Consider the following 104275-nt stretch of genomic DNA (forward strand, 5'->3'; position numbering starts at 1 on the left):
ATCCTGGCGCGAGGAGCCGCACGCGCACGACGCGGAACCTCCGGGACGTCTCCCTGACCACGGCCGATTCGCCGCGCACAAGCGTCACGGTGGTGGCCCTGCTCGTGATCATCCCGGCTCGCCGAGTCGCACGCACGGCGCGGAAGTCCCTGGGAGCCTTCCTGACAACGGCCGATTCGGCGCACGGGCCTCATGGTCCTGGGGCCCTGACCGTGATCATCCCGGCTCGGTGAGCCGCACGCGCACGGCGCGGAAGGTCCGGGGCGTCTCCCTGAGCACGGCCAGCCGGGGGTCGGGCACGGTCAGGAACGGCCCGGTCTCCAGGGCGAAGAGCGCGCCGAGGTGGCGGTCACCGCGCAGCGCGTCGACCGCGCGCCGGTCACCGCCGCACACGAACGCCGCCAGCCCGGCCGCCTGAGGCGCCAGGACCCGCGCGGCGGTGTCGGCGGCGGCGCGCAGCGCCTCGCGCGCCTGCCCGTCCCGCCGCCGGGCGAACCTCTGCTGCGACTGCCCGCCGGCGGCACTACGCCCGTGCACAAGCCGGGCGCCCACCTTCGAGTCGCCGAGACGGTCACCGTCGAAGACACCGCAGGCATAGCCGCCGAGCCGGACGAGGAGCACGCCGACCCGGCGGTCGCGCAGCACGTGACCGATCAGGTCCCCGTCGAGCGGCGGGAAGGGCACATGACACTCGGCGAGCGCCCCGTCTCCGCCGCGCAGGACCACCACGCGCGGGCCGGCCACGGCGGAGAAACCCTCGTGGCGATCGGCGAAGCCATCGAGCCAGCGCCCGAGCCGGTCCGGTGGGACCTCGACCCAGCGCCCTCCCCCGGCCGCGGGCCTCGGCTTCGCCATCCCCGAACCCTAGTAGTGCCCTCCCAGACGACCGGAGCGAGGGGTTGCTGCCACGTACGTGAGGCGAAGGGTCGGTGCCAGGTCGGACGGTGGCCAATCCGGGCGGCGACCGGTACGCGCCGATCGCCAAGGACCGCGCCGAGGTGTGGTCTCCCGCCTGCCACTCACCACCGGCCTGCGCCGTCCCTGAGAAACGGGCCATCGCCGAACGCCTCGGCCGCGACGGGGCCACGGATCTCGTCGCCGGCCTTCTGCGGCGCGATGAGACCGTCCGGCTGCAGGATCTGTCCGGACGAAGGTGAACATCGCCTATCCGGGTGCCCGAGGAGATGCGATCCTGCAGCGGATGAGCGATCCGCCCGACGCGACCGATCCGGGACGTGAGGCCGAAAGCCGAGGATGTCGTCGACCAGGCTCGCGGCCGTGCTGATGTTCGACGGCATCGACACCCCCGCCGACCGCTCCTCCATCGCCTACCGCCGCGCGCCCCGCGGGCTCGGCCTGAGCCTGCGGGTACGGCTGACCTTCACGCCCTGCGTCGCCACCCGCACCCGCTCGTCCCTGGCGCGGGCGCCGGGCTTCACCAGCCCCCGGGCCCCGTAGTGCTCTGTCAGATGGATGGGGTTGATGCCAGGTGGGTGGGGCGAAGGGTTGATGCCAGATGGGACAGTGGCCGATCCAGGCGGCGACCGGTACTCGCGGCTGACGGAGGACCGCGCAGAAGGTACTTCCGCCCCCCGGCCACACCGCATCACTCCCGTCCGCGCCCCGCAAGGACTCCAAAACCCGCACCGCGCCGCCCCGATCTCACCCGCGTCCGCGTCCCACCAGGGTTCCGGGATCCGCACCGCGTCGCTCTCGCCCTCGGCTCCGTCGACACCCTCGCCCCGTCCACACCCGTGCCCGCGTCCGTGCCCGCGTCCGGCGAGGGGCTCCGGGACGCGCATACCTGCCCTGCCCCGTCAGCGCGCCGGATCCTCCCGGCCGGGGCGAGCGCCAGGCCGCCCGCGCCGGGCGGGGTGGCGATCAAGGATCTGGCCGAAGTCGCGCCGTCCGACCGCGCGGCGCCTCACCGCGCACGGCGATCTCGGGGCAGCGCCCTTATCGATGATCTCAATTTCGCCGCGAGCCGGTTTGACTTCTTCGGCCAGGTGGGAGGACTTGTTGCATGTGGATCGCACCCGAACGACGGCGCGCGCACCGGTGGATCGCGCCCGTTTTCGCCGTGGCCGCGGGTGTGGCGGTCGGGGCGGCCGTGGCGCTCCGCGGGCAGACCGAGACCGGTGTCGTGACGGCGGCCGTGCTGCTCGCCTACGGCATACTCCTCGGCGCGCGCGGCAACGAGTCGCAGGGCTCGGAGACCTTCGGCGGTACCGGCGGCCGGGGCGGGGCCCATCAGCGGGCCGCCGCGGTGACCGCCGACGTCCTGGTCGCGGTGATCGTGGCCGCGCTCATCATCCAGGCGCTGCGCGGTGCGGAGATCTGGGTGCTGGCCGGGCTGGCCGCCATCGCCTGTGTGACCTACCTCGTCTCGATCCTCAGCATCAGCTGGTACTGACCGCCAGGCGCGGTGACCGTCGGTGAGCGGGTCAGGGCGGCGAACGCCCGAATTGACAGTGAACACTCCCCGAACAGCGACAATTCGCCCAGGTCGGGGAGCCAGAATCGGTTCGTGACCGAGTTCGCCGCCTACGCGGGCGGTTCGGAGAACGCCTACACACGCCGTGACACCGTTTCGCCGCCGCCCCGCGTCGCCTTCCATCCGATCATCGACCTCGACACCGGCACCGTCGTCGCGGTGAGCGCGCCCACGGGCCGCGACATCGGCCTGGAGTCCGACGTCGACCGGGCGATCCTCGCCGCCCAGGCGACCACGCAGCACGAGACGCCGCTCCCGCTGCACCTCTTCCTGCACGCGCGGACGCTCGCCGACGACCGGAGCACCGACCGTCTCCACCAGACCCTGGCGAGTCTCCGGCGCCGCCCCGGCGGCGTGATCATGTCGGTGAGCGGCCTGTTCGCCGGCATGACGCCGGCGGAGGCCGGCGCGCGGCTCAGCCGGCTGCGCGCGGCGGGCTACCTCATCGGCATCGAGCACGTGGCCGACCTGCCGAGCCGGTTCGTCGCCGAGGTCGCCCCGTCCGTGCTCACGCTGGACCCGGAGCTGGCCCGGCGCGCGGCGGCCGACCCCCGGCGCGCCGCGCTGGTGGAGTCGCTGGTGGCGCTGGGCCGCCGCACCGGCGGCCATGTGCTCGCCCCGGGCGTCCTCGACGACGACCAGCTCCACAAGCTGCGCGGGCTCGGCGTACGGCTCGCCCAGGGACCGCTGCTGACGCCGTCGGGCTGGCGGCCGGGCATGCCCGTGACCGTACGCCTCGGCGCCCGTGAGACCGACCGGCTCGGGCCGCGGGTGACGGAGTTCATGCTGCCCGCCACCGTGATGCCGGACGGCGCCACCGCGGACGAGGTGTTCTCCGCGTTCAACGCCGAGCCGAACACCACCAGCGTCGTTCTCGTCGACACGGCGCAGCGGCCGAAGTACACGGTGGACCGTACGCGGTTCCTGCTCAAGCTCGCCGGAGCGTACGGGCACGCGCTGCACGCGCACAAGCCGGCCCGGCGGCTCGCCGACCCGCCTCGGCTGGTCCCCCGTACGGTGCCCGCGATCGCCGCGCTGCGGGCCGCGGGCGAGGACGCCGTCCGTGTGTACGACGACCTCGTGGTGATCGACGAGGTCGGCCGCTGCATGGGGATCGCGCGGGTGGGCGACCTGATCCGCAGCCTGTCGGAGCTGGAGCGGCGTACCGCCTCCTGAGCGGCAATTTGTACATCTAGCCTTATAAGTCATAGTTTACTAACCGTGGACGACGGTGACATCGAAGCCGCGGCGTTCGACCTCCGCCTGGCGCTCGCGCGAATCGTGCGGCGGCTACGGCAGGCGCACGAACCCGGCGAGCTGACCCTCTCGGAGATCTCGGTGCTGTCGCGCCTGGACCGCGACGGCCCGGCGACGCCGGGCTCGCTCGCCACGGAGGAGCGCGTACGCCCGCAGGCGATGGGCAACACGCTGGCCGCTCTCGAACAGCGCGGCCTCGTGGACCGGATGCCCGACCCCAGCGACGGGCGGCGCGTGTCGATGTCGGCGACCGAGGCCGGGCAGCGGCTGCTGCTCGACCGGCGGTCGGCCAGCACACGCCGGATGACCCGGGCGCTGGCCGAGGGGTTCACGCCCGAGGAGCGGCAGCGCCTGATCGAGACCGTCCCCCTGCTCGACCGGCTCGCGGACAGCCTGTGACCCACGGCGACCGGTACAAGTGGACAGCGCTGTCCAACACCACCCTCGGCGTGCTCATGGCGTCGCTGGACGGTTCCATCGTGATCATCTCGATGCCGGCGATCTTCCGCGGCATCGGGCTGGATCCCCTCTCCCCCTCCAACATCGGCTACCTGCTCTGGATGATCCTGGGCTACCTGCTCGTCGCCGCCGTGCTGGTGGTGGCGCTGGGGCGGCTCGGCGACATGTTCGGCCGGGTCCGGCTCTACAACCTCGGCTTCATGATCTTCAGCGTGGCCTCGCTGGCGCTGTCACTCGTCCCGTTCCGCGGCGGCTCGGGAGCGCTGTGGCTGATCGGCTGGCGCGTGGTCCAGGGGGTCGGCGGCGCCATGCTGACCGCCAACTCCGCGGCCATCCTCACCGACGCCTTCCCGCTGGAACAGCGCGGCATGGCCCTCGGCATCAACCAGATCACCGCGCTCGCCGGGCAGTTCCTCGGCCTGCTGGCGGGCGGCTTGCTCGCCGAGGTGCACTGGCGCGCGGTGTTCTGGGTGAGCGTCCCGATCGGCATCATCGGCACCGTGTGGTCCTACCACAGCCTGCGCGAGGTGGGCACACCGCGTAAGGCCAAGATCGACTGGCTGGGCAACGTGACGTTCGTGGGCGGCGCGATCGCCCTGCTCGCCTCGATCACGTACGGGATCCAGCCGTACGGGGGGCACGCGACGGGCTGGGCGAACCCCTGGGTGTTCGGCGGCGTCATCGGCGGCGTCCTGCTCCTGGTGGCCTTCTGCGTGATCGAGACGCGGGTGGCCGCGCCGATGCTGCGCATGGGGCTGTTCCGGATCCGGGCGTTCGCGGCCGGCAACCTGGCCGCGCTGCTGACCGCGATCGCCCGGGGCGGCATGCAGTTCATGCTGATCATCTGGCTGCAGGGCATCTGGCTGCCGCTGCACGGCTATGACTACGAGCGGACGCCGCTGTGGGCGGGCATCTACATGCTGCCGCTGACCTTCGGTTTCCTGGTGGCCGGCCCGATCTCGGGCTACCTGTCGGACCGGTTCGGCGCCCGCCTGTTCTCCACCGGAGGCCTGACCATCGTCTGCGCCTCGTTCATCGGGCTGATCGCCCTGCCGGTCGACTTCTCCTATCCGCTCTTCGCCGGCCTGCTGTTCGCCAGCGGCTTCGGGCAGGGGATGTTCTCGGCGCCGAACACCTCGGCGGTCATGAGCAGCGTGCCCGCCGACCAGCGCGGCGTGGCCTCCGGGATGCGGGCGACCTTCCAGAACTCCGGCACCGCCCTGTCGATCGGGGTGTTCTTCTCCCTGATGATCGCGGGGCTGGCCTCCTCGCTGCCGCACACGCTGTCGTCCGGCCTGGAGGCCCAGGCGGTGCCCCCGGCGGACGCGGCGCACGTCGCGCAGCTTCCGCCGGTCAGCACGCTGTTCGCGGCGTTCCTGGGCAACAACCCGATCGGCCACCTGCTCGGCTCCAACGGGCTGTTGAACTCCCTACCACCGCATAACCGGCAGACACTCACCGGAAAGGCGTTCTTCCCCCAGCTCGTCTCCGGGCCGTTCCATCATGGCCTGGTACTGGTGTTCACCGCCGCCGCCGTGATGGCGGCGGTCGCCGCGCTGGGCTCGGCCCTGCGCGGCACCCGTTATGTCCATTCTGAGGAGAAATCATGACTGACGCGCTCAGGGCCGAGACCGTCACGATCACGGGCCACGGCGACGACGAGATCGAGGCGTACCTCGCCCGGCCTCTGGACGGCGGCCCGCGTGGTGGCGTCGTGGTCATCCACCACATGCCCGGCTACGACGAGGCGACCAAGGAGATGGTGCGCAAGTTCGCGGCGCACGGCTACGCGGCGCTGTGCCCGAACCTGTACTCCCGCGAGGCGCCCGGGGCCGACCCCGACGACGCCTCGGCGACCGTACGCGCGGCGGGCGGCGTTCCGGACGAGCGGCTCGTCGGCGACGTCGACGGCGCGGCCCGCTACCTGAACGCCCTGGAGGGCGCGAACGGCAGGATCGGCGTGATCGGCCACTGCTCCGGCGGGCGGCAGACGTTCCTGGCGGCGTGCTCGCTCCAGATCGACGCCGCGGTCGACTGCTACGGCGCGTTCGTCGTCAACGAGCCGCCGGAGGGCCGCCCGACGACCATGAAGCCGATCCTGAACCTGGCACCGCAGCTGTCCTGCCCGCTCCTGGGTCTGTTCGGCGCCGACGACGGCTACCCCGGGCCCGAGGAGACCGCCAAGCTCTCCGCCGAGCTCGACCGGCTCGGCAAGGAGCACGAGTTCCACACCTACGAGGGCGCGGGCCACGCGTTCTTCGCCGTCGACCGGCCGGCGTACCGGCCCGAGGCCGCGGTGGACGGCTGGGCGAAGATCTTCGACTTCTTCGGCCGTACGCTCTGAGGCGGGGACCCATGTGCACTTACCAGACCCACAAGATCCGGCTCGACGGCAGCGGCAAGGCGCGTAAGGGCTGGATCAGCCTCAGCGAGGCGATCGTGTACGTCGACCACCCCGTCCACATGCAGCAGGACCACTCGGTCAACATCGACTTCCTCGACCCGGCGCAGGGACCGTCCGCCCGCGTGGCGGTCGAGCTGAGCGAGGAGGCGGCGCTCGCGCTCGCCGACGCGATCCACCGTGCGATCGAGGCCGCGCCCCCCGGGCTGGCCTCGTCCCGCGCGCGGTCGGCCGGCGCCGCCTGACTTTGTCCTGTCCATGCGGTTCAGGTGCGGTGTCCGCACCTGAACCCGGGTAGGCATCCGGGCGTCACAGCCCGGCTTCACGGCCTTGCGAACCCGTCCGCCGGTCGGCCGGGAGCTGGGGTGCGGCGCATGCGGACCTTCGGGCGTACGCCGTGCCGGCTCCTCGCGGCGTGCTTCCTGTCGTTGCTCGCCGGCTGCGCCGTCGCCTTCGCGGTGAGCGAGCGGCCGGCCCGCCGCGACTCCGCCGAGGTGCTCCTCGCGGCGAACCGGCTCGAACGGCTCGTGGTCGACCTCGACCGCGGCGAGCTCGGCTACGTCGCCACCGGCGACGACCGCGCCCTCGGCCTCTGGCGCACCGCACGGGCGGCGTTCTTCACCGAGGCGGTGCGGCTCCAGCGGCTCGCCGCGGAGAACGACCCGAGCAGGGACGGCGGGCCCGCGCGATCGTACGCTCGGCGACGTCGTACCTCCACGAGCACGCGGAGCCGCTCCTGCGGACGGCCCGGCGCGACCGCTCCGCCGCCCAGGCGGAGGTGACCCGGCAGGAGGGGACCCGCCGGATCGGGGAGATGCGGCACGCGTTCGACCGCTTCGCCGACGTCCAGCACCGGCTGGTGCTCGCGCACGAGCGGGACGCCCTGCCCGCCCTGCCCGCCCTGCCCGCCCTGCCCGCCCTGCCCGCCCTGCCCGCCCTGCGCCGGACGCTCGCCACGGCGGCGGGCGCCTCGGGGTCACTGCTGCTGGTCTTCCTGCTCATCGGATACGTACGGCGCGAGGCCGGGGCGCGGACGCCCACGCCGGAGACGCGGCCGCGCGGCGACGCGCTCCGGCGGGTCGCGACGCTCGTCGCCCGCGACAGCGCGCCCGCCGCGGTGTGGGACGTGAGCGCGGCCGAGATGGGCCGCGCGCTCGGCGCCGGATGCGCGGTGATCGCCCGGTACGACCGCGACGACGTCGCGACCGTGGTCGCGCACTGGAGCGCCCCGGGTCCGCCGCGGATCGCTCCGCCGCCCGGCGGGCGGTGGCCGGTCGAGGACGGGACCGTCATGGACGTGGTCCGCCGGACCGGACAGCGGCCCTGCGGAACGCGGCGGAGCACGCCCACGCGCCCTCGGTGAGGCTCACGGTCGAGCCGGGCGTCCCGCACGCCTGTCGGTGCGCGACGACGGCATCGGCGGCGCGCGGCCCTTCCCCGGCTCGGCGCTGAGCACGCTGCGGGACCGCGTCGAGGCGCTCGGCGGGGTGCTCGAGATCGACAGCCCGCCGGGGGTCGGCACCTCGCTGCGCGTGACGATTCCGGCCGGGACGGAGCGGATGAGCGCCGGCCGGCGTACCGCGAGCCGATAGACCCAATATGGTCAGTATTTTAGGGATTTATGCCACCCCCAGGGAGTGCGCCGGTGCCGCTCCGCGCGGCATGATTGCACGGTGCGGAACCCACCCCTGGATCACTCTCTTGCGGTGTGGATATGGCCCCGCGCGCTGCCGCTGGGAGAGATCTTCGGGGCCGACTGGGACCTCGGCGACACCCGCGCGCGATTCCTGACGCTCACCGGCCAGTGGCACTCCCGCCATCCGAGCCCGGCCGCGGTCAACGGCCACGCCGTCGGGCTGCAGCCCGGCCAGTGGATGTGGCACCCGCCCGGGCACTCGATCTACGCCTGCCACACGTACGAGATGCCGGAGGAGGACTGGCTGGAGGTCACGATCCGGATGGAGATCGCGGACTACTCCCCCGGCCACTGCCGGATCAGCGCGACCCTGGCGGTGGCCTGCCGGTGCGAGAGCGGCCACGGCCAGCACACGATCGTGGAGACGAGCTGGCGCTCCGGCGGCCCGGCCGCGACGCTGGACGCGCTCACAACGGTGCTGCGCTCGACGGACCAGTGGCTGGCCGGCTCCCGCCGCCCCGACTGGTGGCGCCGCCAGGCCGGCCTCACCTGAGGGCTGTGCCCGCAGGCGACCGATGGCGTCAGCGGAGGGTCTCGACGCGGGACCTCGCGCGGGTGCCCAGGTCCTGAAGCTCCTGGACGACCCGGACGCTGGTGACGCCCAGGCATCGCGACCGGCTCGCGAACGCGACGATCACCGCTCTGCTACTGAAGGGCCCGGGGCCGGTCTCGGGCCGGTGGCGGTGCGGCGCCTCGGCGGTGGAGCCGGCCGGGCGGATTCCGGCGGGAAAGACGCCGGCTCCACGCTGCGCGAGCCGAAGACGCTCATGGCCTCCGGCCCCGAGCTCGGCCGAGCGCATCGCCGTGGCTCACGCGGCCCGCTCCCGCTGAGACGCGAACGGCCCCGGCCCTGGGCAGGGTCGGGACCGTGTTCGGACTGATCAGACGTTGAAGCCGAGGGCGCGCAGCTGCTCGCGGCCGTCCTCGGTGATCTTGTCCGGGCCCCACGGCGGCAGCCAGACCCAGTTGATCGTGACCTTCTCGGCCAGGCCCTCCAGGGCGCTGTTCGTCTGGTCCTCGATGACGTCGGTCAGCGGGCAGGCGGCGCTCGTGAGGGTCATGTCCAGCGTGATGGTGTGGTCGTCGCCGATGTTGACGCCGTACACCAGCCCGAGGTCGACAACGTTGATGCCGAGTTCGGGGTCGACCACGTCGCGCATGGCCTCGAGGACCTCGTCCTCAGCGATCTTCGTCTCGGACATGAGTCCTCCTTCGTCGGGTGGTCGACCGGGCGCCGTGCTCGCTCACGCCTGGGCCTCCATGGCTTTCGCGGTCGCGTCCTTCCACGCCATCCAGGCGAGCAGGGCGCACTTGATGCGTGCGGGGTACTTGGACACACCGGTGAAGGCCACGGCGTCCTCCAGGATGTCCTCGTCCGGGTCGAGTTTGCCCTTCGACTGCATGAGCTTCAGGAACTCGTCCCCGGTGTTCATGGCCTCCTTGACCGGCCGGCCGATGATCAGATCGGCCATCACCGAGGCGCTGGCCTGGCTGATCGAGCAGCCGAGCGCGTCATAGGAGACGTCGGCCACGTCGTCCCCGTCAAGCCGGACACGTAGGGTCACCTCGTCGCCGCAGGTCGGATTGACGTGATGCACCTCGGCGTCGTAGGGGTCCCGGAGACCCTTGTGGTGCGGGTTCCGGTAGTGATCCAGGATGATCTCCTGGTACATCGACTCGAGCTGCATTCCCTTTCCTTCCTACGGCCGACTCAGGTCAACGTCAGGCCGTGCCGAAGAATTTCTGTGTCTGCCGCAATCCGTCCGCCAGAGCGTCGATCTCCGCGCGCGTGTTGTAGAAGTACAGCGACGCGCGGGTGCTGGCGTTGATGCCGAACCTGCGGTGCAGCGGCCGCGCGCAGTGGTGACCGGCGCGTACGGCCACGCCGTGCGCGTCGAGGACCTGGCTCACGTCGTGCGGGTGGATCTCGCGTCCGTCCAGGCCGTTGAGCGTGAACGACAGGGATCCGCCGCGGTCTTCTGCCTCCTGCGGGCCGAGGAGCCGCAGGCCCTCGATCTCCCGGAGCTGGGAGAGCGCGTAGTCGAGCAGCTCGTGCTCGTACGCGTGGATGTCCTCGATGCCGACGTCCCGGAGGTAGTCGATCGCGGCGGACAGCCCGGCCGCCTCGGCGATCGGCATCGTGCCGGCCTCGAACTTGTGCGGCGGCGGGGCGAACGTCGAACGTTCCATCGCCACGGTCTCGATCATCTCGCCGCCGCCGAGGAACGGCGGGAGCGCGTCGAGCAGCTCGCGGCGTCCCCACAGCACGCCGATGCCCGTCGGGCCGCACAGCTTGTGCGCGGTGAACCCGTAGAAGTCGGCGCCCAGGTCCTGAACGTTCACCGGCATCTGCGGCACGGCCTGCGCGCCGTCGACCAGCACGAGCGCGCCGGCCGCGTGGGCCTTGGCGGCGATCTCGCGGACCGGGTTGACGGTGCCGAGGACGTTGGACTGATGGGTCAGCGCGACGATCTTCGTACGCTCGTTGATGAGCTCGTCGATGTTCGACAGGTCCAGCCGGCCCTCGTCGGTCACGCCGAACCAGCGGAGCGTCGCGCCGGTGCGCTGCGCCAGCAGCTGCCACGGCACGATGTTGGAGTGGTGCTCCATCTCCGTGATGACGATCTCGTCGCCGGGGCCGACGCGGAAGCGCTCGGCCTCCGGACCGGAGGTGGCGGCGTTGCCCAGGGCGTACGCCACGAGGTTGATGCCCTCGGAGATGTTCTTGGTGAAGATCACCTCGGACTCGTCCGGGGTGCCGATGAAGTCGGCGACCTTGAGGCGCGCGCCCTCGTACGCCTCGGTCGCCTCCTCCCCGAGCTGGTGCGTCGCCCGGTGGATGTTGGCGTTGTGCCGGGAGTAGAACTCCTCGATCGCGTCGATCACCTGGAGCGGTTTCTGCGAGGTGTTGGCGCTGTCGAGGTACACCAGAGGACGCCCGTCGCGGACCGTACGGGTCAGGATCGGGAAGTCCTTGCGGATCTGTCCGACGTCGATGCTCACCCGGATGCGCCCGCCTTCGTGAACTTCTCGTAGCCCTCGCTCTCGAGCAGGTCGGCGAGCTCGGAGCCGCCCTGCTCGACGATGCGCCCGGCCGAGAAGACGTGCACGAAGTCGGGCTTCACGTAGCGCAGGATCCGCGTGTAGTGCGTGATCAGCAGGACGCCGGTCTCGCCGGCCTCGCGGAAGCGGTTGACGCCCTCGGAGACGACCTTGAGCGCGTCGATGTCGAGGCCGGAGTCGGTCTCGTCCAGGACGGCGACCTTCGGCTTGAGCATCTCGAGCTGGAGGATCTCGTGGCGCTTCTTCTCGCCGCCGGAGAAGCCCTCGTTCAGGTTGCGCTGGGCGAACGCCGGGTCGATCTGCAGGTCCGCCATCGCCCCGCGCATCTCCTTGGCGAAGTCGCGCAGCTTCGGCGCCTCGCCGCGCACGGCGGTGACCGCGGTGCGCAGGAAGTTCGACACCGACACTCCGGGGACCTCCACGGGGTACTGCATGGCGAGGAACAGACCGGCGCGGGCGCGTTCGTCCACCGTCATGTCCAGCACGCTCTCGCCGTCCAGCAGCACCTCGCCGCTCGTGACGTCGTACTTCGGGTGACCCGCGACGGCGTAGGCCAGCGTCGACTTGCCAGAGCCGTTCGGCCCCATGAGCGCGTGGGTCTCCCCCGCGCGCACGGTCAGGTCGACGCCGCGCAGGATCTCCTTGTCCTCGACGGCGACGTGCAGGTCGCGAATCTCAAGCGTGGCCATATATCTCAGGACTCCTTGAGCGACACGTAGACGTCGTCGCCCTCGATCTTCACTCGGTATGTGGGAACCGGCTGCGTGGCCGGAGGGTTGGTGGGCTTGCCGGTGCGCAGGTCGAAGCACGAACCGTGCAGCCAGCACTCGATCGTGTTGTCGTAGACCTCGCCCTCGCTGAGCGCGACCTCGGCGTGGGAGCAGACGTCGCGCAGGGCGTAGAGGTCCCCGCCCACGCGTACGACCGCCACCGGCGTGTCCTCGATCTCCACCGCCAGCGCGCCTTCGGCGGGCAGATCGGCGAGCGCACAGACCTTCACGAAGCTCATCGGTCGAGCTCCGGCTCGATGGTCGCTCTCGTCTCCTCGCCCGCTCCGCGGTCGAGCTCCTGGTCGATCGCCGCACGCACCTGCTCCTGCAGCTCGGGCAGGTCGATCTTGTCGACGAGCTGGCCGAGGAAGCCGCGGACGACCATGCGCCGGGCGACGTCGTACGGGATGCCGCGGGCCTGGAGGTAGAACAGGTGCTGGTCGTCGAGCCGGCCGGACGCCGAGGCGTGACCCGCGCCGGCGACCTCACCGGTGAGGATCTCCAGGTTCGGCACCGAGTCGACGCGCGTGCCGTCGGTCAGCACGAGGTTGCGGTTCAGCTCGTACGTGTCGGTGCCCTCGGCCTCGGCGCGGATGATCACATCGCCGATCCAGACGGCGTGGGCGCCCTCGTCCTGCAGCGCGCCGCGGTAGTCGACGCGGCTGCGGCAGGACGGCTGGGTGTGGTCGACCAGCAGCCGGTGCTCCAGGTGCTGGTCGGCGTCCACGAAGTACAGGCCGTACAGCTCGGCATCGCCGCCCGGGGCGTCGTAGGACACCGAGGGGGCGATGCGCACGACGCTGCCGCCGAGGCTGACCGTGAAGCTCTTGAACTTCGCGTCGCGGCCGAGCCGGGCGTGCTGGTGGGACAGGTGGACGGCGTCCGGCGCCCAGTTCTGCAGGCTGAAGACCGACAGGGACGCGCTGTCGCCGACCACGAACTCGACGTTGTCCGCGTACGTCGCCGACCCCGCGTGGTCGAGGACCACGGTGGCCTGGGCGAACGGCTCGAGGATGATCGTCGTGTGGCCGTACGCCACCCCGCCCTCGCCGCGCAGCGACACCACGGTCGGCGTCGAGGCGACGGCCTCCTTCGGGACCGTGATGACGGTCGCCTGCTCGAAGGAGGCGTACGCCTGCGCGCTGACCCGGTCGGCCGGGACGTAGGCGCGGCCGACGCGCTCGTCCGTACGGGCGACGGTCTCGACGATGGCCTCCGGCGCGGCGTCCACGCCGACGACCACCTTGCCGTCGGCCTCGGCGCCCTTGTGCAGGTCGCGGAGACGGCGCAGCGGGGTGAACCGCCACTCCTCCTCGCGCCCCGTCGGCACCGGGAAGTCGGCCACGTCGTAGGACGCGCGCTCGTGAAGGGTGCCGCTGGGACGCTCAGAGGCGGCGCTCCGCGACTTGGTGGGAGAAGCCATCAGCCGACGGCTCCTTCCATCTGCAGCTCGATGAGGCGGTTGAGCTCGAGGGCGTACTCCATCGGCAGTTCGCGCGCGATCGGCTCGACGAAGCCGCGCACGATCATCGCCATCGCCTCGTCCTCGGTCAGGCCGCGGCTCATGAGGTAGAAGAGCTGGTTCTCCGAGACCTTGGAGACGGTCGCCTCGTGGCCCATCTCGACGTCGTCCTCGCGGACGTCGACGTAGGGATAGGTGTCGGAGCGGCTGATCTGGTCGACCAGCAGCGCGTCGCACTTGACCGTGGACTTGGAGTGCTCGGCGCCCTCCTGGACCTGGACCAGGCCGCGGTAGCTCGTACGGCCACCGCCGCGCGCCACCGACTTGGAGATGATCGTCGAGGAGGTGTTGGGCGCCGCGTGCACCATCTTGGCGCCGGCGTCCTGGTGCTGGCCCTCGCCCGCGAAGGCGATGGACAGCGTCTCACCCTTGGCGTGCTCGCCCATGAGATAGATCGCGGGGTACTTCATCGTGACCTTGGAGCCGATGTTGCCGTCGACCCACTCCATCGTGCCGCCCTCGTAGCAGACGGCGCGCTTGGTCACGAGGTTGTAGACGTTGTTCGACCAGTTCTGGATGGTCGTGTAGCGGCAGCGCGCGTCCTTCTTCACGACGATCTCCACGACCGCGGAGTGCAGCGAGTCGGACTTGTAGATCGGCGCGGTGCAACCCTCGACGTAGTGCACGTACGCACCCTCGTCGACGATGATCAGCGTCCGCTCGAACTGGCCCATGTTCTCGGTGTTGATCCGGAAGTAGGCCTGCAGCGGGATCTCGACGTTGACGCCCGGCGGCACGTAGATGAACGAGCCACCCGACCAGACCGCGGAGTTGAGCGAGGCGAACTTGTTGTCGCCGACCGGGATCACCGACCCGAAGTACTCCTGGAAGATCTCCGGGTGCTCGCGCAGGCCGGTGTCGGTGTCGAGGAAGAGAACGCCCTGCTGCTCCAGGTCCTCGCGGATCTGGTGGTAGACGACCTCGGACTCGTACTGGGCCGCCACGCCGGCGATCAGGCGCTGCTTCTCCGCCTCGGGGATGCCGAGCTTGTCGTAGGTGTTCTTGATGTCGGCCGGGAGCTCGTCCCAGGTCGCGGCCTGCTTCTCCGTCGACCGGACGAAGTACTTGATGTTCTCGAAGTCGATCCCGGTGAGGTCCGCGCCCCACGTCGGCATCGGCTTCTTGCCGAACAGGCGCAGGCCCTTCAGGCGAAGGTCGAGCATCCATTCGGGCTCGTTCTTCTTCGCCGAGATGTCGCGGACGACCTCTTCGGACAACCCGCGACGGGCCGACGCTCCGGCCACGTCGGAATCGGCCCAGCCGAACTTGTATTTTCCGAGCCCTTCGAGCTCAGGGTGGGCTGCCGTAGTCATACCGAGGCGCCTCCGGACTCCTGCTTGTCGTCAGAATTCTTCTGGGTCAGCTCACGTGAGGTCACGTGAGTCGTGCAAACTCCGTCGCCGTGGGCGATGGTGGCCAGCCGCTGCACCGGGACGTCGAGCAGCCGCGCGAACGCGGCGGTCTCGGCCTCGCAGAGCTGCGGGAACCTGGCCGCGACGTGCGCGACCGGGCAGTGGTGCTGGCACAACTGCTGCCCACCGGCCGGAGCGGTGCTGGACGAGGCGGCGTAGCCGTCCGCGGACAGCGCCTCCGCCAGGGCGTGCACCCGCTGGTGCGGGGGCACGGCCCGCATCGCCGCACCATAACGCGCCTCGAGGTCGCCGAGCTGGCGACGGGAGAACTCCGCGACGGCCTCGTCTCCGAGGCGCTCGGCGAGGAATCGCAGGGCGCTGGTGGCGAGGTCGTCGTAGGCGTGCTCGAACGCGCTCCGGCCGGCGTCGGTGATGACGAACAGCTTGGCCGGGCGGCCGCGCCCACGCGAGGCGTGCGGGCGGCTCCGGCGCACCTCGATCATCTCCTCGGTGAGAAGGTGATCAAGGTGGCGGCGTACGGCGGCGGGCGTAAGCCCGAGCCGCTGTCCGAGCGCCGAGGCGCTGATGGGACCATGTTCGAGGATCAGGCGTGCCACCCGGGCGCGTGTCGTGCGCTCGGCATGGCTCGGACCGAACGCGGGCACGCCGGCGGAGGCCGGCGCGGTGCTCGTCGTCTCGGTCACGTATTTCACAACATCAGTGTGGCCTAATTCCTTCCCGCGGCACAAACGGAATGCGGTTACCTACCTCACTAAGGCAAGCCTTACCGGCTTGCGGCCTCTTTCGCGGCTTCCCGCTGTACGCGGATTTGCGCGGGGACGCCCAGGGCGGCGACGCCTGCGCCCGTGAGGAAGGCCGCGCCCGCGGCCGCCATCGCGGCGGGCGTGCCGGCCGAGAAGCCGAGGGTGCCGAGCAGGGCGACGCCGATCGTGCTGCCGATCTGCCGCCCGGTGTTGATCGCCCCGGAGGCCACCCCGGCGCGGTCGGCCGGCGCCGCCTCGACCACGGTCGTCGTGGCGGCGGGCATCGTGAAGGCCATCCCGAACCCCGTGGCCATCAGGGGCGGCACGAGCACGAGGTACGGCGTGTGCGGGCCGGCGGCCATGAGCCCGAAGAGCCCGGCCGCCCCGGCGCACAGGCCGGCCAGCATCGTGGGCCGCACGCCCGTACGGCTCGTCCGGCGGCCGGACAGGAACGACGCCACGGACACCAAGATCCCCTCCGGCAGCAGGGCCGGCCCGGCGGAGACGGGGCTCATGTGGCGGGTGTTCTGGAAGTACAGGCTCGTGACGAAGAGCTGGCCGTAGAAGCCGAGGTTGATGAGCAGGCCGATCGCGGTACCGGCGCCGAAGGCGCGGTCGCGGAAGAGGCCGAGCGGCAGCATCGGTTCCGCCGTGCGCCGCTCCCGCGCCACGAACGCCGCGGTCAGCAGGGCGGCGACCGCGAACCCGCCGAAGATCACAGGGCTGCCCCAGCCGCGGGACCGCGCCTCGATCAGGGTGTACGTCAGCGCTGCCAGCGCGCCGATCGCCGCCGCCTGTGCGGGCAGGTCGAACCCGCGTCCGCCGTTCCCCGCGGCCCTCGGGACGTACCGGCCGGTCAGGAGCAGCGCGGCGAGGCCGATCGGGACGTTGACGAAGAACACCAGCCGCCAGCTCACGGCCTGGGTGAGGACGCCGCCGATCACCGGGCCGGAGGCCGCCGCGACGCCGGCGACGCCGCCCCAGACCCCGACGGCACGGGCCCGCGCGCCGGGATCGGCGTACGCGGCGCTCAGCAGCGAGAGCGAGGAGGGCACGAGGACGGCGGCCGCCGCGCCCTGGACCAGCCGCGCCGCGACGAGGGCGGCCGGGCCGGGCGCCAGGCTGCAGGCGGCCGAGGCGACCACGAACAGGCCCAGCCCGGCCAGGAAGACCCGGCGGGCGCCGAAACGGTCGCCGAGCGAGCCCGCGGACAGCAGCAGCGCGGCGAAGGTGAGCGTGTAGCCGTCGACCACCCACTGCTGCGCGCCGGCACCTCCGCCGAGGTCCGCCCCCAGCGCGGGCAGCGAGAGGTTCACCGCGGTCGCGTCCAGGATGACCATGAAGTAACCGAGACAGATCGCGGGCAGGGCCAGGCGCGAGGTGGTCATGCCGTCAAGCCTGGCCCGGGGACCTTTCGACGTGAGTCTAAGGATCCGGGCCGTGATCAGGCCGCGGGCGTCACCGGCCCGCTCCCGTGGCCCGGTCGACGACGGCGACCGAGACGCACGCCTTCACGGCGTTCGCGTCCTCGGGGTCCGGCGGCAGGCTGTGGCTGCTCTCCGTCCAGTCGATACCGGGCAGGACCGTGACGGGAGCGTTCGCGTTCGGGCCCAGGAACGCGTCGCGGCGCGCCCGGCCCGCGAAGTCGCGCCGGCCGTCGAGTCCGGCCGATGGCCCGGTCTGACCGGCCGACGGGAAACGAACGGCCGCGCCGGCGGGACGCTGAGATGTGGAGCCCTCCAGATCACCGGCCGGCGCCGGTCTCCGCGCCGGCCGCCGTCGCGCAGGACCCTCCGGCCGGCGGTGGGGCTCTGCCGTCACTCGTCCCGCCGGGGCGGGGATCGGCACCTTGCGGAGGCGATCGGCGTCCTCCGCCGGAACGAACATCTCGATCGCCGGCTCCCCCTGCGATCGCAGCTGAATGGGGACCTCGCCGTACACGATCTGGTTCGCGACGGCCGGAAGGAGGTGGCCCAACCGGCTGTTCAACGTCGCCTGGAACACGCGTTGCAGATCGACCGCCTGCCTGAGCGACGCGGCCCTCGCCTCGCGACCCGGAGACACCGTCGGGGGCGCGGACACGGTGATCCGGACGGGTGGTGGGGCGAGACCCACGCGCAGGTGTTCGAGCAGTTGCCCCGCGTAGGCGTCGACGAAGGATCTGACGGCGCTTCCGGTCCTGACCTGGCGTACGGCCTCTCCCCCTTCCGCCCCCACTTTCTCCACGTGTGCGGGAGGAGACGACGTCACGGAGGCGGGGAACCTCGGCCGTGGCGCCTGGTGCCCCCGGGGCGAACGCGGGATCCTCGCGGCCAGCCCGCGGAACGGGCGCCTGCCGAAGACCACACCGCTGAGCTCGTTGGCGAACCTCACGCAGTTGTTGGAGAAAACGTAGTAGGGCCGGTTCTGCACCGAGCGGACGTAGACGATCACGGCGCGCAGGTCGCGCGGTGTGATCGTGCGGAGGACCGACGCCGACGGGACATGACCCGTGTCAGGGCTCGTGATCACGCTCTCCTGCGCGCGGGTGAGGTCGTAGTCGCCGGCCGGCGCGAAACCGGCCGAGAACACACGGCCGTACCTTGTCCGGCCGTCGGCGTCACGGCCGAGCGGCAGCCTGATCTCCAGCCATACATGTCCCGCATCCACGAGCCCGCCGGTCGAGTCACCGTGGAGAAGCGTGCCCTGACGCATGGGCTCGATCGCGATGCGGAACTCGATGTCGGCCTCTTGGTGGTCCGCCATGCCCCACGCCGCTCGTTCGAGCTGGCCGAGGTCGTAGCTCGTGCCCGGGCTCGCGTTGAGCGGACGGCCCGGGGCCGGCGTGGCGGCGGCTTCGGCCGGCACCGCCCGTACGGCGGCGGCCAGTTCGGGAACGTCCGTGAACAGGTCGCCTCTGGTGGTCAGTAGGTAGACGTCGGCCAGTGCCAGCAGCGAGAGCGTGTCGTGTTCGATGCCGGCGACCAGGCGTGCCGCGGCTCCGCTCTCACCGCGTACGACGAGGGCTCTGACCTCGTCGGACAGGCCCCGGACGTCGGGGAAACGCACTCCCATGTCGAGGACGAACCCGGTCTTCCTCGCCACCTGCGCGTGGACGATGGCCGACAGCGCGGCCGGCCGGTTTCGCACCTGGTCGACGAGCTCGGCGGCGCGGGACCGCCGACCGCCGGCGGCGAAGTGTCCCGCGCGCCGGCCAAGCCACATCCCGGCGATGCCCGGCAGAGACTCCTGGAGACCGCGCCCGCCGGTCTGACGGGCCCAGGTGTCCAGGACGGCCAGCGTCCGTGGGTCGTGGTCTCCTGGCAGGTAGGTGCCCGGGGCGAGCAGGAACCCGGCGAGCCGGAACGGCTTCCCGTCACGGCCGGTCAGCCGGGCGACCTCCGCCTCGATGTCCTCGGGCGTCATTCCCGCGGTCATCGCCGCCAGCCCGTCCAGCGATCCGGCCTCGATGGCGTCCGCGAGCAGGCCGGTCCGCTGCGACTCCGACAACCCGGTGTTCCGCTCCGGCGGTTCGAGCCGGCCGGGGGGCGCCGCGCGGAACTCGACGCGGACACGGCCCGCGCCGACGCCCGGGTCGGTGCGGACGTCGACGGGGATCCGTGTCTCGGTGATCTGCCGTGCCGCGGGGATGCCGGAGTCGATGAGCCCGGAACGGACCCCGGCGAGGAAGGCGTCCCGTGTCGCCTCGGCGCCCCGGCGTGGCCGTGTCCACCGGTTCGCGCCGGTGGCCGGCCCTTCGCTGACCCGGACGGCCGGTGCGGGCCACCCGGCCCGCATGTTCCTGATGAGGACCTCGGCGTACTCCTCGGCGAGGTTCCGCACGTCGGCGTCCGGCCGAGCGTCGTTTCCGGTGAGCGGGACCTCCACCGTACGGTCGGGGTCGGCGTCCGTGACGACCGGAGGCGTGACCGGGTTTCCGGGGATCGACGAGGGCTTCACCGCGGACACGCCGCGGAGCGGGCCGGCGTCGCCCAGGACCGCCGAGCGCAGTCCGGCGGCGAACGTCACGCAGTTGTTGAGCATCCACTGGTAGGGCCGGTTCTGCGCCGAGCGCACGAAGACGATGCCGCGTCGCAGCTGCCGTACCGACACCTGCTCGGGCGCCTCGATCCGCGGCACGCTCAGAAGGTCCGGGCTGAACACGGCGCCCGCCGAGGACCCGAACACCGAGGTGCCGGCGGTGGGGTCCGCCGCGCCGAACCCCACCGTGAAGACCCTGCCCCGGTGCGCGTGCCCCGGCACGCCCACCGGAAGCCGGACGCTCACCCATACGTGGCCGAGATCCCGCCTTCCGGACAGCGGCCGGACCGTGACGGTGAACTCCACGTCGCCGCCCGGACGGTCCCTGATCCCCCACAGCGCGCGTTCCAGCTGCGCGATGTCATAGGCCGCGGCCGACCGCGCGTTGAGCGGACGGCCCGCCGCCCCGGCCGGGGCGGGCGCCGGCGGAACCACCCGGATCGCGTCGGCCAGCCCCGGTACGTCCGTGAGCAGGTTCCGCCGGTGCCTGATCCGGTAGACGTCCGCCAAGGCCACCAGCGACAGGGTGTCGTGCTCGATCCCGGAGATCAGTTCGAGGGCCGCGTCGAGCCTCCCCCGCCGCACGCGCTCGGCCACGCCGTCCGCCATCGACGGCGCGTCGGGGAAGTCGACGCCCATCCGCTGCTGGAATCCGGCCATGCTCCCGGACCACATCGAGACGATCCCCGACAGGGCCTCCGGCCGGTCGCGTACCTGATCCAGCAGCTCCACGACCTCGGACCGCCGCCCCTCCCGCACCAGGCCGAACAGCGTCCGCGTGAGCTCGTCCACCTGTTCGCGCGGCAGCTCGGCCCTACGCGCCCGCGGGGCCGTGGCCGGAGGGTCGTCCGTCCCCAACACCGAGGACCAGTGCAGCCAGTCGGCGAACTCGGCGGGCAGGGCGTCCTGCGTGTCGGCGAGGGAGACCTCGTCGTGGGCGTCAGGCGGCGCCGCCTGACGCCGTCTCTCGGCCACCTGGGCGCGTCTTTCCCGTATCTCCTCCTGGAGACGGTTCATCGGCACGCTTCTGCTGGAGCGCCCGCCGTTGGCCTCCCACCAGCGCTCGATCGCGTCTTCGACGTCCTGCAGTTCGCGTTCGTTCTGGTCGAGCAGGTCGGGGGCCGCCCGCCCCCCGTTCTTCCACCGGCGAAGCGCGCGGTCGACGGCTTGAAGAGCCGGTGATCGCCGCCGGAGCGGCAGGTTCGAAAGAGCCTTCCAGTCCTCGACGATGTCGCCCTCCGGGACCACCGGCGCGCGTACGGGAACGGCCCGCGTGGGCGTCTGGGCGATACGGAACACGCCGTCCACCAGGTCACCGACGGTGGCCTCGACACAGGCGGGAGAACGCGCCGTGGTGCTGTGACGCGAGACCCGCCATCCGGCCGCCGGTCCGCGCGTCCGGTCCTCGGCGTGCGTCACGGTCACCCGGCTCTTCCTGCACCTGTGTGCGGCTCCGGCCGGCAGGCGTCATCCTGGTGGCCCCGATGAAGAAGGACGGTCAGCGTACCCGTGGCGCGGCGATGGGCCGGCCGCGGGCGGCGAGGCCGGAAGGCGCGGCGTCCGCTGAAATCCCCCGAAACGTTTCTCGTGCTTTCCACGTCTACTGCGCATCGGGCACTGTCCGATATATATGTTCTGGCCGAAACGCGCGATGTAAGGGGTGAACGGGGTGACCGGTCCGCAGCTGGATGTCACCCCGGCTCGGATCGCCGTCTCGGCGCAGGGGATCGACGACGCGGGGCGGAGGCTCGGGACCGGCCTGACGGCGTGCCTCGACCGGCTGAACGCGCTCGGCTGCGTGTGGGGCGACGACGACCTGGGCCAGGCGTTCTTCAACGGCGGCGGCGGCTCGATCGGTTTCCGGCAGGCGCGGGACGGACTGCTGGACGCGATGGCGCATCTCGCGTTCGCGCTCCGCGGCCACGCCGTGGGCGGCGTCCAGATGGCCCGGACGTACGCGGCCGGGGAGTCCGGCGACGACGAGGCGTCCGCCTGGCAACTGGACGACACGCCCCAGGACTACACGCTGCCGCAGGTGGGGGCGGCGGACTCACTGGTCCGGAGCGTTCCGCCGCCCCCGCTCGTGGTCAAGCTGCTGGCGTGGCTGCAGGAGATGGTCGTCATGTGCGCGTGGCCGCGGGGCGACGCGGACGGAATGGAGCAGCTCGCCGCCGCCTTCGACGCGTTGGGCGGCGTCGCCGACGAGGTCACGGGAGTGGCCACGCAGCACGGGCAGGCGATCACCGGGGCCAACATCGGCGCGGGGATCCAGGCGTTCGCGAGGTCGTTCGCCAAGCTCACGAGTGGTGGCGGGCATCTCGTGGACGCCGCGCGTGGCTGCCGGGACCTCGCGGAGTTCTGCCGGTACATGGGCCGGGAGATCAGGGCCGCGCAGGCGCAGGTCCTGTGGGGGGCGATCTTCGTCGCCGCGCTGTGGGCGGTCTCCTGGCTCACGCCCGCGGGCAGGATCCTCGAGGAGGCCGTGGGCCGGCTGGTGGGGACCTTACTGCGGCGTGTCCTGCTGAGCGCCGAGATGCGCGCGGGCCTGGCGGGCGCCCTGTACGTCGGCGGGCTGAACCTCATCGGCCAGCGGGTGCGCGAGGACTTCGGGCTGCAGGACGGCATCGACTGGGCCTCCTTCGGCGAGTCCGCCGCCCTGGCCTTCGCCACCGGCGGCGCCATGGGCGCGGCGCACCGCGTGCTCGGCTTCGCCGGGAAACGCGGCAACCCGGTCGCGACCTTCCTGGCCGGCACGGTCCGCGGCCGGCTCGTCACCAACACCGCCCTGGGCGGCGGCGTCAACGTGGGTCTGGAGGCGTCCTCGGGCGACGGGCACGTCAACTGGGGCAAGGACCTGTTCATGGCCGGGGGCATGGCCCTCAACGGCGAGGTCATGGGCGCCTTCAAGCCCGCGTCTCACGACGGAGGACCGGTCCCGGGTGACGACGGCGTGGCCCTCGTACGGTCCGGAGGCCCGGCCGGCGACACCGCCCAGGCGACCGGCGATCCGGCCGTACGCTCCGGCGACGGCGTACGTGACGTGATCGGCGATCCGGCGCCCGCCGACGGGGTGTTCCGTGAGACGTCCGCCGGCGATCCCGAGCCCGGGGCGGCGGGTGACGGGACCGGTCCGGCGCCCGTACGGCTCGCCGGGACCTCGGCGGGGACCGAGCCGGTCGTCTGGTCCGGTCATCCGGACCCGGTCGCGCACCCCGGCGGACCGGCCGCAGGCCACGGGACGGATCCGGTCGTCCAGCCCGTCCATCCGGAGCAGCAGGGATCCCGGCTCGCGGATCCGGGCGGACCCGTGCCGCAGCGCGGAGGCGATCCGGCCGCCCGGCCCGAGCGGCCGTCCGGAGCGCGGCTCTCGGATCGGAGCGGATCCGGCACGCGGCCCGAGGACGAGCCGGTCGCCCGGACCGGACGGCCGGCGGATCCGCGGCCGCACGAGGCCGACCCGGCAGGTCACCTGGACGAGCCGGTGCGGGACGAGGCCGCGCGGGCCGGCGACACCCTGGTGTGGGCGCGCCCCGACGCGGCCGCAGGGCACTCTCCTGCCGGCGAGACCCGGGCCCCGGACTCGCCGGTGGTACCTCCCGTCCAGCACGCGCGCGAGAGCCTCCTGGACCAGATCGCCGCGATGGAGGCGCACCGGACGGCCCTGGTGGGCGACTCCGACCTGGCGGGCGCCGTCCTGCACCACCACCATCCCGACCCTGAGGTCGCGGCGCTGGACGCGGCGATCGTGGGTAAGCGCCGGGAACTCGACGCACTGGGGACGACGGCACGGCCGCCGGCCGAGGTCACGGTCACCATCGAGGGGTCGGCCGAGACGCTGCGTGTCGCGCCCGGCGAGCGCGTCGTCCTGGGGCGGCTCTTCGACTCGTCGGTGACCGACCGGTCCGTGTCGCGGAGACACGCGGAGTTCGGCGTCGGCGCGGGCGGGCGTCTGTGGATCCGCGACCTGGGATCCACCAACGGCACGGTGGTCAACGGCCACCGTCTGGGTGAAGCGGCGCGTCACCTGGACCCCGGTGACGTGGTGACCCTCGGCCGCCTGCACCTGGACTTCACGGTCTCCCATCCGGAGCCCGGGCCCGGCGAGGCCCTGCTGCTGGGGCGGCGCGTCGCGGAGCAGTACGGCCTGGTCATGGTGATGGACTCCGACGCACGGGACTTCTTCCACGCCTACACCGAGATCATCGGCTCCGGCGAGCCGCGCCCGGTGGGTCCGGACGGTCCCCTGACCGACCTCGCCCATGAGGTCATCGGGCCGGAGGCCTCGTTCGTCGACCTGCTCAACCTGCACGAGCAGGCCGTGCGACTGGGGTACGAGCCGCACGCCGCGCACGACCGCGGCGAACTCCTCGACATCCTGCGCTCGGCGTCGGACCCGCCGACCGACGATCCGCTGACCCGAAACGGTCACCGCCTCGGCCGGGCCGGCGGCATGGCGCCACTGACCGACCGTGAGGCCTCGGACCTGGGCCTGATCCAGAATCATCTGACGCGCGGCGACTCGCCGGACGCCGCGGGCTATCGGCGGCTGGTCGAGGTGGCCCACGCGGCCGGCTTCGGCGACTGGAGCGCGCACGCGGCGGGCCACGGTGCCCGCGCCGACCGGGACGCGGTCCTGGAGATGGTGCGGGTGGTCGGCGACGAGGACAGGTTCATCATCAACGACGCCCACCAGATGGCCGAGGGTCTGAGGGCGATCACCGGATTCGGCGATCCGGCGCCTGGCCCGGAGCGGTTCCCGGCGCACTCCCCGGCCTCGGAGGCCCTGGCGCGCGAGGTGCTCGGACCGGACGCCACAGTGGCCGACCTGCTCGATCTCGAGCGGGAAGCCCGCGAGATGGCGTACCGGCCGGCGGCCGCGCGGACCCACGGCGAACTCGTCGATCTGCTGAAGCTGGCCGACCATGACCTGGCCGGCCGGCGCCGCGACCAGGAACACCGGGCGTTCGAGCAGACGCAGCGGCTGTTCCTGATCCCGGAGCGGGACGCCGACACGGAGCGGATCGTGAGCGCCATGAGGGGAGAAGCGGACGCCTTCGCCCAGGAACGGCTGGAGAGCGCCGCGCGGAGCGGCCACCTCGGCGCCACCGCCCGCGGCGACGTCCGGTACGCACGGCCCGACCCCGGCGACGCGAGCCTGTACGACCTGGCGCGGCGCGTGCGGCCGGGCCTTGAGGTGCGGGACCTGATCGAGCTGTACCGGTACGCCGAGGAGACGGGCTTTCGCGGAGCCCACGACAGGCGGGGCCTGCTCACGGCCCTGCGCCGGGCCGACGCCGTGCTCGCCCCCGACCACCTGATCGCCCGCCGTGTGGCGGAGAACCTCCGCGTCGACCGCGCCGACGCCGGCAGGCTACGGGACCTGATGCGCGCGGCCGACCCCGCCGGGTCCCATCGGCCGACGCTGCCGCGCGCCGTCGCCCATCTCAACTGGCTGGCGAACCGGGTGCGCCCCGGCCTGCCGGTATCCGACCTGGTCGCTGCGTACCGGCACCTGCCCGCCGGGGCCCGGAACGGCACCGGCGACCGGGCCGGGCTGGTCGGCGCGCTGCGCGGAGCCGACCGCGCCCTGCACCCCCCGTCCGAGCGCACCGAGCCCACGTCCGCCCTGCGCACACTTCCGAACGTGCACGTGGACGCGCGGTTCGTTCGCGATGACGCGGGCCCGGTCGAACGCTGGCCGCTGTCGGCCGGCTCGCCGCCCTCCGGTCCGATCGACTTCACCGCCGCGTCGGGGCGGGCTCCGGCCGGCCTCCGCGAGCACCTGGATCATTTCCGTGGAGAGGAGGAGGCGCCGTACTACTGGGGAGACTCCAGTTTGGAGGGAGGAGCGCAGATCCGGCCGCTGGAGGTCGGGTGGAGGCTGGACCGCAAGGCGCTGTTCCGCGGGGACGGCCGGGGCCCCGACATCGTCTTCACCGAGGGTTTCCAGATGCCGGACCGGGGCCAGGGCCGGGGGGGCTACGCGTCGCATCCGGAGCTCATCTGCACGACCCGGTCGGTGGACACCGGCATGGCTTTCTCGATCATGTTCGGCCGGAAGGGCGGCGACCGATGGGTGTACGTGCTCGACGCGCCGGGAGGCTACGACATCGGCGGTGGTCAGGACGAGGTGAAGTTCCTCGGCGGGATCGACCGCCGGCACATCGCCGGGGCACTGCGGTTCCCCCGCGACGTCCCGACACGCGCCGACGGGCTGTACGACGCGCGGGTCCTCTACCGGGACCGCCCGCAGGACCAGGCCGAGTGGATGCCCAACCCGTACTACGAGCCGCACGCCCGCTGACCGGAGCTCAGTCGAGCGTGGCCACGAGGATCGCCTTGATGGTGTGCAGGCGGTTCTCCGCCTGGTCGAAGACGATCGAGGCCTTGGACTCGAAGACGTCGTCGGTGACCTCGAGGGCGTCCAGGCCGAACGCGGCGTAGATCTCCTCTCCGACGGCCGTCTCGCGGTCGTGGTAGGCGGGCAGGCAGTGCATGAACCGTACGGCCGGGTTTCCGGTCGCGGTCAGCACGGCGTCGTTGACCTGGTAGGGCCGCAGCAGGGCGATGCGCTCGGCCCAGACGTCCTTCGGCTCCCCCATCGACACCCACACGTCGGTGTGCACGAAGTCCACGCCGCGTACGCCCTCGTCGACGTTGTCGGTCAGGGTGATCCGGGCGCCGCTGCGCCCGGCCAGCTCGCGCGCCGCGGCCCGGACCTCGGCGGACGGCAGCAGCCCCCGAGGCGCGACGATGCGCACGTCCATGCCGAGCAGTGCGCCCGCGACCAGCAGGGAGTTGCCCACGTTGTTGCGGGCGTCGCCGAGGTAGGCGTAGGCGATCTCGTTCAGGGGCCGCTCGGCGTGCTCGGTCATCGTGAACACGTCACACAGGCTCTGCGTCGGGTGCCACTCGTCGGTCAGGCCGTTCCAGACCGGCACGCCGGCGTTGGCCGCGAGCGTCTCCACGTCGGCCTGCCGCTTTCCGCGGTATTCGATGCCGTCGAACATCCGGCCCAGCACCCGCGCGGTGTCGCGCACGGACTCCTTGTGGCCGATCTGGGAGCCCGAGGGATCGAGATATGTCGTGTGCGCGCCCTGGTCGTGCGCGGCGACCTCGAACGCGCAGCGCGTGCGGGTCGAGGTCTTCTCGAAGATCAGCGCGAGGTTGCGGCCGGTGAGGCGCGGCCGTTCGGCGCGATCTCTCTTGGCCGCCTTCAGCTCGGCGGACAGCGCCAGGAGGTGGTGGAACTCCTCCGGCGCGATGTCGAGTTCTTTGACGAAGCTCCGGCCGCGCAGCATCTGACCTCCCGAAGACATGTCCATGACTGTATCTCTATGCGCCTTATTGAATCAATATTCAAGGAGGACTTCGGGGGTCACCGCTCGGACCCGGCGGCCCACACCTACACTCAGTGCCATGACACCCCTCGCCGTCGACGTGAACGGCCTGGTCAAGCGGTACGGCACGATCGTCGCCGCGGACGGGCTCTCCTTCACCGCCGGACGCGGCGAGGTGACCGCCCTCCTGGGCCCCAACGGCGCGGGCAAGACGACCACCGTGGAGATCTGCGAGGGGTACCGCCGCGCGGACGGCGGCACCGTGCGCGTCCTCGGCCTCGACCCCCGTGACCAGGCGCTACGCGCCCGCGTCGGCGTCATGCTGCAGGCCGGCGGCATCCCGACCGGCGCACGCGCCGGGGAGTTCCTCCGGCTGGTCGCGAGCTTCTACGCCCATCCGCTCGACCCCGCGGCGCTGCTCGCGCGGCTCGGCCTCGACGCGAGCGCGCGCACCCCGTACAAACGCATGTCGGGCGGCCAGCAGCAGCGCCTCGCCCTCGCCGCGGCCGTCATCGGCCGCCCGGAGCTGGTCTTCCTGGACGAGCCGACCGCGGGCCTGGACCCGCAGGCGCGGCACGCCACGTGGGAGCTGATCGAGGAGCTGCGGGCGGCGGGCGTCGCGGTGATGCTGACCACGCACCACATGGAGGAGGCCGAGCGCCTCGCCGACCACGTCGTGATCGTCGACCGCGGCGTCGTGATCTCGAGCGGGAGCCCGCCGAAGCTGACCGGCGCCGAACGCCAGCTGCGCTTCCGCGCCCGCCCCGGGCTCGGCCTGGACGAGCTGCTGTCCGCGCTGCCGACCGGCACGATCGCGAAGGAGTCCCCGGCCGGCCACTACGTCATCGAGGGCGACCTCGTACCCGAGCTGCTGGCCTCCGTGACCGCCTGGTGCGCCTCCCACGGCGTCATGACCGAGGACCTCCGCATCGAACGCCGCACCCTGGAGGACGTTTTCTTGGAGCTGACCGGACGGGAGCTGCGCTCGTGACGGCCACCACGGCACGGGAGGTTCCGGTGGGTCGCCCCCCGGGCCGGCACGGCTTGGAGCTCACCGGACGGGAGCTGCACTCATGACGGCCACCACGGCACGAGTCGTACGGGAGCCGCGGTCGTGACGGCGGTGTTCACGCCGGCGCCCGGGGCGGCGCCGCTGCGCCGCATGGTCGGCGCGCAGACCGCGCACGAGCTGCGCACCCTGCTGCGCAACGGCGAGCAGCTCCTCCTCACCCTGATCATCCCGGTGGCGCTACTGCTGCTGTTCAGCTCGGCGCCGCTGCTGGACATCGGCCCGGGCAAGCGCGTCGACTTCCTGGCCCCGGGCGTCCTGGCCCTGGCGGTGCTGTCGACCGCCTTCACCGGGCAGGCGATCGGCACCGGCTTCGAGCGCCGGTACGGCGTGCTGAAGCGTCTCGGCGCCACGCCGCTCCCCCGCTCGGGGCTGATCGCCGCCAAGTCCCTCACGGTCCTGCTGGTCGAGCTCGTGCAGACGTTGATCCTCGGCGCGGTGGCGCTCGCGCTGGGCTGGAGCCCGCACGGGAACCCGCTGGCCGCGATCCTGCTCGTGCTGCTCGGCACCGCGGCCTTCAGCGGCTTCGGCCTCCTCATGGCCGGCACCCTGCGCGCGGAGGCGACGCTGGCCGCCGCGAACCTCGTCTACCTGCTGCTGCTCGTCCTCGGCGGCGTCGTATTTCCGTTGACAAAGTTCTCCGGCGGGCTACGTTCGGTCCTCGAACTACTACCGATCTCCGCGCTCGCCGACGGCCTTCGGCAAGTCCTCCAGCACGGCGCCGGGCTCCCCGGCCGCGACCTCGTCGTCCTCGCCGTCTGGGCGGTGCTGGGCCTGGCCCTGGCGACGCGGTTCTTCCGCTGGGAGTGATGGATGGCGCTCGCTGACGCCCAGGGCTCGTACGGCCGGGCGGGCCGTTTCCGCGCGCGGACGGTCTCCTTCCGGCCCTCGTTCGGCTCCGTGCCGCCGCCCGCGCTGATCCTGCTCGGCATCGTCTCGGTCCAGGTGGGCGCGGGCCTGGCCAAGAATCTCTTCGCCCGCTCCTCGCCGGACGCGGTCGTGATGATGCGGCTGCTGACCTCGGCCGTGGTCCTCGGCGTGGTCTACCGATCGTCCCTGCGCGACCTCCGCCGCCTGCACTCCTGGCGCGACATCGGCGTGGCCGCGCTGTTCGGCCTGACGCTCGCCGGGATGAACGCCTGCTTCTACCAGGCGCTCGCACGGCTGCCGCTGGGCATCACGGTGACGATCGAGTTCCTCGGCCCGCTGTCGGTCGCGATCCTGGCCTCACGGCGCCGGCTGGACCTGGTGTGGGCGCTCCTCGCGCTGGGCGGCGTGGCGACGCTGGCCCGCGGCGACGGCGACGTGTCCCTCGTGGGCGTGGCGTTCGCACTGCTGGCGGCGGCCGGCTGGGCCGCGTACATCCTGCTGAGCGGCGCCACGGGCCGGAGGTTCTCCGGCTCGTCCGGTCTGGCGCTGGCGAGCATCGTCGGCGCGGCCGCCATGCTGCCGGTCGGCGTGAGCACGGCCGGCACGAAGCTCCTCGACCCGGAACTGCTCCTCGTCGCGGCCGGGGTCGGCCTGCTGTCGTCGGTCATCCCGTACACCCTGGAGCTGGAGGCCCTTCGGCGCGTCTCGGCCCGGGTTTTCGGCATCTTGATGAGCCTCGAACCCGCCGTGGGCGCCCTGGTGGGCCTGATCTTCCTCGGCGAGATCCTCCACTGGCAGGAGTGGCTGGCCATCGGCCTGGTCATCACCGCCTGCGTCGGCGCCACTCGCTTCCAGCAATCCCCACCCGAAGCCCCCGAGGCCTGATCCCACCGCAGCGCAGGAGGGCTGACGCGGCCTCGCCGAGGTGCGGTCCGGCGGACCCGGATCCCCGGCGGTCGCGGGCACTCATACGATGATGGCGTGCGATCCCACAATCCCGTGACGGGGCTCATCGATGCCGTCTGGCGGCCCACGGCCGCCTCGATGCGGTGGCTCGCCCTCGCCGGGGTGGCCGGCAACGCGCTCATCATGTCGACCGGTGCCGCCGTGCGCGTCAGCGGGTCCGGGCTCGGGTGTCCCACCTGGCCCAAGTGCACCGGCGACAGCCTGGTGCCCACGCACTCCTCCGAGCACGCCGCCGTCAACATGGCGATCGAGTTCGGCAACCGCCTGCTGACCTTCCTCGTGCTCGCCGTCGGTGTCGCCGTCTTCGTCGCGGCGTGGCGGCTGCGGCCCCGGCGCCGCGACCTGCTGCGCCTCGCCGCGATCCAGCCGCTCAGCGTCGTGGCGCAGGCGATCGTCGGCGGCATCGTCGTCCTCACCGACCTCGACCCCGCCGCCGTGTCCGCGCACTTCCTGCTCTCCCCCGCGCTGCTCGCCGCCGCCACGGCCCTGTGGGTACGCGCCTCCGAGGGCGACGGGCCACCGCACCGGCTCGTACGGGCCGAGCTCGTCTGGCTCGCCCGCGCGCTCGTTCCGGTGGTCTTCGCGCTGCTGATCGCGGGCACCGTCGTGACCGGCACCGGGCCGCACGCGGGCGACGCCACGTCACCGCGGTTCGGGTTCCGGATCGAGCAGGTCGCGCAGTTGCACGCCGACCTGGTGTGGGCGACCGTCGGGCTGACGTTCGCGCTGCTGCTCGGGCTGCGGCTGACCAACGCCCCGGGCCGGCTGCAGCGGCGGGCGCTGGAGCTCCTCGCGATCGAGCTGGCGCAGGGCGTCATCGGCTACGTGCAGTACTTCACCGGCGTCCCCGGCCCCCTCGTCGTCCTGCACGTGCTCGGCTCGGCGCTCGTGTGGATCGCGACGCTCCGGGTCGCCTTCGCCGTACGGGAGCGGGCCGCGGGGCCCGATCCCGCGTCCCGGCCCGCGGCGCCGGTCGCCGATCAGCTCCCGTCGAGGTAGGCGCGCAGGCGGTCCAGCGGCCAGGTGTTGACCACGTCGTCCGTGGTCAGCCAGCCGCGCTGGGCCGTGCCCACGCCGTAGCGCAGGTTGGCGAAGTGCCCGGTGGCGTGGGCGTCGCTGTCGATGGAGAACTTCACGCCGTGCCGCAGCGCGCGGCGGATCAGGTCGGCGGGCAGGTCCAGCCGGTCGGGGAACGCGTCGATCTCCACGACGGTCCGATGGTGGGCGCAGGCCTCGAAGACCGTGTCCCAGTCGGCGTCGACCGGCGCGCGGCGGCCGATGAGGCGGGCGGTCGGGTGGCCGAGGACGTGCACGCCGGGATTCTCGACGGCGCGTACGATCCGGCGCGTCATGACGTCACGGTCCTGGGTGAACTGCGAGTGCACCGACGCGACGCAGATGTCGAAACCGGACAGAAACTCCTCCGGCCAGTCGACCTCGCCCTCGGGGTCGATGTTGAGCTCGGTGCCGTGCAGCAGCGTGAGGTCCGGATAGCGCTCGCCGAGCGCGTGCACGGCCTCGCGCTGGGCCAGCATCTTCTCGTCCGTCATCCGCTGCATGAACAGGTTGGGCGCGTGGTCGGTGATCGCGAAGTACGCCCAGCCGTGCGCGGCGGCCGCGGCGACCATGTCCTCCAGCGAGGCGGTCCCGTCGGTGAGGTCGGTGTGGCTGTGCAGGTCACCGCGTAGATCGTCGAGCTGTACGAGCCGGGGCAGCTCGCCCTTGAGCGCCGCGTCGATCTCGCCGCCGTCCTCGCGCAGCGTCGGCGGCACCCACGGCAGGCCGAGGCGCTCGTAGACCTCCTCCTCGGTGGCCGACACGACGAGGTCGCCGGACTCCACCTCGAACAGGCCGTACTCCGACAGCTTCAGCCCGGCCCGTACGGCGATCTCGCGGGTGCGGACGTTGTGCGCCTTCGCGCCGGTGAAGTATTGCAGGGCGGCGCCGTAGGACTCGGGCGGGACGACCCGCAGGTCGACCTGGAGGTCCTTGACCGTACGGATCGAGGTCTTCTTCTCGCCCCGGGCGATCACCTCGGCGACCAGCGGCAGCGCGGCGAACGCCGCCATGAGCGGCCCGGAGTCCTCGGCCGTGGCGAGGATGTCGACGTCGCCGATGGTCTCCTTCGAACGGCGCAGCGAGCCGGCGTACTCACACCGGCCGGCGAGTGGCGACAGCGCGGCGACGATCTCCTCGGCCACGCCCATCGCGACGTCGATCAGCACCCGGTCGCCGGCCCGGCGCATGAGCTCGATGCCGTGGAGGATGTTCTCCTCGGTCTTGGCGCCGAAGCCCTTGAGCCCCTCCAGCCGTCCGGCCGGGATCGCCTCGGCGAGCTCGTCGACGGAGGAGATGCCGAGCTCCTCGTACAGCACGAGCGCCTTCTTGGGCCCGAGCGTGGGGATAGCGGTGAGGGCGCGCACACCGGCGGGAATCTTGGCGCGTACGGCCTCGAGCTGCCGGATCGTGCCGTTCTCGCGGTAGTCGAGGATCTTCTTGGCGATCGCCTCGCCGACGTTGGGAACCTTGCGCAGGCCCTTGAGGTCGAGCGTCGAGACGTCCTCGGAGTAGCCACTGATGGCGCGCGCGGCCTTCTCGTAGGCGCGCACCTTGTACGCCGCCTCACCGGTGATCGAAAGCAGGTCCGCGAACTCCTGGAAGAGCTCCGCGAGCTCGTCGTTGGGACGCCCCATGAGGCGATCCTAGGCCGCGCCTACGACAGTCGCGTCGTCTCGAACCGGTGGTGGGGCGAGCGAGCGAGCGAGCGTCCGGCCGGCTCGGCGAAGTCACGGCTGGAACGGTCACGAGGGGGCGTAGCTCAGGACGTGGTCGTGCAGCATGCGGCCGACGCCGGGGTCTCCGCTCCGGAACGCCTCGGCGATCTCGATGTGCTCGGCGGTCTTGCCGCACAGCTCGGTGTCGTGGCGGCGGACCGAAAGTGTGGTCCAGATCTCGATGCCGAGCGACTCCCAGATGGACCGCAGCAGGCCGTTGCCGGACGCCTCGACGATCTCGCGGTGGAAGGCGACGCTGTGCCGCATGATGTCGGGGCCCTCCGCCGCCGCCAGGCGCTTGATGTGGACCTCCAGGCCCTCCACGCGGCCCGCCAGCCGCGGCGCGGCGAGGTCCGCGGCGGTCTCCTCCAGCCCGGCCCGTACGGGGAAGAACTCGGCGAAGTCCTCTTCGGTGAACTCGCGGACGCGCGCGCCGCGGTTGGGCATCGTCTCGATCAGCCGGAGCGCCTCCAGCTGGCGGAGCGCCTCGCGCACGGGCGCCTGGCTGACGCCCAGCTCAGCGGCGATACGGCGCTCGACCACGCGTTCGCCGGGTTGCAGGCGACCTGAGAGGATTCCCTCGATGAGGACCTGACGGATCTGGTCGCCGAGGCCGGTACGCACCAGGGCCGGAGCGTTGAGAGCGTTCACGCTGATCAATCGTAGAGGGTCCGGGGTCAGGGGACACGTACGCTTGATCTATGATCGATCATTGCTCGCCTCTTGATTGATGGGCGCACCCAGTGGGCAACCCCCGCCGGCGCCCCGCCGTACGAAGGGAACACCTCGATGGGTGACACCGAAACGAGGAGTCCGGCACGCCCCCGCCGACCGCGAAAGGCCAGGCAGCAGCCGAAGACGCTCGTCGCGTACTACCGGCAGATGCTGCTGATCCGCCGCTTTGAGGAACGCGCGGCGCGGGCCTACACCGAGGCGAAGATCGGCGGGTACTGCCACCTCAACCTCGGTGAGGAGGCCACGGTCACCGGCCTCATGGCCGCCCTCGAGCCCCGCGACTACCTGTTCACGAACTACCGCGAGCACGGCTACGCCCTCGCCCGCGGCATCGAGTCCCGCCGCGTCATGGCCGAGCTGTACGGGCGCAGCACCGGCGTCTCCAAGGGCTGGGGCGGCTCGATGCACCTGTTCGACACCGAGTCCCGGCTGCTCGGCGGGTACGGCATCGTCGGCGGCCAGCTTCCCCTCGCCACCGGCGCCGCGCTGGCCATCTCCTACCGAGGCGGCGACGAGGTCGTCATGTGCCAGATGGGCGACGGCACCACCAACATCGGCGCCTTCCACGAGTCGCTGAACATGGCCGCGCTGTGGGACCTGCCGATCGTCTACGTCGTCATCAACAACGGCCTGGGCATGGGCACCACGGTCGACCAGTCCTCGGCCGAGCCCGAGCTGTACAGACGCGCCGCCGCCTACCGCATGCAGGGGACGCGGGTCGACGGCAGCGACGTCGAGGCCGTACGCGAGGCCGCGCACGCCGCCGTCGAGCAGGCCCGTACGGAGAGCAAGCCGTTCCTGCTGGAGGCGACCAGCCCCCGGCTGAAGGGCCACTCGGTCGTGGACCCGGCGCGGTACCGGACGGCCGAACAGAAGGACGCGCTCAAGGCCGCCGACCCGCTCGCCCGGCTCGCCCTGGAGCTGGAGGAGGCCGGGATCCTGTCCGCCGAGGACCGCGAGAAGCTCGACGCCGAGGTGAAGGCCGAGGTCGACGACGCCGCGGCGTTCGCGGACGAGAGCCCGCACCCGGACGTGAGCACACTGTTCGACTACACCTACGCGACGCCGGTGCCGGGCGAGTCCCGCCGCCTGCCCGCCGACCCGGTCTTCTGAGGAGCCTCGATGGCCACTGTCACCTACCGTCAGGCCCTCCGGGACACGCTCCGCGCCGAGATGCTGCGCGATGAGGACGTGTTCGTCATGGGCGAGGAGATCGGCGTCTTCGAGGGGTCGTACAAGATCACCGAAGGGCTGCTGAAGGAGTTCGGGCCCCGCCGGGTCCGCGACACCCCCATCGCCGAGGAGGGCTTCGTCGGCGCCGCCATCGGCGCCGCGATGCTCGGCCTGCGGCCCGTCGTCGAGATCATGACGATCAACTTCTCGCTGCTCGCCCTCGACCAGATCGTCAACCACGCCGCGAAGATCTACGGAATGTTCGGCGGGCAGTGCAGCGTGCCGATGGTGATCCGCACGCCCGGAGGCGGCGGGCAGCAGCTCGGCGCCACCCACTCCCAGAACGTCGAGCTGTTCTACTCCTTCATCCCCGGCCTGAAGGTCCTGGCCCCCAGCACGCCCGCCGAGGCGTCGGCGATGCTCAAGGCCGCGATCCGCGACGACGACCCGGTGCTGTTCCTGGAGAACCTCTCGCTGTACAACACCCGCGGCGAGGTGCCCGAGGAGAGCGCGCCCGCCGAGATCGGCCGGGCCGCCGTCACCCGCGGGGGCAGCGACATCACGATCATCGCCTACTCGCGTATGGCGCACGTCGCCACCGAGGTCGCCGAGCGGCTCGCCGGCGAGGGCGTCTCCGCCGAGGTCGTCGACCTGCGCAGCCTGCGCCCGCTCGACCGCGAGACCGTGGTCGCCTCGGTCCGGCGTACGGGCTGCGCCGTGATCGCCGAGGACGACTGGCTCACGTACGGGATCGGCGCCGAGATCGCGGCGACGATCCAGGAGGGCGCCTTCGACTGGCTCGACGCGCCGGTGCGCCGCGTGGCGATGGCCGAGGTGCCGCTCCCCTACTCCAAGCCCCTGGAACTCGCCGCGCTGCCGTCGGCCGATTCCCTCGTCACCGCCGTGCGCGACACCCTCCGCGCCACCGGCCGCCGTTAGGAAGACCATGTCCGAGATCCTCATGCCCCGCCTGTCCGACACCATGGAGGAAGGCGTCGTCAGCTCGTGGCACAAGAAGCCCGGCGACAAGGTGTCCGCCGGTGACTCGCTCGTCGACATCGAGACCGACAAGGCCCTGATGGAGTACGAGGCGTACGAGGACGGCGTCCTCGGCGAGATCCTCGTCCCGGAGGGCGGCACGGCGGCCATCGGCACGCCGATCGCGGTCCTGGTCACCGATGGCGCCGAGCCCGCCGCCAGGCCGGCACCGGCGCCCGCGGCTCCGACCGCGGTCACCGATAACAACGACGCCGCGGCCCGTACGGTGACCGCGCCCGCCGAGGCGCCCGCGGACCGGAACGGCCGGTCCCGCCCGCCGTCCTCGCCGCTCGCCCGGCGGCTCGCGCGAGAGAGCGGCGTCGACCTCACCGCGCTGACCGGCTCCGGTCCCGGCGGCCGCATCGTCCGCGCCGACGTGGAGGCGGCCGCGCTCGACGACGCCGTGATGTCCACCGCGCCCGCGGCCGCGCCGCCGGTCGCCCAGGCGGCCCGGCCCGCCCAGCCGTCCCAGCCGGTTCAGCCGGCCGTCGAGGACGAGGACATCGAGCGGGTGCCGCTGAGCCGGATCCGCAAGGTCACCGCGCGCCGCCTCGCTGAGAGCATGCGCACGGCGCCGCACTTCTACCTGACGCGCGTCATCGACGTGGAGGACCTGCTCGCCTTCCGCGCGACGCTCAACACCGCCCTCGCCCCGGCCAAGGTCAGCGTCAACGACCTGATCGTCAAGGCGTGCGCGACGGCGCTGCGGGCCAACCCGGTGCTCAACGTCTCCTTCACCGAGGAGAACCTGCTCGTGCACAAGCGGGTGCACGTGGGTGTCGCGGTGGCGCTGGAGGAGGGCCTGGTCGTCCCGGTGATCCGCGACGCCGACCGCAAGAGCGTGTCGGCGATCGGCGCCGAGACCCGCGAGATGGCCGGGCGCGCCCGTGAGCAGCGGCTCACGCCGCAGGAGATGTCGGGCGGGACGTTCACCGTCAGCAACCTGGGCATGTTCGGCGTGGACGCCTTCACGGCCGTCATCAACCCGCCGGAGGCGGCCATCCTGGCCGTCGGCGCCACCCGTAAGGACGTGGTCTTCCGGGATGGCGAGGTCATCCCTCGCGACCGGATGACCCTGACGCTGTCGATCGACCATCGCGCCTGTGACGGCGCGACCGGCGCGGCGTTCCTCGGCCAGCTCGCGGACCTGCTGGAGAACCCTCTCCGCATCGTCGCCTGAGCCGGCCCGAAAAGCAGGGGTGCCCCGTCTCGTGAAGAACCACAGACGGGGCACCCCGCACCACTTTCTCCAGGCTCTAGGCGAACGCCCAGGCGAACACGTGCAGTGAGCCCGAGCCGGACTTGGGCGTGTTCAGCGTGACGCTCCTGACCTGCTTGGAAGAGTCCAGCGCGATCGGCGTGGCGCCGAACACGTACATGTTGATCTCCTGTTTCCCTCCGTCGGAGCCGTTGCGATACGGCGTCTTGGCGACGACCTCGTTGCCGAACCTCGGCGGGTACGCGTCCGCGCCCAGCGCCCAGTCGCTGAACTCCAGCGCGCCCGACGCCGTCGACCCGTCGGTGTAGGTGACGGTCACCGTCGAGGACGCGTCGCCATTGCCCGCCGCCCCCAGGAACGCCAGCTTCGACGCGCCCTGCGGTGCGCTCGGCAGGTCGACCACCTGGCCGCTGACCTGGACGTTGTCGAGCTGCCCGGTCTTACGGCCCGGCCAGGTGAACGTCAGGCCGTTCCAGCTCACCGGCCGGCCCGCCGTGAGGCCCGCCGCGGCGAGCGCCTGGGCGGAGTAGCTCCAGCCGCCGCCGTCGAAGTTGGCCTGGCCGGGGGCGCCGTCGTCGGAGATGCCGGCGTTGTTCTGGTACCACTCGATCGTGCCGCGCCGGGCCACGTTGAGGGTCATGCCGCTCGCGCCGACCGACGCGCCGGAGGCGGTCAGCTCGAAGGGCACCGAGTAGAAGTCCAGCTTCGCGTCGGCGGACACCGAGACGGTCACCTTCTGGTCCGCCCGGCCGGCGTCGCCGACCTGCAGCGTCCCCGAGGCGGGCGTCACGGTGATCCCCGCGGGCGGCCTGGCCGCCCAGGTGACGGTGTCGCCCTTGCCGACGGCCTGCACCCGGAGCGTCGCCTCGACCGAGCCGCCGGGTTCGAGCGAGGTCATCCCGGGCGAGACCGCGGACAGGAACGGCTTCGCGCCGGTGCCGAACGAGGGCGGGGCGTCCTTGGGGTCGCTGCCGAAGGAGGTGTTGGGCTGGGCGCCCATGGCGTAGTCGAGCCTCCCGCCGGAGGCGACGAACGACTCCGGCAGCCAGGCGCGCGTCGTGGCCCTGCCGCCGACCTTCAGCGACCGCACGTAGTAGTTCGCGTCCGAGGCGCCCGGCGCGTTGATCGTGATCTTCTGGCCGCTGGAGCGCCGTACGGTGATCTTCGGGAACTCGGGACTGTTCAGGAGCATCTCGGCGCGGCCCGGGATCGCCGGGTACATGCCGAGGCCCGCGAAGACCCGCCAGGCCGACATCGTGCCGAGGTCGTCGTTGCCGACCAGACCGTCCGGGCCGGGCTTGAACAGCGTCGTACGGGCCCGTGCGACGACGTCCTGGGCCTTGTACGGCTGACCGGCCCAGTCGTACAGCCAGGGCGTCTGCAGCGACGGCTCGTTGCCGAGGTAGGCGTACGGCTTCTGCGACCCGGCGTTCAGCTCGGTGAAGAACGTGTCGAGCCGCTGGGCCGCCTTGTCACGCCCGCCCATGGCGCCGAACAGGCCGGCGACGTCGGAGTAGGTCATCCAGTGGTACTGCGCGCCGTTGCCCTCGACGTACCAGCCGGGGTCGGCCGGGTCGAACGGGGACAGGAACGAGCCGTCGGCGAAGCGCGGCTGGATCCAGTCGTTCAGCGGGTTGTAGATCGTCTCCCAGGCGTGGGAGCGCTTCATGAACGTCTGGTAGGTGCCCTTGTCTCCGATCCGCTGGGCGAGCTGGGCGATGCCGAAGTCGGCCAGGCCGTACTCCAGCGTGGTCGCCGGGTCGCCCGGCACGTACCCGAGCTTGAGGTAGTCGCCGTTGCCGGACCGCTCGGTGTAGCCGGTGGCCTCGTCCTCCCCGACCCGGTTCGCGCCCTTCACCATGGCGGCCAGCGCGCCGTGCGCGTCGAAGCCGCGCGCGCCGAACGCGTACATGGTCGAGATGATCGAGTGGTATGGGTCGCCGTTCATGACGCCGGTGATGGTGTTCTGGTGCGACCAGCGGTCCCAGACGTCGCCGACGGAGTGCGCGTCGTTGTACATCGACTGGGCGATGTCGGCGCCGACGTCCGGGGCGAGCAGGGCGATGAGCTGCGCCTCGCTGCGGTAGATGTCCCAGCCGGAGAACGTCGCGTACTGGTGATGGCCCTTCCTGACCTTGTGGGTGCGGTAGTCGAACCCGGTGTAGGAGCCGTCGACGTCGTCGAAGACGTACGGCTGGAGCAGCGCGTGGTAGAGCGCCGTGTAGAAGGTCCGCAGCGGGTCGGCCGCGCCGCCCTCGACCTTGATCTGGCCGAGCCGCTTCTCCCACGCGCGGTGCGCGGCGGCGCGTACGGTGTCATAGCCCCTGGCGCCGACCTCGGCGGACAGGTTCCTCCGGGCTCCGTCGACGCTCACGTAGGACACCGCGGCGCGCATCTGCACCGGCTTGGCCTTGCTGGTGTCGAACTGCAGGTAGACGCCCGACCCCGGGCCCTTGACATTGACGTCCTTGGCCGTGATCTTGGGCGCGGTCTGCGGGAGCGGCCTGCCCTGGGGGCCGTTGTGGATCCGCCCGAAGATCTTCTGCGCCTGCTGCGGGACCTTGGCCGGCGAGTGTCCCCGTACGTCGGCCTGCCCGGGGTCGACGGCGTCGTCCTTCCACGTGCCGTACGCCGCGAAGGGCCGGTCGAAGGTGGCGCTGAAGTAGACCTTGTAGCGCGTGTCGGAGCCGCAGAAGCCCCCGGTCTCGGCCCAGCCGGAGACGGTGTCGCCCTTGACCGTCGCCTCGGCGTCGTCCACGCCGTTGATCGAGCCGGTCACGTTGAGCAGCAGCGTGCCCACCTTGTCGGTGGGGAAGGTGAAGCGCGCCACGCCCGCGCGCTGGGTGGCGGTCAGCTCGGTCTTCACCCCCGTGTCGGTCGTCATCGCGTACGAGCCGGGCTCGGCCCGCTCGTTCGCGTGCTGGAAGGTCTGGACGTAGTCCGAGCCGTGCGTCGCGGGCGAGTTCGTGATCGGCCCGGAGAACGGGATGACGGGGAAGTCCTGCGCGCCGGTGCAGCCGGGCCCGGAGATGTGGGTCATGCTGAACCCGCGGAGCCGGTTGTCCTCGTACTTGTAACCGCCGCCGGAGCTGCGGACCGTGTCGGGACTCCACTGCATCATGCCGAACGGCACGACCGCGCCGGGGAAGTCCATCCCGGCCCCGCCGCCGTGGCCGAAGTCGGGCCCGCCGTCCTGGGTGCCGGTGAAGGTGTTGACGTAGGAGGCCGGATCGAGCCCGGCCGCCACCGCCGGCAGTGCCGGCAGGGCCAGAGAGCCGAGAGCCAGGCAGAGAACCCCTGCCAGGCGCGTGCGCGAACGTCTGAGCACTGCTTCTCCTCAGGGCCGGGAGGCACAGGCTGCGCCGGCGGGGGTGGCGCAGGGATGACAACGTTGTCGTTGCGCGATTGTCAATCCGCCTGACCCGGACGGTCAAGAGCCGCTTCCGGCCAGTCGCGCGGCCGCGGCCGAGAAGAGGCCGCTCAGGCGGCGGCCGGAGCCCGGAGGGTGCGGCCGACTACGCGCTGGAGGCCGGGCCGACCGCTCGCTCGACGAGTCGCGTGAGACCGGCCTCGATGGCCCTGACCGCGGTCTCGCTCTCGGCCCCCAGCCCATGGCGGTCGGCGAGCCACGCGGCGTCGTTGTAGGTCAGCCACACCTTGCCCTCCGCGTCCTGCCAGGCGAGGGCCTTGATCGGCAGGTCGATGCCGCTGGTCTGCCGATCCTGCATCAACGGGGTGCCGCCCTGGGGGTTGCCGAAGATCAGCAGCTCCGTCGGCCGAAGCTCCATCCCGGCGCGGGCGGCGCCGGCCGCGTGATCGATCCGGGCGAACACGAGCAGGCCGGCCTCGGTGGCCACGGCCTGCAGGCGGTCGATCGTCTCGCCGGCGGACCAGCCGCTGGCGACCGTGACCATGCCATGATCGCTCATCTGTTCCCTCTCCCTGTGACGGCTCAGCCGGTCATACCCGATCGGGGGGCTCAGCCAGGCCCGTACGGACCGGGAGGGCGGAAGGGGCCGGGCGGCGGCGGGCCGAAGGAGGGGCCCGGCTGGAGGAAGCCCGACTGGTCGGGGCCCGCCCACGGCGGCATCAGCGGCCGCGTGCGCTGGACCTGGAACGCCTGCCGGGCCATGTGCATGAGGTTCATCAGGTCCAGCCGGCGGCGGTAGAACCAGGCCGGCTCGGCGACGCCGCGCTCCGCCCGCTGGTGCAGCAGCGCGAGCTCGGTCGCGGCGAGCTGGTAGTCGCCCATCGCGCGGCCCGCGGAGGTGCCCCCGGCCATGCGGGCCCACTGCCGGGCCCGGCGGCGCAGTGCGATGCTGCCCAGCATCTGGACGTCCTGCGGCGTGACCAGGCCCGTCGCGGCGTACATCGGCAGGTGCAGCCGGATCAGGCGTACGGTCTGGCGCCGCTCCCACGCCACGATGACGATCAGGCCGACGATGATGCAGAAGTCGATGCCGTACGCCACGGTCAGGCCCCGCAGGCCGAAGGCGGTGGAGAAGTTCCACGCGCCGTGCAGGATCATCGCCCCGCACAGGCCCGCGATGGGCGCGGCGACCCGCGCCGCCCCCCGGTGCAGCGCCGCGTACGCCACCCCGAGCCCGGTCATCGAGGTGAACAGCGGGTGCCCGAACGGTGAGATCACGCCGCGCATGATGAACACGGCCTCGAGGTTGTGCTGGTCGATCGCCCGCATGTAGTAGCCGATGTTCTCCATCATCGCGAAGCCGAGGGCGACCATGCCGGCGTAGATGATGCCGTCGGTCAGCCCGTCCAGCTCGTGCCGGCGGAACCACAGGAAGCCGAACAGCACGGCGCCCTTGAGCGACTCCTCGACCAGCGGGGCCCCGATGGAGGCGGTGACGAGCTCTCCCCGCTCGCCGAAGACGGGCTTGGTCAGCAGCTCATAGCCCGCCGTGTTGAGCAGCAGCGCGCCCAGGACGGCCACGCCCGCGCCCCACATGAAGGCGAACACCAGGGCCCGCCACGGCTCGGGTTCGAGCCGGTCGAGCATGAGCACGAGCGCCACGAGCAGCGGCACCGGCAGGATCGCCAGGATGAACCCGATGACGAACGGCGCTCCGTTGAGCGCGTCGATGCCCAGGACGACCAGCGCGCACAGGGAGGTGACGATGAGGCCGACGATCAGGCCGACCGGGGCCCGTCCGGGCATGCGGCCTTCGAGGACAGCCTTGGGATCAACGCGCGCCATGCCGCGACATTAACCCTCAGTGGAGGAGCGGGTCGATCGCCACTGCCAGGAAGAGCAGCGCGAGATAGGCGTTCGACAGGTGAAAGTAGCGCATCGGCTTGAGCACGGGGCCGGTCTTGCCCGCCCGGACCCGGCCCAGCAGCCGGTAGGCCTCGACCAGCGAGACGGCGCCCAGCACGGCCGCGACCACCGGATAGAAGATCGTCGTGTGCGCCACCGGCCACAGCGCCAGGGAGCAGGCCAGCGTGACCCAGGTGTAGACGATCACCTCGATGGCCACCCGCCGCTCGGTGGCCACCACCGGCAGCATCGGCACGTTGGCCGCGGCGTAGTCCTCGCGGTAGCGCATGGCGAGCGTCCAGGTGTGCGGCGGCGTCCAGAAGAAGACCACCAGGAACAGCACGACCGGCGTCCAGGCCATGCTCCCGGTCAGTGCCGACCAGCCGATCATGACCGGCATGCAGCCGGCGATCCCGCCCCAGACGACGTTCTGGGACGTGCGGCGCTTCAGCAGCAGGGAGTAGACGAAGACGTAGAACAGGATCGCGAACACCGAGAGGCTCGCCGCGACCCAGTTGAGCGCCAGGCCGAGGAAGGCCGTGGAGACGACGGCGAGCACGATGCCGAAGATCAGCGTCTCGCGCGGGGAGACCTGAACCATCGGCAGCGGGCGGCGACGGGTGCGGCGCATCTTGGCGTCGATGTCGCGGTCGATGTAGCAGTTGAGCGCGTTGGCGCTGCCGGCCGACAGCATGCCGCCCGCCAGCGTGGCGATCACCGGCCACAGCGGCGGCAGCCCGTCGGCGGCGAGGAACATCACCGGCAGCGTCGTGATGAGCAGCAGCTCAATGATCCGGGGCTTGGTCAGCGCGACGTAGGCGCGTACGAGCGCGCCCAGCGGCCGGCGGCCGGGAGCCGGCGGCACGGGCGTCCGCAAGGGACGATTGATCACCACCGTCACGGGACGTCCACCGCCGCAGTCACGACATAAAGGGGCACTGTGCCTATTCCTCGAATCTTTACCGCCACTTTGCCGAATTCCGGGCCCTGTCAATCACCGGCCTCGGCCGCGACATCACTGTAGTGCCGGTGGGTGCCCACCCCCTCACCGGGGTGGGCCGACTCGCGACGCGCGGAAGGGTTCAGGCCGCTCATCGCGGGAAGTGCGCGACGAGACACGCCGTTACGACACATAGAGTCCCGCGTCCGGCAAAAGTTCCGGACGATAGGCTCGTCTGAGGCCCTGAGAGTGGCCTGTTCAAGGTACTCCGAGATCGAGAACACACTCTTCGCGCCCTGGGGCGGGTCACGGGGGCCAAGCACGTTGCCGAGAGGAGCCTGGAGCGTCTCGTGAGTACGGATTCCGACAACACCTTCGCCTGGACCGAGCTGGACCAGCGGGCCGTGGACACGGTCCGCGCACTCGCCATGGACGCCGTGGAGGAGGCGGGCTCCGGTCACCCGGGCACCGCCATGAGCCTCGCGCCGGCCGCCTACCTGCTGTTCCAGCGCGTGATGAGGCACGACCCCACCGATCCGGCCTGGGCCGGGCGCGACCGCTTCGTCCTGTCCGCCGGGCACAGCAGCCTGACGCTCTACATCCAGCTCTACCTGTCCGGGTACGGCCTGAACCTCGATGACCTCAAGAGGCTCCGCAAGTGGGGCAGCCTCACGCCGGGTCACCCCGAGCACGGCCACACGATCGGCGTGGAGACCACGACCGGGCCACTGGGCCAGGGCCTGGGCAACGCGGTCGGCATGGCGATGGCGGCGCGGCGTGAGCGCGGCCTGTTCGACCCGGAGCCGGCCGCCGGCGACAGCCCGTTCGACCACTTCATCTACTCGATCGCCTCCGACGGGGACATCGAGGAGGGCATCAGCCACGAGGTCAGCTCCCTCGCCGGCCACCAGAAGCTCGGCAACCTCGTCGTCATCTATGACGACAACCGCATCTCCATCGAGGACGACACCCAGATCGCCAAGTCCGAGGACGTGGCCAAGCGCTACGAGGCGTACGGCTGGCACGTCCAGACGGTCGACTGGACCTCCGGCGACGACGGCTACAGGGAGGACCCCGAGGCCCTCTACCGCGCGCTCGTGGCCGCCAAGGCCGAGACCGGCCGGCCCTCGCTGATCTCGCTGCGCACGATCATCGGCTGGCCCGCGCCGAACCTCCAGAACACCGGCAAGGCGCACGGCGCCGCGCTCGGTGCCGACGAGGTCGCCGCCACCAAGCGCGTGCTCGGCCAGGACCCGGACGCGACCTTCGACGTGCCGGAGGACACCCTCGGGCACGCCCGTGAGGTCGTCCAGCGGGGCCGCGCCGCGCACGCCGAGTGGAACACCGCGTACGAGGCCTGGCGCGCCGGCAACGCCGAGCGCGCGGCGGAGTTCGACCGGATCTCGGTGCGCCGCCTGCCCGACGGCTGGACCGCCAGGCTGCCGGAGTTCGAGGCCGGCAAGGGCCTCGCGACCCGCGCGGCCTCCGGCGAGATCCTCAGCGCGATCGGCCCGGTGCTGCCGGAGCTGTGGGGCGGCTCGGCCGACCTCGCGGGCAGCAACAACACCACGATGAAGGGCGAGCCGTCCTTCATCCCGGAGGAGTACCAGACCAAGGACTTCCCCGGAAACCGCTACGGCCGCACGCTGCACTTCGGCATCCGCGAGCACGGCATGGGTGCGATCATGAACGGCATCGCGCTGCACGACGGCACCCGCCCGTACGGCGGCACGTTCCTGGTCTTCAGCGACTACATGCGGCCGTCCGTGCGCCTGGCCGCGCTGATGAAGCTGCCGGTCACCTACGTGTGGACGCACGACTCCATCGGGCTCGGCGAGGACGGCCCGACCCACCAGCCGGTCGAGCACCTGTGGGCGCTGCGCGCGATCCCCGGGCTCGTCGTCGTACGGCCGGCGGACGCCAACGAGACGGCCGTCGCCTGGCGGACGCTCCTCGAGAACCCCGACCGCCCGGTGGGCCTGGCGCTCACCCGCCAGAAGGTCCCGACCTGGGACCGCTCGAAGTACGGGTCGGCCGACGGCACGGCCAAGGGCGGCTACGTCCTGGCCGACGCCTCCAACGGGCAGCCCGAGGTCATCCTGATCGCCACCGGCAGCGAGGTGCAGATCGCGGTCGCGGCGCGCGAGACGCTTGAGGCCGACGGCGTGCCCACCCGCGTGGTGTCGATGCCCTCGATCGAGTGGTTCGAGGACCAGGACGAGTCCTACAAGCAGCAGGTGCTGCCTCCGGCCGTACGCGCCCGGGTGTCCGTCGAGGCGGGCGTCGCGCTCGGCTGGCGCGCCTACGTCGGCGACGCCGGCGAGAGCGTGAGCCTGGAGCACTTCGGCGCCTCGGCCGACTACGAGACGCTTTACCAGCAGTTCGGCTTCACGGCCGACCGTGTCGTGGCGGCGGCCCGCGCGAGCCTCACCAAGGTGAGCGGCGCGGTCGGCCAGGGTTCCACGACCGGAAGTTGAGGAGAGACAATGAGCGACAACCTGAAGAAGCTCTCCGACGAGGGCGTGTCCATCTGGCTCGACGACATCAGCCGTGAGCGCCTGAAGACCGGCAACCTCACGGAGCTGATCCGTGACAAGAACGTCGTCGGCGTCACCTCCAACCCGACGATCTTCGCCAAGGCGCTGAGCAAGGGCTCGGCGTACGACGAGCAGGTCCGTGACCTGGCCGTACGCGGCGTCGACGTCGAGGAGGCCTCCCGCGCCATCACGACGTACGACATCCGCTGGGCGGCCGACGTCCTGCGCCCGGTCTTCGACCGCACCGACGGCGTGGACGGCCGCGTCTCGATCGAGGTCGACCCGCGCCTGGCGCACGAGACCGAGAAGACCGTCGCCGAGGCCAAGGCGCTGTGGTGGATGGTCGACCGGCCCAACGTGTTCATCAAGATCCCGGCGACGCTCGCCGGGCTGCCGGCGATCACCGCGACGCTCGCCGAGGGCATCAGCGTCAACGTCACGCTGATCTTCTCGCTGGAGCGCTACGGCCAGGTCATCGACGCCTTCTTCGAGGGACTGGAGAAGGCCCGCGCGAACGGCCACGACCTGTCGAAGATCGAGTCGGTCGCGTCGTTCTTCGTGAGCCGCGTCGACACCGAGATCGACAAGCGGCTGGAGAAGCTCGGCAAGGCCGGCCTGAACGGCAAGGCCGCCGTCGCCAACGCGCGCCTGGCGTACGAGCTGTTCGAGCAGAAGAGCGCCACCGACCGCTGGACGGCGCTGAAGAACGCCGGCGCCCGTCCCCAGCGTCCGCTGTGGGCCTCCACCGGCGTCAAGAACCCCGACTACCGCGACACGCTGTACGTCGAGGACCTCGTGGCGCCGCAGACGGTCAACACGATGCCGGAGGCGACACTCGACGCCGTCGCCGACCACGCCGACGTCACGGGCGACACGGTCAGCCACGGGTACGACGAGGCCCGCGCGCTGATGGCGTCGCTCAAGGAGGCGGGGGTCGACTACGACGACGTCGTCCGCGTCCTCGAGGAGGAGGGCGTGGAGAAGTTCGAGACCTCCTGGACCGAACTCCTCGACACGATCAAGCGCGAGCTGGAGGACAAGGCCGGATAGCAAGGCGTGGGTCGCCCCGGAACGGGCAGGACCAGCCCGGGTACGGGGCGAACCAGGAGGCACTGTGACCTTGCGAGTGACCGGCGGCGAAGTGTCCGTCACCGTCCAGGGCGACGCCGTCGACGCGGTCGACGGCGTCCTCGAACGGCTGGCGGCGGACGGCGTGCCGTCGGCGCTCATGTCCGGGAACCCCCGTCTGTGGGGGCCCGGCGCGCTGGCGGAGGAGGCGGCCGGACGGCTCGGCTGGGTGCTCGCACCCGGCAGGTCCCGCCGCCTGCTCCCCCGCCTCGACGCCCTGTCGGAGCGCTTCGCCGGCCTCGGCCGCGTGGTCCTGGCCGGCACGGGCGGCTCCGCGCTGGCCGCGGAGATCATCGCCCGCACCCACGACGCGGACCTGACCCTGCTCGACACCACCGACCCGCGGCAGGTACGGCGGGCGGCCGGATCCGCGCTGGACCGTACGGTCCTGGTCGTGTCCGGCGAGGACGCGGTGGAGACCGACGCCGTCCGGCGGGTGTTCGCCGGGGCCTTCCGTGACGCGGGGATCGACCCGGCGACGCGGACCGTCGTCGTGGCCCCGCCCGGCTCCCCGCTGCGCGACCGGGGCGGCGAGGTCGTCACGGCCGAACCGGACGTGGCCGGCTGCTACGGCGCGCTGAACGCCTACGGACTGGTGCCCGCGGCGCTGTGCGGGGTCGACGTACGGGGCCTGCTCGACGAGGCCGAGGCGCTCGTCCCCTCGCTGCACCTCACCTTCGACAACCCCGGCCTGGTGCTCGGCGCCGCCCTCGGCGCCTCGCCGGCGAACGGCCGCGACAAGCTCGTCGTGGCCGACAACGGCTCGGGCCTGCACGGATTCGGCGGCTGGGTCGAGCAGCTGGTGGCCGAGTCCACCGGCAAGGACGGCACGGGCGTCGTGCCCGTCGTGGTGGAGGACCTGACCGCCCCGGGCTTCGGCGCCGGCGGCGACGTACGGCGGCTGGTGCTCGGCGACCGCGCCGAGGGCGTCGGACTGGCCGTCTCCGGCCCGCTGGGCGCGCAGTTCCTGCTGTGGGAGTACGCGGCGGCGGTGGCGTGCCGCGTCATCGGCGTCAGCCCGTTCGCCCGGCCGGCCGTACGCGAGGCCGGCGACTCCGTCGCGGCCCTGCTGCGCGGCTCGGACGAGGGCCAGGCCCCCACCGTCATCGGCGGCGAGCCCGCGCTCGTGGACGGCGAGGTGGAGGTGCACGGGTCCCGCGAGGTGCTCGACGGCGCCAAGGACCTCCCGGACGTCCTGGCGGCGCTCGTGGACGCCGTGCCGCCGCGCGGCTACCTGGCCCTCATGGCCTATCTCGACGAGGCTGAGGGCGCCTCGGGGCTGCGGGCGCCGCTCGCCCGGCGGGTCGCCGACGCGCGTGACGCCCAGGTGACGTTCGCGTGGGGGCCGCGGGTGCTGCACTCCACCGGCCAGCTGCACAAGGACGGCCCGCCGACCGGGGTGTTCCTGCAGATCACCGGCGCGGTGACCGACGACCTCGACGTGCCGGGACGGCCCTACTCCCTCGCCACCCTGCAGCTCGCCCAGGCGTTCGGCGACCTGCGGGCGCTGCGGTCGCGGGGCCTGCCGGCCGTACGCCTGCATCTGCGCGACCGCGCCGCCGGATTGGCCAGGCTGGCGTCCGCCCTGGAAGGCTGAGGCCCGGCCGCGCGTGGGCGTCCTTTCGGGCGGTCCGCTTTACTGGCATTTACCGGCTGTTCGGCCACACGAACGTGCGTCGACTGGAACGATCGGAGAGGCATGTCATGCCGGGTGGGATGACGTGCCCCGGAAATGGAACAATGCGGAGGGTCGGCGCCCACGACGGCGTATTTCGACCCGGGCGTGTCACTGCCAGGAAGGACGGGGGATGTCGGGCATGAGTCAGCCCAACGGACCAGCCATGACGCAGGACGGAGACCGCACATGACGCGGATCGAGAAAGTGCTCAACCCGCTCCGCGATCCCCGCGACAAACGCCTGCCGCGGGTGGCCGGACCGTGCGTGCTCGTGCTGTTCGGGGTCACGGGCGACCTGGCGCGCAAGAAGCTGCTGCCGGCCATCTACGACCTGGCCAACCGCGGCCTGCTGCCGCCCGGCTTCGCGGTCGTCGGTTTCGCTCGCCGCGACTGGGAGCACCAGGACTTCCGGCAGCTCGCGCACGACGCGGTGAAGGAGCACGCGCGGACGCCGTTCCGCGAGGAGGTCTGGAACCAGCTCAGCGAGGGCATCCGCTTCGTGCCGGGCACCTTCGACGACGACGCGGCGTTCGAGAACCTCGCGAACACCGTCAAGGAGATCGACGAGCAGCGCGGCACCGGCGGCAACTACGCGTTCTACCTGTCGATCCCGCCGAAGTTCTTCCAGGACGTCGTCAAGCAGCTGCAGCGCAGCGGCCTGTCGCAGCCCTCGGAGGGCTCCTGGCGGCGCGTGGTGATCGAGAAGCCGTTCGGTCACGACCTGGCCAGCGCGCAGGAGCTCAACAACATCCTGCACGAGGTCTTCCCCGAGGAGTCGATCTTCCGGATCGACCACTACCTCGGCAAGGAGACGGTGCAGAACATCCTGGCCCTCCGCTTCGCCAACACCCTCTACGAGCCGATCTGGAACCGCTCGTACGTCGACCACGTGCAGATCACGATGGCCGAGGACATCGGCATCGGCGGTCGTGCCGGCTACTTCGACGGCATCGGCGCGGCCCGCGACGTGATCCAGAACCACCTTCTCCAGCTCCTCGCGCTCACCGCGATGGAGGAGCCGGTCTCCTTCGACGCCGAGTCGGTACGCGCGGAGAAGGCCAAGATCCTCTCGGCCGTACGCTTGCCGGAAGACCTCGACACCTACAGCGTCCGCGGGCAGTACACCGCCGGCTGGCAGGGCGGTGTGAAGGTGCCCGGGTTCCGCGAGGAGGACGGCATCCCGCCGGGCTCGCGCACCGACACCTACGCGGCGGTGCGGCTCGACATCGACACGCGCCGCTGGGCCGGCGTGCCGTTCTACCTGCGGACCGGCAAGCGGCTGGCCCGCCGCGCCACCGAGGTGGCGCTGCTGTTCCAGACCGCGCCACACCTGCCGTTCGCGCAGACCGACACCGAGGAGCTGGGACAGAACGCCCTGGTCATCCGGGTGCAGCCGGACGAGGGCGTGACCCTGAGGTTCGGTTCGAAGGTCCCGGGCACCTCGATGGAGGTCCGCGACGTCAACATGGACTTCGACTACGGCGAGTCGTTCACCGAGTCCTCCCCCGAGGCCTACGAGCGGCTGCTGCTGGACGTGCTGATCGGTGACCCGCCGCTGTTCCCGCGCCAGGAGGAGGTCGAGCTGTCCTGGCAGATCCTCGACCCGGTCGAGGAGCACTGGGACAAACACGGCGCGCCCGTCACCTACCCGGCGGGGAGCTGGGGCCCGAAGGAGGCCGACGAGATGATGGCCCGCGACGGCCGAGCGTGGAGGCGACTCTAAGATGATCATCGATCTCGCGAACACCACCACCCGCAAGATCCAGGACGCGCTGACCGCGACCCGGCACCGGATGGGCGGCCCGGCCACCGGCAAGGTGCTGACGCTGATCGTGGTCACCGACGAGGCGGCGCAGTACGACGCGATCCGCGCGTCGACCGAGGCCGCGCGGGAGCACCCGTGCCGGATCCTCGGCGTCATCGCGCGCGGCGGTCAGAGCGAGTCCCGCTTCGACGCCGAGGTGCGCGTCGGTGAGACCGGGCCCGGCGAGACGGTGCTGCTGCGGATGTACGGCCAGCTCTCCGCACACGCCGACTCGGTCGTGCTGCCGCTGCTCGTGCCCGACGCGCCCGTCGTCACCTGGTGGCCGGGCACCGCGCCCGCCACGCCCGGCGACGAGGCGCTCGGCGCGCTCGCCCAGCGCCGCGTGACCGACGCGGCGGGCGGCGGCGACCCGCTCGGCACGCTGAAGCGGCTGGCGGGCGGTTACCAGCCCGGCGACACCGACTTCGCCTGGGCCCGCATCACCCCGTGGCGTTCGCTGCTCGCCGCGGCGCTCGACCAGGCGCACGACGACATCACCGGCGCCAAGATCGAGGGCGAGGGCGAGAACCCGAGCGGAGCGCTGCTGGGCGGCTGGCTGTCCCAGCGTCTCGGCGTGCCGGCCGAGGTCGTCCCGTCGTCCGGCCCCGGCATCACCTCGGTGCGCATGTTCACCAAGGGCGGCGAGATCGCCGTGACGCGCCCGGACGGGCGGGTGGCGACGCTGTCGCGGCCCGGTCAGCCCGACCGCCAGGTCGCGCTCCACCGGCGTTCGACCACCGAGCTGCTGGCCGAGGAGCTGCGCCGGCTCGACCCGGACGAGGTCTACCGCGAGGCCGTACAGCGCTACGCCAAGGGCGAGGAGGTCTCCGCCGAACCCGCGCCCGCGGCCACGCCCGCACCGAAGCCGAAGGCGAAGAAGTCGTGACCGTGCCGAGCGTCCTGGTCCACCGTGACCAGGAGGTGCTCGCCAAGGCCGTCGCGGCGCGGCTGGTCACCCGGCTCGTGGACGTCCAGTCCGCCCGTGGCGGCGCGCACATCGGCCTGACGGGCGGCGGCGTGGGCACCGCCGTTCTGGCCGAGGTGGCCGCCACGCCGGCGCACGCCGCCGTCGACTGGGGGCACCTGGACATCTGGTGGGGAGACGAGCGCTTCCTGCCCTCCGGGCACGAGGAGCGCAACGAGACCGGCGCCCGGGCGGCCCTGCTCGACCACATGCCGGTGGACGAGCAGCGGGTGCACCCGCTGGCGGCCTCGGACCGGGTGGCCACGCCGGAGGAGGGCGCGGAGCAGTACGCCGCCGACCTCCTGAAGGCCACCCGTCCCGACGACCACGGCGAGGTGCCCTCCTTCGACGTGCTGATGCTGGGCCTGGGCCCGGACGCGCACGTGGCGTCCCTGTTCCCGGGCATGCCCGCGCTGTACGAGCGCCGCCCGGTGGTGGCGGTGCACGGGGCACCGAAGCCGCCGCCCACCCGGCTGAGCCTCACCCTTCCGGCGATCCGTACCGCACGCGAGGTGTGGATCATCGCGGCGGGCGAGTCGAAGGCCACGGCCGCCCGGCTCGCCCTGTCCGGGGCGGGCCCGATGCAGGTCCCGGCCGCAGGGGCCCGCGGACGGCAGCGCACGCTCTTCCTGCTCGACCGCGCCGCGGCCAAGGAGCTGCCGCCCGGCCTCGGCCGTCCCGCCTCCCCCTGACCCGGGTGGGGGCGGAGCCCGCCGCGATGCGATAGTGGGAAGAGCGCCCCGTCATGCCGGAATGACGGGCGCCCGGCCCCGGCCCTCCTTCATCAGTCCACCGTGCACACGCACCAGGAGGACCTGTATGAAGGCGGTCGTCTTTCACGGACCACGCGACGTGCGCGTGGAGCGAGTTCCCGACCCGGTCGTCGAGGCTCCGACCGACGTCATCATCAAGATCACGACCACGAGCATCTGTGGTTCGGACCTGCACATGTACGAGGGCCGGACCGGCCTGGAGCCGGGACGGGTGCTCGGGCACGAGAACCTCGGTGAGATCGTCGAGATCGGCGGCGCCGTGCAGCAGCTGCGGGTGGGCGACCGTGTCTCCGTGCCCTTCAACATCAGCTGCGGCTACTGCCGCAACTGCGAACGCGGGCGCACCGCGTACTGCATCACGACCAACCCGGGGGGTACGGGCGCGGCCTTCGGCTTCGACGGCCTCGGCTCGTACAACGGCGGGCAGGCGGAGTTCCTGCGCGTCCCGCACGGCGACTTCAACTGCCTCGAACTCCCGCGCGAGAGGGCACTGAAGGAGCTCGACTACGTCATGTGCGCGGACGTCTTCGCGACCGGCTACCACGCGACGGAACTCGCGGGCGTACGGCCCGGGGAGTCCGTCGTCGTCTTTGGCGCCGGCCCGGTCGGGCTCATGGCGACCTACGCCGCGATCATCAAGGGCGCGGACCGCGTCATGACCGTCGACCGCCACTCCGACCGGCTGCGGCTCGTCGAGGAGATGGGGGCGTTCCCGATCGATGACCGGAAGGCGCCGCCGACCGAGCAGGTGCTCGACCTGACCGACGGCGAGGGCGCCGACCGGGGGTGTGAGTGCGTCGGTTACCAGGCGCACGACCCCGACGGCATCGAGCATCCGAACACGACGATGAACAACCTGATCGGCTCGGTGAAGCCCACGGGCAGGTTCGGCGTCGTCGGCCTCTTCGTGCCGCGCGACCCGGGCGCCATCGACGAGATCGCCAAACGCGGCGAGATGCTCTTCGACTTCGGCGCGTTCTGGTGGAAGGGCCAGTCGATGGGCACGGGCCAGTGCAACGTGAAGGCCTACAACCGGTACCTGCGCGACCTCATCGCCAGTGACCGGGCCCGCCCCTCCTTCGTCGTCTCGCACGAGCTGCCGCTCGACGACGCGGAGGAGGCATACCGGAACTTCGACGCGAGGGAGCACGGCTGGACCAAGGTCGTCATGCACCCGTGAGCCGGGTCAGCCGGTCCGGCGCAACAGGGTGATCATGCGCCAGGCGTGCGGGGAGCCGAGCGAGACCTCCGGGTCGAAGTCCCCGTACTGCGCCTGGACCGCGAGGCCACCGGCGATCCGGATCGCGGCGGTCAGCTCCGTCGCGGTCCAGAACCGGTACGGCACCACGCCCTGGATCACCTCGCCGCCGTCGATGGCGATGGTCACGTGGTCCTTGACGACCTGGGTGATCGGATCCAGCTCGTCGCCGGGCTCGCCCCACCGCACACGGGCCCGCAGGCCGTCCTTGTCCACGCTCCAGGCGTTGGAGACGCGGGGCGTGTCGCCGAGCCGGTCCGCCGGATGGCTCATCTCGATCACCGCGAGTCCCCCGTCGGCGAGGTGCTCACGGACGCAGCCGAGGTAGGCCACGAAGTCCTCGAGCGTCATCAGGTGCGCGGTCGAGTCGAGCATCGTGACGACCAGGTCGAACCGCCGGTCGAGGCGGAAGCCGGTCATGTCGGCCTGCACGACCTCCAGCGGCAGCCCGGCGGCGCGGTCGCGCGCGTACGCGCACATCGCCGGGCTCAGGTCCAGGGCGGTGGCCGCGACGCCGCGCCGGGCGAACTCCCGCGCGTGCTCGGCCGGCCCCGCCGCGAGCTCGAGAACGTCACGTGCGGCACCGCCCCACGTCATCAGGGCGTCCACCTCGGCGCTCACGTCACGGAAGGAACAGGCCAGCTCGTAGGCCTGCGGATGGTCATAGATCACGGGCCAATCGTCGCAGAGTTGACCGGATGCGCCGTACGGTGCAGGCTCTGCGCCGATGGACGGCACTCCGGCGGCGGTCGGGGCCGCGCTCGCCGATGTGGCGCGCGTGGGCCCCTACTTCTCGCTGGACGTCGACCCCGGCGTCGCCGGCCATCCGCTGTGGCGGCCGTTCACCCTCTTGTGCGGGCGCGCCCTGCCCGACCAGATCGCCGCCGTACGGACGCGGCTCGGCACCTCCGAATCCCGCGTGGCGGCCTCGCTGCTGTTCCAGGGCGTCGCGGGGCGCCTGTGGTCCCCGGTGCTGGCGGCCGCGGCCGGGCACGGGACGGTGCCCGACCTGGACCCCGAGGGCGTCCACTGGCGCGCGGCCTCCCCCGGTCCGGTGCTGCTGGCGACGCCGGCGGCGCGCGGGCTGCCCGCGGACGCCGCCGCCGTACACCGGGTGGTGATCGACCGGCACCTGCGCCCGCTGGCCGCGGCCGTACGCGCCCTCACGCCGGTCGCGGAGGGGCTGCTGTGGGGCAACGCGGCATCGGCGCTGGCCGGGGCCCTGACGGTCCTGTCCACCGCCCGTCCGGCGTCCTCGGGGCCGGGCCGGCGGCTGGTGGAGGAGCTGCTCGCCCTGGCCCCGCTGCGGGGAACGGGCGCGTACGGGCCGGGCGGCTTTCGCCGGCGGAGCTGCTGTCTCTACTACCGCGTGCCCGGCGGCGGCCTGTGCGGCGACTGCGCTTTGCCGCACAGGCCCTGAGAAGGGTGAGCCGACGGCCGAGCCGCGGGCCCGCACGATCGTCGAGGCGCATCCCTGCTGCGCGCCGAGGGGCCGCCCGGCTGCTGGACGACCCTGGTCGAAGGGCCCGGCGGGTGGACGCTGCGGGCCGGTGGCGGGAGCGCGGCGTTCGAGCCCTGCGGCATCGCCATCGCCCGCCGCGACCTGGCCGAGGCGCGCCGTACCTGAGTGCGGTCCGGCTCCCGGGTCTCCACGCTGATCGACGCCGCGCAGTGGCAGGGGCTCGCCGTCGAGTACGCCGAACAGGTGTTCGAGACCGGGGGCCGCGAACGGCCGGACGAGGCCGCGCGGGCCCGGCGGTTCACGGTGGACGTGGCCGCGGAGGCGCCGAGATTCCTCCCGAGGCGCCGCCGAGCCGCCCTCACCCGCCGGCTCGGCACCTACCGGCGGCTCCGGGCCGACTTCCTGGAGCCGGTGGGCGAGGACCCGCGCTGACCGGATCAGGCGCGTGGCGCGCTCGCGATGCCGTGAATCAGGCCGTACTCCCGCGCCTGCTCGGCGGTGAGCATGCGGCCCGCGCGGGCGTCCTCGCGGATCTCGTCGACCTCGCGGCCGGTGACCTCGGCGAGGCGGATGTGGAAGGCGTCCACCTTGCGGCGGTACTCCTCCTCGTGCAGCGCGAGGTCGGAGGCCGGGCCCGCGACGTACGTGCCGGGCTCGGTCAGCAGAAGCGTCGCGTGCGGGGTCATCTCGCGGCGCCGTCCGGCGGCCAGGACGACCAGCGCGGGCCCACCGGCCTGGCCGATCACGACGACGTGGACCGGGCAGGACAGGACGCCCATCGTGTCCGCGACCGCGAACGCCGCCTCCAGATCGGCGTCCGGCGCGCGCAGGTGCAGCGCGACCGGCTCGTCCCCGGCCCCGTCCAGCATGATCAGCCGGGCGGACAGGTCCGTGGCCAGATCGCCGTCGATGCGGCCCTTCGCGAACACGATGCGCCGGTCGAACAGCAGGTCGGCGGCGCTCGGCGTGGCGAACGCCCCCCGCGGCGGCTCGTCGCGGGCGTCCCGTCTCGGCGGCTCCCCCGGGAACTCGGGCGGGAATGACGGCGGCATCGTCATGACGATCTCCCCTCTCGGTTCCCGACGATAGTCCCGCGATGCTCGGGAACCCCATGGGGCTTCGCCGTGGGCGGATTCGGTGAGCCGGGAAACACCCGCGGGCGCGCGCTCGATACGGTGCTGTCCGTGATCGACGAGCCGCGTCTCCCCGCCCTGAACCCGGACGAGCTGACCCCCGAGCAACGCGACGTCTACGACGCGATCGTCGGCGGCCCGCGCCCGGGAGATGTCTTCTCCTTCGTCGACGACGAGGGACGGCTGCTCGGCCCGTTCAACGCGATGCTCTACAGCCCGGCCGTCGGCGGCCCGCTGCAGGAGCTGGGCGCCGCCCTGCGGTTCCGTACGAGCTTCACCAAGCGCGAGCGGGAGATCGCCACGCTGGCCGTCGCGGCGTGGTTCCGCTCGGACTACGAGTGGTACGCGCACGAGCGGATCGGGCGCCGGGCCGGCCTGACCGAGGACGAGCTGACCGCCCTGCGCACGGGCGCGGACCCGGTGCTGGCCGACGCCCGCGAGCGCATCGTGTACGAGGCCGCCCGCGCGCTGGCCGCCGACGGCGACCTGACCGCCCCGATGTTCACCGAGGCGAAGGCCTCCCTCGGCCGCGGCGCCGTCGTGGAGCTCGTGTCCCTCGTGGGCTACTACTCCGCCCTGGCCATGCAACTGCGCGTGTTCCGCGTCGGCCTGCCAGGCGACGCCCGCCCGCCCGGGTGGGGATGAGCGGCGGATGAGCCTGGCCGGGTCGCCGCCGGCGATGCCGTGGTCAGGGACGTCGTCGACGACGGACCCGGAGGCGATGATCGCTCGGCCCCGGAACCGCCCATGATCGGGAACGGGAGGTCGAGGGGCCTTCCATGCGGTGGTTGGCCCCGTTCATGATGAACCGCACGCGCCGGGCCAGGGCGACGAGACGCCCTGGCCCGGTGAGCGTGGTCAGCCGTTGATCGCCCAGCCCGGCATCGGGAAGGCGCTCAGGAGGTCCTGGATCTCCCCGGCGATCTTGTCCAGGGCCGGGCCGTCCTCCGCGGAGGCGATGGCCCGGTCGATCCATTCGGCGACCGAGGCCATGTGGCCCTCGGTCAGGCCGCGGGTGGTGATCGCGGCGGTGCCGAGGCGGATGCCCGAGGGGCTCCAGGGCTTGCGCGGGTCGAACGGGACCGTGTTGAAGTTGAGCTCGATGCCGGCCAGGTCGAGCGCCTTGGCGGCCGGCTTGCCCGCGACGTCCTTGTTCGTCAGGTCGATGAGGATCAGGTGATTGTCGGTGCCACCGGAGACCAGGTCGAAGCCGTGCGCCGTCAGCGCCTCCGCCAGGGCCTGGGCGTTCGCGACGATCTGGCGCGCGTAGTCGCCGAACTCCGGAAGCGCGGCCTCCTTGAGCGCCACGGCGATCGCGGCCGTGGTGTGGTTGTGCGGGCCGCCCTGCAGGCCGGGGAAGATCGCCTTGTCGATCGCGGTGGCGTGCTCCTCCGTCGTCATGATCATGGCGCCGCGCGGGCCGCGCAAGGTCTTGTGCGTCGTCGTGGTGATCACGTCGGCGTACCCGGCCGGGGTCGGGTGGGCGCCGCCCGCGACGAGGCCGGCGATGTGCGCGATGTCGGCGACGAGCACCGCGCCGGACTCCTTGGCGATCTCGGCGAAGGCCGGGAAGTCGATCGTGCGCGGGATCGCCGTGCCACCGCAGAAGATGACCTTCGGGCGCTCGCGCAGGGCGAGGTCGCGTACCTCGTCCATGTCCACCCGGCCGGTCCCGCGGCCGACGCCGTAGTGCACCGGGTTGAGCCACTTGCCGGAGATCGACACCGGCGACCCGTGGGTCAGGTGGCCGCCGTGGGCGAGTTCGAGCGACAGAAAGGTGTCTCCCGGCTGCATGAAGGCCAGGTGCACGGCGAGGTTGGCCGGAGAGCCGGAGTACGGCTGCACGTTCGCGTGCGAGACGCCGAACAGCGCCCGGGCGCGGGCCTGGGCCAGCTCCTCGACCGGGTCGACGACCTGCTGGCCCTCGTAGTAGCGCTTGCCCGGGTAGCCCTCGGAGTACTTGTTGGTGAGGACCGATCCGGTGGCCTCGAGCACGGCCGGCGAGACGTAGTTCTCCGACGCGATGAGGCGGATCTTGTCGTGCTGCCGCGTCGCCTCGGCCTCGATCAGCTCGGCGACGTCAGGATCGGTGGACGCGAGATGAGTGATGGGTGGCTGGTGCATGGGGCCTCCTGGCGGCTCCCAGCACCCAGGCGCGCGGTGCCAGACCTGCTTCGCTCCCCGGTGGTGCTCCACCTCGTTGCGCCAGTCGCGTGGCTCCCCATGCTAGCGAAGCGGCCGCCGGTCCGTGCGGGTCCGGTACAGGACCGCACGTACGGAAAAGGCCCGGCGGGTGCGCGCCGGGCCTCTTCCGTGACGTTCACTAGTTACGGGCACGCTCCATCGCGGCCTGGATGGCGGCGCGCTCGTTGCGGAGCTTGGTGAGGGCCTCTTCGAGGATGGCCTCGCCGTCGGCGTCGCTGCGCCGCTCCTTCACGTACGCGAGATGCGTCTTGTACGGCTCGTTGCGCGGGGGCGCAGGGGGGTTCTGGGGGTCCTTGCCGGCGGGGAAACCGCACCGGGGGCAGTCCCACTGGTCCGGTACCGCGACGTCGGTCGCGAAGCTCGGCCGGGACTCGTGCCGGTTCGCGCAGTAGAACGTCACCCACACGCGCGGTGCCGCTTCGCCACGCTCGGCCTCTCCCATCGGGCCGGCACCGACACGGCTGCCCCGAATGGCGTTGCCACTACCCACTGACTACTCCTCGCTATTCCTGCCGCCGCGACGAGGACGCGACGGCCGTCAACACTGCCGGTATGCCTGAAAACCGTTCGTCAGCCGTGGTGGCCGTGTGCGAACAGCAGGCCCAGGGCGATGATCGACACGAACCAGATGACGCCCGTGCCGATCGTGAGTCGGTCGAGGTTTCGCTCGACCACGGACGACCCCCCGAGCGACGAGCTGATACCGCCGCCGAACAGGTCCGACAGGCCACCGCCCTTGCCCTTGTGGAGGAGGACGAGCAACACCATCAGCGAGCTCGTGATGATGAGGACGATGGAAGTTCCGATGATCACAGCAGTTCAGCGCTTTCGTGTGCATCAACCCCGCAGGCGCGGGGAATATTCGCGGTTTCAGGTCATCCGTTCTGAGGGTACGTCAGTACCCCCGCCCGTCTCAGCAGAAACGCTCAGTCTAGTCGCGGAGATCAGGCAAGCCGTTCACGGAATCGGCAGATCTTGATGAACTCTCCGGCATCAAGACTCGCTCCTCCGACGAGAGCTCCGTCGATGTCGGGTTCAGCCATGATCCCGGCGATGTTGTCGCTTTTGACGGAGCCGCCGTAGAGAACGCGTACCTGATCGGCGAGGTCTCCACTGTACAGCTCGGCAAGACGAGTACGGATCGCGCCGCACACCTCCTGCGCGTCGTCGGGCGTCGCGACCTCACCGGTCCCGATCGCCCAAACCGGCTCGTACGCGATGACGACCTGGCGCGCCTGGTCGGCCGGGACCTTTTCCAGGGCCCCTTCGAGCTGGCTGAGCGTGTGGGACAGGTGCTCCTCCGCCTGGCGGATCTCCAGGCCCTCACCGACGCACAGGATCGGCGTCAGCTCGTGCTTGAAGGCCGCCTTCACCTTGGCGTTGACGAGCGCCTCGTCCTCGCCGTGGTGCTCACGACGCTCGGAGTGCCCGGCGAGGACGTAGGTGCAGCCGAGCTTGGCGAGCATCAGCCCCGACACCTCACCGGTGTAGGCACCCTTGTCCTGCGCCGAGACGTCCTGCGCGCCGTACGTGAGCTCCAGCCGGTCGGCGTCCACCAGCGTCTGCACGCTGCGGATGTCGGTGAACGGCGGCAGCACCGTGATGTCGGCCGCGGCGTAGTCGGCCTCCTTGAGGCCGAACGCCAGCTTCTGGACGTGCGCGATCGCCTCGAGGTGGGTGAGGTTCATCTTCCAGTTCCCGGCGATCAGCGGCTTGCGGCCGCTGTCGCCGGGGGCACTCTTCGGCGCCACGATCAGTCCTCCAGAGCGGCGAGGCCGGGCAGCGTCTTGCCCTCGAGGTATTCGAGGCTGGCGCCGCCACCGGTCGAGATGTGGGAGAAACCGTCTTCGGGCAGGCCGAGCTTGCGCACGGCCGCCGCCGAGTCGCCGCCGCCCACGACCGTGAACGCGTCGGAGGCGATGAGCGCCTCGGCCACCGCGCGGGTGCCGCCGGAGAACGCGTCGAACTCGAACACGCCCATCGGGCCGTTCCAGAACACGGTCCGCGCGTCGGCGAGCCGGCTCGCGAACAGCTCGCGGGTGCGAGGCCCGATGTCGAGGCCCTCGCGGTCGGCCGGGATCGCGGTCGCGTCAACGGCCTCGTGCTCGGCGTCCTTGGCGAACTCGGTCGCGGCCAGGACGTCGACCGGCAGGACGAGCTCCACGCCGCGCTCCTCGGCCTCCTTGAGGAAACCGCGGACCTTGTCGAGCTGGTCCTCCTGCAGGAGGGAGTTGCCGACCTCGTGACCCTGGGCCTTCAGGAAGGTGTAGGCCATGCCGCCGCCGATGAGGAGACGGTCGACCTTGGCCAGCAGGTTGGCGATGACGCCGAGCTTGTCGGAGACCTTCGCGCCGCCGAGGACCACGGCGTACGGGCGCGCGGGGTCCTCGGTGAGCTGCTTCAGCACCTCGACCTCGGCCGCGACCAGGCCGCCGGCCGCGTGCGGCAGGCGCTGCGGCACGTCGTAGACGCTGGCGTGCTTGCGGTGCACCGCGCCGAAGCCGTCGCCGACGTACAGGTCGGCGAGGCCGGCCAGGGCGTCGGCGAACGCGCTGCGCTCGGCGTCGTCCTTGCTGGTCTCCCCCGCGTTGAACCGGAGGTTCTCCAGCAGGGCGACCTCGCCGTCGGCGAGCGCCTCGACGGTCGCCTTGGCGGAGTCGCCGACGGTGTCGGTGGCGAAGCGGACCTCGTGGCCGAGCAGCTCGCCCAGGCGTTCGGCCGCGGGCTTCAGGGAGTATTTCGCCTCAGGAGTGCCCTTGGGGCGCCCGAGGTGGGCGCACACGATTACGCGTGCGCCCCTGCCGGCGAGGTCCTTGATCGTCGGCACACTGGCGCGGATCCGGCCGTCGTCGGTGATGACCCCGTCTTCCATGGGGACGTTCAGATCGGACCGGACCAGGACCCGCTTGCCGCGGACGTCGCCGAGCTCCTCGATCGTACGGAGTGCGCTCAAAGCCGCGAACCCACCAGCTTGACGAGGTCGACGAGGCGGTTGGAGTAACCCCACTCGTTGTCGTACCAGCCGACGACCTTGGCCTGGTCGCCGATGACCTTCGTCAGGCCGGCGTCGAAGATGCAGGACGCCGGGTCGGTGACGATGTCGCTGGAGACGATCGGGTCCTCGGTGTAGGTGAGGATGCCGCGCAGCGGGCCCTCGGCGGCGGTGCGCAGCGCGTTGTTGACCTCTTCCACCGTGGTCTCACGCGACAGCGTGACGGTGAGGTCGGTGGCCGAGCCGGTCGGGACCGGGACACGCAGGGCGTAGCCGTCGAGCTTGCCCTTGAGCTCGGGCAGCACCAGGCCGATGGCCTTGGCCGCGCCGGTGCTGGTCGGCACGACGTTGATCGCGGCGGCGCGGGCCCGGCGCAGGTCCTTGTGCGGGCCGTCCTGGAGGTTCTGGTCCTGGGTGTAGGCGTGGATGGTGGTCATCAGGCCACGCTCGATGCCGAACGTGTCGTTGATCACCTTGGCCATCGGGCCCAGGCAGTTGGTGGTGCAGGACGCGTTCGAGATGACCGTGTGCTGGTCCGGGTCGTACGCGTCGTCGTTCACGCCGAGGACGATCGTGACGTCCTCGTTCTTGGCCGGCGCGGAGATGATGACCTTCTTCGCGCCGTTCTCGGCGTGCACCTTCGCCTTGTTGGCGTCGGTGAACAGGCCGGTCGACTCGATGACGATGTCGACGCCGAGGTCGCCCCACGGCAGCTTGGCCGGGTCGCGCTCCTCGAAGACCTTGATGGAGTGCCCGCCGACGGTGATCTCGTCGGCGCCCGCCTTCACTTCCTCCGGCAGCCGGCCGAGGATGCTGTCGTACTTCAGCAGGTGAGCGAGCGTGGCGTTGTCGGTGAGGTCGTTGACCGCCACGATCTCGACATCGCCACCGGCGGCGTTCAGAGCGCGCCAGAAGTTGCGGCCGATACGGCCGAAGCCGTTCACGCCAACCCGGATGGTCACGGCACCATTCTCCTTCGTCCCCGGCCGTCTACCGGGGGCATTGACTTGATGTTTTTTCAGACCCGACCTTATCGAACCCGGCTGGGGAACCTGTCACCGCAGCGCCGGAGGCGATCGGTCCACCGCCCGGCCGGGAGCCAACATCCATGGCGGGCGGCGGACCACGGGGAATCCTAATTGGTCTAGACCATGTTGGTCCAGTCATGGTCTAGACCAAATTGGGGGGAACCGGACGGAATGGCCGCCCATCGAACAATGCACGAACCCAGGCGATGGTGCTGTTTCGCCGGTCAGGGGTCCGTTTCACCGCAGATAACGACGAAGTAGGTGTCATGAACGAACCGTCGGCGCCGCCTCGCGGAGGCAACGGCAAGGCCATCGTCATCGGAGTCCTCGCGACCCTCCTCGGCGCCGGCCTGTGGGCCGTCGTCACCGTGCTCACGGAGCACGAGTTCAGCCTGGTGGCGATCGGTGTGGGCGCGCTGGTCGGCCTGGCGATGTTCAGCGCCCGGCCCACGAGCGCGGGCGTCGCCGTGGTGGCGGCCCTGCTCACGGTCATCGGCTGTGCCCTCGGGGAGTTCCTGGCGATCCCGGCCTATGTGGCGCACAAGAGCGATCTGGCCTTCTCCCGGCTCATCAGCCTCGAACTCCACCACCCGAAGCTGTACTTCGACTCCCTGGACGGCAAGACGTACCTGTTGTGGGGGATCGGCGCCGTCGCGGCGTTCAGCATGGTCTTCCGCCGCATCCAGGCCGCCCGCTCGTCGTACGGCGCCGCGCCTCAGCCCTACCCCGCGTCCCAGCAGTCCGGCGAGCCGCAGCAGCCGTATCCGCCGTACGGACAGCAGCAGTACGGTCAGCCGCAGCCGTACGGCCAGGGCGAACACCCCGGGCGGCCGTACCCGCCGCGCTGAACCTCCCCGAGCAGTCGAAGGCCCGCCGCGCGGACGTACGGCGGGCCACCTCGCCGGGACGGCCCGATCAGGGGGCGAGCATGTCGGCCGTGACGTTGGCCTCGGTGCCGTCGATGCCCTGGTCCATCGCGCGCTTGTCGGCCATGGCCAGCAGACGCCTTATACGGCCGGCGATGGCGTCCTTGGTCAGCGGCGGGTCGGCGAGCTGGCCGAGCTCCTCCAGCGAGGCCTGCTTGTGCTCCAGGCGCAGGCGGCCGGCCGCGACGAGGTGCTCGGGGGCGTCGTCGGCGAGGATCTCCAGGGCACGCGCCACCCGCGCGCCGGCGGCCACCGCGGCGCGTGCCGAGCGGCGCAGGTTGGCGTCGTCGAAGTTGGCAAGGCGGTTCGCCGTCGCGCGTACCTCCCGGCGCATCCGGCGCTCCTCCCACGCGAGCACCGAGTCATGGGCGCCGAGCCGGGTCAGCAGCGCCGAGATCGCGTCGCCGTCGCGTACGACCACGCGGTCCACTCCGCGTACCTCGCGGGCCTTCGCGTGGATCCGCAGCCGACGGGCCGAGCCGACCAGGGCCAGCGCGGCCTCCGGGCCCGGGCAGGTGACCTCAAGCGACATCGAGCGTCCGGGCTCGGTAAGCGACCCATGCGCCAGGAACGCCCCCCTCCACGCCGACTCGGCATCACAGGAGGCCCCCGCCACCACGTGCCGCGGCAGCCCGCGTACGGGGCGGCCGTTGTTGTCGATCAGCCCGGTCTGGCGTGCCAGGGACTCACCGTCACGGAAGACCCGTACGACGTAGCGGTTGCCCTTGCGCAGCCCGCTCGGCGCGAGCACCACGACGTCGGAGGTGTGACCGAAGACCTCGGCGAGGTCCTTACGCAGGCGCCGCGCCGCGGATCCGGTGTCGAGCTCCGCCTCTATCACGATCCGTCCGCTCACAATGTGCAGCCCTCCGGCGAAACGCAGCAGCGTCGACACCTCGGACTTGCGGCAGCACGGCTTCATGACGGACAGCCTGCTCAGCTCGTCCTTCACCACGCCGGTCATCGCCATGGATGTGATCCTCCCCCTGTTGCCAACATCCCGTCACGGCAGTCTGGCCGAATCTCGCCGCGTCACGTGGCCGCTGACGAAGATCTGTGCGAACGCTTGGGCCAACCGTGCCGGATCATGCCGTGGAGATCCATCTTCCGCGGCCACGTCGGCCAGCGCCAACCGTCCCCCCAGGGCACGGACCGCCTTTTCGAGAACATCGGGCTCATCCACGAGATTCCGGTCGGCGAGCACGACATCGACCTGCAGCTCGGGCGCGTGCGCGCGCAGCACCTCCAGGTGCGTCTGCGGCGAGAAGTCGTCGGTCTCCCCCGGCTGCGGTGCCAGGTTGAGCGCGACCAGCCGTTTCGCCTTCGTACGGGTCAGCGCCCTGGCCAGTTCGGGGACCTTCAGGTGCGGCAGGACGCTGGTGAACCAGGAGCCGGGCCCGAAGATGATCCAGTCGGCCTCCTCGACGGCGAGCAGCGCCTCCGGGGAGGACGGCGGGTCCTCGGGGACCAGCGAGACGCTGAGCACCTGACCGGGCGTCTTGGCGCAGGCCACCTGGCCGCGTACGTGGGTGATGCTGTCGGGTGCGTCGGGGTCGGCGCCCCGCACCTCCGCGACGATGTCGAGCGGCACCGAGGCCATGGGCAGCACGCGGCCCTTGGCGCGCAGCAGCCGGCCCATCCAGTCGAGCCCGGCGACGGGGTCGTCGAGCAGCTCCCAGAGCGCCACGATCAGCAGGTTGCCGACCGCGTGCCCGTGCAGCTCGCCCTGGCTGAGGAAACGGTGCTGGACCACCTCGCTCCAGGTGCTGCCCCAGTCGTCGTCGCCGCACAGCGCGGCGAGCGCCATACGCAGGTCGCCCGGGGGCAGCACGCCGAGCTCGCGGCGCAGCCGCCCGCTCGACCCCCCGTCGTCGGCGACCGTCACGATCGCCGTCAGCCGGTCGGTCACCCGCCGCAGCGCGGACAGTGAAGCGAACAGCCCGTGCCCGCCGCCGAGGGCGACGACCTTGGGGGAAGCCACGTCGTGTTATTCCCGTCCGAGATCGCGATGGACGACCTGGAGGTCCAGACCTTCGTCGCGAAGCCGGCCACCGAGCTGCTCGGCCATCGCGACACTGCGATGCTTGCCGCCGGTGCACCCGACGGCGAGCGTCACGTAGTGCTTGCCCTCGCGTTCGTACCCCTCCACCAGCAGCCGCAGCACCTCGGTGTAGGCGTCGAGGAACTCCTTGGCGCCCGGCCGGGACAGGACGTAGTCGCGGACGGCCGCGTCCCGTCCGGTGTGCGGGCGCAGCTCGGGGATCCAGTGCGGGTTGGGCAGGAACCGGCAGTCGACGACGAGGTCGGCGTCGACCGGCAGGCCGTACTTGTAGCCGAACGAGACGACCGTCGCGCGCAGGCTGGACTCGTTGCCCTCGCCGCCGAAGAAGCCGACGATCTTGGCCCGCAGCTCGTGGACGTTGAGGGAGGTGGTGTCGAGGACCAGGTCGGCCTCGGCCCGGACCTCTCGCAGCAGCTCGCGCTCGCGGGCGATGCCGTCGACGATCCGCCCGTCGGCCTGGAGCGGGTGCGGGCGCCGTACGCTCTCGAACCGGCGGACCAGGACATCGTCCGAGGCCTCCAGGAACACCACCCGGGGGTGGGCGCCGCGGGCCTCGAGCTCGTCGAAGGCGGACTGCAGGTCGGTGGTGAACGCCCGGCTGCGCACGTCGACGACGACCGCGATGCGGGGCACCGCGCCCTGACCGCGCTCGGCGAGGTCGGCCATGGTCGCGAGCAGGCCGGGCGGCAGGTTGTCGACGACGAACCAGTCGAGGTCTTCCAGAGACTTCGCCGCCGTGCTGCGACCAGCGCCGGACATGCCGGTAATGATCACTATGTCGGGCACTTGAGGTGTCCCGCCGATGGTGCCGGCCGTGGTGTTCATCCCATCCCCCCACACGTACACGCCGTTCGCCGTACGCGCCCCGCCGCGACGCCTCTCGGCGGAACCTCGCGCTCCTGGCCGCGCACTCTCATCGAACCGCACGCCCGGCCCCCCGGACGCGCCAATCCGCACACCTGCCCGCCGGACACGACCCGGCGGGCCGCCCGGACGGCCGCGACCGGCGGATCGCGTCTTTCGGTCCCGGTCACGTCCGGTCTCCCCCATCCTGCGCGTGCAGTGCCGCCACAATGGTCTCAGCGGTACGGCGGCCGATGCCCGGCACCTCGGCGATCTCGTCCGGGCCCGCCTCCTTGAGCAGCTTCACCGAGCCGAAGTGCTTGATCAGGGCCGTACGGCGGCTCGGCCCCAGGCCCGGGACGGCGTCGAGCTCACTCACGATCATGCCCTTGGACCGCTTGCTGCGGTGGAACCGGATGGCGAAGTCGTGGGCCTCGTCGCGCGCCCGCTGCAGGAGGTACATGCCCTCGCTGTTGCGCGGCAGGATGACCGGATCCTCCTCGCCGGGCAGCCAGACCTCCTCCAGCCGCTTGGCGATGCCGCACAGGCTGACGTCGTCGATGCCGAGCTCGTCCAAAGCGCGCTGGGCGGCGGCCACCTGCGGGGCTCCGCCGTCGACCACGACGAGGTTCGGCGGGTAGGCGAACCTGCGCGGCCGGCCGGTCTCGGGGTCGATCGGGCCGCCCTCCTCACGCTCGCCGAGGACGTCCAGCTCGCCGGTCTTCTCGGTCTCCTCCAGATAGCGCTTGAACCGCCGCCCGATCACCTCGTTGATGGACCGGACGTCGTCCTGGCCCTCGACGGTCTTGATGGAGAACCGGCGGTATTCGCTCTTTCGCGGCAGGCCGTCCTCGAAGACGACCATCGAGGCGACGACGTGGGTGCCCTGGAGGTTGGAGACGTCGTAGCACTCGATGCGCAGCGGCGCCTGGTCGAGCTCCAGCGCGTCCTGGATCTCCTGCAGGCCCTTGCTCCGGCTCGTCAGGTCGGCCGCCCGGCGCGTCTTGTGCTGCTTGAACGCCTCCTTGGCGTTGCGCTCGACCGTCTCCATCAGCGTCTTCTTGTCGCCGCGGAGCGGTGTCCGCAGGTCGACCCGGCCGCCCCGGTGCTCGGCGAGCAGCTCGACCACCGCGTCGTGCTCGGGCGGCAGCGTGGGTACGAGGATCTCGCGCGGCACCGTGTCGCCGGCCGCGTCGCCGTACATCTGCAGCACGAACTGCTCGACGAGCTCGCCGGCGGTGATGTCCTCGACCTTGTCGACGACCCAGCCGCGCTGGCCGCGGATGCGCCCGCCACGTACGTAGAACACCTGGACGGCGGCCTCGAGCTGGTCGTCGGCGAGGGCGATCACGTCGCAGTCGGTGTTGTCGCCGAGGACCACCGACTGCTTCTCCAGGGCGCGCTGCAGCGCCCGGATGTCGTCACGGAGCCGCGCCGCGCGCTCGTACTCCTGCTCCCCCGCGGCGGCGCGCATGTCCTTTTCCAGCGCCTTGATGAATCGTGCGGTGTCGCCGGCCATGAAGTCGCAGAAGTCTTCGGCGATGTCGCGGTGCGCGTCCTCACCGACCCGGCCGACGCAGGGCGCCGAGCACTTGCCGATGTCGCCGAGCAGGCACGGTCGGCCCATCTGCTGCTGCCGCCGGAACACCCCGGCCGAGCACGTACGGACCGGGAAGACCCGCAGCAGGAGGTCGACGGTCTCGCGGATCGCCCACGCGTGGGAGTAGGGCCCGAAGTAGCGGACGCCCTTCTTCTTGGCCCCCCGCATCACCTGCACCCGGGGCACGTCCTCGTTCATCGTCACGGCGAGGTACGGGTAGGACTTGTCGTCGCGGTACTTGACGTTGAACCTCGGGTCGTACTCCTTGATCCAGGAGTATTCGAGCTGCAGCGCCTCGACCTCGGTGCGGACGACGGTCCACTCGACGCCCGCCGCGGTCTGCAACATCGTCTGCGTACGGGGGTGCAGGCCGGCGAAGTCGGCGAAGTAGGAGTTGAGCCGGGCGCGCAGGTTCTTCGCCTTGCCCACGTAGATGACCCTGCCGCTGCTGTCGCGGTACCGATAGACCCCGGGCGATTCGGGGATGGTGCCGGGGGCGGGCCGGTACGTCGCCGGATCTGCCACGTCCGTCAGCCTAGTGCCGCGCCGAAGGACGTACGCCGCGTTGCCCGGGTGCGTCCCGGCCCGGTCCGTCCGCCAGCATGCTCGCCCCCTCCTCCGCGTCTGTCTCTAGTATCCCGTGACACCGTCGATCCGTTCACGCAGGAGGTCGGCGTGGCCGTTGTGGCGGGCGTACTCGGCGATCATCTGCACCAGCGCCCAGCGCAGCGAGAAGGGCTCCTCGGTACGCCGCCGCGTGCCGGTCTCGTCGAGCGAGGCCGCGCCCGCGACGATCTCGCGGGCCTGCCGGCACTCCTCCCGCCACAGCGCGAAGGCCTCGGCGACGTCGCCGTCCAGGGAGTCGAAGTCCTGGTTGGGGTCGTCGTCGGAGTAGTAGAGCAGCGGGACGTCCTCCCCGGCGAACTGGATGCGGAACCACCACCGCTCGACCCCCGCGAGGTGACGCAGCAGACCGTGCAGGCTGAGCCCGGAGGGCGGAACCCCTCTTTCGGACAGCCGCCCGGGCGCGACCCCGGCACACTTGAGCGCGAACGTCTCCCGGTGCCAGTCGAGGAATCCGGTCAGCACCTCGCGCTCGTTTCCGAGGGGTGGCGCGGGCGTACGGGTGTCGGCGGCCCACGGCTGCGCATAGTTGTCGTCGGGTATCTCGGCCATGGCAAGAGCATGCCAGCGACCACCGACAAGATGAGCTGGCGCCGGCAGGCGCTTACGAAGGCGTCAGCCGATCCCGTCCACCCGACAGCCACCCCCGCGTCCGGAGCGGGGGGCGCGTCACCCGGCGGAGGCCCGCGCGTCCGGCAGGGGGTAGATCGTGAGGGGACTGGTCCAGCGGCGCTACGCGCGCTTCATGCGGGGGTGGTCGACCTTGCAGGACGGGGAGTCGAATGGGTCGGGCCATCGACCCGCTCTTCCACGGCGGCCGCCGCACCCCCCGCTGGACGAATCGGGAGTCGCGCCTGCAGCACGCAGGCGGCCGCTGCGGATCAAGGCCGGGCGGAGACGGCCGGTGACGATCGGCTGAACCCGCGAAACGGGAAACCACCGAGCCACACCTTGGACACGGTCATCCGGGGCTGCCACCATCCCACGCTCGAAGAACCCGGGGACCGGCGCCGACCGGGCCGGCAACCTCGGCCACGCCTCGCGGCACGTGCGTCCCGGCGGATCTCGGCCACGCGGAGACGGCCGGAGACGATCTATCGAACGCGTTGGGTCCTGGCGACGCCGATGGTCAGGTCTCGGTCGTGGGTCGGCTGGCGGGTGCCGGCCCTGCCGCTCTCACGGGGGTCGTGATCGCGGGTGTCGTCCGCGCCGCCGGGTAGGGGCCGCCGCCGGGCGGTCGGCGGTGTCACGCGCTCCCCTTGGTGGCAGGCCATCGCGAGGCGTGCTCGGCTCGCGGTCAGCCGGCGGCAGAGATCGGCCATCGCCCACCGCCTGCGCCACCAGGTGCGGCAAGACGCACGCGAGCGCGTCCCGACCAGCGGTCAGTCGATGGCCGAGATCAGCGCAGATATGGCATAAGGAGCTGCGGGCAGGCGGGCAGGCGGGCAGGCGGGCAGGCGGGCAGGCGGGCAGGCGGGCAGGCGGGCAGGCGGGCAGGCGGGCAGGCGGGCAGGCGGGCAGGCGGGCAGGCGGGCAGGCGGGCAGGCGGGCAGGCGACGGATGTTCGGCCGAGAGGTCCGTGGGCGTCAAACGGGCCTGCCGACCCCCGACGGGCGTTGGCCCAGGCCTACCGGCCCCCGGTTCATCGGCGAGATCCTCTGCGCCTGACGGTCGCTCGGGGGAAGGTCCGGTCGCGGTCCCGACGGCCGGGACCGCGGCCGGACCAAAGGCGTCAGCCGAGCTTCAGCTCGCCGTTCTCCACCTTGACGGACTTGGACGCCAGGGGCTTGTCGGCGGGGCCCTTGGCGACCGAGCCGTCGGTCACGTTGAAGGCGCTGCCGTGGCACGGGCAGTGGATCTGACCGCCGGAGACGGAGCCGACCGTGCAGCCGCGGTGGGTGCAGACGGCGGTGAACGCCTTGAACTCGCCCTGCTTCGGCTGGGTGACGACGACCTTCTCCGACTTGAAGATTTTTCCGCCGCCGACGGGAATGTCGCTGGTCTTGCCCAGGCCGCCACCGCTCTTCGAGGCGTCACCCGAGGAGTCGTCGTCCTTCGAGCCTCCGCAGGCGCTCAGGGTGCCGGCGACGCCGACGAGGCCGACTCCGACCAGCATCCCCCGGCGGGTGGATCCTGGCTCGGGCTGGGACGGATCGAACGGCATGTGGTTCCTCCTTGGCTTCGGGGTCTTCCTTCCTTGCACGGAGGAGCCACCGGATCGGTTCAACACCCCGCCCGGAAACTTACTTTGGTCACACGTGTCCCACTGGTCACCCGAGAACCTTGGCGAGGAACTGGCCGGTGTGGCTCTCCTCCACCTTGGCGACCTCTTCGGGTGTGCCGGTGGCGACGACGGTGCCGCCGCGGGAACCGCCCTCCGGACCCATGTCGATGATCCAGTCGGCGGTCTTGATGACGTCGAGGTTGTGCTCGATCACGATGACGGTGTTACCCCCGTCGACGAGACGGCCGAGCACGCCGAGGAGCTTGCGGATGTCCTCGAAGTGCAAACCGGTCGTCGGCTCGTCGAGTACGTAAATGGTACGGCCCGTCGAACGACGCTGCAGCTCAGATGCCAGTTTGACCCGTTGTGCCTCGCCGCCGGACAGCGTCGGCGCGGGCTGGCCGAGGCGTACGTAGCCCAGGCCCACGTCGTTGAGCGTCTGCAGGTGGCGCCGGATCGCCGGGATGGCCTCGAAGAACTCCAGGCCCTCCTCGATCGGCATGTCCAGGACCTCGGAGATGGTCTTGCCCTTGTAGTGGACGTCGAGGGTCTCCCGGTTGTAGCGGGCCCCGTGACAGACCTCACAGGGGACGTAGACGTCCGGCAGGAACTGCATCTCGATCTTGATGGTGCCGTCGCCGGAGCAGGCCTCGCACCGGCCGCCCTTGACGTTGAAGGAGAACCGGCCCGGCTGGTAGCCGCGGACCTTCGCCTCGGCGGTGGCGGCGAACAGCTTGCGCACGTGGTCGAAGACGCCCGTGTAGGTGGCCGGGTTGGACCGCGGCGTGCGGCCGATCGGCGACTGGTCGACGTGGACGACCTTGTCGACCTGGTCGAGGCCGTTGATGCGCTTGTGCCGGCCCGGGACCGTGCGCGCGCCGTGCAGCTGCTTGGCGAGTGCCAGGTAGAGGATGTCGTTGACCAGGGTCGACTTGCCGGAACCCGACACCCCGGTGACCGCGGTGAACACGCCGAGCGGGAACGCCACGTCGACGTCGCGCAGGTTGTGCTCGTGCGCGCCCTTGACGGTCAGCTCGCGGCCCCGCTGCCGCTTGCGCCGGCCCTCCGGGACCGGGATCGCGTCGCGGCCCGACAGGTAGGCGCCGGTCATCGAGCTCTCTGAGGTGAGCAGGTCATCGACCGTGCCGGAGACCACGACCTGGCCGCCGTGCTCGCCCGCGCCCGGGCCGATGTCGACGACCCAGTCGGCGGCGCGGATGGTGTCCTCGTCGTGCTCGACGACGATCAGCGTGTTGCCGATGTCGCGCAGCCGGATCAGCGTCTCCAGCAGGCGGTGGTTGTCGCGTTGGTGCAGCCCGATGGACGGCTCGTCCAGGACGTAGAGCACGCCGACCAGGCCGGAGCCGATCTGGGTGGCGAGCCGGATGCGCTGGGCCTCGCCGCCGGCCAGGGTCGCCGAGGCGCGGTCGAGGGTGAGGTAGTCGAGCCCGACGTCGAGCAGGAAGCCCAGCCGGGCGTTGATCTCCTTGAGGACGCGCTCGGCAATGTGCTTCTCGCGGTCGTTCAGCTCCATGGCCAGCAGGAACTTGGCGCACTCGCCGATCGGCATGGAGGCCACGTCGGCGATCGATCGTTCGTTGACCGTGACGCCGAGCACGACCGGCTTGAGCCGCCGGCCCTCGCACGCGCGGCACGGGATCTCCCGCATGTAGCCCTCGAAGCGCTCACGGCTGGAGTCGCTCTCGGCCTCGGAGTGGCGCCGCTGGACGTAGGGGATCACGCCCTCGTACGTCGTGTAGTAGGACCGCAGCCGGCCGTAGCGGTTGCGGTAGCTCACGTGGACCTGCGTGTCGTGGCCCTTGAGGACCGCCTTGCGCGCCGCGGCCGGGAGCCGCTCCCACGGGGTGTCCAGGTCGAAGCCCATCGCATCGCCCAGCGCGCCGAGCAGCCGCAGGAAGTAGTCGCTGACGTGGCCGCCGGACCACGGTGAGATCGCGCCCTCGCCGAGGGTCTTCTCCACGTCGGGGACGATCAGCTCGGGGTCGACCTCCATGCGGGTGCCGAGGCCGGTGCAGTCCGGGCAGGCGCCGTACGGGGAGTTGAACGAGAAGGACCGTGGTTCCAGCTCGTCGAACGACAGGTCGTCGTAGGGGCAGTAGAGGTGCTCGGAGTACATCCGCTCGCGGCGCTCGTCGTCCTCGGGCAGGTCGACGAAGTCGAGGATGATCGTGCCGCCGGTCAGCCCGAGCGCGGTCTCGACCGAGTCGGCCAGGCGGCGCCGGGCGGAGTCCTTGACGCTCAGCCGGTCGACGACGACCTCGATGTCGTGCTTTTCGTACTTTTTAAGCTTCGGCGCCTCGTCGAGACGGACGATCGCCCCGTCGACCCGCGCCCGCGAGAAGCCCTTGGTCTGCATCTCGCGGAACAGCTCGCCGTATTCGCCCTTGCGCCCGCGGATGACCGGGGCGAGCACCTGGAAACGGGTGCCCTCCTCGAACTCCATCAGACGGTCGACGATCTGCTGGGGGGTCTGCTTGTGGATCGTGCGGCCGCAGACCGGGCAGTGCGGGTGGCCGATGCGCGCCCACAGCAGCCGGAGGTAGTCATAGACCTCGGTGATGGTGCCGACCGTCGAGCGGGGGTTCTTCGAGGTGGACTTCTGGTCGATCGAGACCGCGGGCGAAAGGCCCTCGATGAAGTCGACGTCCGGCTTGTCCATCTGGCCCAGGAACTGCCGCGCGTACGCCGAAAGCGATTCGACATAACGGCGCTGGCCCTCGGCGAAGATCGTGTCGAACGCGAGACTGGACTTGCCAGAGCCGGACAGCCCGGTGAAAACGATCAGCGCGTCACGCGGCAGATCGAGCGAGACGTCCTTGAGGTTGTGTTCACGTGCTCCGCGCACGATGAGACGGTCAGCCACGGCGAATCCGCAATCCCCTTGTGAGCCTGGTTAGAGACAGGTCGGCTTCAGGCTAACGAGTGGGTGCGACGGTTTCTTCCAGATGACCTCAGCCGACCCCCGCGTCGCAGGTGAACCGTACACGTGTTCGAATGAGAGCCGCTACCGGAACACGCTACTCCGGGCCGTCGTCGAGGGCTCGCTCCAGGTAGCGATCGGCGGAGCGGCGCACGGCCGCGGCCCCGTCCGTACGGACGACCCGGCCCCACCAGCCCCCGTACACGCGCTCGAACGGATAGGGCTCCATCAGCCGCAGCGCCCGGCGGATCACCCGCGGGCGCTCGGGGATGAGGTTGGGATAGGAGTACATGAAGCCGACGTGGCGCCGGTCCGGCACGACCGTGAAGATGTCGCCGGACAGCAGCGCTCCGCGTCCCTCCTCGCCGTCGCGCCAGTGCAGCACCTGCCCGCCGGCGAAGTGCACGCCCGCGTTGACCAGCGTCAGGCCGTCGCCGATCTCGTGGGTCTCGCCCTCCCAGAAGACGACGGAGTCGTCCGGCCGCGCCACCCACGGCCGATCGGCCGCGTGGATGTGGACCGGCGCGTCGAAGGCGTGCGCCCACTCGATCATCGAGCCGTAGAAGTGCGGATGGCTGATCGCGATCGCCGCGACCCCGCCGAGCTCGCGCACCTGGGAGACCAGCTCGTCGTCGAGGTAGCTGATCATGTCCCACAGGACGTTGCCCGACGGCGTACGGACGAGGAGCGCGCGCTGGCTGATCGCCGTCGGCGGCTCGGCGCCGACCCCGACGATCCCCGGCCCCTCCTCGGCGACCTTCCCCCGGTGCCCGGCCTCCCGCAGTCCGGCGAGGGTCGTCCACCGCTGGCCGTCCCAGCCGACGTACTGCCGCTCGTCCTCGCAGATGGGGCAGTCCTCACGCGGCGCGCCGTACTGCACCCCGCACGTCCGGCAGATGGGAAGATCCTCGCGCATGGGCCGCAGCGTACCCCCGCGATCCGGACCGGCGGCGGCCCCGCGCCCCGCCGTGGAAGGATGGAAACACGCCGGCGAACCGGCCGGTGGCCGATAGGAGGACACGTGAGCTACACAGGCGACGTCGAGGTCGGCGGCGGCCCCGACGTACGAGAACTCCCCGGCTTGGCGATCACGAAGCTGGCCGTCGGACCGTATGACAACAACGCCTATCTGCTCCGCTGCACGGCCACCGGCGAACAGGTCCTGATCGACGCCGCGGCCGAGCCCGAAAGACTGTTCGGCCTGATCGGCGACGGTCCGCTCTCCCGCGTCGTCACCACGCACCGCCACCAGGACCACTGGGGCGCCCTGACCGCGGTGATCGACGCCACCCACGCGCGGCTCGTGGCCCATCCGGACGACGCCGAGGCGCTGCCGCTGCCGGTCACCGAGCCCGTCGAGCACGGCGGCACCGTACGAGTCGGCCGCAGCACGCTGTCCGTCATCCACCTTCGCGGGCACACGCCCGGCTCGATCGCGCTGCGCTATGACGACGACGGCACGCCGCACCTGTTCACCGGCGACAGCCTCTTCCCCGGCGGCCCGGGCAACACGTGGGGCGACGCGACGCTGTTCACCCGGCTCATGAACGACCTCGAGGAGCGCGTCTTCGGCACGCTTCCGGACGCCACGTGGGTCTATCCGGGCCACGGCAGGGACACGACGCTCGGCAAGGAACGCCCGCACCTGCCGGAGTGGCGCGAACGCGGCTGGTGACCGGCGCGGATCGCCGGGCGTGACCGCTGCGATTCCCGCGTTCATGCAGCATGATTGAGGGAATGTGCATGCTCACGGTCTCGGTGAGACGGTAGGGGAAAATGACCGGCGTGACCAACCAGGTGCCCGATGCCGAAGGCCTGACGGACGTGGAGCTCGCGGCGCGGCTGCGCATGACGCTGGGCCGGCTCAACCGCCGGGTCCGTCAGCACGGCCCGCAGAGCCTGTCCTCGAGCCAGGCCTCGACGCTGGCCAGCGTCGAGTCGCTGGGTCCCGTACGCCTCGGCGACCTGGCCGCGCACGAGGGCGTCACCGCCCCGACGCAGAGCCGGCTCGTCGGGTCGCTGGAGCAGCAGGGTCTCCTGCGGCGCATGCCGGACGTCGAGGACCGGCGGGCCACGCTGCTCGCCATCACGGCGCAGGGCCGGCGGCAGCTCGAACAGCTCCGCGGCGAGCGGTCGGCGTTCCTCGTCGGCCAGCTCGGCACGCTCACGCGGGAGCAGCGCGGGGCCCTGGTGACCGCGCTCGGCGCGCTGGAGGCCCTGGCCGGCAACCCCGAGCGGCGGTAGGTCTTCTGTCTCCGGAGAACGTTTCCGCGACGGCGCGCGGTGGGACGTACGAAACGACGTCGCCGTCAGAGATGGATCCCCCGTGTCGATACAAGGCGAGATCAAGCAGCAGGTCGCCGGCGTGCTGGAGCTTTCGGCGGAGGCGCGCGACTCCGTCGAGGAGGCCGCCGAGCTCATCGACTCGACCCTGGGGCGCCTGAGCGCCCTGCTCGAGACCTCGCGCGACCCCAAGGCGGCGCAGGCCGTACGCTCGCTCATCCTCGCCCGTGACCGTCTCACCGAGACGTCCGGGCTGTTCGGGCGGGTCGTGGAGGACCTGCCGGTCTTCCTGGACCGCCTCGGCGGCGTGCCGGCCGTCGACGCGGCGGGCGGTGCCTCCGTCGCGACGTCGCACAAGAGGACCGGCGAGAAGGGCTCCCCGGTGACGCGGCCGCGGAAGGCGGAGGACCCCGTCACCGAGGAGAAGACGTTCCGTGCCTGGTGGGGTTCGAAGACCCGGGAGATCGCCGACGCCGGTTCGGCCGAGAGTGTCATCGGGGAGGCCGCGGACCGGCTCTTCTCCGACGGCGTACGCGGCGTCGCGGTCCGCATCGGCGACGGCGCGCCGGAGGGCGCCCCGCTGCGGATCTACATCGACCGCGGCACCGATCGCGCGGCGGTCTCCTGGCAGGGCGCCCCCGGCATCGAGTCCGGTGTCGACGCCGACCAGCCGCTGATCGCCAAGGACGATCCGGAGATGCCGCCGGTGACGATCCCGGCCGAGCGGGCCCGCGTCACGCCCGCGGCCGCGATCCGCGCGGCACGGGAGTACGTCGAGACCGGGCAGCGTCCCACCTGCCTGGACTGGCACGCCGACACCACGCCGCCGACGCCCGAATCGACCGAGGAACGGCGGGAGAACCTCGACCGGGAGAAACGGCGGAAGAAAGGCGAACGCGACGGCCGGTGACCGCCGCGCTCGCCCCTGGATCAGCCGAGTCCCGACTCAGTGACCGGGGTGGAAGTGACCCGGCACGCCGATCGGACCGCCGGTGTTGACCGTGCCGGGACGGTTCCAGCCGCCCGGATGGGCGGGCACGATCGGGTGAACGGGCCCACGCGGGTTGTTCCACCCGGGACGGCCCGGGACGGGCATGCCCGGGTGGTTCCAGCCGCCCGGATGGGCGGGCACGATCGGGTGAACGGGCCCACGCGGGTTGTTCCACCCGGGACGGCCCGGGACGGGCACGATCGGGTGGACCGGCACGACCGGATGGTTCCACCCAGGACCGCCCGGGACGGGCGGGACCGGATGGTTCCATCCGGGACGGCCCGGCCGGATCCAGATGGGCCGGTGCAGCACCATGCCCGGGCGGTACCAACCGCCGGCGCGGAAGACCGGTGCGGCCGGGCGGTGCCACCAGCCGTGGTAAGGCGAGGCGACCCGGAGGACCTCGGCCACCGGGGCGCCGTTCGGGACGCACTGAACCGATACGTTGCCGGCTTCGGCGCTGTTCGCCGTGAGCTCGATGCCGCCGACGCTCAGCACGTCGGTGCCGCGCACGTACGGGGCCCAGACGCCGGCGAGGTCGCCGGAGATCGCCCCCTGCGGCGGCACGGCGCCACCCACGCCCGACACCTGGAACGCAGTGTTCTCCGCGCCGCGGACGTTGATCCAGGCGGTCGCGCTCCAGGAGTCGATGGGGATCGGCGCCTGGAGGCTGAGGCTCGAGATGCGCAGCCGGAAGCTTGCCGGGCCGCTGAATGTCGTCCCGGGCGAGGACAGCCATCCGTTGAGGATGGCGGGCGTCTGCCCGAAGTTGGAAATGTTGCAGGTGAAGGCGGCGGAGAAACCCGAGGCCTGTGCGGGCGCCTGGGCGGCGATGGCACCGAGGCCACCGATCACCAGGGCCGTCGTGACGGTCGCGGCGTGTTTGCCGAGCATCGTGGTCATCTGAGCTCCTTGGAGTTCTGTCTCAGTGACCGACGTCATCATGATCGAGACACGAGGCGAATCTCCCACGGCGCCCTTTGCCAGGTCCGATGACAATTACTACCGGGCCATGAGCAGGCCGCCGATCGGACCTCCCGGATACCGCTTTACAGGGCGATTTCCAGCCTTGAACATTGTGGTGGTCGAAGAAAGGGACGCCATGAGGTGGCTGGACCGGCATAGGCAGCGCAAATTGGACAGGTCCATTCCGGCCACCAGGAATTCCCGCGAGGAAGACGAAGAATCCGCCGACTTTTCCGACGGCCAGGAGACGATCGAGTCCCTCCGCGCCCGGCCCGGCGACCCGCGTGCCGTACGGACGCTCGCCCGGCGGCTACGCGACGGCGCCGTCGGCCTCCCGCCGGCCGGGACGATCGCCGCGCTGGAGGAGAGCGAGCGGCTGTACATGTCCCTGCCCGGCGACACCGCGGTGGCGGCACTCGCCGACGTCCGGTGCCGGAAGGGACAGGCGCAGGCGTCGGCCGGCCTCGGCGCCTCTGCGGTCCTCACGATGGACGAGTCGCTCTCGGTCTATGACGCCCTCGGCGCCAACCGCCCGCACTCGCCGTACTCCCTGGACTACGCCCACGCGTTCCTCATCAACGCCGGCATCCTGCGCCGCTACGGCGATCCCGACCTGGCGGTCGCGTCCGCGGACGGCGCCATCCGGCAGTACCTCCACCGGCGGGACGAGATCAACTCCTCGCTCCGGCAGGCGGTCCACATCGGACGCTTCCACCAGGCTCTGGCGATCGCCTCGGAGTTGCACGCGGCGGGCGGGCGGTTCGGCCTGGCCCACCAGGTCGACGCCATGGCGATCGAGGGCGCCCCGCGAGCCGGCGACATGGCCGTACGGGCGCGGGCGCGCAAGGCGGTGCACCTGCGGGCCGACGGGCGCGCGCGGGAGGCCGACGAGCTGTCCCGGCACGTGCACGCGTCGTCCCCGAAGGCGCTCGCGGAGGCGGAGGACGTCTTCGCCCGGTCCGAGCGGCTGACACTTCGCCAGGCGGTCGGGCAGGCGCGGTCCGCGCTCGGCGAGCAGGCCGTGCCGCCTCCACTCGACGCCCTCCTCACCGACCCCAGCCAGGTGCTCGAGGCCGGCTGGTGCGTGTCGCTGCGCGGCCCGGAGGACGTCATGGCCACCGGCGCTAGTCACCTCGTACGCGCCTCCCTCGCCCTCCCGGACGGCGCCGGTGAGCTCCGGCGGACGCTCGCGCTGGAGGCGCACTACCTGTTCGCGGTCGCGTCGCTCGAACAGGTGCCCGACCTGCGCCATCGGTTCGGCTCGCACGGCAGCGACTGGGCGCGCGCGCTCCTGTGGCTGACCCGGTCGGCGCGGGACGGCGACGCGGCGCTGGCCGACGACCTGGCCGGCTGGCTGCGCGGGGTCCTCCTGCGGCTCCGGCCGTACGCGCTGGTCGACGCGGAGGCCCAGACCGCCTTCGAGGAGGGCAACCGGTTCGTCCTGTCGCGCCCGGAGGGGTGAGTCAGCGCGCGGTGGCCGGGGTGCCGAAGGCGGTCAGGAAGCGGTCGCGTAAGGCCTTCATCGGCCAGACCGGGGCCTTGGCGCCCGGCCGCAGGCCGTCCTGCCAGCCCCACCCGGAGATCTTCTCCAGCACCTTCGGATCCTTGGCCACGATCGTGATCGGCACGTCGCGGTTGGGGTCCTGGCCGGTGACGATCGGGGCGGGCTGGTGGTCGCCGAGGAACACGAGCACGAGGTTGTCGTCGCCGTACGTCCGCACGTACGAGACGAGGGCGTTCAGGGTGTACTCGATGGACTTGCGGTACGCCGTGCGGACCCGGCCCGGGCTGCGCCACACGGCCTCCGGGCTGTCGCCGGCCGCGGCCATCGGGCCGAAGACCGAGCCGTCACCGACGGAGTTCCAGTCGACCAGGCCGGAGGGCGTGGGCGCCCACGGCGCGTGGCTGGTGACGAGAGGGAGCTCCGCCATCACCGGGGCGTGGCCCGGCGCGGCGCGCTCGAGGCGCTGGAAGGCCGACAGGTTGAACTGGTCCGGCGGGGTGCCCCAGTTGAAGCGCGGGCCGCGGTAGCCGATCGTCCAGCGGTCATAGACCTGCTGGTAGCCGTAGAAGGACGCCTCCGGCCACGCGCCGGTGGTGCCGGGCATGACGGCGGCGGTGTGCCAGCCCGCGCGCCGGAAGGCGTCGCTGAGCGTCAGGCGGTGGCTCTTGACCAGGCTGTCGTACCGCTGCTGGTTGTTGATCCACAGCCCGGACAGCAGCGTGGAGTGCGCCAGCCAGCTTCCGCCGCCCGCCGTCGGGGAGGTGAGGAAGGCGCTGCGCGAGCCGAACCCGGCCGCGCGCAGCTGGGCGCTCCCGGCGTCCAGGACCGCGTCGACCTGCGGCGCGTACTTCGGGCTCTCGATCGCGTTGCGCCCGTAGCTCTCCACGAAGGCGAGAAGGACGTCCTTGCCGCGCAGACCGGTCAGCAGCTGCGCGTCCGGAGTTCCGGCGAAGGCGTCGACGGCGGACTCCTTGGCGAACGTCTTGCGGTCCGCCAGGCTCCTCTGCACCTGGAGCAGCCGCCCGGTGGCGACGCCGGCGACCGGCACGCCCGGCACGAGCTGCGCGCCGAGCGCGGCGCAGGTGACCCAGGCGACCCCGAGGACCGCGACGGCGCCGGTCGCCCTGGCGTTGTGCCGTACGACGAGGCGGGTCAGGCGCATGATCGACAGCGTCATGAGGACGAGCACCGCGAGGGCGAGGATCACCGCCACGACCGCGGCGCCGATCGCGCCGGCCACCCCGACGGACGCATGGAGGAACTGCACGCCGGCCCCGAACAGCGGCCAGTCGAACACCAGGTTGAACGGCCGGGCCAGCACGGCGGAGAAGCCGATGTCGACGACCTTCACGATCGCCAGCAGGCCGAGGATCACCCCCACGGGTACCGCCGCGATCCTCTTGGCCCGCGCGGGAAGCACGAGGACCAGGACGACGCAGAGCAGTCCCTCCAGCGGGATCCGCACGAACGCGGCCGGGGTGAGGGTGGTGATCTGGTTCGGCGCGATGAGGGCGAACAGCACGAACAGGCAGGCCAGGACGGTGATCACCCGGCCCGCGACCGGGTGCCGCCGGCCGGCGGCGTCGGGGCTGTCGGCCGGCCGCCGGCGGAAACGCGTGAAGAACGACAAGTCCAGAGGCCTTCCTGGGGAGGGGCGAGGAGAGCCGGCCCCTATCTCCGGCCGACGCCCACCATCTACACGAACGGCCACCGGCCGCGGTTCAAAATCGGGCGAATCGATCGACGGGCACGCCATCGTTCATGCGGCCGGCTCGGCGAGAAATGCCTCGATCGCCGGTTTCATCCGGGGGTCGAACAAGGCGGTGGCGTGGCTCCGGCCGGGGAGCAGGAGCAGGCGCGCGCCGGGAACGCCGGACGCGGTGGCGCGGACCAGGCCGGGTGGCACGAGCCGGTCGCGGGTGCCGCCCACGACCAGCGTGGGCACGCCGATCTCGCCGAGCCGCCCGGTCACGTCCCAGCCCTGGACCGCCTCGACCAGGGCGGCCTCACCGGGTTCCCGGGGGCGGCCGCGGGAGAGCCCGAACGCGGTCAGCACCAGCAGGCGCAGCGCACCGTGGGCGACCAGGCGGCTGCCGATCCGGGCCGCGGACCGCCCCTCGCGTTCCAGCTCCACCATCCGCAGCAGCTCGCGCAGGCCCTGCTCGTCGCCCCGGCTCGCGGCGACGCACAGCACCAGCCGCCGTACGGTCCCCGGATGGTCCAGCGCCAGCTGCAGCGCGGTGATCCCCCCGCCCGAGGTGCCCATGACGTCCACCGGCTCCCCGAACCGCCCGGCCAGCGCGGTCGCGTGCCACCCGGCCAGATCGGCGATGGTCATCCCCGGCGGCGGGCGCACCGGCCGGTGGACCAGGTGGACCCGCCGCCCGAACCCGGTGGCGAGCGCGGAAGTGGACCAGGCCGCCGGCCGCGGCACCCGTACGGACAGGTCGGCGCCCCGCCCCAGGCCCGGCAGGACCACCAGCGGCGGCCCCTCCCCCGCGGCGACCGCCGACAGACCGTCGTTCAACCGCTCGCCGCGCACTAGGACCTGACGAAGGTCTGGCGGGTCCCGGCGAACAGCAGCTTTCCGCCGCCGAGCAGGGTGACCTGCCAGTACGCCCCGCCGTGGCCGTCGGGATCGGACAGGTCGAAGTGCCGGGCGTCGCGTGGCGTGGCCGTGCCGGTCCACAGGCTCTGGCCGAAGGCCTGCCACTCGCCGCTGCCGTCCTTGTGGAAGCGGAAGTAGGTGTTCTTCGTGTCCCGCGTCCAGGTGCCGGTCAGCCGCTTCAGCCAGGACCTCTTCTGCGCGGCGGTGACGTGCGGCGGCGCGCTCTTCGACGGCTCGACCCCCGGCAGCGTCGAGACGGGGACGGGCGTCACCGGGCGGGTCGGCGACGACGACGCGGCGGCGCGCGGCGCGTTGCCGCTCTGGGAGTTGACGAGGGCGGTGAAGACCAGCACGCCGACGGCGGCGACGGCCGTCCCGACCGCGGCGGCTCTGGTCACCGCGGGCGTGATCGCGCGCATTCCCACCTCCCCGTGTGCGGCGTTCCGTGCCGCCACCGTACAAGGTCCACAGACCGGCCACCGTCTCATACTCAGGTGTCACGACAGATCGCCCCTGCGATGGAGGCGGCGCGCGAAACCGCGGCGTAAAAAGGGGTTATGAACACTTCCGAGCTGCCGCGCGACGACATCACAGCCTCCCTTGCCGCCCGGCGCGAGCTCGGGCCCGACTACGACGCCGCGTTCGTCGACGCGGTGGCCGAGCGCCTTCAGCAGGCCGCCGCGACGCGTCGCCCGATCATCGCCGAGCAGGAGAAGGGCGAGCGGGCGCTGGCGGTCACCGTCGTCTGCGTCTCGCTCGGCGTCTCGATCCCGGTCAGCGCCATCGCCGCGGTCCAGGCCGGGCTGGCCGGGCTCCTCGTCGTGTGGATGGGCCTGGTCGCGATCAACGTGGCGTTCGCCCTGCGTCCCCGACGCCGGTAGGCACCGGCTCGGCCGCCTCCTTCGCGGCGTCGTGGCGCGCCTTGAGCAGGCTCGCGACCGTCGTCACGAGCATCGTCACGCCGATCACGGCGAGGGACATCCAGATCGGCACCTGCGGCGCCCGCTCGAACCCGGTCGCGTGCACGGCCTCGAGGATGAGCTTGGCCCCGATGAACGCGAGGATGAACGCCAGACCCTTGCTGAGGTAGACGAGCCGGTCGAGCAGCCCGCCCAGCAGGAAGTAGAGCTGGCGCAGGCCCATCAGGGCGAAGGCGTTGGCGGTGAAGACGAGGTAGGACTGCTTGGTCAGGCCGAAGATCGCCGGGATGGAGTCGAGCGCGAACAGCAGGTCGGTGGAGCCGATCGCGACCATGACGATGAGCATCGGGGTGACCATGCGGCGGCCGTCGACCCGTACGGTCAGCCGGTCCTTGTAGTACTCCCCGGTGGCCGGGATGACGCGCTGCACCCAGCGGAGCAGGGCGTTCTCCTTGAACTCCTCGTCGCCGGTGCCGCGCAGCAGGCCCAGCGCGGTCCAGATGAGGAACAGGCCGAAGAGGTAGAACAGCCACTCGAAGCGGGCCAGGGCGGCACCGCCGACGACGATGAAGACGCCGCGGGTGAACAGAGCGATCAAGATGCCGACCAGGAGCACCTTGTGCTGGTTGGCGCGGGGCACCGCGAACCGCGCCATGATCACGTAGAAGATGAAGAGGTTGTCGATGCTGAGGCTGTACTCCGTGAGGTAGCCCGCGAAGAACTGCGCGGAGTACGCCCCGCCGCTCACCAGCAGCAGGCAGATGCCGAAGACCGCCGCGAGCGCGACGTAGAACGTCACCCAGATGCCGGCCTGCCGAAGCGTGAACTCCTTGGGCTGACCGCGGTCGACGATCCACAGATCGACGAACATGACGGCCACGATGCCGACGAGAGTGAGCGACCAGCCTAGAAACGTGACGTTCACAAAGCAGCATCCTCCGGTGGCAGACGAAAGCCCCGGAGGTCTCTCCCGCCCGCGCTCATCGGCGCGAACCGACAGTACCGGGCCGCATGGGACTCCAGCCGTGATGACGACACTGCCGCGAAAGGGATACTCCCCTCCTGCGCCTCGACTATATCCAAAACAGAGTGCGAACCGAACGGTGCGCGGCGTTAGGACGTCGTACCCGTCGCGCGGGCGTAGCACGACGTGAGTTGATCGATCGCGTCCTCTTCGGTGGGCAGCCGGAGCGCCTGCTCGGCCGCCGCGGACGCGAGCCGTTCGGCGAGGTCCGGTTCGTTCAGTACACGAAGCACGGCCGCCTCCAGCGCGGCGGCGTCGCCGGACGGGACGAGCAGCGCGGCCTCGCCCACCATGCCGGGGATCCCGCCGACCTCCGTGGCCACCAGTGGCCGCCCGGCGCGCAGCACCTCCTGCACGATGAGCGGCTGCCCCTCCCACACGCTGGACACGACGGCGACGTCGGCGGCGGAGAGGAGCTCCGGGACGTCGGACCGGCGGCCGAGCAGCCGTACGGGGAGGTTCTCGCTCTCGATCCTGGCGCGCAGCGACTCCTCCAGTGGGCCGTCGCCGGCGACGGCGACGAGCGGAGGCGGCGTACGGCGGGCCCAGCCGGCCGAGGCGTCGAGCAGGAGGGGCAACCCCTTCTGCTCGGCCAGGCGCGCGACGACCACGACCAGCGGCCGGTCGACGGCGCCGAGGTCGGCGCGGAGCTTGGACCGCGCCACGCCGTTCTCCGCGAGGCGGCGCGGCGGCGCGGGCACGAGCGCCCGGCCGACCGATGCGGCGCCGAGCGAGCGCATGCGCTCCTCCAGGTCCGGCGAGACGCCCAGGACCTCGGTGGCGCCCCGCGCCACGACCCGTTCCAGCGTGGCGTACGCGGCCCCGATCATCCCGCCCGCGATGACGGCGTTGTGCAGGGTGACGACGAGCGGCGGGACGCCGGTGCGCAACGGCGCGGGGACGGCGCGGGCGAGCGCGAGGGCGGCCAGGCCGCCGGCGCGCAGGCCGTGGGCGTGCACGACGTCCGCGTCGCGGGTGAGGCGGCGGATGCGGGCGATGGCGTGGGCGTCGCCGACCGGGTGCGGCCGGTCGGCGATCTCCACCGGCGCGAACCGCGCTCCGGCCGCGGCGAAGCCGAACAGCTCGTCGGTCGAGGCCGGGCCGAGCACGGCGACGTGGGCGCCGCGTTCGACGAGCCCGGCCACCACCGAGCGCACGTGTCCGCCCACTCCCCCGGCGCTCGTCGCCAGCACGATGGCGACCCGCAAACCACTCAACGCATCCTCCGCCCGATCACGGCCTTCAGCTCCCGGCCGTCCAACGCATAGGTGACCAGCGCGAAGACCACGCAGGCCGTGAGCGCGGCGACCGCCGCCGCGCCGATGCTCGTGAGCCGGCCGCCCGCGCCGATGGCCGCGGCCACCGCGTAGCCGGCCGCGCCTCCCGCGACCGCCCCGGCCACGCCCGCCGCCGTGGCGCGGCCGAGGCCGGCGACGGCGGCGCGCCCGCGGACGCGTACGAGGGCGAGAAGCAGCAGGACGCCCGCGACGGTCATGCCGGCGCTGTTGCCCAGCGCGAGCCCCGCGACGGTCCAGTCCCGCGGCAGTGTGAACACGAGGACGAGGTCGGCGACGATGACGACGAGCCATCCCACGACGGTCGCGCCGGCCGAGTCGCGGCCCCGGTGACACGCGAACAGCACCCGGCCCAGGTGCGCGACGAAGCCGTAGCCGATCAGGCCGGGGGTGAACGCCAGCACCGCGCGGGCCAGGACCGCGGGCACGGCGTCCTGGTCGAGGAAGGTCGCGGCCGGGACCGCCACCGCGGCGAGCGCGGCGGCGCCGGCGCAGGACACCAGCACGATCGCCCGGGTCGTCGAGGCGGTGATCCGGTCGAACTCACCGGTCTCGCCGGTGCCGATCCGCGCGGAGAGCATCGGGAAGGCGCTGGTGGCGATCGGCACGGCCAGGACCGCCCACGGCAGCAGGAAGAGCGCCCAGGCGTACTGGTAGTCCGCGAGCGCGCCGCGGGTGCCGTGCCCGCTCAGCATCACCACCGCGATGGCGGACAGCTGCTGCGCGGCGACCGTGGTCAGGCCGGCGATGGCCAGCCGCCGGACCCGTACGCCGATGCCCGGCGGGAAGCGCAGGGTGGGCCGGATCCGCAGCCGCAGCCGTACGGCGGCGACCCCGGCGGTGGCGAGCAGGACCAGGACGCCGGCGGTGGTGCCGGCGGACAGCATCAGCTCGGCCGACCGGGGCAGCCGCGCGAGGTCCTCCTGCCGGCCGTGGCCGAGCGGGACGTACGCGAGGTAGGCGCCGATCACGACGAGGCTGGAGACGAGCGGGGCCAGCGCGGGCCCGATGAAACGCCGGTGCGCCTGCAGGACGCCGTACAGCACGACGGCGAAGCCGTAGAGCGCGATCTGGGGTGCGAAGACGACGAGCATGTGCGTGCCGACCGTGACGACGCCCGTACGCGTGCACTCGTCGAGGCCGCCGCGGACCAGGGTGTTCATGATCGGCCGGGCGAGGAGCATGCCGAGGACCGACAGCGGGACGAGGGCGACCGCCATCCAGGTCAGCAGCGCGGACGCGGTCCGGCGTACGTGCTCGCGGTCGCCGCGTTCGACCGGACCGGCCAGGACCGGGACGACCATGCCGGCCAGCGCGCCGCCCGCGACGATCTCGAAGACGATGTTCGGGACCTGGTTCGCGGTGTAGTACGCCTGGCCGAGGCAGGAGGTCTTGACCGTCTGGGAGAAGACGACGATGCGGCCGAACCCGGCGACGCGGGCCAGGATCGTGATGACGCCGATGAGGACCGCGGCTCCCGCGAGCTCCCGGCCGGTGCGCCGTGCCGTCGGCTCGTCCGTCACCTCGGCAGCCGTCACTCCGTGTCCGTCGGGCGCGCCTCCGGCACGGCGACGGGACGGCGGCCGAGCTGGTCGGCCCACCGCAGCGCCGGCGTCGCCTGGATCACCTTGGTGAAGCTGACCACCTCGCTGGCGGCGTTGAGCGCCGCCACGCCGGTGAGCAGGCCGAGGCGTACGGGGCGGGGGAGCCGGGCGGCCGACAGGCCGAGCAGCGCGCCGAGCGCGTTGGCGCCCGCGTCGCCGAGCATGGCCCGCTCGCCGAGGTCCTCGGGCAGGAGCGCGAGCGCCGCGCCGAACGGGGCGGCGGCCACCGCGGAGCCGCTCAGCGTGCCGGGCAGGCCCGCCAGCGCGCCGACCTTGATGGCCCGGCCGGGCCGCAGGTCGAACAGGTTGGCCAGGTTGGCACTGCCCGCGACGAGCACGCCGTTGACCACGATGTCGAACGCGGTGGCCCGGCCCTTGGTTCCGGCGATGGCGGCGGCCACGAGACCGGCGGCGCCGATGCCGAGGATCTTGACGGCGCCGGTGGTCACCTCGCCGCGCGCCAGGGCCGTCAGGTGACCCTTGAAGCCGCGCGAGTCACCGGATCCGGCCAGGTCGTCGTACGCGCCGAGCGCGCCGGCGGCCGTGCCGGCGAAGACCGCGGCGACGCGCATGCGGGCCGGGACGCCCGGGGCGACGGCCACCGCCGTCACCGCTCCCGCGACGAACGCCGGCCCTTCGAGGAGGGTGACGGGCTCGCCCCGGTGGTTGGTCCGCAGCCAGAGCTTCTCCTCGCGCGGCGGACGCCGCGTCAGCAGGAGGTACGCCGCCCGCGCGGCCGCCGCACCGAGTGCGGTGCCGGCCACTGCCTTACGCATCCTCGCCTCACTTCTTCTTCAACGCCGTCGGGACCGGGGTCGGCATCGGCCCATCGACGCCGGACCCGATGCCGTAGTCACCGGTCTTGCCCTGCTTGGCGGCGAAACTGAGCGCGAACACCGTGGTCAGGCGGCCGGCCGAGGCGTCTGCCGTGTCGACGGTCGAGCCGTGGCTCTCGGCCTTGCTCTCGTCGCGGATCGCCTTGATCATGCCGCCGTCGGCCGCCGCGTCGGTGTTGCCCGCCGTCACCGTGCCATTGCCGTACTGGGACAGGGCGACGGGGATGGCGACCAGCGCCTTGTTCCGGGCGTCGGCGTTCTTGTCGTTGCTCGCCGCTGCGGGCGCGATCACGATGGCGAGTGTCGCACGGGTGGCGGGCTGCCCGCTGTAGGTCAGGAAATTCGCCGTCTTGAATCCGGCGAGGACCTGTCCCGCGGCGGGATCCTCCTGTCCGCTGCTCGATGCCTGCTTGGTCACGAGCACCGCCGCGAGCTCGATCGCGGCGCGGTCGTAGGGCGTCGCGTCGGCCGGGAACTCCAGGCCGGCGGGCTTGAGCTGGTCGGTCAGCTCGCTGAGCGTGGCCAGCTGGTTGCCGTCGAGGTATTTGTCCCCGAGGGTGACGTAGCCGCTGATCCGCGCGCCCGCCTTGCCGACGATGTCGGCGGTCTTGGCGCGCATCTGGTCATCGGCCCCGGGCGCCTCGATGAACACGACGCTCTCACCCTTGAGCTGCCCGTCCACGACCTGCGGAGAGACGCCGTCCATGACCTGGCTGTCGTAGGCGTTCAGCTGGTCGACGGCACGCTTTTGCACACGAAGATTCTGGTTGTCCTTCCCGATCTGCGCGGCCTGGCCACGCAGCTCACTGGTGACGGATCCACGCAGCGCCGAGGCACCGACCACAAGGCCGAGCGCCAGCGCCAGGAAGACCGCGATGATGGAGACGAGGTGGTATCGGAAATCGATCACGTGAACAATCCGGTGAGCCAGTAGACGAACTGATGCCATTTGTCGGCGACGACAGGTGCGAAAGCGTCACCGGCGGGCGAGGAGACGATCGCGACGATCATGGCGACGAGTGTCGCCGCCACCAGAAGAAGCAGAGAGGAACCCTTGATGCGGCTGCGGTAGAGCCGGCTCACTCCCTTGGCGTCGACGAGCTTGCTGCCCACCCGAAGCCGGGTCAGGAACGTGCTGGCCATGCCCGCCCGCCCCTTGTCGAGAAACTCCACCAGCGTCGCGTGGGTGCCCACCGCGACGATGAGGGTGGCCCCGCTGTCGTCGGCGAGCAGCATCGCGATGTCCTCGCTGGTGCCCGCCGCGGGAAAGACGACGGCCTGCTGGTCGAGGTCGTGCACCCGCTTGAGGCCGGGTGCCCGGCCGTCGCGGTAGGCGTGCACGACCAGCTCGGCGCCGCAGGTCAGCGCCTCGTCGGAGACCGAGTCCATGTCTCCGACGATCATGTGCGGGCGGTAGCCCGCCTCGATCAGAGCGTCCGCTCCACCGTCGACGCCGATCAGCACCGGACGGTATTCGCGGATGTAGGGCCGCAGGGTCGCGATGTCCTCGCGGTAGTGGTAGCCGCGCACCACGATCAGCACGTGCCGGCCGTCCAGGTCGGTCGTGACGTCCGGAACGCCGACGCCATCGAGCAGCAGGTCGCGCTCGCGTTTGAGGAACTCCATGGTGTTGGCGGCGAACGCCTCGAGCTGGGCCGGAAGCTCCGCCCTCGCCTCGACCATCGACGCCTCGACCGTCTCCTCGGTCTGGCGGATGCCCTTGGCCACCACCTGGTCGTCGGCGAGGAGCGCCTCGCCGTCGACGCGTACGAGGTCGCCCTCGTGGACCTTGGTGAACACGTCGGGGCCGACGTCGTCGATCAGCGGGACGCCGGCCTCGACGAGGATCTGCGGGCCCAGGTTGGGGTAGCGGCCCGAGATGCTGCGCGCGACGTTGATCACCGCCGCGACGCCGCAGGCGGCCAGCGCCTCGGCGCTGACGCGATCGAGGTCGACGTGGTCGATGATCGCGATGTCGCCGGGCTCCAGGCGTTTGGTGAGCTTCTTGGTCTTGCCGTCGAGACGGGCGACGCCGGTCGCGGCGGCCTCGGCGTCCCCACGATCGCGGCGCAGCCCTCGGAACCGCGGCACACGCAGGCGCGCGGTCGGTTTGATCCTCGGGGAGACGTCATTCATCGTGATGCCATCCTGCCAGAGCGCGAACGATGACACTTGTAACGACGAACGTAAAGGCGTGTTCGTTCAACGACCTTGGGCGTTCATCGTTCGGCGGCCGCGATGGCCAGAAGCTCTTCCGCGTGGGCACGGCCGAGCTCGGAATCCTCCAGCCCCGCGAGCATACGCGACAGCTCACGGATGCGGCCGCCGGAGTCGAGCGCCGTCACCCCGCTGCGCGTGACCCGGCCGTCGTTGGCCTTCTCCACGACCAGGTGCTGGTCGGCGAAGGCGGCCACCTGCGGGAGGTGCGTGACGACGATCACCTGTGCCGTCTTGGCCAGCCGGGCCAGCCGCCGCCCGACCTCGACCGCGGCCTTGCCGCCGACTCCGGCGTCGACCTCGTCGAACACGAACGTCGGCACCGGGTCAGAACCCGCGAAGACCACCTCGATCGCCAGCATGACGCGGGACAGCTCACCGCCCGAGGCCCCCTTGTGCAGGGGCAGCGGCGGTGCGCCGGGGTGCGGGGCGAGCCGCAGCTCGACCTCGTCGACGCCGTGCGGGCCGAAGTCCTCCTGCTGGGTCACCACGACGGCCACCCGCGCGTGCGGCATGGCCAGGGCGGCGAGCTCCTCGGTGATCGCCTCGGAGAGCCGGTCGGCGGCCTCGACGCGCTTGGCCGTCAGCTCGGTGGACAGCTCGGTGAGCTGGCGGGTCAGGTCGTCGTGCTCGGCGCGCAGCTCCTCGATGCGGTCGTCGTCGGAGTCGAGCTCGGTGAGCCGGGCGGCGGAGCGCTCGGCCCACGCCAGCACGGCCGCGACGTCCTCGCCGTACTTGCGGGTGAGCCCGGTCAGGGCGGACCGCCGCTCCTGGACGATGGCCAGCAGCGCCGGGTCGGACTCGATCGCCTCGGCGTAGCCGGCGAGCTCGGCCGCGACGTCGGAGACGAGGTAGACCGCCTCCTCCAGCCGGTCGGCCTGGCCGGCGAGCGCCTCGTCGTGGGCGCGTACGGCCTCCAGTGCCTGGCGCGCCTCGCCGAGCAGGCTGAGGACGTCCATGGCGCCGGTGACGGCCGTCGGGTCGCCCTGCAGCGCCTCGTGGGCGGTGGTGGCGGCCGTGCGCAGGGAGTCGGCGTGCGCGAGGCGCTGCTCGTCGGCCGCGAGCTGCTCGTCCTCGCCCGGCTTGGGGTCGAGCTTCTCGATCTCCTCCAGGCCGAAGCGCAGCAGGTCGGCCTCCTGGGCCCGTTCGCGCGCCTGGGTGATCAGCTCCTCCAGCCGCTGGCTCACGTCGCGGTGCCGGCGGTAGGCCGCGATGTAGCCGCGCAGCGGCTTGGCGACCTTGTCCCCGGCGAACCGGTCGAGCGCGGCGCGCTGCCGCCCGGCCTGCAGCAGCCGCTGCTGGTCGGACTGGCCGTGCACGGCGACGAGGTCGTCGGCGACGTTGATCAGCATCGCCACGGGGACCTGACGGCCGCCCAGGTGTGCGCGCGAGCGCCCCTCGGAGGAGATGGAGCGGGTCACGATGAGCGCACCGTCGTCCAGCTCGCCCCCGGCCTCCTCGACGCGCGCGGCGACCTTTCCGCCCTCGGCGACGATGATGCGTCCCTCGACCGAGGCGCGGTCGGCTCCGGGCCGTACGCGCTGCGGGTCGGCACGCCCCCCGAACAGCAGCCCGAGGCTCGTGACGACCATGGTCTTTCCGGCACCGGTCTCCCCGGTGACCACATTGAACCCGGGGGACAGCTCGAGAACGGCCTCCTCGATGACCCCGAGGTTCTGAATCCGTACTTCCTCGACCATGGGCCGCACTAGTCGAACCCCTCCCGTCGCACTGCACAACCGGCGCGCCTGAGGCTACTCCGTCAAAGCGACGTATCGCGGTCGGATCGCCGGTTGAGCCGAACATTTGTTCGGCTCAACCGTACGGGCTCCGCGGCCGTGCCGCAGCCCGCGAGCTAGTCGAGGACGCGTCCACGCCAGCCCGCGACGGGCAGGCCGAACTTGGTGACCAGGCGATCGGTGAACGGCGTCAGGTGCAGACGGGCCAGGCGTACGGGCCGCTCACCTCGGCGGACCTCGACCCGCGCGCCCGGCGGAAGCTCGATGCGGCGGCGGCCGTCGCACCACAGCACTCCCCCGGAGGTCGCGGGCAGCAGCTCCAGCGCCACCACCGAGTGCGGCGAGACCACCATCGGGCGGGCGAACAGGGCGTGCGCGCTGATCGGCACCACCAGGAGGGCCTCCACCTCGGGCCAGACCACCGGCCCTCCCGCGGAGAAGGCGTATGCCGTCGAGCCGGTCGGTGTGGCGCACACCACACCGTCGCAGCCCCACCGCGACAGCGGCCGGCCGTCGATCTCCGCGACGAGCTCCAGCATGCGCTCGCGGGAGGCCTTCTCGACGCTGACCTCGTTGAGCGCCCAGCCCGTGGCGATGATGCCGCCGTTCTGCCGGACGACGACGTCGACCGTCATGCGCTCCTCGACGTCGTACGCGCCGTCGGCGACCTTGTCGACGGTGGCCGCGAGGTCGGCGCGCTCGGCCTCGGCGAGGAACCCCACGTGCCCGAGGTTGACCCCCAGCAGCGGAGTGCCGGACGTACGGGCCAGGTCGGCGGCCCGCAGCAGCGTGCCGTCGCCGCCGAGGACGATCACCACCTCCGCGCCCTCGGCCGCCGCCCCCGAGACGGGCATGACGTCGACGCCGGCGCACCGGAGGTCTTCGGCCTCGCTGTCGAGCACCCGTGCGGCGATGCCGGCCTCCTCGAGGCGGCTGAGCACGAGCTGGGCGCTGCGGACGGCGCCGGGCCGTCCGGTGTGCGTCACGATGAGGACGGATCGCTTCTCGGTCATCTTGTCGGTCATATGGTCGTTCATGCGGGCCCTTCCGCGACGGCCTTGTCCAGATCGGCTGCGGCGAGCGGCGGCGCACCGGCCCGCAGCCACAGGAAGTACTCGACGTTGCCCGACGGGCCGGGCAGCGGGCTGGCGGTCACGCCGAGCACGCCGAGGCCCAGGCCCGCCGCGTGGTCGGCGACCCCGCGCACCGCGCCGGCGCGCAGCTCCGGGTCGCGGACGACCCCGCCCGCGCCCACGTGGGCGCGGCCCACCTCGAACTGCGGTTTGACCATCATCGCGTAGTCGGCGCCGGCGGCCACGCAGCTCTGGATCGGCGCCAGCACGAGCCGCAGCGAGATGAACGACAGGTCGGCCACCACGAGACCGGGCGGCTCCCCCACGTGCTCGGGGGTGAGCTCGCGGATGTTGACCCGTTCGACGACGGTCACCCGGTCGTCGGTGCGCAGCGACCACGCGATCTGGCCGTAGCCGACGTCCACCGCCACCACGTGGGCGGCGCCCGCGCGCAGCAGCACGTCGGTGAAACCCCCCGTCGAGGCTCCGGCGTCGAGGCACCGGCGGCCCTCGGTCTCGAGGCCGGCGAAGGCATCCAGCGCGCCGGCGAGCTTGTGCCCGCCGCGCGAGACGTACTCCGGCCCGGTCTCGTGCTCCTGGACGACGATCGGCGCGGAGGTCTCCACCTGTGTGGCCGCCTTCGTCGCCGTACGGCCGCTGATCTTGACGCGTCCGGCGGTGACGAGCTCGACGGCCTGCTCACGCGAGCGTGCCAGCCCGCGCCGGACCAGCTCGCTGTCGAGGCGGCGGCGAGCGCTCATCGACCGCCCGTCCTTGCGGTCACGGCTGCTCGCCGTCCATGCCCGTCAGCGCGTCCTGCAGCCGGCGATGGACGTCCTGGAAGATCTCGGGATGGGCCGCGGGCGGGGTGCCCTCCAGCTCGCCGAGGCGGGCCAGCGCGGCATCGACCCGCTCGTCGCCCGTGGTCTGTCCCTCGGTGCCGTTCACGTGATTCGGTCCCCCAATCACCGCCGGGCCGTTCGACCCCGGCTCTAGAAGAACGCTACCGTCCGTTGGTGACAACGGTGTCGAGGACGATGACCGGGGGAACGGACCTCACGATGGCCACCCAGGAGGAAGCACGTGCGGCGCTGGATCGCATCGCCACCCGGCTCACGGATGTGGACCCCGATGAGCTGGCCAAGCACGTCATCGAACGCACCGTCAGCTGCCGGGTGCCCGATCTCGACCTCGTCTTCGTCACGCGCATCCACGCGCGCGGCCTGGATGAGTTCCAGCTGGCCGAGAGCGCGAACGGCGCGCAGGTGCGGCTGACGGTGAACAGCGACGACCTCGTCGCCCTCGCCGACGAATCGCTCAAGGTCACCAAGGCCTGGGCCAGCGGCCGGCTCAAGATCGAGGCCAGTCTCGGCGACCTGCTCCGCCTGCGGAAGATTCTCTGAGCCCTTACGGCTTCAGTGCGGCCGGCGCCTGTTCACCGGCCTCCCGGACCGCCGTCGCCGCGGAGACGGTCCAGCCCCCGCAGGCGACCCGCTTCGCCAGCGGGGGATCCTCTCGACGCGCGTCGAGGACGCCGCCGTGTGATCCGTGGCCTTCAGAGGCCGAGGGCGGCCAACCCCTGCTCGCCGTTCCCGCCGGACTCCCAGGCCGCCGCGCACAGCGCGCGCAGGCCGTCGATCGGATCGCCGTCGCCGCGGACGCTCATGTCCTCGGCGACGGTCCATCCGCCGCACGCGTACTCGGCTCCGTCGTGCCGTACGCCCGGGTGGGGCGTGAGGAGCCCGTTCAGGTCCCTGGCGACGTACGTCGGCCGGTGCTGGGGCGGGGCGGCCAGGAGCGTACGCGGGTCGGTCACGCCGGTGAGGACGAGCAGGCTGTCGGCGCCGCCGTTGTTCGCGCCCTCGATGTCGGTGTCGAGACGGTCCCCGACGATCAGGGGCCGCTCGGCCCCGGTGCGCAGGATCGTCTCGCGGTGCAGGGGCAGCTCGGGCTTGCCGGTGATGATGGGATCGACCTTGGTCGCGGCGCGGATGACCTGGACGAGCGCCCCGTTGCCGGGCTTGATCGTGCCACCCCGGCCGGGGATCGTCGTGTCACCGTTCGAGGCGACGAACAGCGCTCCGGCCGCCACCGCGAGGCAGCCTTCGGCCATGAGGTCGTACGCGAGGCCGGGGGCGTAGCCCTGAACGACGGCGACGGGCTTCTCGGAGGCCGTGGAGACGGGGCGCAGGCCGGCGGCCCGCAGCGCCTGGCGGAGCCCCATGCCGCCCACGACGAGCACCTTCGCGTCGCGGGGGAACCGCTCGGCCAGGAGGCGCGCGGCGGCCTGGGCGGAGGTGACGACGTCCTCGGCGACGGCGGGCACACCGACGTCCCCGAGGAGCGCGGCGGTGGCACTGGGCGTACGGGAGGCGTTGTTGGTGGCGAAGGCGAGCCGCATACCACTGGCGCGTGCCTTGGCCAGGGCCCCTGCCGCGCCCGGGATCGGGTCATGGCCGACGTAGACGACCCCGTCGAGGTCGAGCACACCGACGTCGTACGCCTCGGCCAGCGGCCGGTCGCTCCCACGCATCGTCGTCCCTTTCCACCTACCGCCTGGTCGCGTCGGCCGTAGGACCCCCGCGAAGATTTGCTCCACCAGAACCTACGCGCTACCCCGCTTCCTCCGGACGGCCAGTCCTTAGACTCACGCCCACCACACCCACCACACGGCCATCGGGCAGTCCCGCGCGCCGATGGGCTCGCTGCGCGGCAGCCCCCGGCCGGACGCCGGTAGCCCGCGCGCCCGTTGTTCACGTCCACCACCTAGGGCGGCGGCGAAGACAAGCGCGGGCGAGGATGCGGTCGCCGGGTGGAGCAGTACGGCCGCTGCCCCGGCGGGCTGGATCCGCGCGTCCTCGGGAGAGTGGCCTGCCGCCGTTACTCCGCGCGGCGGGGCGCCTCGGTCAGCCCTTCCGGGCGCGGGCCCGGGCGTGGCGGAGGGCGGTGGCGTAGTGCTTGTTGTCCGGGCACATGGCGCAGGCAAGGGCGAGGTGTTCGACGGCCTCGGCGATCTGCCCGGTGCGCGTCAGCGCCAGGCCCAGGCCGAACAGCGCGTAGTCCTCGGCCGGGTCGGCCTCGACGATCAAACGAAAGTTCTCGGCGGCCTCGGCGTAGCGTTTGGCCCCGTACTGGGCCCGCGCGAGCGCCTCACGGACACTGCGGGAGGAGGGCTCGGCCGCCGCGGCGTGCTCCAGAACCTGGATCGCCGCCGCGTGGCTGCCGTTCTCCAGAAGATTCAGCCCACGCTGGTACCAGTCGTACACCTCACCACCCGGCGCGCCCGGGGAATCCTGGCCGTGGTCCGAACCTTGAACCATTGGTGGCCTCCGTTCACCGACTCCGTCTCATCCTCAACAAGACCCCGGTATCTAACATGCCCGACGTGACCATTCAGCCCGGCCTCACTCTCAAGCCGTTCCGCGCCGTACGGTACGCCCCGTCGAAGGTGAGTTCACTGGCGGCGGTGACCTCCCCACCGTACGACCTCATCGACGAGGACGCCCTGAACCGCTTTATGGCGGACGAACCACACAACATCGTGCGGCTGATCCTGCCGCAGCAGGACTACCGCGAGGCCGCCGAGACGCTGCGGTCATGGCTGGCGTCTGGGGTGCTGACGGTGGACGACGAGCCGGCGCTGTACGTGTACGAGGAGGCCGGGGAGGGCATCCTGCAGCGCGGCCTGATCGGGGCGCTCGGCGTACATGAGCCGTCCTCCCGGGTGATCCTCCCCCACGAGGACGTATACCCGGGCCCGATCCGCGACCGCCTGGCGCTGATGAGTGCCACGGAGGCGAACCTGGAGCCGATCTTCCTGCTGTACGAGGGCGCCGGCACGTCGGTCGCCAGCCACCTGGTCGACGAGGTGGCCTCCACCTCGGTCCCCGTTCTGGAGACCCTCACGGGCGATGACGTACGGCACCGGCTGTGGGCGGTCCGCGACGCTGCCACGCTCGCGGCGGTCGCCGCGGACCTGCGCTCCCGTCAGGCGCTCATCGCCGATGGACATCACCGGTATGCGACGTACCAGGCGCTTCAGGACCGCTATGACGGCCCCGGCCCGTGGGACGCGGGCCTGGCGCTGCTGGTGGATTCGAGTGCCTATCCGCCGCAGCTGGGCGCGATCCACCGCGTGATCGCGGATCTCGCCGTCGCGGATGCCGCGCGCCGGGCGGAGGCGGCGTTCCACGTCGCGCCGGTCGGCCGTGACCTGCCCGTCGCGCTGGACCGCCTGGCCGCAGAGGAGGGAACGGCGTTCCTGCTGGGCGGGGAGGACGAGATGTTCCTGCTGACCGAGCCGGACGCGGCCCAGGTGGCGAAGGCGATGCCGGAAGACGCGTCGGACCGCTGGTGCGGCCTGGACACGGCCGTGCTGCACCGGCTCTTGATCCCGCGGCTGTGGGGCATTGCGGAAAATGAGTCGAACGTACGCATCGTCCATCACGATGCCGCCCGAGCCGTGGAAAAGGCCCGCCGCCGAAACGGCACCGCCGTCATCCTGAACCCCATGAAGGTCCCGGACGTCCTGGCCGTCGCCGCGGGTGGCGAAAAGGTCCCCCGCAAGTCAACGTCTTTCGGCCCCAAACCCCGCACGGGCCTGGTCCTGCGAACCTTCGCCACCGACTAACGCGAGGTCCCGTCGGCGAGTCGAGGCTGTTTTGACTGAGAGTCAAAACGGTTCAGTCCGGAAAATTCGCACGAGGACGGCCGAGACATCTCACCCGAAGACGGTGGAGACATATGGCCAGCGTGGTGGACGACCACCGCCTGGAGGGCCGACGGTCTCGTGCCGAAATCTCTGCGGCCCATGCCCGAGAATCCGCGCATGCCTATGCCCCGCGCCGAGGTGTCTGCGGACGCGGTTGAACCGCGTCCGCAGACACCGCCGGAAGCCAGCGGTGCCCCGAACCCGACTGGCCCCGGCTGAGCCCACGCTCGCCGCAGCCGACCCCGTACTCGGCCCGGCCTAGTTCGGACCGACCCGACCCGATCAGGCCTGAACTTCGTCGGGGCTCACCTCATACCCGGCCCGGCCCTGCCCGGCCTGGCTCCGGCACGGCACGGCGCTGCACGGCACGGCACGGCCCAGGTGGGCCGGCCTGGCCCGGCCCGATCGAACCTGAACATGGCCGGACTCAACCCGGCTCGCCCCCTGCCCGGCTACGGCTCCGCCCGACCAGGCCCGGGCCGGCTCGACCCGGCCAGTTCAGGCCCAGCCCGGTTCAAGCCCGACCCGGCCCGGCCCGGCCCGAGCTAACGTGAACCCTGGCCAGAGCTCAACCCGGACCGGCGTGGGTCAGCCGATGAGTCACGTCGCCACGGCGGTGTCCTCCTTCGGGGCCGGGTGGAGGCGGAGGATGGCGGTGGCGGCCTCCACCTCGTACAGGCCTCGCGGTCCGGACGGGCCTCTCCAGAACCGGTGTCGCAGCGACCCGCGTACCTCGATCAGGTCGCCGTGGGACCACGTGCGGATGCCGGCCTGGATCGCCGGGTCGTACGTCACACAGCGGATCGTGTCGATGCTGTCCTGCGGCGATCGCCCGCCCCGGTGCTCGACGATCAGGCGCCAGACCGCCACCTGGTCGTCGCCCGATAACGCCCGCCACTCCGGCTCTCCAGAGAGTCTTCCGACCAGGACGATCTCGTTGACGTGCTTCACGGGCGTCTCCTCTCATGATCGACCGCTGTGCCCCCACCACGGCCCTATCTCTACGATGGAGCATCGCCAACGCCCGCATAAGGCCCCACGCCCATCTGTGGATAACATCGGAGTCAGGTATGGAGACAATCACTGACCTGGGCAATGACGTGTTCGAGATCGACACACGCATGGCCGGGTATGAGGGGATAACGGCGGGTTATCTCATTCGTTCGGACCGGCCGTGTCTGGTGGAGACCGGGGCGGGCAATTCGGCGCCGGTCGTACGCAACGCGCTGGAGGCCGCGGGCATCGGGCCCAATGACCTGGCGACGGTCGTCGTGACCCACATTCATCTCGATCATGCCGGCGGTGTGGGCGATATCGCAGAGATGTTCCCGAATGCCGAGGTCGTCGTCCACGAGAAGGGCGCCCGGCACCTCGCGGACCCGCGCCGGCTGATGCGCAGTGCGCGTATGGTCTGGGGTTCGGCGCTCGACTCCCTCTTCGGCGACCTGAAGCCCACCGAGGCCGCACGGATCCGGGCGGTCGAGGACATCGGCGTCGTCGATCTCGGCGGCGGCCGCCGGCTCGAGAGCCACCACTCTCCCGGGCACGCCACGCACCACGTCGGGCTGATCGACTCGCTCACCGGCGACCTGTACGTCGGCGACGCGGCCGGCGTCTACATCCCCGAGACCGCCGACCTGCGTCCCGCCACGCCCCCGCCCGACTTCGACCTCGACAGCGCTCTGGCCTCCCTCGAACGCTTTCGCGCACTGCAACCGTCGCGGCTGCTGTTCAGCCACTACGGACCGGTGCAGCCCGTGAGTGAAACGCTCGACCGCGCGGCGGAAGAGCTGCGGCTGTGGGTCGAGATGGTCACGGAGGCGTACGACCAGCGCCTCGATCTCGATCACGCGGTGGCCATGGTCCAGGAACGGACCGACGAGCGCTACAAGGCTCTCGCGCCCGAGGCCGATCCGGCCGTGGCGAAGAAGGTCGAGGTCATCTCGGCGACGCGCAACAACGTGGCCGGGATCATGCACGCGCTCGAACGCGACTCCGGAAACTGACGGGCGCGTGCGGAATCCGCACGCGCCCCACCTCAGACGTCTTCCGGGCCCTCGTCGTTCTCGTCGGCGATGATGTCGAGGCCTTCGAGCTCGGCGTAGCGCTCGGCGGCGTCGGTCTCGCCGTCCCGGTCGGCGGCGGCCGCCCGGGCGAACCAGTCGGCCGCCTCGCTCTCCCGGTCCGCGTCCGCCAGCGCGTCCGCGTACGCGTAGAAGAGACGTGCCGACCACGGGCGCAGGCGTTCGTCCTTGAGTTCGGGCACCTGCAGCGCCAGCACCGCGGCGCTCTGCTGCCCGAGATCACGCCGCGCACCGGACTCGACGATCCGCATCTCGATCGCCTCGGCCGCCGGAAGCCGCTTGGCCTCATCCGACCTGGCCAGGTCCAGCGCACGCTCGGGACGGCCCAGGCCACGCTCGGCGTCGGCCATGATCGCGAGGTACGCCTCCTGCCCGCTCAGCCTCCGTGCCGCCCGCAGTTCCGACAGCGCCACCGACCACAGGCCCGAGTGGTACGCGGCGAGACCGCATGCCTCGCGTACGACGCCGACGCGTGCCGCCCTGCGACGGGCGGCCAGCGTGTGCTGGTACGCGAGCTCGGCGTCGTCGTCGATCAGCCGGCCGGCCATGACCAGGTGCCGCGCGACATCCGTGGCGAGATCCTTGGGCAGCGTCTTCAGTTCCGACTTCGCGGCGCGGTCGAGCTCGTCGCCGGTCACGTTGTCCGGAATCGGCGGGCCCGGGTCGCGCCTCGGCCTCGCCTCGTCCTCCGGGCGGCCGTCGCGCTCGTACGGCTTGCGGCCGCGATCGAAGGGCTTGCGGCCACCTTCGCGGTCGGGCCGGCGGCCACCCGCGGGCCGGTCGTCGCGGCGCTGCGGGCCGCCCCGGGGCGCGGAGTCCCTGCGATCCGTACGCGCGCCGGACGGGCCGCCACGCCGGTCGTCCTGCGAAAACGGCCTACGGTCGGTGCCCTCACGACGGGGACCACCGCGGCGCTCACCCGGCGACGAACTCCTCCGGTCCGTTCCCTCGCGGGGAGGACCGTACTTGCCCCCACCGGACGGGCCCTCGCGGCGCGGTCCACCGGACGAGAAGCTTCTCCGGCCCGGGTTCTCACCCCGCGGCCGTTCCCCCTGGCGGTCGGTGCGCTCATCACGCGGAGCGCCGCTCCTGCCTGCCGAGCCCTCGCGACGGAGGCCGCCGCGACGCTCCCCGGGCGAGTATCGGCCCGCGTTCTCACCCCGCGGAGGGCCGCCGCGTTCGCTCTGTGAGTACGGCCGGCGGTCCGTGGTCTCGCCCTGCCGGCCACCCGAGGAGTACGGCCGGCGATCGGTGCTCTCACGGCGCGGAGCGCCCGAGCCTTCACGGCGCGGGCCGCCACGGCGCTCGCCCGGCGACGAGCCCGTCCCCTCGCGTGGCGGGCCGTACCTCTTCGGGCCGGCGGATGAGCCCTCGCGGCGCTGGAAGCCGCCGTCGTTGCGGCGTCCGGAGGAGCCCTGCGTACGGGGCGGGCGCCCCTCGCGGTCCTTGTCCTCGAAGCGGCGGCCACCCGGCGTACGGTCGTCGCGCTTGCCGACGCCGTACGAGCCGGAACCCGCCTCGCGCCGCGGGCGGTCGCGGAAGGATGCCTCGGACTCGTTTCCGCGGAAGCTTCGCTGCCCGCGCGCTCCCGTACGGCCTGAGTCGTCGCGCGGTTTGGAGTAGCGGCCGCCGGATTGGCCTCGTGGACCCTTGGCGGGTGGGCCGTCGCGCCGTGGCCGGCCTCCGCCCTCGCGCTTCTGGTAGCCGCCCGACGAGCCGCGTGCGCCGCCCTGCCGGTCGCGGGCTCCGCCCGCGCCGCCGGGGCGGCCTGTGTTGTTCTGACGCGGACGGCCTTCTTCTTCGCCGTCCCGCTTGTCTTTTTCCGCGCTCATCACACCGAACCGTTCAGCTGGAGACTCCTAGGCTTCCACTCTGCCCCGGACAACGCAAAAAGGGCCGCCTGTAACCAGGCGGCCCTTTTTGTATGTTTATGTCCGGCGGTGTCCTACTCTCCCACACCGTCCCCGGTGCAGTACCATCGGCGCTGGAGGGCTTAACTTCCGGGTTCGGAATGGGACCGGGTGTTTCCCCACCGCTATGACCACCGAAACGCTCAACAGAACACGGTGGTAGCCGTTGAGCCCACTTTTGGTGGGTTTGTGGTTCCCGGTCGTGTTCCGGGAACCGCATAGTGAACGCGAGCGCAGTCTCCCACTTTGAGGTGGGGTGTGTTCAAGCCACTCGGCCTATTAGTACCAGTCAACTCCACACCTTGCGGTGCTTCCATCTCTGGCCTATCAACCCAGTCGTCTAGCTGGGGGCCTTACAACCACTAGGGTTGGGAGACCTCATCTGGAGGAAGGCTTCCCGCTTAGATGCTTTCAGCGGTTATCCCGACCGAACGTAGCCAACCAGCCATGCACCTGGCGGTACAACTGGCACACCAGAGGTTCGTCCGTCCCGGTCCTCTCGTACTAGGGACAGACCCTCGCAAGTCTCCTGCGCGCACAGCGGATAGGGACCGAACTGTCTCGCGACGTTCTAAACCCAGCTCGCGTGCCGCTTTAATGGGCGAACAGCCCAACCCTTGGGACCTACTCCAGCCCCAGGATGCGACGAGCCGACATCGAGGTGCCAAACCTTGCCGTCGATATGGACTCTTGGGCAAGATCAGCCTGTTATCCCCGGGGTACCTTTTAGCCGTTGAGCGACACCACTTCCACACGTCGGTGCCGGATCACTAGGCCCTGCTTTCGCACCTGCTCGACATGTCTGTCTCACAGTCAAGCTCCCTTGTGCCCTTGCACTCAACACCTGATTGCCAACCAGGCTGAGGGAACCTTTGGGCGCCTCCGTTACATTTTGGGAGGCAACCGCCCCAGTTAAACTACCCACCAGGCACTGTCCCCCACCCGGATCCACGGGTGCGGGTTAGACGCTCGAAACGACCAGAGTGGTATTTCACCAATGACTCCACCGACACTGGCGTGCCGGCTTCACAGTCTCCCACCTATCCTACACAAGACGCTCCAAACGCCAATGCCAAGCTATAGTGAAGGTCCCGGGGTCTTTCCGTCCTGCTGCGCGTAACGAGCATCTTTACTCGTAGTGCAATTTCACCGGGCCTGTGGTTGAGACAGTGGGGAAGTCGTTACGCCATTCGTGCAGGTCGGAACTTACCCGACAAGGAATTTCGCTACCTTAGGATGGTTATAGTTACCACCGCCGTTTACCGGCGCTTAGGTTCTCAGCTTCACCCACCAAAGGTGGATTAACCGGTCCCCTTAACGTTCCGGCACCGGGCAGGCGTCAGTCCGTATACAGCGTCTTACGACTTCGCACGGACCTGTGTTTTTAGTAAACAGTCGCTTCCCCCTGGTATCTGCGACCCCCACCAGCTACCCAAAGCTAGTTCGGTCACCAGCAGGGGCCCCCCTTCTCCCAAAGTTACGGGGGCAATTTGCCGAGTTCCTTAACCACAGTTCACCCGATCGCCTTGGTATTCTCTACCTGACCACCTGAGTCGGTTTGGGGTACGGGCCGCCGACACACATCGCTAGAGGCTTTTCTTGGCAGCATGGGATCACTCACTTCGCCTAAATCGGCTCGGCATCACATCTCACCCTCAAATGGTGTGCGGATTTGCCTACACACCGGGCTACATGCTTACCCCAGGAACAACCATCGCCTGGGTTGAGCTACCCTCCTGCGTCACCTCATCACTTGCCTACTACCACCTCAGGTCCACAACTCGCTCCCACGACCAGCCCGAAGGCTGAAAGGAGAGTCCGTGGTGTTAGTGTCAGTGGGTTCAGCATGGGCGCGTGCCAGCGGGTACGGGAATATCAACCCGTTGTCCATCGACTACGCCTCTCGGCCTCGCCTTAGGTCCCGACTTACCCTGGGCGGATTAGCCTGCCCCAGGAACCCTTGGTCATCCGGCGGAGGGGTTTCTCACCCCTCATTCGCTACTCATGCCTGCATTCTCACTCGTGTGGCCTCCACGACTGGCTCACGCCGCCGCTTCACCGCCCACACGACGCTCCCCTACCCACCCCAACCCCTGAACCAGCCACCCGAAGGCGCTGACTAGGGACATGTTGGAGTGCCACGGCTTCGGCGGTGTGCTTGAGCCCCGCTACATTGTCGGCGCGGAATCACTTGACCAGTGAGCTATTACGCACTCTTTCAAGGGTGGCTGCTTCTAAGCCAACCTCCTGGTTGTCCTCGCAACTCCACATCCTTTACCACTTAGCACACGCTTAGGGGCCTTAGCCGATGATCTGGGCTGTTTCCCTCTCGACTACGAACCTTATCGCCCGCAGTCTCACTGCCACGCTCTCACTTACCGGCATTCGGAGTTTGGCTGACTTCAGTAAGCTTTTAGGCCCCCTAGGCCATCCAGTAGCTCTACCTCCGGCAAGAAACACGTGACGCTGCACCTAAATGCATTTCGGGGAGAACCAGCTATCACGGAGTTTGATTGGCCTTTCACCCCTACCCACAGGTCATCCCCCAGGTTTTCAACCCTGGTGGGTTCGGTCCTCCACACGGTCTTACCCGCGCTTCAACCTGCCCATGGGTAGATCACTCCGCTTCGGGTCTACAGCATGCGACTAAAATTCGCCCTATTCAGACTCGCTTTCGCTACGGCTCCCCCACACGGGTTAACCTCGCCACACACCGTAACTCGCAGGCTCATTCTTCAAAAGGCACGCCATCACGAAAACAGTCCGAAAACCGTTAGGACGCTCTGACGGCTTGTAGGCACACGGTTTCAGGTACTATTTCACGCCCCCTCACCGGGGTGCTTTTCACCTTTCCCTCACGGTACTAGTCCGCTATCGGTCATCAGGGAGTATTTAGGCTTACCAGGTGGTCCTGGCGGATTCACACGGGATTTCACGGGCCCCGTGCTACTCGGGAAACACCATATGGAGACAACAGAGTTTCGCCTACCGGACTATCACCGACTACGGTCGACCATTCCAGATCGTTCGACTACCCTGAAGTTTTATCACTCCACACCCGGCCAGGCGGACCAGATACAGATGCTCCCACAACCCCACACACGCAACGCCCGCCGGCTATCACACGCGCAT

The 104275-nt window shown here is 71.4% G+C and carries 93 protein-coding genes, 2 rRNA genes and 1 riboswitch (1 of these 96 running past the window's edge); of the genes, 40 read left to right on the forward strand and 55 right to left on the reverse strand.

The window, feature by feature from the left end; genetic code table 11:
• Nucleotides 1–57: the 3' portion of a DUF2330 domain-containing protein gene (locus QWU11_RS22420; RefSeq protein ID WP_290116183.1), read on the forward strand. 1014 nt of this gene lie to the left of the window's left edge; 57 of the gene's 1071 nt are visible here — the last part of the coding sequence; its start codon lies off the left edge, out of view; its stop codon occupies nt 55–57.
• 159 nt (nt 58–216) lie between these two features.
• Here the strand turns inward: QWU11_RS22420 and QWU11_RS22425 are convergent, their stop codons facing one another.
• Complete coding sequence (locus tag QWU11_RS22425) at nt 217–855, reverse strand: acVLRF1 family peptidyl-tRNA hydrolase (protein WP_290116185.1); 639 nt, start codon at nt 853–855, stop codon at nt 217–219.
• Nucleotides 856–929: 74 nt separating this feature from the next.
• Here QWU11_RS22425 and QWU11_RS22430 point away from each other — a divergent pair, with 74 nt between their 5' ends.
• The 12 genes from QWU11_RS22430 (at nt 930) to QWU11_RS22485 (ending at nt 8800) form a co-directional block, all read left to right on the forward strand.
• Nucleotides 930–1157, forward strand: coding sequence for a hypothetical protein (locus tag QWU11_RS22430; RefSeq protein WP_290116186.1), 228 nt, complete (start codon nt 930–932; stop codon nt 1155–1157).
• A gap of 97 nt (nt 1158–1254) precedes the next feature.
• On the forward strand, nt 1255–1458 hold the full coding sequence (locus QWU11_RS22435; RefSeq protein ID WP_290116188.1) for a hypothetical protein: 204 nt from the start codon (nt 1255–1257) through the stop codon (nt 1456–1458).
• Nucleotides 1459–2023: 565 nt separating this feature from the next.
• Nucleotides 2024–2413, forward strand: coding sequence for an ABC transporter permease (locus QWU11_RS22440; protein ID WP_290116190.1), 390 nt, complete (start codon nt 2024–2026; stop codon nt 2411–2413).
• 114 nt (nt 2414–2527) lie between these two features.
• Entirely contained in the window at nt 2528–3670 is a 1143-nt protein-coding gene (locus QWU11_RS22445) for an EAL domain-containing protein (protein ID WP_290116191.1), read from the forward strand.
• Nucleotides 3671–3715: 45 nt separating this feature from the next.
• Nucleotides 3716–4150 (forward strand): MarR family transcriptional regulator, encoded by a 435-nt coding sequence (locus QWU11_RS22450; protein ID WP_290116193.1) that lies wholly within the window; start codon nt 3716–3718, stop codon nt 4148–4150.
• The gene (locus QWU11_RS22455) at nt 4147–5820 is read left to right on the forward strand and encodes an MFS transporter (RefSeq protein WP_290116200.1); all 1674 of its coding nucleotides are present in this window, start codon (nt 4147–4149) and stop codon (nt 5818–5820) included. The genes QWU11_RS22450 and QWU11_RS22455 overlap by 4 nt, the downstream gene beginning before the upstream one ends.
• Nucleotides 5817–6554 carry a dienelactone hydrolase family protein gene (locus QWU11_RS22460; RefSeq protein WP_290116203.1) on the forward strand — a complete coding sequence of 246 codons (738 nt, stop codon included), beginning with the start codon at nt 5817–5819 and terminating at the stop codon, nt 6552–6554. The genes QWU11_RS22455 and QWU11_RS22460 overlap by 4 nt, the downstream gene beginning before the upstream one ends.
• Before the next feature lie 11 nt (nt 6555–6565).
• A complete protein-coding gene (locus tag QWU11_RS22465) occupies nt 6566–6856 on the forward strand; it encodes a DUF6295 family protein (RefSeq protein WP_290116204.1) in 291 nt (96 codons plus the stop codon).
• Nucleotides 6857–6985: 129 nt separating this feature from the next.
• Nucleotides 6986–7393: a CHASE3 domain-containing protein gene (locus QWU11_RS22470; RefSeq protein ID WP_290116208.1), complete on the forward strand. Its 408-nt coding sequence runs from the start codon at nt 6986–6988 to the stop codon at nt 7391–7393.
• Nucleotides 7390–7974 carry a hypothetical protein gene (locus QWU11_RS22475; RefSeq protein ID WP_290116210.1) on the forward strand — a complete coding sequence of 195 codons (585 nt, stop codon included), beginning with the start codon at nt 7390–7392 and terminating at the stop codon, nt 7972–7974. The genes QWU11_RS22470 and QWU11_RS22475 overlap by 4 nt, the downstream gene beginning before the upstream one ends.
• A gap of 37 nt (nt 7975–8011) precedes the next feature.
• Nucleotides 8012–8203 carry a hypothetical protein gene (locus tag QWU11_RS22480; protein WP_290116212.1) on the forward strand — a complete coding sequence of 64 codons (192 nt, stop codon included), beginning with the start codon at nt 8012–8014 and terminating at the stop codon, nt 8201–8203.
• 114 nt (nt 8204–8317) lie between these two features.
• Nucleotides 8318–8800, forward strand: a complete 483-nt coding sequence (locus QWU11_RS22485) for a hypothetical protein (RefSeq protein ID WP_290116214.1) — start codon at nt 8318–8320, stop codon at nt 8798–8800.
• A gap of 28 nt (nt 8801–8828) precedes the next feature.
• Here the strand turns inward: QWU11_RS22485 and QWU11_RS22490 are convergent, their stop codons facing one another.
• The 11 genes from QWU11_RS22490 to QWU11_RS22540 all read right to left on the reverse strand — a co-directional run bounded on the left by QWU11_RS22490 (nt 8829) and on the right by QWU11_RS22540 (nt 21223).
• Nucleotides 8829–9107, reverse strand: a complete 279-nt coding sequence (locus QWU11_RS22490) for a hypothetical protein (RefSeq protein WP_290116216.1) — start codon at nt 9105–9107, stop codon at nt 8829–8831.
• Nucleotides 9108–9188: 81 nt separating this feature from the next.
• Complete coding sequence (locus QWU11_RS22495) at nt 9189–9509, reverse strand: metal-sulfur cluster assembly factor (RefSeq protein ID WP_290116217.1); 321 nt, start codon at nt 9507–9509, stop codon at nt 9189–9191.
• Between the two features lie 42 nt (nt 9510–9551).
• On the reverse strand, nt 9552–9995 hold the full coding sequence (gene sufU / locus QWU11_RS22500) for a Fe-S cluster assembly sulfur transfer protein SufU (protein WP_290116228.1): 444 nt from the start codon (nt 9993–9995) through the stop codon (nt 9552–9554).
• Between the two features lie 34 nt (nt 9996–10029).
• Nucleotides 10030–11316, reverse strand: a complete 1287-nt coding sequence (locus tag QWU11_RS22505; RefSeq protein WP_290116358.1) for a cysteine desulfurase — start codon at nt 11314–11316, stop codon at nt 10030–10032.
• The gene (gene sufC, locus QWU11_RS22510) at nt 11307–12059 is read right to left on the reverse strand and encodes a Fe-S cluster assembly ATPase SufC (RefSeq protein WP_290116231.1); all 753 of its coding nucleotides are present in this window, start codon (nt 12057–12059) and stop codon (nt 11307–11309) included. Before sufC ends, QWU11_RS22505 begins: the two co-directional genes overlap by 10 nt.
• 5 nt (nt 12060–12064) lie before the next feature.
• Nucleotides 12065–12379 (reverse strand): non-heme iron oxygenase ferredoxin subunit, encoded by a 315-nt coding sequence (locus QWU11_RS22515; RefSeq protein ID WP_290116232.1) that lies wholly within the window; start codon nt 12377–12379, stop codon nt 12065–12067.
• Entirely contained in the window at nt 12376–13563 is a 1188-nt protein-coding gene (gene sufD, locus QWU11_RS22520; RefSeq protein ID WP_290116236.1) for a Fe-S cluster assembly protein SufD, read from the reverse strand. The genes QWU11_RS22515 and sufD overlap by 4 nt, the downstream gene beginning before the upstream one ends.
• The gene (gene sufB, locus QWU11_RS22525) at nt 13563–14975 is read right to left on the reverse strand and encodes a Fe-S cluster assembly protein SufB (RefSeq protein WP_290116237.1); all 1413 of its coding nucleotides are present in this window, start codon (nt 14973–14975) and stop codon (nt 13563–13565) included. Before sufB ends, sufD begins: the two co-directional genes overlap by 1 nt.
• Nucleotides 14972–15679 carry a metalloregulator ArsR/SmtB family transcription factor gene (locus QWU11_RS22530; RefSeq protein ID WP_290116359.1) on the reverse strand — a complete coding sequence of 236 codons (708 nt, stop codon included), beginning with the start codon at nt 15677–15679 and terminating at the stop codon, nt 14972–14974. Before QWU11_RS22530 ends, sufB begins: the two co-directional genes overlap by 4 nt.
• Before the next feature lie 119 nt (nt 15680–15798).
• Nucleotides 15799–17166 (reverse strand): MFS transporter, encoded by a 1368-nt coding sequence (locus QWU11_RS22535; protein ID WP_290116238.1) that lies wholly within the window; start codon nt 17164–17166, stop codon nt 15799–15801.
• A gap of 70 nt (nt 17167–17236) precedes the next feature.
• On the reverse strand, nt 17237–21223 hold the full coding sequence (locus QWU11_RS22540) for a hypothetical protein (RefSeq protein ID WP_290116240.1): 3987 nt from the start codon (nt 21221–21223) through the stop codon (nt 17237–17239).
• Between the two features lie 244 nt (nt 21224–21467).
• Here QWU11_RS22540 and QWU11_RS22545 point away from each other — a divergent pair, with 244 nt between their 5' ends.
• Nucleotides 21468–26102: an FHA domain-containing protein gene (locus tag QWU11_RS22545; protein WP_290116241.1), complete on the forward strand. Its 4635-nt coding sequence runs from the start codon at nt 21468–21470 to the stop codon at nt 26100–26102.
• A gap of 7 nt (nt 26103–26109) precedes the next feature.
• Here QWU11_RS22545 and argF read toward each other — a convergent pair whose 3' ends face one another.
• The gene (gene argF / locus QWU11_RS22550; RefSeq protein ID WP_290116360.1) at nt 26110–27099 is read right to left on the reverse strand and encodes an ornithine carbamoyltransferase; all 990 of its coding nucleotides are present in this window, start codon (nt 27097–27099) and stop codon (nt 26110–26112) included.
• Between the two features lie 118 nt (nt 27100–27217).
• Between argF and QWU11_RS22555 the strand changes: the two genes are divergently transcribed.
• The 4 genes from QWU11_RS22555 to QWU11_RS22570 all read left to right on the forward strand — a co-directional run bounded on the left by QWU11_RS22555 (nt 27218) and on the right by QWU11_RS22570 (nt 31042).
• A complete protein-coding gene (locus QWU11_RS22555) occupies nt 27218–28129 on the forward strand; it encodes an ABC transporter ATP-binding protein (protein WP_290116243.1) in 912 nt (303 codons plus the stop codon).
• 171 nt (nt 28130–28300) lie between these two features.
• Nucleotides 28301–29017, forward strand: coding sequence for an ABC transporter permease (locus QWU11_RS22560; protein ID WP_290116361.1), 717 nt, complete (start codon nt 28301–28303; stop codon nt 29015–29017).
• 3 nt (nt 29018–29020) lie between these two features.
• Nucleotides 29021–29962 carry an EamA family transporter gene (locus QWU11_RS22565; RefSeq protein ID WP_290116245.1) on the forward strand — a complete coding sequence of 314 codons (942 nt, stop codon included), beginning with the start codon at nt 29021–29023 and terminating at the stop codon, nt 29960–29962.
• 96 nt (nt 29963–30058) lie between these two features.
• Nucleotides 30059–31042: a COX15/CtaA family protein gene (locus tag QWU11_RS22570; protein WP_290116250.1), complete on the forward strand. Its 984-nt coding sequence runs from the start codon at nt 30059–30061 to the stop codon at nt 31040–31042.
• Here QWU11_RS22570 and polX read toward each other — a convergent pair.
• Together polX and QWU11_RS22580 are read right to left on the reverse strand one after the other, a co-directional pair.
• A complete protein-coding gene (polX, locus tag QWU11_RS22575; protein WP_290116251.1) occupies nt 31024–32736 on the reverse strand; it encodes a DNA polymerase/3'-5' exonuclease PolX in 1713 nt (570 codons plus the stop codon). The genes QWU11_RS22570 and polX overlap by 19 nt on opposite strands.
• 108 nt (nt 32737–32844) lie before the next feature.
• Nucleotides 32845–33468: a GntR family transcriptional regulator gene (locus tag QWU11_RS22580; RefSeq protein ID WP_290116271.1), complete on the reverse strand. Its 624-nt coding sequence runs from the start codon at nt 33466–33468 to the stop codon at nt 32845–32847.
• Nucleotides 33469–33606: 138 nt separating this feature from the next.
• Here QWU11_RS22580 and pdhA point away from each other — a divergent pair, with 138 nt between their 5' ends.
• The 3 genes from pdhA to QWU11_RS22595 are packed head-to-tail and all read left to right on the forward strand — an operon-like array spanning nt 33607 to nt 36943.
• Nucleotides 33607–34665 (forward strand): pyruvate dehydrogenase (acetyl-transferring) E1 component subunit alpha, encoded by a 1059-nt coding sequence (gene pdhA / locus QWU11_RS22585; RefSeq protein WP_290116272.1) that lies wholly within the window; start codon nt 33607–33609, stop codon nt 34663–34665.
• Between the two features lie 9 nt (nt 34666–34674).
• A complete protein-coding gene (locus QWU11_RS22590; protein ID WP_290116273.1) occupies nt 34675–35664 on the forward strand; it encodes an alpha-ketoacid dehydrogenase subunit beta in 990 nt (329 codons plus the stop codon).
• Nucleotides 35665–35671: 7 nt separating this feature from the next.
• Nucleotides 35672–36943: a dihydrolipoamide acetyltransferase family protein gene (locus QWU11_RS22595; RefSeq protein ID WP_290116275.1), complete on the forward strand. Its 1272-nt coding sequence runs from the start codon at nt 35672–35674 to the stop codon at nt 36941–36943.
• A 76-nt stretch (nt 36944–37019) separates the two neighbouring features.
• On the opposite strand, the gene QWU11_RS22600 is transcribed toward QWU11_RS22595, so the two are convergent.
• The 4 genes from QWU11_RS22600 to QWU11_RS22615 all read right to left on the reverse strand — a co-directional run bounded on the left by QWU11_RS22600 (nt 37020) and on the right by QWU11_RS22615 (nt 43149).
• Nucleotides 37020–40310: a GH92 family glycosyl hydrolase gene (locus QWU11_RS22600; protein ID WP_290116278.1), complete on the reverse strand. Its 3291-nt coding sequence runs from the start codon at nt 40308–40310 to the stop codon at nt 37020–37022.
• A 187-nt stretch (nt 40311–40497) separates the two neighbouring features.
• On the reverse strand, nt 40498–40911 hold the full coding sequence (locus QWU11_RS22605; protein ID WP_290116279.1) for a DUF302 domain-containing protein: 414 nt from the start codon (nt 40909–40911) through the stop codon (nt 40498–40500).
• A 50-nt stretch (nt 40912–40961) separates the two neighbouring features.
• Nucleotides 40962–42197: a PrsW family intramembrane metalloprotease gene (locus QWU11_RS22610; RefSeq protein WP_290116281.1), complete on the reverse strand. Its 1236-nt coding sequence runs from the start codon at nt 42195–42197 to the stop codon at nt 40962–40964.
• A 16-nt stretch (nt 42198–42213) separates the two neighbouring features.
• Nucleotides 42214–43149, reverse strand: a complete 936-nt coding sequence (locus QWU11_RS22615; protein ID WP_290116298.1) for a heme o synthase — start codon at nt 43147–43149, stop codon at nt 42214–42216.
• Nucleotides 43150–43547: 398 nt separating this feature from the next.
• Between QWU11_RS22615 and tkt the strand changes: the two genes are divergently transcribed.
• The 7 genes from tkt to QWU11_RS22650 all read left to right on the forward strand — a co-directional run bounded on the left by tkt (nt 43548) and on the right by QWU11_RS22650 (nt 53260).
• Nucleotides 43548–45674, forward strand: coding sequence for a transketolase (gene tkt, locus QWU11_RS22620; RefSeq protein WP_290116299.1), 2127 nt, complete (start codon nt 43548–43550; stop codon nt 45672–45674).
• A gap of 9 nt (nt 45675–45683) precedes the next feature.
• Nucleotides 45684–46784 carry a transaldolase gene (gene tal / locus QWU11_RS22625; RefSeq protein WP_290116300.1) on the forward strand — a complete coding sequence of 367 codons (1101 nt, stop codon included), beginning with the start codon at nt 45684–45686 and terminating at the stop codon, nt 46782–46784.
• Nucleotides 46785–46848: 64 nt separating this feature from the next.
• Nucleotides 46849–48459 (forward strand): glucose-6-phosphate isomerase, encoded by a 1611-nt coding sequence (locus QWU11_RS22630; RefSeq protein WP_290116301.1) that lies wholly within the window; start codon nt 46849–46851, stop codon nt 48457–48459.
• A 267-nt stretch (nt 48460–48726) separates the two neighbouring features.
• Nucleotides 48727–50262 (forward strand): glucose-6-phosphate dehydrogenase, encoded by a 1536-nt coding sequence (gene zwf / locus QWU11_RS22635; protein ID WP_290116302.1) that lies wholly within the window; start codon nt 48727–48729, stop codon nt 50260–50262.
• Between the two features lies 1 nt (nt 50263).
• The gene (locus QWU11_RS22640; protein ID WP_290116303.1) at nt 50264–51229 is read left to right on the forward strand and encodes a glucose-6-phosphate dehydrogenase assembly protein OpcA; all 966 of its coding nucleotides are present in this window, start codon (nt 50264–50266) and stop codon (nt 51227–51229) included.
• Entirely contained in the window at nt 51226–51999 is a 774-nt protein-coding gene (gene pgl / locus QWU11_RS22645) for a 6-phosphogluconolactonase (protein WP_290116304.1), read from the forward strand. Before QWU11_RS22640 ends, pgl begins: the two co-directional genes overlap by 4 nt.
• Before the next feature lie 127 nt (nt 52000–52126).
• On the forward strand, nt 52127–53260 hold the full coding sequence (locus QWU11_RS22650; protein WP_290116305.1) for a glutathione-independent formaldehyde dehydrogenase: 1134 nt from the start codon (nt 52127–52129) through the stop codon (nt 53258–53260).
• A 6-nt stretch (nt 53261–53266) separates the two neighbouring features.
• Here QWU11_RS22650 and QWU11_RS22655 read toward each other — a convergent pair whose 3' ends face one another.
• Nucleotides 53267–54010 carry a class I SAM-dependent methyltransferase gene (locus tag QWU11_RS22655; RefSeq protein WP_290116306.1) on the reverse strand — a complete coding sequence of 248 codons (744 nt, stop codon included), beginning with the start codon at nt 54008–54010 and terminating at the stop codon, nt 53267–53269.
• A 55-nt stretch (nt 54011–54065) separates the two neighbouring features.
• Between QWU11_RS22655 and QWU11_RS22660 the strand changes: the two genes are divergently transcribed.
• Nucleotides 54066–54758, forward strand: a complete 693-nt coding sequence (locus QWU11_RS22660) for a (2Fe-2S)-binding protein (protein WP_290116307.1) — start codon at nt 54066–54068, stop codon at nt 54756–54758.
• A 207-nt stretch (nt 54759–54965) separates the two neighbouring features.
• Complete coding sequence (locus tag QWU11_RS22665) at nt 54966–55232, forward strand: hypothetical protein (protein WP_290116308.1); 267 nt, start codon at nt 54966–54968, stop codon at nt 55230–55232.
• 5 nt (nt 55233–55237) lie between these two features.
• On the opposite strand, the gene QWU11_RS22670 is transcribed toward QWU11_RS22665, so the two are convergent.
• Nucleotides 55238–55858, reverse strand: a complete 621-nt coding sequence (locus QWU11_RS22670) for an ATP-dependent Clp protease proteolytic subunit (RefSeq protein ID WP_290116309.1) — start codon at nt 55856–55858, stop codon at nt 55238–55240.
• Between the two features lie 126 nt (nt 55859–55984).
• Between QWU11_RS22670 and QWU11_RS22675 the strand changes: the two genes are divergently transcribed.
• The gene (locus QWU11_RS22675) at nt 55985–56578 is read left to right on the forward strand and encodes a carboxymuconolactone decarboxylase family protein (protein WP_290116310.1); all 594 of its coding nucleotides are present in this window, start codon (nt 55985–55987) and stop codon (nt 56576–56578) included.
• A gap of 213 nt (nt 56579–56791) precedes the next feature.
• On the opposite strand, the gene glyA is transcribed toward QWU11_RS22675, so the two are convergent.
• From glyA to gap, 6 genes are all read right to left on the reverse strand, one after another.
• Nucleotides 56792–58057 (reverse strand): serine hydroxymethyltransferase, encoded by a 1266-nt coding sequence (gene glyA, locus QWU11_RS22680; protein ID WP_290116311.1) that lies wholly within the window; start codon nt 58055–58057, stop codon nt 56792–56794.
• A 16-nt stretch (nt 58058–58073) separates the two neighbouring features.
• Nucleotides 58074–58152: riboswitch (ZMP/ZTP riboswitch) on the reverse strand.
• Between the two features lie 104 nt (nt 58153–58256).
• Nucleotides 58257–58628, reverse strand: coding sequence for an RNA polymerase-binding protein RbpA (locus QWU11_RS22685; RefSeq protein ID WP_285584093.1), 372 nt, complete (start codon nt 58626–58628; stop codon nt 58257–58259).
• Nucleotides 58629–58708: 80 nt separating this feature from the next.
• Nucleotides 58709–58951, reverse strand: a complete 243-nt coding sequence (secG, locus tag QWU11_RS22690) for a preprotein translocase subunit SecG (protein WP_290116312.1) — start codon at nt 58949–58951, stop codon at nt 58709–58711.
• A gap of 131 nt (nt 58952–59082) precedes the next feature.
• The gene (gene tpiA / locus QWU11_RS22695; RefSeq protein WP_290116313.1) at nt 59083–59889 is read right to left on the reverse strand and encodes a triose-phosphate isomerase; all 807 of its coding nucleotides are present in this window, start codon (nt 59887–59889) and stop codon (nt 59083–59085) included.
• A 2-nt stretch (nt 59890–59891) separates the two neighbouring features.
• The gene (locus QWU11_RS22700) at nt 59892–61091 is read right to left on the reverse strand and encodes a phosphoglycerate kinase (protein ID WP_290116314.1); all 1200 of its coding nucleotides are present in this window, start codon (nt 61089–61091) and stop codon (nt 59892–59894) included.
• Nucleotides 61088–62092 (reverse strand): type I glyceraldehyde-3-phosphate dehydrogenase, encoded by a 1005-nt coding sequence (gap, locus tag QWU11_RS22705; RefSeq protein WP_290116315.1) that lies wholly within the window; start codon nt 62090–62092, stop codon nt 61088–61090. Before gap ends, QWU11_RS22700 begins: the two co-directional genes overlap by 4 nt.
• A 332-nt stretch (nt 62093–62424) precedes the next feature.
• Here gap and QWU11_RS22710 point away from each other — a divergent pair, with 332 nt between their 5' ends.
• Entirely contained in the window at nt 62425–63006 is a 582-nt protein-coding gene (locus QWU11_RS22710) for a hypothetical protein (RefSeq protein WP_290116316.1), read from the forward strand.
• 67 nt (nt 63007–63073) lie between these two features.
• Here QWU11_RS22710 and whiA read toward each other — a convergent pair whose 3' ends face one another.
• The 8 genes from whiA to QWU11_RS22750 all read right to left on the reverse strand — a co-directional run bounded on the left by whiA (nt 63074) and on the right by QWU11_RS22750 (nt 74294).
• The gene (whiA, locus tag QWU11_RS22715; protein WP_290116317.1) at nt 63074–64054 is read right to left on the reverse strand and encodes a DNA-binding protein WhiA; all 981 of its coding nucleotides are present in this window, start codon (nt 64052–64054) and stop codon (nt 63074–63076) included.
• 33 nt (nt 64055–64087) lie between these two features.
• Nucleotides 64088–65065 carry a uridine diphosphate-N-acetylglucosamine-binding protein YvcK gene (gene yvcK, locus QWU11_RS22720; RefSeq protein ID WP_290116318.1) on the reverse strand — a complete coding sequence of 326 codons (978 nt, stop codon included), beginning with the start codon at nt 65063–65065 and terminating at the stop codon, nt 64088–64090.
• A gap of 6 nt (nt 65066–65071) precedes the next feature.
• Nucleotides 65072–65971, reverse strand: coding sequence for an RNase adapter RapZ (gene rapZ / locus QWU11_RS22725; RefSeq protein ID WP_290116319.1), 900 nt, complete (start codon nt 65969–65971; stop codon nt 65072–65074).
• Nucleotides 65972–66176: 205 nt separating this feature from the next.
• Complete coding sequence (gene uvrC / locus QWU11_RS22730; protein WP_290116320.1) at nt 66177–68114, reverse strand: excinuclease ABC subunit UvrC; 1938 nt, start codon at nt 68112–68114, stop codon at nt 66177–66179.
• Between the two features lie 105 nt (nt 68115–68219).
• On the reverse strand, nt 68220–68765 hold the full coding sequence (locus QWU11_RS22735) for a DinB family protein (protein WP_290116321.1): 546 nt from the start codon (nt 68763–68765) through the stop codon (nt 68220–68222).
• A gap of 1180 nt (nt 68766–69945) precedes the next feature.
• A complete protein-coding gene (locus tag QWU11_RS22740; RefSeq protein ID WP_290116322.1) occupies nt 69946–70377 on the reverse strand; it encodes a Rieske (2Fe-2S) protein in 432 nt (143 codons plus the stop codon).
• A 106-nt stretch (nt 70378–70483) separates the two neighbouring features.
• A complete protein-coding gene (uvrA, locus tag QWU11_RS22745; protein ID WP_290116323.1) occupies nt 70484–73321 on the reverse strand; it encodes an excinuclease ABC subunit UvrA in 2838 nt (945 codons plus the stop codon).
• A gap of 154 nt (nt 73322–73475) precedes the next feature.
• Nucleotides 73476–74294 carry a hypothetical protein gene (locus tag QWU11_RS22750; protein WP_290116324.1) on the reverse strand — a complete coding sequence of 273 codons (819 nt, stop codon included), beginning with the start codon at nt 74292–74294 and terminating at the stop codon, nt 73476–73478.
• Between the two features lie 105 nt (nt 74295–74399).
• Between QWU11_RS22750 and QWU11_RS22755 the strand changes: the two genes are divergently transcribed.
• The 3 genes from QWU11_RS22755 (at nt 74400) to QWU11_RS22765 (ending at nt 76571) form a co-directional block, all read left to right on the forward strand.
• Nucleotides 74400–75053: an MBL fold metallo-hydrolase gene (locus QWU11_RS22755; RefSeq protein ID WP_290116325.1), complete on the forward strand. Its 654-nt coding sequence runs from the start codon at nt 74400–74402 to the stop codon at nt 75051–75053.
• 101 nt (nt 75054–75154) lie between these two features.
• On the forward strand, nt 75155–75622 hold the full coding sequence (locus QWU11_RS22760; RefSeq protein ID WP_290116326.1) for a MarR family transcriptional regulator: 468 nt from the start codon (nt 75155–75157) through the stop codon (nt 75620–75622).
• 82 nt (nt 75623–75704) lie between these two features.
• Nucleotides 75705–76571 carry an Imm1 family immunity protein gene (locus QWU11_RS22765; RefSeq protein ID WP_290116327.1) on the forward strand — a complete coding sequence of 289 codons (867 nt, stop codon included), beginning with the start codon at nt 75705–75707 and terminating at the stop codon, nt 76569–76571.
• A gap of 36 nt (nt 76572–76607) precedes the next feature.
• On the opposite strand, the gene QWU11_RS22770 is transcribed toward QWU11_RS22765, so the two are convergent.
• Nucleotides 76608–77555, reverse strand: a complete 948-nt coding sequence (locus QWU11_RS22770) for a hypothetical protein (RefSeq protein ID WP_290116328.1) — start codon at nt 77553–77555, stop codon at nt 76608–76610.
• A gap of 232 nt (nt 77556–77787) precedes the next feature.
• Between QWU11_RS22770 and QWU11_RS22775 the strand changes: the two genes are divergently transcribed.
• Entirely contained in the window at nt 77788–79080 is a 1293-nt protein-coding gene (locus tag QWU11_RS22775; RefSeq protein WP_290116329.1) for a hypothetical protein, read from the forward strand.
• Between the two features lies 1 nt (nt 79081).
• Here QWU11_RS22775 and QWU11_RS22780 read toward each other — a convergent pair whose 3' ends face one another.
• From QWU11_RS22780 to QWU11_RS22790, 3 genes are all read right to left on the reverse strand, one after another.
• Complete coding sequence (locus tag QWU11_RS22780) at nt 79082–80752, reverse strand: sulfatase (RefSeq protein WP_290116330.1); 1671 nt, start codon at nt 80750–80752, stop codon at nt 79082–79084.
• A 129-nt stretch (nt 80753–80881) separates the two neighbouring features.
• On the reverse strand, nt 80882–81649 hold the full coding sequence (locus QWU11_RS22785) for an alpha/beta fold hydrolase (RefSeq protein WP_290116331.1): 768 nt from the start codon (nt 81647–81649) through the stop codon (nt 80882–80884).
• A 14-nt stretch (nt 81650–81663) separates the two neighbouring features.
• A complete protein-coding gene (locus QWU11_RS22790) occupies nt 81664–82149 on the reverse strand; it encodes a hypothetical protein (RefSeq protein WP_290116332.1) in 486 nt (161 codons plus the stop codon).
• A gap of 138 nt (nt 82150–82287) precedes the next feature.
• Here QWU11_RS22790 and QWU11_RS22795 point away from each other — a divergent pair, with 138 nt between their 5' ends.
• Nucleotides 82288–82611, forward strand: a complete 324-nt coding sequence (locus tag QWU11_RS22795; RefSeq protein ID WP_290116333.1) for a hypothetical protein — start codon at nt 82288–82290, stop codon at nt 82609–82611.
• Here QWU11_RS22795 and QWU11_RS22800 read toward each other — a convergent pair.
• The 10 genes from QWU11_RS22800 to QWU11_RS22845 form a co-directional block, all read right to left on the reverse strand.
• Nucleotides 82574–83575 (reverse strand): TerC/Alx family metal homeostasis membrane protein, encoded by a 1002-nt coding sequence (locus QWU11_RS22800; protein ID WP_290116334.1) that lies wholly within the window; start codon nt 83573–83575, stop codon nt 82574–82576. The two genes, QWU11_RS22795 and QWU11_RS22800, sit on opposite strands and share 38 nt — an antisense overlap.
• 188 nt (nt 83576–83763) lie before the next feature.
• The gene (locus QWU11_RS22805; protein ID WP_290116362.1) at nt 83764–84882 is read right to left on the reverse strand and encodes a glycosyltransferase family 4 protein; all 1119 of its coding nucleotides are present in this window, start codon (nt 84880–84882) and stop codon (nt 83764–83766) included.
• Between the two features lie 5 nt (nt 84883–84887).
• Nucleotides 84888–86507 (reverse strand): lipid II flippase MurJ, encoded by a 1620-nt coding sequence (locus QWU11_RS22810; RefSeq protein WP_290116335.1) that lies wholly within the window; start codon nt 86505–86507, stop codon nt 84888–84890.
• Entirely contained in the window at nt 86504–87349 is an 846-nt protein-coding gene (locus QWU11_RS22815; protein WP_290116336.1) for a hypothetical protein, read from the reverse strand. Before QWU11_RS22815 ends, QWU11_RS22810 begins: the two co-directional genes overlap by 4 nt.
• A gap of 7 nt (nt 87350–87356) precedes the next feature.
• Nucleotides 87357–88319, reverse strand: a complete 963-nt coding sequence (locus QWU11_RS22820) for a copper transporter (RefSeq protein WP_290116337.1) — start codon at nt 88317–88319, stop codon at nt 87357–87359.
• Nucleotides 88316–89545, reverse strand: coding sequence for a putative cytokinetic ring protein SteA (gene steA / locus QWU11_RS22825; protein ID WP_290116338.1), 1230 nt, complete (start codon nt 89543–89545; stop codon nt 88316–88318). Before steA ends, QWU11_RS22820 begins: the two co-directional genes overlap by 4 nt.
• Before the next feature lie 83 nt (nt 89546–89628).
• Entirely contained in the window at nt 89629–91326 is a 1698-nt protein-coding gene (gene recN / locus QWU11_RS22830; protein ID WP_290116339.1) for a DNA repair protein RecN, read from the reverse strand.
• Nucleotides 91327–91481: 155 nt separating this feature from the next.
• Complete coding sequence (locus tag QWU11_RS22835) at nt 91482–92378, reverse strand: NAD kinase (protein ID WP_290116340.1); 897 nt, start codon at nt 92376–92378, stop codon at nt 91482–91484.
• A 20-nt stretch (nt 92379–92398) separates the two neighbouring features.
• Entirely contained in the window at nt 92399–93199 is an 801-nt protein-coding gene (locus QWU11_RS22840; RefSeq protein WP_290116341.1) for a TlyA family RNA methyltransferase, read from the reverse strand.
• A gap of 19 nt (nt 93200–93218) precedes the next feature.
• Nucleotides 93219–93386, reverse strand: a complete 168-nt coding sequence (locus QWU11_RS22845) for a hypothetical protein (RefSeq protein WP_290116342.1) — start codon at nt 93384–93386, stop codon at nt 93219–93221.
• A 68-nt stretch (nt 93387–93454) separates the two neighbouring features.
• On the opposite strand from QWU11_RS22845, the gene QWU11_RS22850 reads away from it, so the two are divergent.
• Complete coding sequence (locus tag QWU11_RS22850; protein ID WP_354670881.1) at nt 93455–93841, forward strand: SCP2 sterol-binding domain-containing protein; 387 nt, start codon at nt 93455–93457, stop codon at nt 93839–93841.
• A 152-nt stretch (nt 93842–93993) separates the two neighbouring features.
• Here the strand turns inward: QWU11_RS22850 and QWU11_RS22855 are convergent, their stop codons facing one another.
• Both QWU11_RS22855 and QWU11_RS22860 read right to left on the reverse strand, forming a co-directional pair.
• Nucleotides 93994–94971 carry an HAD-IIA family hydrolase gene (locus QWU11_RS22855; protein ID WP_290116343.1) on the reverse strand — a complete coding sequence of 326 codons (978 nt, stop codon included), beginning with the start codon at nt 94969–94971 and terminating at the stop codon, nt 93994–93996.
• Nucleotides 94972–95344: 373 nt separating this feature from the next.
• A complete protein-coding gene (locus QWU11_RS22860; RefSeq protein WP_290116344.1) occupies nt 95345–95758 on the reverse strand; it encodes a tetratricopeptide repeat protein in 414 nt (137 codons plus the stop codon).
• A gap of 2 nt (nt 95759–95760) precedes the next feature.
• On the opposite strand from QWU11_RS22860, the gene QWU11_RS22865 reads away from it, so the two are divergent.
• Entirely contained in the window at nt 95761–97068 is a 1308-nt protein-coding gene (locus QWU11_RS22865; RefSeq protein ID WP_290116364.1) for a DUF1015 domain-containing protein, read from the forward strand.
• Between the two features lie 681 nt (nt 97069–97749).
• Here QWU11_RS22865 and QWU11_RS22870 read toward each other — a convergent pair.
• Complete coding sequence (locus tag QWU11_RS22870; RefSeq protein ID WP_290116345.1) at nt 97750–98100, reverse strand: single-stranded DNA-binding protein; 351 nt, start codon at nt 98098–98100, stop codon at nt 97750–97752.
• 119 nt (nt 98101–98219) lie between these two features.
• Between QWU11_RS22870 and QWU11_RS22875 the strand changes: the two genes are divergently transcribed.
• Nucleotides 98220–99155, forward strand: a complete 936-nt coding sequence (locus QWU11_RS22875) for an MBL fold metallo-hydrolase (RefSeq protein ID WP_290116346.1) — start codon at nt 98220–98222, stop codon at nt 99153–99155.
• A 32-nt stretch (nt 99156–99187) separates the two neighbouring features.
• Here the strand turns inward: QWU11_RS22875 and QWU11_RS22880 are convergent, their stop codons facing one another.
• The 3 genes from QWU11_RS22880 to QWU11_RS22890 all read right to left on the reverse strand — a co-directional run.
• A complete protein-coding gene (locus QWU11_RS22880) occupies nt 99188–101065 on the reverse strand; it encodes a hypothetical protein (protein ID WP_290116347.1) in 1878 nt (625 codons plus the stop codon).
• A gap of 100 nt (nt 101066–101165) precedes the next feature.
• Nucleotides 101166–101282: ribosomal RNA gene (rrf, locus tag QWU11_RS22885) — 5S ribosomal RNA — on the reverse strand.
• A 119-nt stretch (nt 101283–101401) separates the two neighbouring features.
• Nucleotides 101402–104275: ribosomal RNA gene (locus QWU11_RS22890) — 23S ribosomal RNA — on the reverse strand; the annotation flags it as partial.

This window comes from Actinomadura sp. DC4, from assembly GCF_030406325.1.
Lineage (GTDB): Bacteria > Actinomycetota > Actinomycetes > Streptosporangiales > Streptosporangiaceae > Actinoallomurus.

Coding starts and splice junctions, on each gene's coding strand:
- QWU11_RS22515 (WP_290116232.1), bottom strand. CDS start 12,379: ATGAGCTTCGTGAAGGTCTGTGCGCTCGCCGATCTGCCCGCCGAAGGC.
- QWU11_RS22470 (WP_290116208.1), top strand. CDS start 6,986: ATGCGGACCTTCGGGCGTACGCCGTGCCGGCTCCTCGCGGCGTGCTTC.
- QWU11_RS22495 (WP_290116217.1), bottom strand. CDS start 9,509: ATGTCCGAGACGAAGATCGCTGAGGACGAGGTCCTCGAGGCCATGCGC.
- QWU11_RS22590 (WP_290116273.1), top strand. CDS start 34,675: ATGGCCACTGTCACCTACCGTCAGGCCCTCCGGGACACGCTCCGCGCC.
- sufD (WP_290116236.1), bottom strand. CDS start 13,563: ATGGCTTCTCCCACCAAGTCGCGGAGCGCCGCCTCTGAGCGTCCCAGC.
- QWU11_RS22840 (WP_290116341.1), bottom strand. CDS start 93,199: ATGAGCGCTCGCCGCCGCCTCGACAGCGAGCTGGTCCGGCGCGGGCTG.
- QWU11_RS22640 (WP_290116303.1), top strand. CDS start 50,264: ATGATCATCGATCTCGCGAACACCACCACCCGCAAGATCCAGGACGCG.
- QWU11_RS22815 (WP_290116336.1), bottom strand. CDS start 87,349: ATGCGTAAGGCAGTGGCCGGCACCGCACTCGGTGCGGCGGCCGCGCGG.
- QWU11_RS22560 (WP_290116361.1), top strand. CDS start 28,301: ATGGTCGGCGCGCAGACCGCGCACGAGCTGCGCACCCTGCTGCGCAAC.
- rapZ (WP_290116319.1), bottom strand. CDS start 65,971: ATGAACACCACGGCCGGCACCATCGGCGGGACACCTCAAGTGCCCGAC.
- pdhA (WP_290116272.1), top strand. CDS start 33,607: ATGGGTGACACCGAAACGAGGAGTCCGGCACGCCCCCGCCGACCGCGA.
- glyA (WP_290116311.1), bottom strand. CDS start 58,057: ATGCACCAGCCACCCATCACTCATCTCGCGTCCACCGATCCTGACGTC.
- polX (WP_290116251.1), bottom strand. CDS start 32,736: ATGGGGCGTCCCAACGACGAGCTCGCGGAGCTCTTCCAGGAGTTCGCG.
- QWU11_RS22460 (WP_290116203.1), top strand. CDS start 5,817: ATGACTGACGCGCTCAGGGCCGAGACCGTCACGATCACGGGCCACGGC.
- QWU11_RS22795 (WP_290116333.1), top strand. CDS start 82,288: ATGAACACTTCCGAGCTGCCGCGCGACGACATCACAGCCTCCCTTGCC.
- QWU11_RS22670 (WP_290116309.1), bottom strand. CDS start 55,858: ATGACGATGCCGCCGTCATTCCCGCCCGAGTTCCCGGGGGAGCCGCCG.
- QWU11_RS22565 (WP_290116245.1), top strand. CDS start 29,021: ATGGCGCTCGCTGACGCCCAGGGCTCGTACGGCCGGGCGGGCCGTTTC.
- QWU11_RS22610 (WP_290116281.1), bottom strand. CDS start 42,197: ATGGCGCGCGTTGATCCCAAGGCTGTCCTCGAAGGCCGCATGCCCGGA.
- QWU11_RS22860 (WP_290116344.1), bottom strand. CDS start 95,758: ATGGTTCAAGGTTCGGACCACGGCCAGGATTCCCCGGGCGCGCCGGGT.
- QWU11_RS22735 (WP_290116321.1), bottom strand. CDS start 68,765: ATGGCCGAGATACCCGACGACAACTATGCGCAGCCGTGGGCCGCCGAC.
- QWU11_RS22770 (WP_290116328.1), bottom strand. CDS start 77,555: ATGACCACGATGCTCGGCAAACACGCCGCGACCGTCACGACGGCCCTG.
- QWU11_RS22465 (WP_290116204.1), top strand. CDS start 6,566: ATGTGCACTTACCAGACCCACAAGATCCGGCTCGACGGCAGCGGCAAG.
- tal (WP_290116300.1), top strand. CDS start 45,684: ATGAGCGACAACCTGAAGAAGCTCTCCGACGAGGGCGTGTCCATCTGG.
- QWU11_RS22555 (WP_290116243.1), top strand. CDS start 27,218: ATGACACCCCTCGCCGTCGACGTGAACGGCCTGGTCAAGCGGTACGGC.
- QWU11_RS22650 (WP_290116305.1), top strand. CDS start 52,127: ATGAAGGCGGTCGTCTTTCACGGACCACGCGACGTGCGCGTGGAGCGA.
- zwf (WP_290116302.1), top strand. CDS start 48,727: ATGACGCGGATCGAGAAAGTGCTCAACCCGCTCCGCGATCCCCGCGAC.
- QWU11_RS22490 (WP_290116216.1), bottom strand. CDS start 9,107: ATGCGCTCGGCCGAGCTCGGGGCCGGAGGCCATGAGCGTCTTCGGCTC.
- QWU11_RS22425 (WP_290116185.1), bottom strand. CDS start 855: ATGGCGAAGCCGAGGCCCGCGGCCGGGGGAGGGCGCTGGGTCGAGGTC.
- QWU11_RS22740 (WP_290116322.1), bottom strand. CDS start 70,377: ATGCCGTTCGATCCGTCCCAGCCCGAGCCAGGATCCACCCGCCGGGGG.
- QWU11_RS22605 (WP_290116279.1), bottom strand. CDS start 40,911: ATGAGCGATCATGGCATGGTCACGGTCGCCAGCGGCTGGTCCGCCGGC.
- QWU11_RS22875 (WP_290116346.1), top strand. CDS start 98,220: ATGGAGACAATCACTGACCTGGGCAATGACGTGTTCGAGATCGACACA.
- QWU11_RS22435 (WP_290116188.1), top strand. CDS start 1,255: ATGTCGTCGACCAGGCTCGCGGCCGTGCTGATGTTCGACGGCATCGAC.
- QWU11_RS22855 (WP_290116343.1), bottom strand. CDS start 94,971: ATGCGTGGGAGCGACCGGCCGCTGGCCGAGGCGTACGACGTCGGTGTG.
- sufU (WP_290116228.1), bottom strand. CDS start 9,995: ATGCAGCTCGAGTCGATGTACCAGGAGATCATCCTGGATCACTACCGG.
- steA (WP_290116338.1), bottom strand. CDS start 89,545: ATGAATGACGTCTCCCCGAGGATCAAACCGACCGCGCGCCTGCGTGTG.
- QWU11_RS22595 (WP_290116275.1), top strand. CDS start 35,672: ATGTCCGAGATCCTCATGCCCCGCCTGTCCGACACCATGGAGGAAGGC.
- QWU11_RS22660 (WP_290116307.1), top strand. CDS start 54,066: ATGGACGGCACTCCGGCGGCGGTCGGGGCCGCGCTCGCCGATGTGGCG.
- QWU11_RS22835 (WP_290116340.1), bottom strand. CDS start 92,378: ATGACCGAGAAGCGATCCGTCCTCATCGTGACGCACACCGGACGGCCC.
- recN (WP_290116339.1), bottom strand. CDS start 91,326: ATGGTCGAGGAAGTACGGATTCAGAACCTCGGGGTCATCGAGGAGGCC.
- QWU11_RS22760 (WP_290116326.1), top strand. CDS start 75,155: ATGACCGGCGTGACCAACCAGGTGCCCGATGCCGAAGGCCTGACGGAC.
- QWU11_RS22440 (WP_290116190.1), top strand. CDS start 2,024: ATGTGGATCGCACCCGAACGACGGCGCGCGCACCGGTGGATCGCGCCC.
- QWU11_RS22880 (WP_290116347.1), bottom strand. CDS start 101,065: ATGAGCGCGGAAAAAGACAAGCGGGACGGCGAAGAAGAAGGCCGTCCG.
- QWU11_RS22750 (WP_290116324.1), bottom strand. CDS start 74,294: ATGCGCGAGGATCTTCCCATCTGCCGGACGTGCGGGGTGCAGTACGGC.
- QWU11_RS22790 (WP_290116332.1), bottom strand. CDS start 82,149: ATGCGCGCGATCACGCCCGCGGTGACCAGAGCCGCCGCGGTCGGGACG.
- argF (WP_290116360.1), bottom strand. CDS start 27,099: ATGCTGCGCGGCCGGAGCTTCGTCAAAGAACTCGACATCGCGCCGGAG.
- sufB (WP_290116237.1), bottom strand. CDS start 14,975: ATGACTACGGCAGCCCACCCTGAGCTCGAAGGGCTCGGAAAATACAAG.
- QWU11_RS22710 (WP_290116316.1), top strand. CDS start 62,425: ATGAACGAACCGTCGGCGCCGCCTCGCGGAGGCAACGGCAAGGCCATC.
- QWU11_RS22535 (WP_290116238.1), bottom strand. CDS start 17,166: ATGACCACCTCGCGCCTGGCCCTGCCCGCGATCTGTCTCGGTTACTTC.
- whiA (WP_290116317.1), bottom strand. CDS start 64,054: ATGGCGATGACCGGCGTGGTGAAGGACGAGCTGAGCAGGCTGTCCGTC.
- sufC (WP_290116231.1), bottom strand. CDS start 12,059: ATGGCCACGCTTGAGATTCGCGACCTGCACGTCGCCGTCGAGGACAAG.